This window comes from Rhizobium altiplani, from assembly GCF_001542405.1.
GTDB lineage: Bacteria > Pseudomonadota > Alphaproteobacteria > Rhizobiales > Rhizobiaceae > Rhizobium > Rhizobium altiplani.
In genome coordinates this window covers 1-115,343 of sequence record NZ_LNCD01000033.1, presented here as the reverse complement: position 1 = coordinate 115,343, position 115,343 = coordinate 1, and the positions used below count along the sequence as shown (strand labels likewise).

Below are 115,343 nucleotides of genomic sequence, written 5' to 3'. Positions count from 1 at the left end.
CGACGACCCTGTCGAAGCGGGGGCCGAAATCCGATCCCATATGCCTGAGGGTGCCATCGTTGTCGTCAAGCGCGGACCGGACGGAGCGCTCGCGATTGGTGCGGACGGGCAGTGCATCGCCGCTGCGGCTCCCTCCGTCACGGTCGTCGATACGATCGGCGCCGGCGATGTCTTCAACGCCGGTTTTCTGGCGGCGCTCGCGCAAGAAAAACCTCTCGCTGACTGCCTGCGGGCCGGAACCGCGGTCGCATCACGGGCAATTTCGACCCTTCCCCGCAACTACGGCGGACCATCCACATCTGAGGAGCCCGCTCGATGAGTGCTCTTGAAATTGCCAACATCCGCAAGACATACGGCGATAGCGAAACCCTGAAGGGCATCGACATCGCACTCGAGAGCGGCGAGTTTCTCGTTCTGCTCGGCTCTTCCGGCTGCGGAAAATCGACCCTGCTCAACATCATCGCGGGGCTTGCGGAAGCAACAAGCGGCGACGTGCGTATCGGCGGACGCTCGGTCCTCGGCGTGCATCCGAAGGATCGTGACATCGCCATGGTCTTCCAGTCCTACGCGCTCTATCCAAACCTGACTGTCCACCGCAATATCGGCTTCGGCTTGGAAATGCGCAAAGTTCCGAGCGCCGAGCGCGACACGGCGGTACGCGATGCAGCGAAATTGCTGCAGATCGAAAGCCTGCTCGACCGCAGGCCAAGTCAACTGTCGGGTGGCCAGCGCCAGCGCGTTGCGATCGGCCGCGCCCTTGTGCGCAAGCCGGAAGTCTTTTTGTTCGACGAGCCGCTATCCAACCTCGACGCAAAACTGCGCATGGAGATGCGCACCGAACTCAAGCGTCTGCATCAGATGCTCAAGACCACGGTCGTCTACGTGACGCACGACCAGATCGAGGCCATGACGCTCGCCACCCGCATTGCGGTTATGCGTGACGGGCGGATCGAGCAGCTCGGCAGCCCGTCGGAGATTTACGATCGGCCGGCAACTCTTTATGTCGCCACGTTTGTCGGGGCGCCGCCAATGAACCTTTTGAACGCTACGGTTCGCGGCAGCGAACTTCGGATCGAGGGCAGCGACATCGTGCTACCTCTTCCGGACGGACTTCAAGCCGAGCCCAGAGATGGCCAGAAGCTGATTGTCGGAATACGGCCGGAAGCACTTCGGCTTGGTTCGTCCGGCCTCACGCTACCGGCGAAATGCGAGGTTGCCGAACTGACCGGGCCGGAGCTTGTCGTCACCGCCTTTGCGGGCACGCAACGGATCATGGCCTGCCTGCCGCCGCGCACGACTTTGGAGAATGGTCAGATGCTGACGCTTACCTTCGATCCGCAAGCAATCCACCTATTCAATGCGGAAACCGGATTGCGCTGCAGCTAGCCTGGAGCGTTACGCCGATTTGCGGGCCGAGACGAAGCGGTTCATCGCATCGAACGAGAAGGCTGCAACCGGCAAGCTGGTTCCACCTTGAAGTGCCAGGTCGGCGAGAATCTCGCCGACGACGCTCGTGAACTTGAAGCCATGGCCGGAGCAGGGCGACGCGACGACGACGTTCGGGTTGCCAGGGGCAACGTCGAGCAGAAAATCCTCACTCGGCAGCATCGTGTAGCGGCATGTCACGGCGCTGACCCGCGGCCCGGCAGCAGCCGGCACCCGCCTGGCGATAAAGCTATCGAGGAGTGCCGTATCTCTGTCGTTAACGGGCGGATTGGGCTGGTTGGGATCGATCGGCTCGCGGAAATGCGCGTGCCTCCCGACTTTGACGCTGTCCATGCCGATCGCCGGAAAACCGAAGTAAGAGCCCTCTGCCCCCTCGTCCCGAAGGAAGCACGGCATGCGCTGCGGTTCCGTCGCAAATCCGTCCTGCGACTGATACCAGGCGACGACCTGTCGGATCGGTACTGCGTGTTCCTTCAAATCGGGAATGAGTTCGGCGATCCACGAGCCGGTGGCAACCACCACCTTTTTGGCACGATAGTGGCCCTCAACCGATCGGATCGTCACCCCGCCGTCGCCCGGCTCGATCGCTGTTACCCGTTCGCCGAAGTGAAGAACCGCACCATCCTGCGCTGCAAGTTTGAGGTAGCCCATGACAGCCGCCTCGGGCCTGAGATAGCCCCCCTTTGGATCGAGGACAGCGACGTCCTCGTCATCCAGTTGGAAAGCGGGAAACCGACGCGCCACGTCCACCTTGTCGAGGACCTCGTGCGGCAGGCCGTGCATCTTGCAGGACGCGCGTGTGCCCGTAACGATCTTGCTGTCTTCAGCCCCGATCTGGAGAACGCCGGTGATCGTCAGAATTTCCGTGCGAAGCCGCGCCTCCAAAGCGCGCCAGTTGCTATAGGCGCGCTGCAGCAGCGGCACATAGGACGGATCTTCGAAGTAGCCCATCCGGATCAGACGGCTATCCCCATGCGAAGAGCTGAGCGCATGGGCAGGAAAATAGGCGTCGATGCCAATCGTCCTGGCGCCGCGCGCCGCAAGGAAGGAGATGGCGGCGCTTCCCATGGCGCCGAGGCCGATCACGGCAACGTCGAAATCAGCTGTCATTTCTGCTCCTCAGATCAATTCGGGCGGTGCTTCTTGCCGGATAAAGCTGCGAAGCGCTTCGATGTCGGCAGCCAACGGGTGATCGTCGGCGTAATGCGGGACGACCTGACGTACCGCACGGTGGATTGCGTCCGTCGCGTTGGCGCGCTTTGCTGTCGACGCCAGGAAGTCATGCGCCTGGGCTGCCGCCATCAACTCGATGGCGACAATGTATTCAGCGTTGTCGATGACCGAAAGGAGCTTATTTGCCGCAGCCGTTGGATGCGCGAGAAAATCCTCCTGCAGGCCGGAGGTAACGCCGCCATCGGTGGAAGCGGGTGCGGCCAGCCTGCGGTTCTCGTTGCTGAGCGCGGCTGCGGTATATTGCGCGATCATGAAGCCGGAATTACTGCCGGCATCGCTCGCCAGAAAAGGCGGCAGGTTGCTGATCAGCGGATTGACGAGCCGATCCATACGGCGCTCGCTCATGGCCGATATCTGCGCAAGGGCGATCGCCAGGCTGTCGGACGCCTGCGCGAGGGCCGGCGCCACGGCATGGGCCTCCGACGAGACGACAGGATTTTCAGGGGTTCCCGAGACCGCCGGATTGTCGGTGACTGAGGCAAGTTCGCGATCGACAACGTCGGATGCATTGTCAAAGACGTCGCGCGCTGCTCCATGGGCGTGCGGGACCGAGCGTAGGCTGAGCGCATCCTGCGTGCGTTTTGCGTGCGCGGCCGCGATCAGCCCGCTGCCTTCCAGGCGCCGCCTCAAGGAAGCGCCGACATGCGCGATGCCGCGCGACGGACGAAGCGCTAGCACCGTCTCGTCGAAGGCCGCCATCTGACACCCGCAAGCTTCCAGCGTCAGGGCAGCCACAGCATCGGCCCAGTCGAGCAGATGGTTCGCGCGTGCTAGCGCGACGCTGGCTAAACCCGTTGCGCAGGCCGTTCCGTTGACGAGGCTTAACCCCTCTTTTGCACCGAGCACGAGTGGAGCAAGACCAATGGCATCGAGAGCATCCCGACCGTTCATGCGCTTGCCCGCAACCGATGCGCTTCCTTCCCCGATGAGCACGAGCGCTGTGTGGGCATTGTGCGTGAGGTAACCGGCTGAGCCCCTCGACGGGACATCAGGCACGCAATCGTGCTCCAAAAATGCCGTGAGGTGGCGGATGATATCCGACCGTACGCCGGAATGGCCATGCGCAAAATTGGCGACTTGCGCCGCGATGATTGCCCGGACCTCGCGGCCCGCCAGGAGGTCGCCGACGCCACAGGCGTGACTGAGGACGATGTTGCGCGACAGCCGGCTTTGGGAGTTGCGATCGACGACCGTATCGGAAAGCGCGCCGACGCCTGTGTTGATGCCGTAGGCACGTATCCCTGTCTCGACAATGCGTTCAATGATCCGGCTGGCATTGTCGATGCGGCCCCAGGCTGCGGGTGATAGCGCAAGCGTCTCGCCGGCCGCAACGCGTGCGATGTCACGCCAGCCGATCAGCATGCCGATGGTAACCGTCATTGCCCGCTTCCGAAATGACCGATGAACTGCCTGAAGGCCGGTGACGCGCCCCCCCCGAACATTTCGTCCGGTGCACCGCTGCTCTCGACCAGGCCTTCCTTCATGAAGACAACGCGATTGGAAACATTGCGCGCAAAGCTCATTTCGTGGGTGACGACCAGCATCGTCATCCCCTCCTCGGCAAGCGCGCGCATGACACGCAACACCTCGCCGACGAGCTCCGGGTCAAGCGCCGACGTCGGCTCGTCGAAGAGCATGACTTTCGGTTTCATCGCGAGTGCCCGGGCGATCGCTGCGCGCTGCTGCTGGCCGCCCGACAGGTGCGCTGGATAGGCGTGGCGCTTGTCGGCAATGCCGACCTTTTCGAGAAGCGCCTCTGCCTCGGCGACGCATTCGGAACGCGGACGCTTGAGCACGTGGACCGGTCCCTCGATTACATTCTGCAGGATCGTCATGTGTGACCACAGATTGAAGGACTGGAAGACCATGCCCAGTTCCGAGCGGATATGGTCGACCTGCTTCTGGCTCGCCGGCCGGCTAGTGCCGCCCTTGTGGATCATGCGGATCTGCTCGCCATCCACCCAGATCTCGCCGTCGGTTGCCGTTTCCAGCAGGTTGATGCAGCGCAGGAAGGTGGACTTGCCGGAACCCGAGGCACCGAGCAGGGAAATGACGTCGCCATCCTCGGCATCGAGCGAGATGCCACGCAAGACCTCGTGCGTGCCGAAGCTTTTGCGGATGTTGCGGACGGAAAGTCGGGTAACGCCTGGCATGGAAGCTCCAATCGTGTCCGGAGGGCTCTCAGGCTTTCAGCGCCGGCGGGATCGCACGGCGGTGTCGTGAGAGCGAATATTCAAGCAGGGACATCGCCTGCAGGATGATGAAGTTGAGAACGAGATAGATGATCGCCGCACAGAGGAACACTTCCATCGTACGGTATGTTTGCGAGATCAGCCGCTGTGCCACGCCGGTCACTTCCCATACGGTGACCAGGCTTGCGAGTGCCGTCGATTTCATCATCAGGACGATCTCGGTGGAGTAGGCCGGAAGCGCGTGCCGGAATGCGATCGGCGCCAGGATGCGGCGCACGAGAAGAGCACCGGACATGCCGATCGAGCGAGCGGCTTCGATCTCCTTTGGCGAAACAGCGCGAATGCCACCACGGAAGATCTCGGCAGAATAGCCGGCGGTGCAGAGTGCCAGTGACAGTACCGCACAAACGAACGGTTCACGCAGGAACGGCCAAAGGAAGGAATAGCGGATGAAGCCGAACTGGCCGAGGCCATAAAAGACGAGGAACATCTGGATCAGCAGCGGCGAGCCGCGAAAGATGAAGATGTATCCCTTGGCAATCGACGACAGCACCGGATTGCCGGCGACACGCATCCAGACGATCAGCAGGGCGAGAAGTCCACCGAAGAAGACCGAGAGGGAGAACAGAGCCAAGGTCATCGGGACGGCTTTGAGCAGGGTCGTCATCGTTTGGGCGAGAAAAGCGAAATCCATCGTGTTACCTCACGCCTTTCCCATGGCCGCTGTCGGCATGCTGCGATTGGCGCGCCGCTCTGCGCCATTGAAAACCCGGTCGGAGAGGCTTGTCAGGATCAGGTAGAGGATGCCGCCGACGATGAAGAACAGGAAATACTGTCGTGTGGAACCGGCAGCGACCTGGCTGGTGCGCATCAGTTCCGCCAAACCGGTCACCGAGATCAGTGCGGAATCCTTGAGGCTGAGCTGCCAGACGTTGCCGAGACCAGGGATTGCGAAGCGCAGCACCTGCGGAATGATGATCCGGCGAAAGCGCAGACCGCGATGCATGCCGATCGCTGATGCCGCCTCCAATTCACCCTTGGAAATGGCAAGGTAAGCCCCGCGGAATACTTCCGCCTGATAGGCGCCGGAGATGATCCCCACAGCCAGCGCACCGGCCAGAAACGACGGCAGCCCGAGGAAGCCCTCATAGCCCATCGCCTTGCCGATCGAGGTGACTGCGGAGGACCCGCCGAAATAGATCAGGTAGATGATCAGCAATTCCGGCACACCGCGAAAGACAGTCGTATAGACGTTGCCGAGCGCAACAAGCCAAGCCTTGCCGGAGAGCTTGGCAGCAGAGATTATCGCGCCGAGCACCGCGCCGATCGCAAGCGCGCTTGCGGTCACGGCAAGCGTCATCAACGCGGCGAGCAGAAGCAGCGCGCCCCATCCGGTCGAGCCGAACCCAATCAGTTCCAGTGTTGCCATATCATGTTCCCCGCGCCCGCCGCTGTCCCGGCGGTGTCAGAATAGCATGCGGTCCCCGGCCTTGAAGCCGGAGACCGGGACCTCCGGCCTTTGCCGGAAATCAGTTCTGCGGGCTGACGTCGACCTTGAACCACTTCATCGAGAGGTTCTTCACGGTACCGTCGGCGAGTGCGGACTTGATCGCTTCGTTGAACTTGTCACGAAGGTCGGTATCGGCCTGGCGAATGCCGAGACCCTCGCCCTCGCCCCAGATCGGGCCAACGATCTCGGGGCCGGTAAAGGCCAGCGTGTCGTTTGCGGACTGGAAGGCATTGGCGAAATACACGGCATCGTCGAAGCCAAGATCAATACGGCCGTTCTGCAGATCGAGATCGCGGTCGGCGCCGGTCTTGTACTCGCGGATCTCGGCGATATCGCCGAAATTGTCGTAAACGAACTTCGCGTAAACGGTCGCGGCCTGAATTCCGATCGTCTTGCCCTTGAAGGCCTCCTTCAGCGCATCGACTTCCTTAACGCCGGTCTGGCCGGGCGTCATCTTGATCGTCGCACCGGTACCGGCTGCATTGGCAAGCGGGCTGTCCTTGGCAGTCGCGAAGGCGGCCGGCGTCGCAGCATAGGGGATGGTGAAGCCGATGACCTTCTTGCGGTCATCGGTGATCGACAGCGCATCCATGATGACGTCGAATTTGCCGGCATTGAGTGCCGGGATCATGCCATCCCAGTCGGATGCGACGAGCTTGCAGTCGATCTTGGCACGTTCGCACAAAACCTTGGCAAGTTCGGGCTCGAAGCCACCGAGCGTGCCGTCGGCATTGGTCATGTTCCAGGGCGCATAGGCCCCCTCAAGCGTAATGGTGGCCGTCTTCCAGTCCTTGGCGGCGACGGGCGCGACGAAGGCCGAGAGCGCAAAGGCGCTGGAAAGAAGAAGCGCGCTGAATTTCATTGGTTCTATCTCCTCTGAAGTGACGATTGACCTTGCGGTCCGACACCGGTCTTCGCCGGCTTGCTCGACGCCGATCTTCTTGATCGATCTTTCGAGAGGTTGTATATGGTACCATATGAGATATTTTGTGTTATGCAAGAGGAAAGTCGACTTATCGAGCGGATTCCGCGATTGCAAAGGGAATAGGCAATGAAGCGTCCAAGCGAGATGATGAGGGATAACGATACCGCACCGCTCTACGCCGGCGTCAAGCAGATGATACTCGACCGCATCCATAGCGGCGAGTGGCCTCCGAAGCATCGCGTGCCTTCCGAAAACGAATTGGTGAACGAACTCGGCGTCAGCAAGATGACCGCCAACAGGGCATTGCGTGAACTCGCAAACGAAGGCGAGCTGGTTCGCATCCAGGGCGTCGGCTCCTTTGTCGCGGAGCGCAAGGGGTATTCGGCCCTGTTCGAGGTGCGCAATATTGCCGAAGAGATTGCTGAGCGCGGCCACGCGCATGAGGCCTCGGTTGTGATTCTGGCGCAGGAGACAGCATCTCCCGAGACGGCCGACGCGCTGGAGCTCGATATCGGTGCACCCGTCTTTCACTCCCTGATCGTGCACAGCGAAAACGGCGTGCCGGTGCAGATCGAAGACCGGTTCGTCAATCCGGCAGCAGCCCCCGACTATCTGGCGCAGGACTTTGCCTCCCTGACCCCAAACGCCTATCTGACGGCTGCCGCCCCGCTGAGCGGATCCGAGCACATCGTCGAGGCAGCCATGCCGCAGTCCTGGGAGTGCAAGCTCCTGACGATCCTGAAGAGCGAGCCTTGCCTGGCCATCCGCCGCCGCACCTGGTCCGGGCGGCACGTCGTCTCCACCGCCCGCCTCATCTATCCCGGCAACCGCTACCGGCTCGAGGCCCGCACCGGCAAGATATTCGAGGAATAGCGGTCAGTTGTATATGGAACATGATTCGAGAAGACGCCCCTAAGGACGCGGGAATATAGAAGACGCGGACTGGTTTGACCGCTCATATCGCTGCTGCGGGCAAGTGGACAAAGCTTCAGTCGAAAAAGCCCGCATCCTCTTCCCTCAGATATCTCCTGGCCGCTTCAGCGTCGATATCGAGGCCGAGCCCCGGCGCTTCCAGCAGGTCGACCATGCTGTCCTTGACGATCTGCGGCGGCAAGCCGATTACCAGATCCTCCCACCAGGGGTCGGAGGCGGTGGGATATTCGAAAGCGATGTAATTTGCCGGCAACGTAGCGCAGACATTGATCAACGCGCCGAGGCCGAGCAGACCGTTGGCAGTGCCGTGCGGCGCCATCAGGATCGAGTGCATGTAGGCGTGCTCGGCGACCCATTTGAGCTCGGCAATGCCTCCGACATCGGCTGGATCGGGGCCGATGACGCGTACCGCCTGCGTTTCGATCAGCTCCTTGAAATTGTGTCGCAGGTAGATCTGCTCACCAGTGTGGATTGGCGTCGAGGTGGAGGTTGTCAGCTCCCGATAGGCCTGCGGATTGACCCATGGCACGTAGTCGCCAGTCAGCATGTCCTCGAGCCACATCAAATTGTACTTCTCGACCGCGCGGGCGAACTTGATCGCATCGGGCAGCATCCAGCCGGGGCCGCAGTCGAGCGCCAGACTGACCTTGTCGCCCAGCACTTCCTTCATTGCGGTCACGCAGTCGATCATGTGATTGAAACCGCGCTCGCTGATCATGCCCTGATCCATGGCGCCGTGATAGCCGGCCTTCTTCTGCGTCACGCCGTAGTGGAAGCCCTCGATGGTGTCCTTCATGTTGGAGTGGAACGAGATCCCTTGCTTGATCATGAAGAAGTTCTGCGGCTGCTCCATCATCCATTTGACGTCAGCGGCGTAATCCTCCGGCCGGTCGCCCGTGCGTTTTTGGCGAACCGAGCCGTTGTAGACGCGCACCTTGTCCCGCACCTTGCCGCCGAGCAGTTTATAGGCGGGCACGCCCGCGGCCTTGCCAGCAATATCCCACAACGCATGTTCAATAGCGCTCACCGCGGCGCCGTACGGCTTGAAAGAGCCGCGTTGGCGGATCTTCAGCATCACTCTCTCGACGTCGGTCGGGTCCTCGCCGACCAGCGCCTCGCGGAAATGCAGCACAAAGGGCTTGAGGTAGGACTTGGTGAATTCGACTTCACCCAGGCCATAGAGGCCCTCGTCCGTAACGATGCGGACGATCGGGTGCTTGCCGATAACGGCGCAGCGCAGATCGGTGATCTTCATCTTCGTTCCTTTTTTCCTCAGCTCCAGGTGCGATCCCAGGAATATTCATTGTCCCAGTGATCCGTAGGCTGCCAAATGCCGGTGACACCCGGCTGCAGATGCCGCGAGATCACCTCGTCGACGACGTCGTCAATCCCGAGCCCCGGCTTGTCCGGAACAGTGATGAAGCCGTTCTGCACCAGCGGTCTGGGAAGGCCCGTGACGATATCGTCCCACCAGTCGACATCGGCGGAGTGGTATTCGAGCGCCATGAAATTTTCGGTCGCGGTCGCGACATGTGCCGCAGCCATTGCGGCGATTGGACTTTCTGCCATATGGATGGCCATGGCGACACCATCGTCCTGCGCCATATCGCCAATCTTCTTGGTCTCGAGGATGCCCCCGCTGGTGAGCAGGTCCGGGTGGATAACGGAGACGCCGCCGCTCTTGAGCAGAGGCTCGAAGCCCTCCTTGAGATAGATATCCTCGCCGGTGCAGATCGGCACCGTGGTGGCCTCCTGCAGTCGCTGGTACTGCTCGGTGTATTGCCAAGGGATTACATCCTCGAGCCAGGCTGGCACGTATTTTTCAATTCGCCTGGCGAGGCGAATGCCGTTCTGCAACGAGATATGGCCGATATGGTCGATCGCGAGCGGCACGTCCATGCCGATGACCTCCCGAACCTCGGCGATGTATTGCTCAAGCAGGTCGAGGCCCTTGTCGGAAAAGTGAAGGCCGGTAAACGGGTGCTGGACGTTATGCAGATCGTACGCAGCGTTGCGGACGCGCCGCTCGTCATTGGTCTTCAGCGGCCCGCGAGTAGGACTGTGGCGGTAGCCCTCGAGTGAGCCGGCCGGAAACACGACCGCACCGGGCACATCCGCGATCTGCATCAGCCCAAGATCCATCTTGAGGAAGGTGAAGCCTAGCTCCATGCGCTGCTTGAGGCGCTTTCCGGTCTCGGTGCCGCTCGGCACCGTTGCGTCGGTATCGCAGTAGACACGCACTTTTTCCCGAAACCGGCCGCCGAGCATCTGGTAGATGGGGACGCCATAGGCCTTGCCGGCCAGATCCCATAACGCGATTTCAACCGCCGATACGCCACCGCCCTGCCGGCCGTGCCCGCCGAACTGCTTGATCCGGCGAAACAGTCGATCGATGTTGCAAGGGTTCTCGCCAAGCAGCCGGCTCTTCAGCATCAGGGCATAGGTGGCGCTGGCACCGTCGCGCACCTCGCCAAGCCCGACGATGCCCTGGTTGGTGTAAATCTTGAGCAGCACCGAGGTGAACGGCGCGCCGACAATTTCGGCTACCCGCATGTCGGTGATGCGAAGGTCGGACGGCTTGGAATGCATGTTCACCCGATTGAGCGCCTCGTCGGCTCCATCTGCCTCTGGCATGACTTGTCCTCGTTTTGGTGGGTGGGGCTCGTCGCCGCTCGCTGGGGCGGCGTAGAGCGTTGCTAGGCCAGCTCTATCTCGTGGTCTTGAAGGTAGTCGCGGTTCATTTCAACGCCGAGACCAGGCCTGGGCGCAAGCTTGAGGCTGCCGTTCGAAACATCGAGTGGTCTGTCGATGAGGTGATCATATTTGCCGAGGTTCCACTCCGACGTTTCGAGTTTGTAGAAGTTGGGAACGGTCATCATCACCTGCGCTCCCGCAACCACGTTGATCGGCCCTGCGGCGTCATGCGGCGAGACCGGGATGTAGTAGGCTTCGCACAGGGCAGAAATCTTCTTGAGTTCAGTAATGCCGCCGGTCCAGGTGACATCAGGCATGATGTAGTCAGCGAGCCTGTTTTCGAGCACCGGCACGAAATCCCACTTGGTGTGGCCGCGCTCGCCCCACGAGATGGCGGCGCTGACCTTCTCACGGACCTGTCGGAGAGCATTGAGGCTCTCCGGTGGACAGGGCTCCTCGAACCAGTCGATCTGACCAGCTTCCTCGAGGCTTCGACAAAGGCGAATGGCGGTCGGAACGTCGAACCGGCCATGCGCATCGATGAGAATGTCGACATCAGAGCCTGCCGTTTCCCGGATCAGAGCCGTGAGCTCGGCGGCTTCGCGCTCGTCCTTGCGCGACATGCTGCCATCGAGGTACCCGTCCCGCTGTTCGCGAGGCTGGCCATCGGCGACGCGCCCTTGGTAGGGGAAGGGATCGAACTTGAGCGCAGTGTGGCCGGATTCGACGATGTCGTGAATTTCGCGGACGACAGCCTCCTTGCTGGTAAATTTGGCCTGGTTGGGGTGGGTGTAGAGCGCAATTTCATTGCGTACCGATCCGCCCAACAGCTCGTAAATCGGCTTGCCGAGTACCTTGCCTCGTATGTCCCAGAGAGCAATGTCAATGGCGCTCACGCATTCGACCGCGGCCCCGCGACTGCCCATGTAGGTGAAGCTGCGGAATATCTTGTGCCAGAGATACTCGATACGTGCCGGGTCCTCGCCCGTCACTGCGGCACCGATCTGCCGCAGGATCGTGCAGAGGGCGCGATTGGCAAGCCTTGTCGTGGTGGTGATCTCTCCCCAGCCGCTCACCCCCTCATCCGTCGTCACCTCGACGAACAGAAACTCTCCCCAATAAGAAGCCCCGGACTTGATCAGCCACGGCCGCACGCTGGTGATTTTCATCTCAACTGCCTTTATCCGAAGTGGTTGGGATAACGATATTCCAGGCGATCTTTTCTATCCTGCCCGAGCGGCGTTGCGTGCACGCATGTGTTCGAGGATGTGTCGGCCGGAGCCCTCGACATGGCGCGCAATGAGTTCGGCTGCCTCGTTCGCGTTGCCCGCCTTTACGTGCTCGATGAGCTCTCGATGCTCGCTAAGGATCGCCGCACGCCGGGCGAGTGTGAAGTTGAAACGCCGGCTCACGGCTCGAAGCACTTCGCGATGCTTCCACCAAAGCTCGGCGGCATGGCGGTTATAGTGCCTCTGGTACATTACGGTGTGAAAGGCGGTGTCGAGCTCACTGTGCCTGAGCGTGTCGGCGAAGTCGTTCTCTTCAATCAGCGCCTGGATGCGTTCGAGTTCAGCAATGTCTTCGACGGTCGCCATGCTGACGAACCATCGCGTCAGTGCCGGCTCGATCAAGACTCCTATCTCGTAGATGTCCCGAACAAAATCCTGATCAATCGGCCGGACGCGCGCTCCGCGGTTGGGAACAAGGGTCACAAAGCCCTCCCCGCGCAACAGTTGCAGAGCCTCGCGCACGGGGTTGGTCGAGGTGCCGTGACGTCGGGCGAGATCGGTGACAACCAGCCGTTCGTTGGCGGCGAGCCGCCCTTCGATGATGTCTTCCCTGATCAGTTGATAGAGCGAGGCACCCTCGCTGGAGGCCCCGATCGCGTCGATCCCTTCGGGTGGCTGTGCTTTGAAATCGCTCGTATCGGCCAAGACTGTCCCCAATTAATACACGCCTTTCTTAAATATCACGCGAGGCTCCTCCAAACAATGTACGATTTCGCCGGTTGACAGGCAATCGACGATCTGAAAACGTATAATTAGCTCTAAGGCATACACTGGATAAAGACGTCCTGCGGCCGAGGAGCAAAAGACCGCTCGCCTTGAGGCAGAGCGGCATGGGAGCGAACCCGGAGGATACCTATGACGAGGATTTCACTCGGAGGTGCCGTCCTGCGCGGCACTGTCTCAACCGCTTTGATGATATCGTTGATGTCTGCGTCGGCGCTCGGTGCGTCGATCGATTTGAGCAAGTGGTCGCCGCAATATGTGCGCTCCATTGCCGGCACCCAGGATTTTGACACGGCGGGCGATTGCGCCAAGGTCACCCCGCTCGACTATAAGGGGCGACTGACTTTCTGGTATCAGGGCGTGTTCGAGGGCGACCCCGACCTCCTGCGCGAGTATTACAAGGACTTCTTCCAGACCTTCCGCAAAACCTATCCAAACATCCAGCTTGAGGAACAGGCTCTCACCTATAACGACCTGCTGGACAAGTTCCGGACCGCACTCCTTGGCAATGCAGCACCGATGGCGGTCCGCCTGCAGATCCTCGGCGGCACGGAGTTTGCCTCGAAGGGCTATTTGCAGCCGCTCAAACCCGAGGATGTAGGGTATTCGACCGAGGATTTCTGGCCGGGCGCAATGAAGGCTGTAACCTGGGATGGGGTGACCTACGGGATTCCCACCAACAACGAAACGATGGCGTTCATCTGGAACGCCGACATCTTCAAGCGTGCAGGCCTTGATCCGGACAAGGCTCCGGCAACCTGGGACGACGTCGTCAAGTATTCCAAGCAGATCCACGATAAGCTCGGCATTGCCGGTTATGGCCTCGTGGCGCGCAAGAATGCCGGAAATACGCCGTACCGCTTCATGCCTCAGCTGTGGGCCTATGGCGGCGGCGTCTTCGACGAAGCGACGGCCAACCCGACGTATAAGGTGGTCGAGCTGAACTCCGCACAGAGCAAGGCGGCACTGCAAGCTTCCTACGATATGTATGTGCGCGACAAGTCGGTTCCGGTTTCGGCGCTTACCAACCAGCAGGCCGACAACCAGCCCCTCTTCCTCGCTGGCCAGCTCGGCATGATGATCTCGCACCCGTCCGACTACAACGTCATGCTCGACCTGCAGAAAAAGGCGACGGATACCGACAAGGTCAAGGCGCAGACGGTAATCGACAACATGCGCTATGGCCTCATTCCCACCGGCCCGGACGGCAAGCGTGCCGTCGTGTTTGGCGGCTCCAACATTCATATCCTGAAGCCCGAATATGTGGAGGGCGGCAAGGTAGACGAGCCGGCTGCAAAGGCTATCATCTGCATGTGGACGAGCCCCGAATGGTCGCTGAAGATGGCCTATGCCGGCTCGAATCCGGGAAACCTTAACGGCTTCAAGACCAAATGGATGAAGGAACGTCTGGACAGCATCAAGTTCCTCGATGTCACGACCTCGATGCTGCCATACGGCATCCCGTTCCCGGCGCTGCCGCAGTCCCCCGAGATCATGAACATCATCGTCCCGGACATGCTGCAGAATGCCCTGACGGGGGCCATGACCGTCGACCAAGCAGCGGACGACGCAGCCAAGAAGGTAAAAGACCTGACGGATGGCGGACTCTAGTCCGGGCCTGACGATCTGACCGGCTGCGCCTTGATCGCAGCCGGTTTGCTCCGAAGAACAAGGGTTCGGCACAGTGACGATCTTGACTGGCAAGACCGAGGTTAGTCGAAGACTGCACCCCGATAGGTCCGGCGTGCTGCGAAAGATGTGGGAGCATCGCGCTGACTACGCGTACGTGCTTCCCGCCATTGCTGTGATGCTGGTCGTCATAGCCTACCCCATCTACTACACGATCGAGCTGTCGTTCTTCAATACACCGCCTGGCCTGCAGCTTCGGGACAAGATCTACGTCGGCCTCGACAACTACATCGCCATCCTCACAAGTCCGGTGTTCTGGAAGGTCACCTCGAACACTCTCATCTGGACATTGGGATCGACCTTCATCTCATTTGTCCTCGGATTTGCCTGTGCCCTGGCGCTCCATCGCGACTTTGTCGGCCGGGGCATCCTGCGCGCCGTCCTGATCATTCCCTGGGTCATCAGCGCGGTTGCCGCGTCCTATATCTGGAAGTGGATCTACCATTCGGACTTCGGGATCATTGGCGCGGTGCTTGTCGGCCTCGGACTGGCCGACCGGCCGCCGAATTTCATCGACAGCGTCAGCACGGTGCTGCCCTCGCTGATTGTCGTCAATATCTGGCGAGAGTTTCCGTTTGCGATGATCATGATGATGGCGGGCCTGCAGACGGTTCCCGACCAGTTGCTGCGCGCCGCAAAAGTCGACGGGGCCAATGCATGGCAGCGGTTCTGGCACGTCACCTTTCCGCACCTGAGAAACGTTTCGACGGTGACGATCCTTCTGCTGGCCGTGGCCAACTTCAATTCCTTCATCATCCCCTGGATCATGACCGGCGGCGGGCCGTCGAACGCATCGCATATCTGGATCACCCACATCTATGAACTCGCCTTCGGCCGCCAGCGCTGGGGGGTGGCATCGGCCTATTCTGTGCTGCTGTTCCTGATCCTGATGTCGCTCGGCTACTTCTACGTCCGCGCACTGAGCGGCAACGAGCAGAAGGATGGAAATGAATGAGCACGATTGCCGAAACTGCTCATCTTAGCCAGGCGCGCCGCCGTAGGCGCATTGATGGATGGCGGTGGGGCGGACGCATCTTCCTTGTGTTCATGCTGCTTTACACCGCATTGCCGATGATCTGGATGCTGATCACCTCGATCAAGTCAGGTTTCGCGGCCATGCAATTCCCGCCGCAATGGTGGCCGGACCAACCCACGCTTGCCAGCTACCAGAAGCTGCTCGATCCGCAGAACAGCGTCGGCCAGGACTTCCTTCGCTTCTTCTGGAACAGCCTTTTCGTCTCCACCGCCACAACCATCCTTTCGGTGATCGTGGCAGTTCCCGCGGCCTACGCCTTTTCACGCTTCACCTTCCCGGGCCGGAACTTTCTGTTCTTCACCGTCTTGCTTCGGAACATGTTTCCGGCGGTGATCTTTCTCGTGCCGCTCTTCATCCTGATGCGCGCGATCGGGCTCGTGAACACGCATGGGTCGCTCATCCTCACCTACCTCACATTCGGCCTGCCGCTGGCAATCTGGCTCCTCAAGGGCTTCTACGACAACATCCCGGTGCAACTCGAGCAGGCGGCGCGCATCGACGGGGCCACGCGGTTCCAGGCATTTGTCCTCATCGTGATGCCGCTCTCGGCGCCAGGCATCATCGCCACGGCGATCTACTCCTTCATTGGCGCGTGGAACGAGTACATCTACGCCTACACCTTCCTCTCCAAGAACGAGCAGTTGACACTGCCCGTCGGCATCCAGCGCTTCTTTTCGGAAAATACAACGGACTTTCCGGGCCTGATGGCGGCCAGCTTCATGATGAGCGTGCCCGTCGTGGTCCTGTTTCTGGTCCTGCAACGATACTTCGTACGCGCCCTCACGGAAGGCGCAGTCAAGCACTAGGGGAGTTGCCGGTGGCCCACGTGGTCCTCAAGAATCTGGTCAAGACCTATGGCAGCTTCAAAGCTGTCAACAATGTTTCGCTGACGGTCAACGACGGCGAATTCGTTGCGCTCGTCGGCCCTTCAGGCTGCGGCAAGACAACCACACTCAATCTCGTGGCGGGGCTCATCCCCATCACCTCTGGCGACATCGTCATCGGCGACCGGGTGGTCAACGATCTCGACCCCAAGGACCGGGACATCGCAATGGTGTTCCAGAACTATGCGCTTTATCCGCAGAAATCGGTCTACAAAAATCTGGCGTTCCCGCTGCAGATGCGCAAGTTGCCAAGGAACGAGATCGACAAGAAGGTCAGGGAAGCAGCGCGCGTGCTCGACATGACGCAGCTGCTCGAGCGCAAGCCACGCGAACTTTCGGGCGGGCAACAGCAGCGCGTGGCGCTGGGCCGCGCCCTCGTTCGCGATCCGGCGGTATTCCTGATGGATGAGCCACTCTCCAACCTCGACGCAAAGCTGCGCGTGCAGATGCGCTCGGAGATCAAGCGCTTCCACCAGGACCTGAAGGCGACGGTCATTTACGTGACCCACGACCAACTCGAAGCGGTAACGATGGCCGACAGGATGGCGGTGATGAATGGCGGCTTCCTGCAGCAATACGATTCACCGGCAGAGGTCTTTGCCCATCCGGTGAACATGTTTGTCGCGAGCTTCGTCGGCAGCCCGGCAATGAGCCTTGTTCCGCTGGAGGCATCAACGGCAAGCGGCAACACTGTGCTGACCAGCCCGGAGGGCTGGTGCCTCGAGCTCTCGCCAATCAACGCCCAGAAGGTCGCAAGGGCAACAACCAGGAAAGTTGTGCTCGGCGCCCGTCACTCGACGATCAGGCTGCACAAGAGTGCGATGCCTGGAAGCGTCCCCGCCAAGGCCTACACGGTGGAGCCGACCGGGGACGTCACCTTCGTACAGGCGTTTCTGTCCGGAGCCATCGTCAATGTCAGCGTGCCGCCGACCATTGCCGTGGCGCCCGACGAACAGATCTGGCTCGAGTTCGATCAGGAGCGGATGCATCTGTTCGACGGCGAAACGGAAATGGCCCTCAAGGCCGACTGAGACCAAGCGGATGCGTGTGAACCGAGGGCGTGGATGACCACGAAGCTTAAAATCACGGCGATCAAGCCCTATCCGGTATGGGTCGGAACGCGCAACCAGATGCTGGTCAAGGTCGAGACCGACAACGGCATCTTCGGCTGGGGCGAGAGCGGCTTGAGCGGTCGCGAGAAGGCCGTGGCCGGCGCGATCGAGCACTATCGCGAGTTTCTCATCGGCCGCGACCCGATGCAGATTGGTCGGATATGGCAAGAAGTCTATCGCAGCCAATACTTCGAAGGCGGGCGCGTTCTGCAGGCAGCGATCTCCGCCGTCGACATTGCCCTTCACGACATCAAGGGCAAGGCGCTGGGGGTGCCGGCCTACCAACTGCTGGGCGGCAAGCAGCGCGACCGGATTCCCACCTTCGCCTCGACCGGCGACGAGGCCGAGGGCGATGTTGCCATCGAACGGGCCCGCGAACTTAGCGCACAAGGGTGGCAGGCGATCCGCTTCTTCCCCGTCGGGCAAAACAGCAAGGACATCTTTGAGCCGCGGGAGTCGATCGCCGCGACCGCAACTATGCTGAACAGGGCGCGCGAGGCGCTGGGCGACGAGGTCGTCCTCGGCATCGATTATCATCATCGGCTGTCGGTGGCAGAGGCTGCGAGCTTCTGTAACAAGCTCGGCCGGGGCGTGCTTGATTTTCTCGAGGAGCCGATACGAGACGAGACACCAGAAGCCTACGAGTCCCTGCGCAGGATGACCGACATCCCGTTCGCCATCGGCGAGGAATTTGCCAGCAAGTGGCAATTCCTGCCCTACATCGAGCGTGGCATCCATCAGTTCAACCGGCTCGATGTCTGCAATGTTGGCGGGCTCACCGAGGCGATGAAGGTCGCCGGCTGGAGCGAGGCGCACTATGTGGACCTGATGCCGCACAATCCTCTCGGCCCGGTCTGCACGGCCGCGACCATCCATCTCGCCGCCGCGGTGCCGAATTTCGCCTGGCTCGAGACCAGGGCGCCCGAAGCAAAGCTGGGCTTCGACAATTCCGACTTCTTCCCCGTGCAACCACGGCTCGACGGCCCCGACTATCCGGTCAGCGATCTGCCAGGGCTCGGGGTCGAGGTCAACGAAGAGGCGGTCAAGGCAGAGAGCTTTCGTTTCTGGGAAGCGCCTCACCTGAAGCGCCGCGACGGTTCTGTCACAAACTGGTAGTTTCATCCAACGGGAGCCTGGAATGACACATATGCCCGAGATTACGCGACCGCCCAGAGAGATGATCGACGCATTGAAGGAAATCGGCGCCGCGACGATCTCCGGCACGCTCGGCCACATGGGCTTCCGCAATCCGCACATGGTCGGTCCCGTGCCGCAAAATCACGGCAAGTCGATCGTCGGGCCGGCCCTGACGCTTCAATTCATGCCGCAGCGGCCCGACCTCTTCACCGAGGGAGAATATGCAGATCCGGAGACGCAGCTGCACCGCCATGTGCTTTATCACGTGCAGGAGGGCGATGTGGTCGTCGTCGACGCGCGCGGCGACATGAGCTCGGGCGTCTTCGGCGATATGATGTCGACGTATTTCAAAGGCAGAGGCGGCGCTGGCATCGTGATCGACGGGTGCATGCGCGACCGGCCCAATGTCGAGAAGCTGGATCTGCCTCTATGGCTGCGTGGCTGGACGCCCAACTATCATGTGCAGACCGGCATCTATCCCAACGCCGTCAACGTTCCGATTGCCTGCGGCGGTGTCACGGTAATCCCCGGAGACATCATCGTCGCCGACGATGACGGGGTGGTAGTGCTTCCAGTCGCAATGGCTGCGAGCGTCATCGAAGAATCGCAAAAGCATCACGACTGGGAGGAGTTTTCGCGAATGAAACTCATGGAGGGCGGGTCGTTGCAGCGCTACTATCCGCTGCATGACGATGCCCGCGCAGAGTACGAAGAGTGGCGCAAAACAAATCGCTTGGGAACGACCTAGCCAATGGATCACCCCAGGCGGGCGGCGAACTTTGTCCGGATATCGCCGGCGTCTACACAAAAAGCATGGAACCAAATTTCGCCTGACCGAGCCGCCCAGACGACGAAAGGACAACCGTTATGTCTGGCGCGCCGCACCTCCTGAAGAACGGCTATGCGCGAAGCCAGCCGTTCCGGGTACGCTTCGTGCGATTGAAAAGCCGTCACTCCATGCGCCTGCCGCATGAGCATGCGGTTAAGCGGCCCATTCCTATGACCACGTCAAGTGCGTCTGCTTGACCAGTTCGGCCCTGCGCTTGGCGGTTTCCAGCCCAAGTTCGATAAACTGACGGGCATGCCTGGCAAGCGCAACGTTGTCGTCCCAGAGATTGCGCCAGATGGCCGTCTTCAATGAAAGGTCCTTGTCGACGATGGTAGTGGAGAAGGATTCAAAGGTTACATAGTCATCCCAACCGATCGCCACGAGAGCGTCGAAGATGGTGGCGAAATCGATATTTCCGGTGCCGAGGTAACCGCGGTGGCTTTCCCCGATATGGACATAGCCGATCTTGTCCGCGGCGTGACGGATTGCAAGGCCGACGTCGGCCTCTTCGATGTTCATGTGGAAGGTATCGAGATGCAGAAAGACGTTCGCAGCGCCTGTATCTGAAATATAGGCCATCCCCTGCGCCGCCGTATTGAGCATATTGCTCTCGAAGCGATTGACGATTTCGAGGTTTAGCGTAACGCCGGCAGCCTTGGCTCGATCCGCCACTCTCGACAGGGTGGCGACGCTCGTATCCCATCCCTTCTTCGTCAGCGCGTGTTCTTGCTTGCCGTGGGCCGAGCTCAGTATGCCGGCAAGCTTGGTACCGCCCAGATCGCGCACGAGTGCCACAGCGCGGTCGAGAATATCCTCGCCCTTGGCAACAACTGCCGGATCTTCACTGGAGATGTCACCCTCTAAGGGCAGCCCCATGCTGATTGCGACATCAAGGCCAAGTTCCTCGATGCGTGACGCCAGCCACTTCACGTCCACCTGTTTCGGATCGAGGTACGAAAACTCGATAAGCTTGAACTGAAGTTCGTGGGATCTCGATAGAGCTTTATCGAGCTCATCCTTCGACGAGCCGGCACTCCAGACAAATGAGTGGACACCGATCTTGGACATGGGCAAACCGCTTCCTGAGATTTTCATTGAGGGAAGGCGACCCGCCGTGCACGCGGCAACGGCGGGCCACTCGGGAGGAGACCTTAGCGGGCTGCCGTCCAGCCCTTGTAGTCCTTGAGGTTTTCAGCCGTGATCAACTTCGGGTCGAGAAGCACCGTCGTTTCGGCCGGCTTCTTGCCATTCAGGACGTCGACGGCCATCTTCAGCGAGTCGCCGGCCATGACGTAGGGATCCTGCGAAGCGGAGGCCTTGATCATCGAGTTGCCGCTGGCGAGCGACTTTTCGATATCAGGAGCGCCATCGACTGCGGTGATGAAAAACTCGTTCCGGTTCAACTGCTTTGCGGCAAGCTCTGCGCCAATGCCGGTCGGATCGTTGATTGCAAAAACGGCGTCTATCTTGTCGAAGCGCGTCAGCAGTCCCTGCATGACAGCAAGACCACCATCGCGCGATCCCTGGCCGTTCTGGTCGTCAGAAAGGATCTTGATGTCAGGGCTCTTCGACAGGACGTTCTTGCAACCCTGGACGCGATCGAGGATCGAGGACGAGGCCGGGCCGTTAATGATGACAACATTGCCCTTGCCGCTGAGCTTGTCGACGATGTACTGGCAGGCTTCTTCGCCTGCCTTGACGTTGTTCGTCATGACGGTGACGTCTGCACCGGGTGCGGATACGTCAAAGGCGGCGACGATAACGCCGGCGGCCTGAGCCTTCTTGACGGCCGGTGCAATTGCCTTGGCGTCGACAGCGTTGAGCATGATGATGTCAACGCCGGCGGCAATGAAGCTGTCGATCTGCGAAACCTGCTTGTTGAGGTCGTAATCGGCAGAAACGGAGGTCACCTGAACATTCGGATTGATTTCCTTGGCTCGGTCTTCAATGCCCTTGATGGTCGCGACAAAGAATGGATTGCCCAGGAGGCCGACCGAAATGCCGATCTTTTGAAGATCCTTTGCCGCGGCCGGCATTGCAATTGCCGCGGCGAGCGCGGTGGCGGTGAGCAGTTTAGAGATCATGCGCATGCTTTCCTCCTTATGGCGCCTCCTGCGCCTTTGTTATCCGGTAACCCGGTTCCTTCAGCCGCAGCTCAGGTGCGGCTAAGCCCTCTCAGCCTGTAGCGGTCGAGCCCGACGGCAACGATGATGACAAGTCCCTTGATGATGTACTGCCAGATGTCGGAAACCCCGACGAGGATGAGACCGTTCGACAGGACAGCGATGATCAAAGCCCCTATCAGCGTGCCCCAGATCGACCCGACGCCGCCGACGAAACTGGTACCGCCGAGAATGACGGCTGCAATCGCGTCGAGCTCGTAAGCCTGGCCAAGCTGCAATCCGTTTGCCGCGTACAGGCGGGCCGCCGACATGACACCGCCGAGGCCCGATAGCAGGCCCGACATCGAATAGACGAACAAAAGCACCAGCGGCACTTTGATGCCCGTGAGGCGTGCAGCCTCGACATTGCCGCCAACAGCGTAGATCCAGGTTCCGAGCACCGACCGCTTGAGGATCACCCAGGACACCAGGATCGTCACCAATGCGATGATCGCCAGCCATGGCACACCGAACAGATTGCCATTGCCGATGAAATCGAAGGGCAGATCGGGATTGAAGACGGTCGTGTCGTTGCCGAGAAGACGGGCAATACCGCGCATTGCCGTTAGCGAACCCAGCGTGACGATGAAGGGCGGGAGTTTCAAAAACGCGATGATAACTCCATTGATGAGGCCGCATCCCAGTCCGACCGCGATTGCTGCGGGAATCCCAAGCATGCCGACATCCGGCCACAGCGAAACGATGACACCGACCATGGCTGAGGCGGCAAGGATCGATCCGACGGAAAGATCGATGCCGCCCGTCAGAATCACGAATGTCATGCCGGCCGCAAGCACGGTGTTGATTGACGCCTGCTGCATGACGATCGACAGATTGTTGACGCTCAGGAAGCGACCGCTGAGAAGATGAAAGCCGACGGCCAAAAGAATGAGGACGGGTAACATACCAAGGGCGGTCAAGGTCGACCTCAGCCTCATCCTGTCTGTTGCTGTCTGTCCGCTCTGCATTGCGCTCATTTCAGGTTCTCTCTTATGTCGCGCTCATTGTGTCTCGACCGACCGGACCGGTCGAAAGGGCCATGATGGTCTCCTGCTCGATCGGTCGGTCCGGCGATGCGACGACCTCGCCGGCGATGTGTCCCTCGCGCATCACCAACACGCGGTCGGCGATACCAATCACCTCGGGCAGATCGCTTGAGATCACGATGATGGCGATTCCGCTTTCGGCAAGCTCGTCGATGATCCGATAGATTTCCGACTTCGCACCGACGTCGACGCCGCGCGTCGGCTCATCAAGGATGACCACCCGCGGCTTGGTCTCCAGAAGGCGCGCCAGCAACACCTTCTGCTGGTTGCCGCCCGACAGGGCCCCGGCATTGATGGACGTGCTCTTCGTTCGGATCGACAGGGACGAAACGGCGTCATCGGCGCGCTTCTTCGCCTTGCCGAAATCGAGGAACCCGCCTGGTCGCGCATCCTTGGCGATCACACCGACATTGATGTTCTCGTTGATCGTCATGTCGAGGAACAGGCCAAGTGCCTTGCGATCCTCGGTGAGGTAGGCAATCCCGGCATTGAGCGCATCGTGGGGGCCGCGCAGCGAAAGCTCCTGACCGTTCAAGGTCACGACACCGGTGGCCTTGTGGTCCGCACCGAAGACCAGCCGCGCAAGCTCCGTGCGGCCTGAACCGACAAGGCCTGCGATGGCCAGCACCTCTCCGGCACAGGCATTGAAAGAGCAATCGTGCACGCGCCGCCCGTCTCCCACATTCTTGACGGCAAGCACGACCTGGCGATCGTGCGCGGCAGCGCGGTGCTCCTTTTTATAGAACGACGACAGGTCGCGGCCGACCATCATGGCGACGAGCCGCTCGGCCGACAGTTCGCTGCGCTTCAGCGTTCCAACATAGGCACTGTCGCGAAGCACGCTGACGCGGTCTGCAAGCGCGTAGATTTCTTCCATGCGATGGCTGATGTAGATGATCGCAATTCCATGCGCCTTGAGGCTGGCGATCACCTCGAAAAGCTTTTCGGTTTCCCGACTCGTCAGCGATGTCGTCGGTTCGTCCATGACGATGATGCGCGCGTCCGTGGTAAGAGCACGGGCAATTTCGACCATTTGACGCTCGCCCAAGGAAAGGGACGACACAAGCTGATTGGGAGAAAAGCCGATGCCGAGGCGCTTTAGAATGGGCTCGGCGCGCTTCCTGATATCCGCGCGGTCGACGAACCCCAGACGTGACGGCTCTTCCCCGAGAAACATGTTCTGGGCGACAGTCAGATTGGGAGCGAGCGACAGTTCTTGATAGATCACCGCAATGCCGTTGGCTCTGGCCTTGATCGGGTCGCCGGTGACCGCCGGCCGGCCGCTGACCAGAATCGTGCCGCCGGGATCCGCGAGGTAAGCACCGGAGAGAACCTTCATCAGCGTCGACTTGCCGGCGCCGTTCTCACCCATCAGCGCATGAATTTCACCGGGATACACGGTCAAGGAGACGTTCGTCAGTGCGCGCGTATTGCCGAAGGTCTTGCTGATGTTCTGCATTTCGAGAACGGGAGCAGTGGCCGTGGACGATGCTACAACTGGGTTCATCGGATCCCCTCGCTCAGCATGGCCGGCTGCGACACGTCACGCCTCAGCTCTATCGCACGTCGCCTCCATTCCCGCCTGTAGTCGCCAAGGCCGGCGATCTCGACGGCACGGATACGCTCACACTCATTTTTGAAGGGCCGGACATTGGACTGGCGAAATACGAGCGCAGCCGCCCCGAAGGCGCTGCCTTCGGGATTTGCACTGATAAAGACGGTCTGATCCCGCAAGGCCGCAAGCAATGGTGCATAGAGGTCGGCCTTGACCAAGCCGCCGTCGATCACAATGTCGTTTTGCGAACGGATAAGATCGAGTGACAAATCCGTCATCAGGATCACGTAGAGCAACGCCACGGCCGCCCGCTCCTCGCCCTCAACGGCTGGTCCGAGGAAATGACCTTCTGAACCCGGAAACGGCCCACCAGCGGCGAAAGACGGCAGGGCGAAGCTTCCCTTGGCGATGACCGCTTCCACCGCTTCGATACTGATCGGCTTTGTCCAGCCTTGGCTTGCCACGTCGTATTCGCGACCACCCATGAACCGGATCGTTGCGGCAGGTGCATGGTCTACCGTGACATTGGCGAGCATGTCGCGCTCACGATCGAGGGCATTCAAAGGGCACGCCTGATTGAAGATAATCACCCAGGTGCCGGTCGAGATCAGCGTGAAATCGTCAAAGCCGACGGACCTGTAGTAGAACAGTGCGGAATTGCTGTCATGGACACCATTGTGGACCATAACCTCCACCGTTTCGCCTGCTGCCATGACGGGGTATGTCCCAAGTGACGAACCTGCTGGCACAAGATCAGGCATTTTCGCGCGCCAACCCTCTTGGTCGACGAGGCTGCTGAAGTCATCGGCCAACGGTGCCCAAAGATGGGAATGGCAAGCGAGATAGGACACTTCGGAGGCGGCGCGGCCAGAGAATTTCCATGACCAGAACTGAGGGTAAGCAAGGATCGCATCGGTAGCGTCGAGCGTGCTCGGATCCCTTTCCTGAAGCCACAGAATGTGGCGGCCGTAGTTCAACCCCAGCGGCAGACGGGGTGAGTAGGTTTCAGAAAACGGTGGAATGAGTGGATCGATCCTGGCTGCGACCGATACCGGAGGCTCCTGTTCGTAATCAAGGATCGGATGGCAAAGTTCGCCTTTTCCGATCAGCGCGAACGTGCAGCCATGCGCGGAAAACGTCACATGGCGAACGCCATGCGCTTCGACGGCCTGGCTGAGCTCGTCCTGCATCCAGGAAAAAAGAGCTTCGTCATCGAGGACACGAATGTCGCCGTGGTCGCGCCACACCGGCTTGGCGCGTCGCTCCGCTACGACGTCGCCCTTGGCGTCGATGACGAACAGCTTCGAATTGGTCTTTCCGAGGTCAAAGACCGCAACTGGACAATGCTCTGTCAAATGACGCCTCCGACATCTGCGATGAGGATCGTCACACCGGCATTCTCAAGCATCTTGGCGTTTGCGTCGGACAAACCGTCGTCGGTCACGATCGTTCCGACGCGCGACAGCGTCAAAGCCAGATTACGTGGCTGAATGGAAAACTTTCGGCTGTCTGCCAACAGCACCACTTCATCAGCGCAGGTGCTGAGCTCGCCGATCGCCTTGACGAGCAGCGGGTGTGACTCCAAAAGCCCCTGTGAATCGATGCCTTGCGTGCCAACGAAGAATCGCGAAGCGAAGTAATCGGGCGCACCCGAAGCCGGATCGTGAATGATCCCCGGCTCGCGATAGAGTTCGCCGCCTGAAAGGCTGAGATGGCAGCTGCCGTGCTCGCCGAGATAGGCAGCAAGAGGCATCGAATTGGTATAGATGCGCAAGTTGCGGCGAGCCAGAAGCACGCCCAGCTGAAAGCAGGTAGAACCGGCATGAACGATAATAGAGTCACCGTCCCGCACCAGCGAGGCGGCCTTTTGCGCTATCGCGCGCTTGGCCTCGACCGCAATATCGCGATTCTCGTCGTATGGTCGGGCCGCAAGCCGGCCGCCGACCTCGAAAGCCGAGATCCCTCCGTAGACCTTCTTGGCTCGCCCTGTTTCGTGCAACTTGTCGATATCGCGTCTGATGGTCGCCGGGGAAACGCCGAGGCGGACTTGCAGGTCGCGAACCGAGGCGAACGGTGTTTCGCGAAGAAGGTCGGTGATGAGTTTATGCCGGCTGGCATCGTTCACTGTGTTTCCTCCCGGCCGCTCCCCGCCGATGATTAAAGATAATCACAACGAAACCCCATCCGCAAGTCAAAGGTGACGCAAAAACTTCATCATTGACGATATTCAATCGCTTACCTACGATCGGGGAAAAATTCGCTCATTATTGTGAGTTGATCATCTCAAACGCGGAGGTCTTGATGGCGGTAGGTAGCTCGGAGGGCGAGTTCAACCGGTTTCTGGCGCTGTCGAAGCAGATCGGAACCGACATCCTCAAAACTCAGGGAGCAGGCGGGAATACCTCGCTCAAGGATGGCGATACCATGTGGGTCAAAGCATCCGGCACCTGGCTCGCTCAGGCCGGGGATCGCGATATCATGGTGCCGGTCCGTGTCGCGCCGCTCGTCCAAGCCCTTCGCAAAGGCGACCAACGCGCCGAAAAGGCCACCGATTTCGTTATTGCGTCACTGAATACCAGCGGCCTGCGACCATCCATCGAGACGAGCTTTCACGCGGCCTTGCCCCAGGCAGTCGTCGCGCATTACCACTGCGTCAACTCGATCGCGCTCTCGGTTCTGAAAGATCGCGATCGGCTCCTGAAAGCAAGGCTGGACGTGACCGGGTTGAATTGGGTGACGGTTCCCTACAGGCGCCCCGGCACGCCGCTTGCCCGCGAGGTCGACTTGGCGGCCACAACGCGTCCCGACGTTTTAGTCCTGTACAATCACGGCATCATCATTGCCGGGGCCACCATTGACGAGATTGCGCGCCGCATCGAGCAGGTCTCCGCTGCACTGGAAATGCCTGAACGGCAAGTTCCCTCTCCGTCCATCGAGACACTCGAGCGGCTGAGCCGGGATAGCAGTTACTCTCCAGCAAACGACATCGAGAGCCATCAGCTAGCACTCTCACAGGAAAGCGTCCGGCTGGCGACAGCCGGTTCGATGTATCCGGATCACGTGATTTTCCTCGGCGTGAAGATCGGCCTCCTGGACGCCGACCAATCCTTGAGCGCTTACCTCGAAAGCTTGGCACTGACAGGAGAAGGCCCGCCGAAAATGATCATCGTGCCTGGCTCCGGCGTACTCTTGTCGAACGAGTTGACGGCTGGCGGCCAGGCGATGGCTCGATGTCTTGCAGAAGTCGTAGCACGCATCCCCGACGATTCCGATGTCAACTATCTATCCGAAGCGGACGAATACGAGCTGACAAACTGGGAGGCTGAGCAGTACAGGCAGGCGCTTGACCGCGGAGCCGTGACCTCGTGACAAGCTCGCCCAATCCATTGCCCGCAACTGTCATAGGAATCGACATCGGCACGTCCGGCGTACGCGCGGCCGCAATTTCCGACAACGGTGAGGTTGTTGCTCTCGCCAGCACTCCGTTTTTCACCGCTGAGGAAGGCCGCACCCCTTCCATATGGTGGGAGAGAACGTCAACCGCGCTCGCGCAACTTGCGGCAAAAGCAAGCCTTGCATCCGTCGGAGCAATCGGTATCGACGGAACATCCGGAACCGTTCTTGCGCTCGATCGCGTGGGCGAACCGGTGGGCGCGCCGTTGATGTACAATGATAACTGCCCCGATGGCGATATTGTCGAACAGATATCCCGGCATGCGCCGGCCGACAGCCCAGCGAAAGGCGCGAGCTCGGCTCTTGCGCGAGCAATCTTTCTTGCCCGTCAGCCAGGTGTATCCAAGGTCGTTCATCAGGCCGACTGGCTGTTGCTGAAGCTCGGTCTGCGCGAAGCAGCAACAGACGAAAACAATGCCTTGAAGACCGGTTACGACCTGCAACGGGAAAAATGGCCGGACTGGATTGAGATGGCCGGCCTTAATCGTCAGCTGCTTCCCAAGGTCTACCGTGCCGGTGCTGCGCTCTCGCGCGTCAAAGGTTTCGCTGCCAAGCTTGGCTTTGCAACGACTTGCCGCTTTCACGCCGGCACGACCGACGGCTGCGCCTCGTTTCTGGCAACCGGCGCCTCGCAGATCGGCGATGGCGTTACCGCGCTCGGCTCCACGCTCGTCCTCAAGCTCGCTTCCGAACGGCCGATCAACGCACCTCAATATGGTATCTACTCGCACAGGGTACTCGATTTCTGGCTCCCCGGCGGCGCCTCCAACACGGGTGGTGCCGTCATCAAATCACTGTTCGGAGATGACCGCCTCGCCGAGTTGACGGCTCGCCTTGATGTCTCGCGACCAACGGGTTTGCACTTCTATCCGTTACTTAAACGCGGTGAACGCTTCCCCTTCAGCGATCCGGATTATGCCCCTCGCCTGGAGCCTCGCCCGGAGGATGACGCAATTTTCTTCCAGGCGGTGCTTGAAGGAATCTCGGCAATTGAACGGCTGGGATATGACAGGCTGGTTGAGCTTGGTGCCGCGCAGCTGAAATCGGTCCGAACCGTTGGCGGCGGCTCGAAGAATCCGACGTGGACACGCATGCGGCAAGCCGCACTTGGTATCGCTTTTACGCCTTCGAAGTCGACGGAGGCTGCAATCGGCACCGCAGCGCTCATTCTTCAATGGCAAAGGAAGAACCAATGAGCTCTTTTCCAGAGACATCGCTCGCAAACCTGATCAATCAATACGACTATTTCCTGATCGATCAGTTTGGCGTGTTGCGTGATGACGAGGGCGCCTATGGAGGCGCCGCTGTAGCGTTGCGGAGGCTGAAAGAGAATGGCAAGCGGGTGATCGTGCTTTCCAACTCCGGGCGAAGTGGCGACTATAATGCCGAACGTTTCGTTCGCCTCGGCTTCGAGCGTGGCCTGTTTGAGCGGTTCGTGACGTCGGGCGACGTCGCCTTTGATATTCTGTCCCGTTCTGAGGACATTCGGCGCGGGATGCGCGCTTTCACAATCTCCAGCGGCGATGACCAAAACCTTGCGGACCGTCTTGATCTGACGACTGTGTCTCGATCGAATGATGCCGATCTCGTTATCATCTCGGGCAGCGAGGCGGAACGCATAGCGCTCGATGTATACCGGCGCATGCTGGAACCCGCAGCGGCCAATCACACGCCTTGCATCTGCACAAATCCTGACATTCACAAGCTGGCAGGCGGCAAGAACGCACCCGGCGCGGGAGCAATCGCGAGGATCTATGAGGAACTCGGGGGCAAGGTCCAGTGGATCGGCAAGCCGTATCATCAAATTTACAGCCACGCCATGTCAGTATGGGGCAGTCTTGATCGAGCAAAGGTCGTCTGCATCGGCGACAGTATCGAGCACGATATCAAAGGCGCAGCCAATGTCGGACTCGCATCGGTACTTGTGCGCACCGGAATACTGGCGAGCAAGTCCGACAAGGAATTATTCGCGCTCATGAAAAGCTGCGAGGCGGTTCCAACCTATCTCATGCACGAATTTGCCCCGGCAGGAAGGTGCCGTCAGCCAGGCGGCCGCTGACAGCCGCCGCGAATGACGTCTGGTGCTTGACGAAATCGGCCTTACACAGACTGCCGACACAATACTCCAAATCATCGTGAACTGTGTCAATTTCGAAGATCTCCGGTACCGGAAGGTGTACCGGCAAGGCACTTTCGGGAGTTCTTATTGATGCCCGAGGCGAGCCGTGATCGTCAGGCGGCGAGATAGTCGGATCAAAGAAAACATCATCCAGCTATTGCATCCTCAGCGCCATCTCCGCTGCCTTTTCCGCGATCATGATCACCGGGGAGTTCGTGTTGCCGGACACGATCGTCGGCATGATCGAGGCATCAACAACGCGCAGCTTCTCAAGCCCATGCACGCGCAACTTCGCATCCACCACCGCCATCGGATCGCTTCCCATCCTGCAGGTGCCGACAGGATGAAAGATCGTGGTGGCGATATCACCTGCACGCCGGATCAACTCGTCATCGCTCTGATATTCCCGGCCGGGTAGCATCTCCTGCGGTCGAAAACGGGAGATAGCCGTCGTTTCCATCAGGCTGCGCGCATGGCGAATTGAGTTTGCCGCGAGCAGCCTGTCGCCCGTGGTCGAAAGATAATTGGGACGAATTTCAGGGGCGACCGAGGCATCGCGTGTCGTCATATGCACGGTACCGCGACTTTCCGGCCGGAGGTTACAGACGGAGACAGTCACGGCAGGATAAGGATGCAGCGGCTCGCCGAGCCGGTCGGTGCTGAGAGGCTGGACGTGATATTCGAGATCGGCGGTAGCGACGGACGGATCGCTCTTGGCGAAGATCCCGAGCTGGCTTGGCGCCATCGACAGCGGACCTGAACGGCTGATCGCATATTGCAAGGCCATGCCGGCTCGGGTGAACAGGTTATGGTAAAGTTGGTTCAGCGTGCGCGCGCCCTCGATCCTGAAGACGGTTCGGATCTGCAGATGGTCTTGCAGGTTTTCGCCGACACCCTGGAGTTCATGATGCACGGGAATGCCGAGGCTCGACAACACATCCGGCCGCCCGACGCCCGAAAGCTCCAGAATTTTTGGAGAGTTGATCGAACCCGCAGAGAGAATGACCTCTCGCGACGCGCGGGCGACACAGGAGCGGCCATTGAGGCGAAAGCGCACGCCGGATACAGCTTTGCCGTCAAATTCCAGCCGCTCGGTTTCCGCGCCTGTCAGCACGCGCAAGTTTACCCGCTTCATCGCCGGGCGCAGGAAGGCTTTCGTCGTGTTCCAGCGCAGGCCGCCCTTCTGATTGACCTCGAAATAGCCGGACCCCTCATTGTCCCCGCCGTTGAAATCTCCGGTCTTGCGAATACCGAGTTCCTCGGCCGCATCGCGAAAGGCATCGAGGATCGGCCAGGACAGCCGCTGGCGTTCGACGCGCCACTCGCCCCCCGCTCCGTGTAAGGCCGATTTGCCGCGATAATTGTCCTCCGATTTCAGGAACCAGGGCAGCACGTCATCCCAGCCCCAACCGGCATTGCCTGCCTGCCGCCAGCCGTCGTAATCCGCCGCCTGCCCGCGCATATAGATCATGCCGTTGATCGAGGAGCAGCCGCCAAGCACCTTTCCGCGCGGATAGTTGAGCGCCCGGCCGTTGAGGCCGGCCTCGGCTGCCGTCTTCATCATCCAGTCGGTGCGCGGATTGCCCATGCAATAGAGGTAACCGATTGGCACATGCACCCAATGATACCGATCCGAGCCGCCGGCCTCGATCAGCAGCACCCGGTTTCTCGGATCAGCCGAGAGCCGGTTTGCCAGCACGCAGCCGGCCGACCCCGCACCGACGACGATGAAATCGTAAACGCCTTCATCCATCGGCGCTTCGTTCAGGGGCGCTTCATTCATGGGCATGATCACGCTGCAACTCCTGTTGCGAGACTTTGGGCCTCCGAAAGCCGCCGCCACAGCGGCGTCATCGCCTCGTTAATATCCGTGTAAAGCCTGTAACGGGTGGCGTAGTGGTCCGAAAGCACAGCATTGGGCTGATAGTGCCGATCGGTCCGCACCATGGCGGTGGCGCCTTCGATGAAATCGGCAAACAGCCCGACACCCGTGCCGGCCGCAATCGCAGCCCCGAGCGCCCCTGTCTCCCGCGACACGGCAACAGTGACGGGAACACCCAATACATCCGCAAATATCTGCGGCCAGAGCCTGCTGCGCGAGCCACCGCCAGAGAGCACCGCCTCCTCGAAGTTCGCACCCGCCTTGCGGATGGTCTCGATATGCTGGCGATGACCGAAGGCGACACCTTCCAGAAGTGCCCGGATCAGATGCCCCTTGGTGTGCCAGCCAGCCATGCCATAGAAACCGGCCCGCGCATGGCCGTTCTGCTGGGCGCCATAGAGATAGGGGTGATAGAGGGGATCATCCGCTGCCGGCGTGACCGCAGCCGCGAGCGCGCAAGCCGCATCGAAGGGCGAGACGCCTTCTGGATGCCCGTCCTCGAAGAATTCCCGAACCAGCCATTCAAGATTGGCGGCCGACGTGGCGCTGTTTTCCATCGCCATGTAGCGGCTGCGGTCGAAGGTGGAGGACATGAAAACCGGGCCATCAAGGTCGGGACCATCGATGATCACCTGATTGATGCTCCAGGTGCCGGCGATGATCGAGGCGCTGCCGGTGCGCGACACGCCCGAGCCGAGCGCGGAGGCGACGACATCGAACAGCCCGCCGACGACCGGCGTGCCGGCCGCAAGCCCGGTCTCAGTCGCGACCTCCTGCGTCACATGACCGGCGATATCGGCGCTTTCGATCAGCGGCGGCAGCATGTGCATGCTCTCGGCAAGGCCGTAAGCGGCCATCAGCGCCGTGTCGTAGCGACGCGCGGCGAGATCGAGCAGGCCGGCGCCGGACATATCGGAAACCTCGCTGACGCGGCTGCCGGTCAGCCGGTTGACGACGAAATCCTTGGAGAAGAAAACCGTACCAATGCGCTGGAAGAGGTCGGGACGATGGCGTTTCAGCCAGGCAAGCAGCGTCGGCGTCTGGGATGGCCAGGGGCGCTGGCGGGCGATCGGTGCGGTGCGGTCACCGACCCCTTCAGCCGCCCATTCCTCGACAAGTCCCGTTGCACGCGTATCGAGGGACTGGATTGCGATCAGCGGCTGGCCATCGCGATCAAGGGCATAGAGGCCGTTGCCATGGCCGGCGCAGCCGATGGCGGCAATATCGGAGGCAGCAATGTTTGCCTTGTCGAGGCACGTGCGGATCACCCGTTTGGCATTGGCCCAGAGTTCGCCGAGATCGCGCTCGACATGGCCGGGGCACGGCATGCGGCTATGGCCCTCCTCCCCGGCATGCGCCAGCTCCCGGCCTTCGAGATCGAAGATCACCGCCTTGATGACGGTGTTTCCGGCATCGAGCCCCAGCAGATATTTTGCCATTGCGAACCCCTCCCAAGGTTCTGTCAGTCTTGCGTGGTTTTTAGCCGAATGCCTAGCGCCGATCCCCAATTCTCCCCATCTGGGAGAAGGCGGCCCGAAGGGCCGGATGAAGGGCTCGCTGCATGCTCAGGATTTGCCGCAGCACGCCCTCATCGCCTCGCACACGCTCGGCACTTCTCGCCGCTGGGAACAAGGGGTAACCACCAACCTCACCCCTGCTGATAAACTGCAAACGCCTCTTCGCCGCTTGCATTCTCGCGGATGATCGCCATCAGACCGCGCACGACGGCGCCTGGATTGGCGTGCTGATAGATGTTTCGCCCGTAGACCATGCCCACCGCACCCTGCCGCATCAAGGCCGCGGACTTCGCGAAGACCGCGGACAGATCCTCCTTGCCGCCGCCGCGGACCAGAACCGGGCAACGCGCCGCCTCGATGACGCGATGAAAATCCTCCGGGTTGGTCGTGGGATCGGCCTTGACGATATCGGCGCCCATTTCGCGGGCAAGCCGCGTCAGCGTCACGATCTTGTCGGCATCGCCATCGACCATGTAACCGCCGCGCTCCGTCACAGGCTGCATCACCAGCGGCTCGATCATCAGCGGCATGCCGTATTTCTCGCAATCGGCACGCACGCGCGAAATATTCTGGACGCACTGGCGGAAGAGACCGGGCTCGTCCGGCAGCATGAACAGATTGACGACGACGCAGGCCGCATCCATCTGCAGCGCGCCGATCAGCGGCTCGGCCTCGTTTTGCAACACGGCCCACATATCGCGATGGCGGATGCGGTTGTAGGGGTTGCCCATGTCGAGACGCATGACGAGCGCTGGTTTGTCCTTGCCGGGCAGGTCCTGCAGCAGGTCGGCCTGGCCGTAATTCATCTGGATCGCGTCGGGCCTGGCTTCCACCAGCGCCTTCACGACGGCCGGCATGTTCGCCAGGCCGTCAAGGAAGGACGGCTCGTTGCAGACGCCATGATCGATCGCCACATCGAGGCAACGGCCGTTGCCGAACAGCCGGTTCATCCGGACCTTGCTGACGTCTCGCATTGTTCACTCCTTTGTTCGTTCCTTGCGGAAAGGGTTTGCTCCGAAATACCGTGACGGTCGTTCAGGAGGGTCAGAAAATGGGTTCGCTCCTCGGCAGCGCGCTGCGGCGGCCAGCCTTTTTCGGCTGTGAGAATGGCGAGGGCGGCATCGGCCATGTCGAGCGAGAGTTCGCCGGTGATGGCGAGCGTCGTGCGGCGCAAAAGAAGATCGTCCAGATGCTCCACCGCTTCCGAGCGGATGAGATGGATGAGCTCGCGGGCGCTGTAGGCGGCATGCGGCAGGTCGTGATCAGGAGGCAGGGCATGATCCGCCGCGACGAGGAAGCGGGCGATTTCGGCAGCGTCGGTACCATAGCGCGTGAAGAGGGTGGCGATGCGATCCTCCTTAAGGCCGGTCGCGCCGGAAAGCTGCCGAAGCCAGTCGCTCCGATCCTTGGGAAAGCTGCGCCCGCCGCCGAAGGTGCGATCGGCGGTATCGATGCGGCGCTTGCGGCCGAGCCGGTCGAGCGCCATGTCGGCGGCGAGTTCGCCGAAGGACCGGAAGGTGGTCCACTTGCCGCCGATCATGCAGAGCACCGGCGGGCCAAGATCACGGCCCTCGACGACCGTGCAGAAATGGTCGCGCGGGATGCGGCCGGTGAAGCTGTCGTTGCTGGCTGGCAGCGGCCGAACGCCCGCGAACTGGAAGACGATCTCTTCCGGGCGGATGACGATGCCCGGCAGCACGAAGGCCAGCGATTGCAGGATGTAATCGCGCTCGTCATCCTCGCAGCGCACTGTGCCCGGATCATCGACACGGATATCGGTGGAGCCGACCAGCACCTTGCCGAGATAGGGAAAGAGGATGCAGATGCGACCGTCCTCGTTCTCGTAATAGATCATGTGGCCATCGAGCAGGTCGCGCAGGCCCGGATGATCGATGATCAGGTGCGAGCCCTTGGTGCCGCCCATCAACGGCGCGGGACGGGCATCCTCGGGGAAGAGCGAGCCATTGGCGATGTCGATCCAGCCGCCGGTGGCGTTGACGATCAGCGCGGGCCTGATCGGCAGCGATTGGCCGGAAATGGCATCGTGCAGTAGAAAGTGGCCGGCGGGGGCCTGTTCGAGCGTCGCATAGTTGAGGGCCTGCGCGTTCGGACCAGCCGAAAGCCCGTCGCGCAGAAGCTCGATGCCGATGCGTTCCGGATGGCTTACCCAGGCATCGTAATAGGTCGCGGCGCTGCGGATTGCCGGGTTGAGCGCCGGCCATTTGGCAAGCGTGCCGCGGCGGCCGCGAAACTGGTGTTTTGGCATCAGCGCCCGTTTACGGGTCAGGAAATCATAGATGGCAAGGCCCGCCTTGATGACGATGGCACCGCGGCGGCTCGGGCGGCGGGTGAGGCCGAGAAACCGCACGATGCCGTTGCCGAGGCCGGAGAAAATGTCGAAGATAGGTACTGTGGTCGGCAGCGGTGCAACGTAATGCGGCGCGTTGCGCAGCAGCCGGTCGCGCTCGACCAGCGATTCCCGCACGAGGTCGAACTCGCCGTTTTCGAGATAACGCAGGCCGCCATGCACCATGCGCGACAGCGCGGCACTCGCGCCGGAGCAATAGTCGCCCTTCTCGACCAGCAGCACGTTCACGCCCTGCAGCGCCAGCTCGCGGAAGACGCTGAGCCCATTGATGCCGCCGCCTAGGACGCACACATCCACCTTCGGGCTTTTGCGAAACCCGTTCCATGTCTCTTCACGGTTCATGTTGAGAGCCTGTTATCCGTCCATGTGGGCCAGTTTCGCCGCCAGCGCCGCGTCGATGGCCTTGAGATCGTCAGCCGAAAGCCGGAGCGTGCCGGCCCTTGCATTGTCGAGTGCCTGTGCCGGGTTGCGCGCACCACAGAGGGCAAAGGTCACGCCCGGCTGCGCCAGCGTCCAGGCAACCACCACCTGGGCGACGCTCGCGCCATGCCGCTCGGCGACGGGTCGGATCGCCTCCGAGAAATCCTTCGCCTTCTGCCGGTTGGCGACGGAAAAGCGCGGATTGTCCTTGCGTTGGTCGTCACCCGAGAAAATGCGATCTGGTCCGATGGTGCCGGAGAGCAGGCCGAGTGCCAGCGAGGAATAGCTGAGCGTCGACACGCCGTTTTGAACAGTGAGCGGCAGCAGGTCCGCCTCGATCCTGCGATCGATCATGCTGAACCGCTCCTGGATCGCATCGAGTGATCCGGTTTGAATGTATTGCCGAAGCTCAGGCCGATCGACATTGCTGGCGCCGATGGCACGGATCTTGCCGGCCGCCTTCAACTCTTCAAGCGCCCGCACCGTCTCCTCGATCGGTGTCGTTACGTCCTGCCAGTGGGTGATGTAGAGGTCGATGTAATCCGTGCCGAGCCGGCGCAGGCTTTGCTCGACCTCATGGATGATCGAGTCGCGACCGAGATAGCGGTGAACCGGTTTGCCATCCTGATCGAAAAAATGCTTGCCGTTCTGCGTATGCCAGACAAGGCCGCATTTGGTGGCGATGACGGCCTTGTCGCGGCGGCCGGCGATGGCCTTGCCGACGATCTCCTCCGAGCGGCCGAGGCCGTAAGCCGGCGCCGTGTCGATGAGGGTCACGCCGGCATCAAGCGAGGCCTGGATGGCGGCGATGGATTGCGCCTCGTCGGTGCCGCCCCACATCCAGCCGCCGATCGCCCAGGTACCCAGCCCTACGGCCGAGGCCGCGACGCCGGAGCGCCCGATCTCGCGGATCAACTGTTCGCCGCTCATGCCGAAAACCCTTCCCCGGATGCTATTTCAAGGATACGCGCCCCGGTCGCCTCGTCGGTGACGAGCGTATCGAGATGGTTGCCGCGCAGCACGCTCAGGATGGAGCCGGCCTTGTTGAGGCCGCTTGCCACGCCGATCTTGGTCGGGATCGCCGCGAACTCCTCAAGCGTCAGCGAAACCAGTGCGCCGTTGAGACTGTAGTCGCAGACCCGGCCTTCGCCATCGAGCAGATGGGCGAGCAATTCCGCCCTTGCGCCGGAATGTTCGATGGCCTTTCGGTCCTCGCTGGAAGAGGGGTGCAGGTCGTAATAGGTCGAATCCGAGCTCAGGATCGAGCCGATGCCGACGACGGCGACCTTGGCTTCCCGCGCCCGCTGGAAGACATCGGCGACGGCGCGCATGTTGATCAGCATGCCCCGCTGCTCGGCATCATCGGCAAAGAGCGGCGCGTGGATCTGGTAGGAGCGTCCGCCGAGCCGATCCGCCATCAGGGTAGCGACGTGGTTGACGTCGGTATAGTGCTTGCCCTGCACGCAGCCGGTCGCGGGGATCACCTCGACATCGAAGCGACGAGCGGGCTGCAGGCCGGCGACGACGGCGCCGACACCCTTGCCCCCGGTGATGCAGATGGTGTCGCCATCGGCGATCTCCTCGATCAGCAGGCGGGCCGCCGCCTCGCCCACAGCCTGCAGCGCCGTCTGCGGATTGTCGGATACGGTCGGCACCACCACGGCACGGCTGATGCCACCGAGCGCCAGTAAGCGTTCTTCCATATCCACCAGCGGCTCGACCGGCGATTTGATCTTGATCTCGACGAGGCCGAGCTGGCGGCCGCGCTTGATCAGCCGGTTGACGGTGGCATGCGAGATGCCGAGCTGGTCGGCGATCTGTGCCTGCGTCAGGCCTTCGAGAAAATGCAGCACGAGCGCCTGGTGCATCTGGCGCGCGATGACGATTTCCTCGCGCGGCGCTGTCGTCTTTTGTTTCAGTTTGGCGATTGGCATGTCAGGCGGCCTTCCGCTTGTGCAGGAAATGGTCGATGGAAACGGCGGCGAGCAGAATGCAGCCTTTGATCATGTCTTGCCAATAGACGGAGACGTCGAGCAGGATCAACGACGACGTGACGACCGAGAGCAGCGCGATGCCGAGGATGGCGCCGAAGATCGTGCCGGAGCCACCGTTGAGCGAGGCACCGCCGATGACCGCCGCCGCGATGATGTTGAGTTCCATGCCCACGCCGAAGGTCGGGGTCGCCGCCCCGAAGCGGGACATGTAGATCACCCCTGCGACACCCGCGAGGGTCGAGCAGAGAACCGTCACCCAGAACTTCACCTGGTTGGTCCTGATGCCGGAATAGAGCGCCGCCTTCTCGTTGCTGCCGGTATAGAACACCTTGCGGAAGGCGGTGGCCCGGCGCAGCAGGAAATCGAACAGGACGACGACGGCGACGAAGATCAGGATGACGTAGGGAATGCCGTGGAAGGTGCCCTGTCCAACCGCCTTGAAGCCTGCCGGCAGGGTAAAGAGCGAGAGCGGCGTGCCCTTGGTGATGATGAGGCACAGCCCGCGCACGATCACCATGCCGGCGAGCGAGGTGATGAAATGGTTGAGCCCCACCACGGTCACGAAGAAACCCATGATCGCGCCGATGACGCCGCTGGCAAGAATGCCGATCAGTGAGGCCGTCCATGGATCGAGCCCGGCAAGAAACAGCGAGCCGGAGAGCACCATGGCGAAGCAGACGACCGAGCCGACGGCGAGATCGATGCCACCGACGATGAGCAGGATTGTCATGCCGACGACAACGATGCCTTCCACCGAAAAGCTCATCAGCATGGCGCGGAAATTGCCGAGCGTTAGGAAGTGTGGCGAGGCGAAGCTCATGGCGAGGCAAAGCGCCAGGATGATCGCGATCAGTCCCGCTTCGCGCATGCTGCCGATGCGTTTGAAGTGCCCCGTTTTCGGGATATCCGCCGCTATCGTGTCGATTGCCATTTCCGTCTCTTTCTCCTTATGCGGCATGATCAGCCGTCCTTGCCGCACTGACCCCCGATGCAAGGCGGATCACCGTTTCTTCCGTCATATCGTCCGCGCCCACTTCGCCGGCAATGCGCCCTTCGCGCACGACCAGAACGCGGTCGCAGAGCCCGAGCAGTTCCGGCATTTCCGATGAAATGACGACGATGCCGATGCCCGAGCGCGCGAGATCGCGCAGCAGCCGATGGATTTCGGTCTTCGCGCCGACATCGATGCCGCGTGTCGGCTCGTCCATCAGGATCACCTTGGGTTTGACGGCAAGCTGCTTGGCAATCGCCACTTTTTGCTGGTTGCCGCCGGACAGCGATTTGACCGGCGCCTCGACGCCGCCCATGCGCACCGCAAGCCGCCGCGCCAAATCCTCCGCCAGCGCCGCCTCGGCGCGACCGTTGAGCAGGCCGGCATGGTTGGTGAGTGCCTTCAAGTTCAGCACCGAGATATTCTGGGCGATCGACATCTCCAGGAACACCCCGGAGCCCTTGCGATCTTCCGACAGATAGACGATGCCCGCCTTGACCGCATCCGCATAGGCGCGGATTGCCTGCGGCCTGCCATGCAGGCGGACTTCGCCGTCGGCATGGCGTAGCCCGCAAATGCCTTCGGCGATCTCCGTGCGGCCGGAGCCGATCAGGCCACCGATGCCGAGGATTTCACCCCGGCGCAGATCGAAGCTGATGTCATGGAATCGAGCACCATCACCGAGGCCATCCACTTCGAGGATGGTTTCGCTAGAGGCGACTTCGGCCCCGAGCTTTTCCGGATAGAGCTGGGTGATCTCGCGGCCAACCATGCGGCGCACCACATCATCAGCCGTGACATCGTCGATCTTGTCGGTGCAGACATACCGACCGTCACGAAAAACGGTCACGCGGTCGCAGAGGCTGAAGATCTCGGCCATGCGGTGGCTGATATAGATGATCGAGATGCCGTTCGCCTTGAGGTCGCGGATGATGGCGAAGAGCTGCTGCGCCTCGGTTTCGGTAAGCGCTGCGGTCGGCTCGTCAAGGATGAGCACGCGGCAGTCGAGCGTCAGCGCCTTGGCGATCTCGACAAGCTGCTGACTGGAAATCGGCAGATCCGCGACCTTCTGGCGGACGTCGATGGCGGCGAGCCGGTTCATCACCTTTTGGGCATCGCGCTCCAAAGTGCGGTAATTCATGAAAGGGGCACGCCTGCGGTTGGTCGCGGCCATGAACATGTTCTCGGCCACCGTGGCATCAGGGCAGAGGGCGATTTCCTGATGCACCAGACCAATTCCGAGCGCCTGCGCGGCAGCCGGTGAAGCGATGCGGACGGGTTTTCCATCGACACGGATTTCGCCTTCGGTCGGCTGCAGCACGCCAGCGATGATGTTCATCAACGTTGATTTGCCGGCGCCATTTTCGCCGCAGAGCGCATGGACCTCGCCGCGCTCGAGCGTGAAGTTGACATCCGTCAACGCCCGGATCGCCCCGAAATGCTTGCTTATGCCATGAATGGTGAGCACCGGCTCCGCCATCGTCATTTCCTTGTTCATGACCGGTCCCCGATCGAGACGGCTGCGATAATCTGTCTTCTGCCCAGCACGGAAAAAGCCGAGGTTACAAGGCGTTGAGGGGGTAGTGCGGCAAGTTCTGGCCCAACCATCCCCCTCATTTGGCCCTCCAGGCGCACCTTCTTTCCGAAGGTGACAAGGGCCGATGCACTTACTCCTCGATACCCTTCGTGCCGCGGCGCTTCAGGTACTTGTCCCAATAAAAGTCGTCGGCATTCTCGGCAGTGACGATCGAAAGACCATTGTCGACCACTGGGATGCTCATCGGGTTGAAGCCCGATCGCTTGGCGTCGTTCATCGGGTCGATCAGCTCCGGATGCTTGGCAAGCCACAACAGCATGAAGCCCATGTAGCCCTGCATGCCCTGGTTCGGGTTGATCGAGCCGAAGACTTCACCGGCCTTGATCATGTCGAGAATGTTGGCGTTGACGTCGGCGCACATGACAAGAACCTTGCCGCCATTTTCCTTGGACGCCTGTGAGGCGCCGATAGCGGAGTTCGCTTCCGGCATGAAGACCGCGCCGAGATTCGGATTGGCCTGGATGATGCTGGAAAGCCCCTGATAGGCCTTGGTCGGGTCCTGGTTAGAAGCGGCGCGACCGACCAGCTTCATGTCGGGCCACTTTTCCTCCATACGGCCGATGAAGGCGGCGATGCGCTTGTCATGATTGTCCTGGCCCGGATTTTCCAGAACCGCATATTCGCCCTTGCCGCCCAGCTTCTCGGCGATTGCGTCGGCAGCATAGATACCTTCGCGGGTGTTGTCCGAAGTGATGAACGAGACGCGCTTGGAAAGCGGCGAGTCGGCGGCAAAGGTGACGACGGCCGTACCCTGCTCGGTGGCGCGGTTGATCGGCTCGATGAACGGATCGGAGTTCATCGGATGGACAAGGATGCCGGCCGGGTTCTGGGCCAGCGCCTGATCGAAGGTGGCGATCTGCTTGTTGACGTCATATTCCGGTGTACCGGTATATGCGGTTTCGCAGCCGAGCTGCTGACCGGCCTGCTTGAACATCTCGTAGACCGGGAACCAGTATTCCACACCCGAGACCATGACGTTCATGACGTATTTTTCACCCGGCTTGCAGCGGAACGGACTGTCCGTTTCCGCGGATGCCGTGCCCGCAAAAAGCGTTGCTGCAAGGACCACCATGGCGGTCGAGCTGATAAATTTGCGCAAGATTCCTCCTCGAGGCCGAAGCCCCTCCCAAAAGCCTGAGGGCGTCACGTTGACGCCGCTGATCGCGTTGAAATCGAACTTCCTCCTCGAAGTCCGATGAGAGCAATAAAGGCGAAGATCAAATGCGTGTCAATATAATTCACGCAATGAAATATATTTCACGCAATACGATGCGGGGAAAGTGTCAATAGAATGCGGGGGAAAGTGTCAATAGAAATCCGGTGAAACCGTTAATAGCGTCCCGGTGAAACTGACAGTACACTTCGGAGAAATGACGAAGCCCAGATCGGTCACCGCAGGTAGCGCTGCTTCTCGTCCGTCGTGTCCTCAGTCCACACCTGATCTTCGATACGGTCTGCCGCACCTTGCCAGTATCCGCAGAGGTGATCAGACGGCGTGCGGTGGGTGACCGTACGCCGCACGTCGGCGAGTTGCCAGCGCAGACCCATGTAGCGGGTGTCCTCCTTCCAGGCGACCATCGCCATGTACCAATCCAGGTACTTCACCGAGAAGCGGTGGTGGATGCCGTCGGACGAGCGCTCGGCGCGGGCGAAGAAGTCGGTACCGTCCTTGGTCTGGTAGGCGTGGGCTGCTTTTCACTTCGGACACCAACCTTGTGGCATTTGCTACCTAACCATTCGCGGGTCGGTGTCCCGCCTGCGGCAGATAGAAACGGTGTCCGTTGGCGCTAACAAGTCAACGTCATCAGGCGAACACGGACCCGCACATTTGACGATCAGGCCGACCGAAATCTCACAACGGAGAAGCGATATCAGTGATGTGCGTGTCGGGCGTCGGTACCGGCGGAAACCGCTCGGTTGCAGGCCTCTCTCAACCTCACCTTTGCCTCTTCGAGGGCCTCCTCACCGTATAAGGTCACGAAGCTCTCTTGATAGTAGCCATTCGCCGCCAGTCCCCCATGGATTTCCATGGGCAGCGCATGCGGGGAAAGCCGACTGATCTCCTGAAGATTATCCTTGCCGACCGTCTCCATCAGATGAAGGCTATGTTTTCCATCGACAATCACGCTCACCATCGAGATTTCCCGCCCCGGGCTTGAACGGTCGGCCGGCATGATGCGGCATTCGACGGACATCTCTTCCGGCAACCCGTGCTGCTTGCCTTTCTCGGCCTCGGGAAAGATCGAATAGCCAACGATCTTCGCATTGCTGGTGGCCGGCCTGAAGGCATGGGCGTTCGGCTGGCGGACAGGGTGTTCGCAGAGAAGAGCGTTAAGGCGGGCCAGTATGGCATCTGCGGACGCGACAAGGGGCTGACTTCCGAGCATCGTCAGGCGGAGCTGCCCGTCCTTTACGCGAGGTACGCTGAAGATGAAGTTGGGACTGTTGAAATTCCTCTGCACGATCTTGAACGCAATTTGGGAATCAACGAGGTCGTAAAAGAGACCGGATGGGATCACGGCACTTCTCCTTTGAGAGTCTTGAAACACCAAACGAGAAACAAGGGCTGGGGCAACGCTGATCGCCGCATACAAGGTGGCAGCGAACCGAATCGCTTTCACTAGGGTCCCTTTTATCCCGTGCTGTGTCAATTTGACGGAGCGGAAGCCGAGAAGCCGGCTTAAAAGCGCAGTGATCCCAGTCAGCGCCGAGCGCCTAGGAGAGACACCACCCGAGCCCCATGAGCGCCTGCCGCAGTTGGGTGACGACGTCGATTGGCGTATGTCTCGAGGTGATGAACGGCAAGCCTTTGCGACGTGCCGTCCACCCCACGACCGTGACGTCTCTCGCTGCCGGCTCGAAGTGCCGTGCCAGGGCAAAGGTCTTGCAGTCAATTGCGGCAAGGTCTGCTGCGCCTTCAGCGACCGCCTTGATCGACCGGCGGTGGCTGCCGCTCTGTTTCCGATGCGAGAAGATGTCGAGCGTCTCGCCCATGCCTTTAAGGTCTGACGCCAAGGCCAGAATGCCGGACATCGAGTCGACGTCATTGTAGGAAAATCGGCGACCGCGCAGCAGGTCGAGTGGAATAGCGGCACTGCCGTCAAGCGGGGACGGCATCGCGTTCGCTTCCCCGCCACGCATTATTATCGCACTCGAATAGCGAGGCCCCTCTCCTCCTTCGATACCGTCGTAGCCGGGTTGGCCGACTATTTGAATGTGATCGGCCAGGCCACGCTCCATGGGACCCCAGCATGCCTGTGCGAGGAGGAGTTCAGGATGTAACCAGAGCGAGTTTAGATCGAGCTCGCTGGCCTGCAAATTTGCCGGATCGGAGGCTATGACCTTTCCGCCAGCATCCCGGAGAGTTCCGGGGATGGAAGGAAGGTCTCTGCGCGTGCGGGCCAGTCGTTCCGGGGCGTCGATGCCGCGGCAACGCAATTCGTCCCGAAGCTGCTCCCACTGCGCATCGGTCTCCGTTCGCACCTCCGGCCAATCGTACATCGGCAATGCGGCAATCAGCCCAACGGAACCGGTGAATTCCTTCGTTGCAAGGAGCTTCTGATCTGATTGCTGTAGCGGCATTGGATGTTATCGCGGTGGGAGGATGATCACTATTAAATCGATGTCTCGGTCGATGCGAGTGTCGTATAAAGCTGCCGGCCTCGCGAAGCATGTTCGCTTCGAAGTCTGAAGCGCGGCCGTTGTCAGCTGTCGACAGACAAGCCCGAACGATCAACTATGTCCTCGATCAGGCCCTTTTTCATCATAGCGGCGCGGTCGCACATATGGGCGACGACGCCGGGGTCGTGGCTGACCAGAATGAAAGTGATACCCTGTGAGGTCTTGAGGTCGTTCAAGAGATTGAGGATCCCCGCCTGTACTGAAACGTCGAGTGCCGAGGTTGGCTCGTCGAGCAGCAGCAATTTGGGTTTGAGCAGCAGCGCTCGGGCTATGGCCACGCGCTGCCGCTGTCCACCGGAAATCTGGTGCGGGTAGCGCTGCGCAACCGCCGCCGGTAGCCCGACCTGGTCGAGCGCAACACGCACGCGTTCGGTAACGTCTGGTATGCCGCGGATTGACAGCGGTTCGCCCAAGATGCGCGCGATGTGATGGCGAGGATGCAGCGACGAGTACGGATCCTGGAACACCATCTGGATCTCCTCGCGCAACATCCCGGTGATCCTGCGTCCCGCCGCCAGGGGCTGACTGAAGACCGAAATGTCGCCCTGCCAATTCGTGTTCAACCCGGCGATTGCGCGCAGCACGCTCGTCTTGCCGCATCCTGAAGGTCCGATGAGACCGAAGGTTTCACCAGCGGCAACGTCGAAGGAGACGCCGCGTACGGCCGTGAAGCCCTGAAAGGTGACAGAAAGATCCTTTACCGCCAGCGCGCTCACTGCTCGTCCTCGTAAACCGGCAACCGCGTGCCATAGGTGGCCGCCGACGGTCGCGCCGCCCAGAGCGCGCGGGTGTAGGGCGATCCGGCATGGGAGAGGTCGGCGGATGTCATTTCTTCCTCGATACGTCCCTGCCGCATGACGAGCACACGGTCTGCGTAGCGAGACACCTGCTGCAGGTCGTGACTGATCAGCAGCAGGCCCATGCCGAACTCCTCCGTCAACGAACGCAAGAGCGTCAGCATCTGGTCCTGCAGGTCACGGTCGAGAGCCGAAGTCGGCTCGTCGGCAATGAGCAGCTTCGGCCGATTGATCAGCATTGCTGCGATCATCACCCGCTGTCCCATGCCGCCGGAGAGTGCCGCCGGATAGCTCGCGTAGATGCGCTTTGGATCCGGCAGTCCGACTTTCTCCAGCATGTCCAGTGCCCGCTCGCGTCGCTCGACCGCCGAAAGCTTCGTGTGCAGAAGTAGCGCCTCTTCAACCTGCCGACCAACCCGGTGCGCCGGATTGAGGGAATATCTCGGATCCTGCAAAATCAGACCCAGGCCTGTCCCGCGCAGTGCGTTCCAGTCAGCGCTCGAACGCGTGGTGAGGTCCTTGCTGTCAAAGACCAGGCGTCTGGCACGCATCACTGCGCCGCGCGGCAGGAGACCCATGATGGCTCGTCCCGTCATTGACTTGCCAGAGCCGGATTCTCCAACGAGCGCCAGGATCTCGTGTCCGACTGAAAAGGAGATCCGGTCGACAACGGAAACCAGGCCTGCATCGGAGGGAAAGGAGATCGAAAGTTCCTCGGCAGACAGAAGCGGTTCAAGCATGGCGCGGATCCAGAATGTCGCGCAGGCCATCGGCCAGCAAGTTGAAGCCGAGCGAGGCAACAAGGATGGCGAGCCCGGGCGCGGCGGCGACCCACCATTGATCGAAGATCACCTGCGTGCCCTCGGCGACCATTGAACCCCACTCCGCCGTCGGCGGTCGTACTCCAAGGCCAAGGAAGCCAAGGCCGGCGGCAGCAAGGATGATGCCTGAAAGATCGAGCGCCAGCCGAATGACGGCCGATGGCAACACCAGCGGAAGGACATGTCCCCAGAGCAGCCTGGCCCCCCTGATGCCGACCATTTCGGCTGCCGCGAGAAAGTCGCTCTGCCTGAGCGCTCCGGTCTCGACGCGCGCCTGACGGGCGTAGGCCGGCCAACTCGTCAAGGCGAGCGCCAGGGCACCGTTGATAAGCCCGGGCCCCAGGATCGCAACAAAGGCGAACGACAACAGCAATCGCGGGAAGGACATGACGATGTCGGTGATACGCATCAGGATACGCTCCGTCGCGCCGCCGAAAAAGCCCGCGAGCATACCAACGGCAATACCGAGCGGTGCCATCAGCAATGCCACAATGAGCACCAGGAGCAGGGTCGGCCGTGCCCCGTAGATCAAGCGTGAGAGGATGTCGCGTCCGAAGCCATCGGTGCCGAGCCAGTGGGCAGCACTCGGGGCCATGAGGCGATTGGCCGTTTCCTGCAGATTCGGATCGTAGGGCGCGACAAACGGCGCAAGCAGCGCAATCGCGAGGATGAAAATCACGATGCCACCGCCCGACGCCGCCGAAGGGGACCGAAGCATCCGCCAACCAAAGGACATCCCGCCGATCCGCGCTTGTTCGATGGCGCTCATCGCTTTCTTTCCACTTCCAGCCGAGCCACGGCGAGATCGGTTAGCGCGTTGAGAAGCACAAAGGAGGCACCGACGACAAGCGTGGCTCCCAGGATCGCAGGCATGTCGCCCGCAAACATCGCCGTCGTCAGGTAACGTCCGATCCCCGGCCACGCAAAGACAGTTTCGGTCAGGACGGCTCCCTCAAGTAGGCTTGCATAGGAAAGGGCAATCACAGTCAGCAGCGTCCCGGAGATGTTCGGCAGAATATGGACGAAGACAATCCGCCCCAGGCGGGCTCCTTTTGCTCGTGCGGTGGTTACATACTCCTGGCCGAGCTCGGTAATGATCGACGCCCTCGTCAACCGCGAGATTGCCGCAAGAGCATGAATGGCAAGCACGGTCGCCGGCAATGCCAGATGGGCCAGCGCATCGCGAAAGGCACCAGGCTTGCCGGAACGCCAGGTGTCGATCAGCGCGAAGCCGGTGACAGGCTTGACGGTGTACTGGAACACGACATCCGCCCTGCCCGGCCCGGGCGCCCAATGCAGCCGGGCATAGAAGAGCAACAGCAGCAAGAGGCCGAGCCAGAAGATCGGCACCGAATAGCCAAACAGAGATACAAGGCGGCAAACACCGTCGATCCATGTCCCCTGCCGCATTGCCGCGATGATGCCGAGCGCCAGGCCGATCGTCGCGCCAAGGACGATTGCCGTCGTGGCAAGCTCTATCGTCGCCGGAAACGTACGGGCGATATCATGCGCGACCGGCTGACCGGTCGAGATTGACTGGCCGAGATTGCCAGAAAGCGCCGTCTCGACATAGCGCAGGAACTGCAGCGGCAGCGGCTGGTCGAGCCCGAGTTCGAGCCGCGCCTGTTCATAGGTCGACTGGCTGGCATGGTCGCCAACGAGTTGCAGCGCCGGATCGATCGGGGAAAGCCGCGTCATGGCAAAGGTCACGATTGCCAGCCCAAAGAGCGTCAGTGCAAAGGACCACAGCCACTTGACAAGGGGCAAGACGAAAGACAACTCCCGCCAGCTTCTGTGCTGGCGGGAGTTGCTCATGTCGGCATTAGGGGATGTTGCCGCCTGCGGCACTTATTTTTCTACCTTGTCGTAATAAACCTGGTCTGCGTTCAGACCTTGGGCATAGTTCTTCACCTTGTCGCTTAGCACGACCTGGTCGTTGCCTTGAAGCGTAAAGATGTAGGGCGAGCTTGCCTGGATCTTCCTTTGCAGATCCTGATAGAGCGCCGCGCGCTTGGCGGGGTCCTGTTCCTTGACGGCAGCAAGCGTCGCGTCGGTCAGTTCGGGGATCACCCAGCCGGCCTGCTTGGCAACCGTGTTGGCTGAATTGTCCTTGTTGATGGCGAAGGCACTGGCGTTCGAGTGAGCGTCGAAATAGTCCGGGATCCAATAACGCAGGGTCATCTCGTATTTGCCGGCGCGTCCACGGGCATAGATGTCGCTTGCAACACCCGGCTGGATGTCCAGCGTGATGCCGGCCTGCGCGAAGGTCGACTGCAGCGACTGCGCGATCGAAAGGAACGGCTGGTCGTTGAAGACGATGAATTCGATCTTGAAGGGCGTCTTGATACCGGCATCCGCCAGAATCTTCTTCGCCTTGTCGACATCGAGCTTGAAGGGGGTATCCGTCAGTGCACCGGGGAAGCCTACCGGCAGGAACGACTGATGGACGGTGCTCTGGCCACGCAGCAGGTTTTTGGCAATGCCGTCATAGTCCACGAGGTAACGCGCACCCTCCCAGAACGCCGGATTGCCGAGCGTCTCGTTCGCCTTGCTGTTCAAGAGGATGTAGTCGGTGCGGGCAGAGGCAACAGAGAGGACCTTAATGCCGCTCTTATCCTTCAGCGCTTCAATCTGGTCGGCAGAGAGGCCCCGGGCGATATCGGCATCGCCCTGCTCAACGAGCAGGCGGCGGGCGCCGACGTCCGGCACGTTGCGGATGATGACACTCTCGAGCTTCGGCTTGTCGTTCGAATTGGCATTGGCCTGGAGCACCAGCGCCTCGTGGGGCGTGTAGGTGCCGATCGCGTAGGCACCGCTGCCAGCCGAATTGGTCTTCAGCCATGCATTGCCGAAATCGTTGTCCTTTGCGTTTGCGGCAACGGTCTGCTCGTCGACGATCGAGGCGATCGGCGCCGTCAGTAGCGACAGCGCGAAGCCTGAGCCGACATCGGCCGTCCAGGTGAGCTTCACATGCTTGTCATCAACCTTGGTGACGGCAGCATCGACATTATCGGCCTTCCAGCCGAGCTCGTTCAGGATGAAGGCCGGCGACTTGTTGAGCTTGACGGCGCGCGTCAGCGAGAAGATCACGTCCTCCGGCCGCACCGGGTTACCGGAGGCGAACTTCGCGTCGGCGAGCGCAAAGGTCAGGCTCTTGCCGTCGCTGCCGGCGTCCCAGGAGGCGGCAAGCGCCGGATCGATCTTGGTGCCGTCATCACGATTTGACTGAACGAGGCGCTGGTAGAGATTGTTGAAGGACTGGACGGTGGTGAGCTCGAAGCCCTCAGCCGGGTCGAAGCTAACGGCGTCATCAATCGACTGGGCAACGACCAGAACGTTCTGCGGCGTTTCGGCATGGACCGGCGCACCGATCAACAACCCAAGGGTAAAAACGGTGCCAAGCAATTTCGCACGGCGAGCAATAAAATTCATATGCATATCTCCACAAACTAGTGCCTAACGCGGCAACCGCGCTTGGTAGCCGCCTATTGGCCGCAAAATAGCTGGGCGCTCGCGGGCCACGAGTGCGGATCGTTCCATTTATCTGTTCCTCGATGGAAAATCTTTCCGTCAGGCACCACTGGCAGCGCGGCTAGCTCGGCGCGCGCCCATTTGCCGGATCCATATGCTTCACGGTTCCTCCCGTGGCAATGCAGAATCCAGTGGAGCCTTGGCGTGCAGGATGAAACAGACATGCCCGGGCGATTGCATTTCGAGCAAACGCGCATTGTAATTGACCATCGGGTGGAAAATCAGGCAGCGCTTAATGGACCCAACTCACATGTTCGAGCTGGTGATCGTGATGTTCTTGGCGATCATCGCGTTGCATTACGCTGCTCGCCGGTTTGGCTTGCCGCCCTCCGTAGCGCTGCTCGCCGGAGGTGCACTGCTTACCTTTCTGCCGGGTCTGCCAGCCATTGCCATTGATCCCGATCTGGTACTCGTCATCTTTCTGCCACCACTGTTGATGGACGGTGCCTGGTTCATCGCTCTCGGCCGGCTGCGCCGCCACATGATCGGCATTGCTTCGCTTGCCGTCGGTGCGGTATTTTTCACCTGCGCCGTCGTGGCAGTGGCGGTCCACTTCCTCTTTCCTTCGTTGCCATGGGCGGCCTGCGCGGTTCTCGGGGCGATCGTGTCACCACCCGATGCGATCTCCGCTCGCGCCGTGCTGCAACGGGTCAAGCTGCCCCGCCGCCTTCAAATCCTGCTCGAGGGCGAGAGCCTGCTCAATGATGCGAGCGGTTTGGTGCTGTTCCGGTTCGCCATCGCCGCCGGCGTCACGGGTGCCTTCAGCACGGCCGAGGCGATGGGAAGTTTCTTCCTGCTGGCGCTCGGCGGCGCCGCCGTCGGGATAGCCATCGGGACGGTGTGGGTGGTGTTTGTCCGCCGCCTGAACGACGAATACCTGATCATAGCGGCCACGGCCCTGCTCGCCTGGATGTCCTATATGCTCGGCGAAATGATCCATGTTTCCGGCGTCATCGCCACCGTGACGACGGGCCTGATCGCGGGCTGGTATCAACATACCGTCTTTTCGGCCTCGGCGCGCATGCGCGGCACGTCGTTCTGGACTGTGATGATCTTTCTGATGGAAGCCTCGGTTTTCATGCTGATCGGGTCATCCTTGCGGGGCGTGGTCGAACGTGGCGGTGGCTTCGGCGTCGTGATCGCCACCATGGGATTGCCGATGCTCGCGGTCCTGGTCGCACTTACGCTTGCGCGCTTCGCTTGGGTGTTTGGATCAAACCTTGTGGTCGAATTCTGCAAGGTCCTGGGCCTTAAGCGATACACGCCGCTTGGCCTGCGTGCTTCAGTCGTTCTGAGCTGGGCGGGCGTTCGCGGTGTGGTTACACTTGCCCTGGCGCTGAGCGTGCCCGAAGGCTTTCCCGGCCGCGATTTCATTTTGGTGACGTCGTTCGCCGTCATTGTCGGGACCGTACTGGTCCAGGGCACGACGCTGGGGCGCCTGATCGAATGGGCAAAGCTGATCGAGCCGGAGTCAGAAAAGGCGCGCCTCAACCTGAGCCAGGCCGAAGCCGCCATGGCTCAGGCGCAATTGGCGACCATAAAGGACAGGGCCTATGACACGGAAGGCAACCTCATCCATCCTCGTCTGCTGGAGCGCTATCAACTCAGGGCCAAGATGATCGTCGACTATATCCAGAAAACGGAACACCACGACGTTCTGCTCCATGCCCATTTCGATGTCGTTCTGGCGGCGATCGCCACCGGACGCCGTGAACTGATCCGTCTTCACCGCGCCGGTGATATCGACGACGAAACGCTGCACGAACTCGAACGAGACCTCGATCTCGAAGAATTGAGCGCGCTTTCCGCCAAATCCTAGCTGTCGCGGATCGTGACCTAAATCTCGCTGCGCCTTGAAGGACATTCTCCTGCAGCAAACGGTTGTCCCACATGACGTTCGGCGACGTTCTCAGGCTACTCGACCAGGTTTGACCAATGCCAGGGCTGGAAGAACGGCGACACGCCATGAATCTAGCGCCTAGATCCGGTGTCTGGCGCCAGTTCGTTCGACCAGGTCGGCAGAGGCTCCGGGCCAGTCCTCCAATACGGACCTTATTGAATTAACGTCCATGAGGTTAAATGCTGTCGACAACGCATCTGCCGTGGTCGCGTCATCAGCGATAACGGTTACTCTCCGATAGGCCATCGGCGCGCTACCCGTTTTCGGGTGGAGGATGTGCCCGAACTTGCCGTCTTCGTCGAAGACGAAGCCAGTCGGGCTGGACGTGGCGACCGCCCGATTTACGATGGACAGCACCGCATCGGGATCCAGGCTGTCTTCGGTTGTGGCCAACCCGACATGCCATGGCGTTCCATCCGATTGTGCGCCGACCGCCCGTTCCTCACCCATGTTCACAAGACAACTGTCGAAGCCTTCGTTCCGTAACATATAGGCTACTCGATCGGTAATGAACCCCTGGGCAACGCCATTCAGGGTCATCGCCATTCCCCGCTCGGCGAAGGCGATGCGGTCCGGGCCATACCTTACGGCTTCGAAGCCGACCTTGCCGAGAGCCCTGTCCAGCTTGGTCTGGCTGGGCCCGAATTCATCTCCATGCCCCGATGCAAAGTGATCGCGATACACCTCCCATACCGGCTGCACGGTAGGATCGAACAACCCGCCGGTCCTTTTCCAGACCCGCAGACACTGGTCGAGCAAGGAGACCATCTCTGGCGAAGACACGGCAACCCCACCTACCCGATTGAGTTCCGCGAGGATCGAATCGTCCCGATAGAGACTGAAGATTCCTTCTAGCCGAGCAACTTCAAGAACGATCTCATCTATTAACCGCCGAGCCTTCGCCATATTGCCGTGATGAAGGACCAGCTTGGCCCGTGCTCCGAGTGCTTGACCGGTCCAGACGACGACCGGCGCATTGGCTTTCGCGGGAAAGCTGGAGTAAAGCAGCGGAAGTCCGGCTGCGGCTGCGAGAATTCCTATGGCACGTCGTCTGGTTACGGCCCTAACCATTGGATTCAATCTCCGTGCTCGCGGGTGCGCTGGTAGACGTTCCGAGAACATCCTGATCCTTGATCTCCCCGAGGATCGAAACTCTGCCGCCGTTCTTTTTGGCAAACTCTTCGGCGTCTGCCCGAACCGAGAAAGGAACGGTTTCCGGTGCGCCCATCCCGCCGTGAACCTTGCTTCCCACAACGAAGAATGCGCGATCGGCTTCAACCCAGTTTTGACTTCCCGGCGCTTCCCAACTGGTAGCGTGGCTCATGTCCGATACGTAGATTGCAGCGATGTCCTTTGGTTCTTCCGGAAGCCGGGTAAATGCAACGGCATCACGCGACGAACTGAACCAGACCGGCTTTCCGCCATTCTTTAGGATAACCTGTCCCTTTGGCCCCGCATGCTCCAGCACGTTCATGCCGCAGAAATGATCCACGGCATCGGAGGTAAGCTCCAACGGAGGAGGCACGATGGTCTCGGCCTTCTCGCAAGCGCTTAACAGAGATGCCATAAGGACGACTGATATTGCGAACGAGCGGTTCAAAGTTCTCTCCTGGAAAAACGAAGCATGGCCAACGATAGAGGGACGGCAACCCATAAGGCCAAGGATGCCATCAGCACGGTCGGAGACAGCTTCGAACTCGCTGCGATACCGGAAAGTGCTGAGACAGAGCCGGCCGTTTCCGATCCCAGGTTGAGGAGACGGTAGGCATCGGTCGGATTGGCCATCAGAAGTATGCTTAGCAGCCCCGGCGAAAATCCAACGCCCTTCGTCGACACGATCGCACCCAGCAAACCCATGTCGTAGATGATGACGAAAAACAGCCATACTCCCAAGGCGATGCCCCCGGCCGTGCTCCTCTGGCTGACAGTCGCGCTAACGAGATATCCGATAGCGGTGAAGACCGATCCAAGCAGGATCGAGGATCCAATCATGGCGCCGAACGCCGTCCAACTGTCCGCAGTGGTCGGCGTACCGGCGACAACGAGCGCCAGACCCGCCGCGCCGTAGCCCAATAGAGTGGCGAACGAGAGTATGAGTATGTGCGCCAGGAATTTTCCGAACACAATCTGGCTACGCGCTACCGGATAGCTCAGAAGCAGGAGAAGTGTTCCACGCTCCAGTTCTCCAACGATCGCATCGTGCGAAAGCAGCAAGGCAATGAGGGGAACAAGAAAGATCGTGAGACTGGCAAGACTGACGATGACGATATCCAAGCGGCCCGCGCCGACATTGCCGGTCGGCGCACTGCCCAGAAACGAAAGCGTCAGCGCCAGCGACGCAAGTAGCAAGGTCACCGCAATGACCCAGCGGTTTCTCAACCCTTCCTGGATCTCCTTTCGGGCAATGATCAGGATATTGTTCACGGCTTTCTTCCCTGTCGTTGGAGGAAATGCGCATAGACGTCATCGAGTGTCGGCTCGATGACAGTCATGCTGGTCAGTGCAGCCGGATCGGATGTTACAGCCGACAGAACCGCGATCTTCTCGCTATGGTCGACACTGGCTTCCAGAAATTTATCCTTGCGCTCGGTCCATCGCACCGGCCCGTCAAACCACGAGTGAGCAGCGGACTCGCTGCTCGGCTTGAACCGGATCTGGGTCGGCAGGCAGGCAATCTGTCGGAGTTCGTCAAGCGTTCCGTCGGCGATCTTGTTGCCGCCGTTGATGATAACGACGCGTTCGGCCCGTTCCTCAAGCTCGCTGAGGGCGTGGGAGGAGAGAAGTACGGTCGTTCCCTTTTTCTGGAAGTCGAGGATGAGATCGTAGAAACTGCGTCGTAGTGCTGGATCCAATCCACTGGTGGGTTCGTCCAGGAGGAGAAGGCGTGGCTCTCCGAGAAGTGCCTGTGCCAGGCCCAATCGTTGGCGCATTCCCTTCGAATAGGTCCTTATCGTCCTGTCGGCAGCGTTCTGCGCCAGGCCGACCTGATCGAAGAGATTTCGCCATCGATCCGCCGGCACGCGCTTCAGCTTCGCATAGAACGACAGAACCTCACGTCCAGTGAGCGCCAGATGGAAAGTGACACTCTCGGGGAGATATCCGACCTCCCTGCGCACGATCAGGTTCCCGGAAACCGGGTCCTCGCCAAGGACGCGCACCTTTCCGTCGGTCGGTCGAAGAAGCCCCAGGATCGCTTTGATCAACGTCGTCTTGCCGGCTCCATTGTGACCGACAAGTGCAACCAGCTCTCCCTCGCCAAGGGAAAACGAAACATCGTTGATCGCGGCGGTATCGCCATAAAATTTCGAAACGTGTTCGAGAGAAATTGTCGCCGTCATCGTGCATTCTCCAAGGGTACGGGCGGCCTCATCAGGGGCTTGCTGTCAATCACGCCGCCCGGCAGGAGCGAAGGGAATTGCGACTGCGCCCATCGGATGATCTGAACCGCGGGACTTGTGGTCAAAACCTTGGCTTGCGGGGCTGTCCAAAGAACAGTGTCGATGATGTCATTGGGGCGATAGGGACTGTCTGCTATCCCGTCGCCATCGAGATCGAACGCGGGATTGTCACTCCAGTAGTTACCTCGACCATTCTTCGACCAATCAAGGTAACGCGACCCGACGTACTTTACCTGGTTCCGATTGCTTACGAACGCATTGCCGGCAATGGCGTTTCCTTCGGAGCCGGCTGTAAAATGTATGCCGATCGCACAGTTCTCAAACACGTTGTCTTCAAGGACATTCCGGTTTGCGTTGTAAAGAAACACGCACTTCTCCGGTCCGAGCTGCGTCCCCTGCCCTTCGGCAAGTCGCGTCTCGATGCCAGGCATGTCGCTGGCGTCAGCCCTTGTTCCACCCAACAGCCATCGATCTGATGGCTGGAGGCGGCCGGTGACCCTGTTTTGCCTTATGGTCGAGCCGTTGGCAAAGTTGAGGAGCAAGCCGTGATCCCGGTCGCCATCGGAAACATTTCCGGTGATCTTCAGGTGGTTCGAAAACATGATGGCATAGCCGACCAGGTTGCCCACTGAGACGTTGTCGCTGATTTCGCTGTCGTTGGTGTACATGTAGTGGATGGCGAACCGCAGGTCGCGGAAACGGTTTCCCTTGAAGACATTGCGTTTGCTCGCGTTCGTCGAGATGCCGTCCTTGCCGAAACTAATGTCATTGTCCACGATCATTGCTCCCGGGGCGTTCCACAGTGAGACGCCGCTGCCGGCCTCGCTCATCCGACCCGACGCCATTCCGATGATCCGGTTGCGTTGGGCGACGGAACCGGCGGCACCGTGCAAATAGACACCGTTCAGGTTTCCCTTGATCGTGTTGTCTTCGACCACAGCATGGTCAGCGCTTTGGCTTACAAACACCCCGGAATCGAGCGCAGACAGATCAGAACCGGATCCTTCAATCTCAAGACCTCGCACAATAGCTCCTGGCGCCGTGATCGTGATCACGCTTCCCTTGCCATTGCCCACGACGGCGGCGCCAGACTGGCCTTCAAGCACGATCTGCCTGCTGACAGTCAACGGTCCGGCATACCGGCCAGGGGACAGCCGTACGATGTCGCCATCTGCGGCGGCATCAAGGACGCGTTGAACGGTTGCGGCATCCGCCGCCGCAAGCTGGAATTCTGCGGCGCGAACATGGGCCGGAATGGCGGTCGTTGCGACCGCCATTCCGAGGAGTGCTATTTTGCCAAGGGGCGGCATCATGCTGCCTTTGGTTCAACGAGCATGCGACCCTGCATCTCCATATGCATCGCATGGCAGAACCACGAGCAATAGTACCAATAGACGCCTGGCTTATCGGCGGTGAAGGTCACCGACGCGGTCGCCTGCGGCGCGACCTCCATCTGGATACCGTAGTTTACGATCGAGAAGCCGTGAGTAAGATCCTCCACGTCATCGATGTTGGTAACGTAGACGGTCACCTCGTCGCCCTGCTTGACATTGAATGATTCAAGGCCAAACGCCGGGGCCGCCGACGTCATATAGACCCGCACCTTGTTTCCATCCCGGATAACCTGGGAGTCCGACAGGAGGTCGATGTTGTCCTTCTTGGCCTGAGCGACAGCATCGGCGAAGAAGACGTCGTCCCTTTTCCAGACACTTACGGGATTGATCTTCGACGAATGAACGATGGTCGCGTCGTGTGGTTCGGCGAAGGTGGGATTGTCGTGAACGAGAACCATCTTGTCGCCGGAAATGTCGATCAACTGATCATTCTCCGGCTTCAGGGGGCCGACGTTAAGATAGCGATCCTTCGAGAACTTGTTCAGCGAAATGAGCCACTTTCCGTCCGCGTCTTTGGTCTGGCCCATTGATGTGTGGTTGTGACCCGGCTGATATTGAACGTCGAGTTTCTGACGGATCGGGTCGACCTTCTCGCCCTTAAAGGCGCGGATAGCGTCTTCAATGTTCCACTTGCAGATCTGGCTGTCGATGAACAGGGTGGTGTAGGCATTGCCGCGCCCGTCAAAGGCCGTATGGAGCGGCCCGAGGCCAAGCTGAGGCTCGGCGACGACCGTGTCGCGTGGTTGAATCTTGTCTTCGAACAGGTCATCGAACTTGCGAACGTCGAATACGGTGACGGTAGGAGACAGCTTTCCGTTGGCGACGACATGTATTCCGTCCGGAGCCGTGTTCATGCCATGCGGGCTGTTCGAGACCGGGATGTATCGCGTGTAGGCGGAGCCGTGGCGGCCGTCGAGAACGGGAACGCCGCCGATCTCCTTGAAGTCGCCCCGCGCGACGGCATCTTCGATCCTCTTGAGATTGAAGACAACGACCCAGTCCTGGTCCTTTGCCATCGTCTCCGGAAGATTGACGCCTTCTTCGGAGTTGTAGCAGGTCGCAAAGCAGTACTTCCCCTGATAGTCGGCATCGACGTTGTCGAGATTGCCATCGACGATGAGCTGCCAGGCAACCTTCATCGTTTCGCCGTCGACGGCCGTGAAGACAGCGTGGTACTGCTTGCTATCGTCGAGAATCTTGCCGTCGTTCGGGATCGGAACGCGATCTTCGCCGTTGCAGAACACATATCCGGTCTTGGGGTACTTCTGCACACGAAGTCCGTGGACCGTGTGCTGGTTCGGAAGTTCGATGATCTTGTCGCACTTCATGACGTCCAGACGGATTCTGCAGACGCGCGTGTTTGCCTTGTCATTGGCAAACAGGTAGCGCCCATCGTAGGTCCCGTCGGTAAAGGAGGGATGCGGATGGTGCAGATCGCCGTTGTGGTAGACGCCGCCGCGAGTGGACAAGAATTCGCGCGTTTGAGGAAGCAGACCGTCCGTGAGTACCTTGCGGCTTTCGTTGGTAAGACCCCAGCCGGTCGCGCTGCAGCGGTTGTAAACCGGGATACGCATGAGTTCTCTCATGGATGGGAGACCAACCACTCTGATTTCGCCCGATTGCCCTCCGGACACGAACACGTAGTATTCGTCGAGTTCGCCAGGCTTGACCTCATGGTTCAAGCCTTCCGCGCGCGCCGCCGTAGCCGTGGCTCCGGAAAGAGTCAGAGCGCCACCGACGCCGGCCGCGCCGGCTGCCGCCGCGAATGCAGTCGTCCCCAAAAGTTGCCGTCTGTTGAACAATGGATGCTTTTCTTCAGTTGTCATTTGCGTCTCCTTGGTGGGTATGTTCACGCCGGCTGATCCGACGCGGAATCTGCTTTCTTGATTGGACTACCCTTGTAGGTAACCTCGACCTTCTTCTTGGTGGTGACCTCTCCTCTGGATTCAGGTGTCGACAGCGCCATGAACTTCTCGCGCTTGAGGCGGACCTGGATCATGTGCGGGCAGCGGTGGTCGTCCTGGTACAGCTCCTGGCAGTGCATGCAGTAGATGCACTCGTTCACATTGATCTGACCTTCGGGATGAATGGCCTGAACCGGGCATTCCTTCGCGCAACGCTGGCACGGCGAGCCGCATTCAGGCCAACGCTTCAGCCACTCGAACATCCTGATCCGCCCGGGAATGGCGAGCGCTGCGCCCAGCGGGCACAGGTAACGGCAGTAAAAGCGCTCGATGAAGAGTCCGGCGACCAGAAGTGTGACCGCGAACAGCACGAACGGCCACTGGCGTGCAAACTTCAGGATGATCGCAGTCTTGAACGGCTCTACCTCGGACAACGTCTCGGCAAGCGCCATCGAATAGAAGGAAAGGCCGAAGAGACCGAGGAAAATGATGTACTTCAATGGCCAGAGACGCTCGTGCAGACCCCACGGCAGCTTGACCTGCGGCACCTTGAGCTTCTTGGCGACGTTACTGGTAAGCTCCTGCAGTGCACCAAACGGGCAAAGCCACCCGCAGAAGGGTCCGCGGCCCCAGAACAAGAGCGCCGCTGCAACCGCTGCCCAGAGCAGGAAAATGAGCGGGCCTGCCAGGAAGAACTGCCAATTGAACCCCGTCACGAGAGCATTGGCAAAGGTGAACACATTGACGACCGAAAGCTGCGCGTTGGCGAACCACCCCAGCCAAACAAGGGTAAATAGCAGATAGCCGTTGCGGACGTAGGCGAACAGTTTCGGCCGGCGGACAAGCCAGTCCTGAAAGAAGAAGATTGCCGTCAACGTCAAAAGCGCACCGATCGTTATCGCGATCTTGACGCGGCTTCCCTGCCATATCGCTATCCAGAGCGGAGCTTCGCCCTCGTCGACGGTTGCTTCTGGCTGCGGCACGCGCGGCGCTGTGGAGACCGGGGCGGCAGCAGGCGTCTGGCTTGCTTTCTCGACCTTCACATAGGGTGTGGGGAGCGAGTAGCCGAGGTTATAGGGTAGCACGGCCTTCTGTGTGCCCTCGCCGGCGCGCTGTACCAGGAGCTGCAGCTCCCAGGGTTCGGTTACATCGAAGGTGAAATCCTTGGGAACGGCGAAGAGGGCGATTTCCCTCAGTCGGGGCGCGCCGGCTGCTGCGAGCGCCGGGATGCGGGTATGGTCGTGGTCGTGGAATCTGACACCTTGCCCGTCTTGAAGGAGTTCGATCCGATCGAAGATCCCGCCGCGCACATATCCTGACCCCTTGAAAGAGTAAGCACCGTCGCCGGCAACGAGGATTGCTGCCTGATCCGGCTGCAGTTGCTTGCGAAGCCGTTCGTACAGGGTGTCACCGAGCAGGCTGCGGCCAATGATTGGAACGCTGACCGGAGCAACATAGAGATCAATGAATCGTTCGGTTTCGGGCGTCGCTTCCGGTCTTGCGGCAGCCGCGTCCTGACTCGATGTGCGGAAAGCCTCCGAGACCTCACCCACAGTCAGCCGCAGGCTGCGGATCGACCCGTCTCCAAGGAGCGTTTCCCAATCCTGCGTGCCTACCTTTGCCTCGTCGACACGCTTAACTTCCGTTGCGACCGACGCTCCAGCGGTTTGCTGCTGACTGTCGAGCCGATGGGCACGAATAAGCTTCACGGCCGAGCGGACTACGCTATCCCCCATGACCAAGACGGTCACTGTCGCACCGCTGACGATGTCGACCTGCGGAGGACGATCGAGACCAGCGGCGACACGTCCGAGATCTTTGCCGATGATCGAATTCAATGCCGCGACGACACGGGCCTGCGGAATGCCAATGAGGACGATCGGTTCCTTGTGATCGACGAGCTTGATACCGCGAATGACGCCATTGGCCGCAATGCCAACCACGATGTGGATTGGCTTTCCGGAATAGCCGGCGGACGCCGTGAAGTCCGAATTCAGGTAGGCGTAACCGAGAACCTCGCTCCCGCGGAACACCGGGGCGATCGGAGGTTCTCCCTGCGGCGGGCCAAAGCTGTCTGCTCCCTGGAAAAGTTCTGAGGGCTCTACCTTTTGGATGTAGGTCGCAAGCTGATCAGCGGCGCTGCAAGCAACGGCAGAAAACCAGATTGCAGCAAGCACGAGTAGCGCTTGCAAGCAGGTTTGCAGCCAAGGTCTCGATTTCAAAAGCATTCTTCCCCGTACACCCACGTTGGCGGTTTACGGTGAAAGGTGTAGTCGCGACGCAGCACCCCATCTTTGACATGTATCAAACGGGAAGATCTTTCCTTCTGATAACCGTTTCCGCAAGACGGCGCGTCTCAGGAGCGAACCATGACAGAATTGCCAAGAGAACCGATGACCATCCGTTCGATGCCCGAGTTGCTGGCAACGGCGAAGGCCATGGAGACCGAAGCCATTGCTGGCTACGAGACGCTGGCGGACCATATGCGTCGATCGCGAAAGCCCGACCTGGTTGCCGTGTTCGAACGCCTGGCTGCAGAGGAACGCGGCCATCTCGCTTCCGTAGAGGATTGGTCAGGTCAAATGGGAATGGCCAGCGTCGCTGCGGGCGAAGAACCGGAGGACGTCTTTGACGATGAAGGGATGAACCTCACGGACCCCGCGCTGCTTTCGGCCTATCGGGCCTTTTCGGTCGCTGTGCGAAACGAGGAACGGGCCTTCCTCTTCTGGACGTATGTTTCGGCCCACGCGCCAACACAGGAGATTGCCGAGGCGGCGGAACGTATGGCGCGCGAGGAGCTCGGGCATGTCTCTGTTCTACGCCGCGAACGGCGTTTGGCCTTCCATCAGAAGCGCGCGCAGACTGAAACGATCCTCCTGCGCGAACTTGAAACCAGACTTGACGCTCACCTTCGGACACTAGTTCGAAATGATCATCCGCCCTCGCGAGAGCCGACGACACTGCGACAGAACGGCTGGGCGCAGCGCGTTGCAGCCTTCGGGGGACGCATATTGAAGTTTGAGAACTCGGTGGGGGTGGCAGATATCCCGCCCACTGCGCTAGCAGAACTGCTTCTTGATTTTTATCTCGGCGAGGCGGAGCGATCCAGGGATGAGCAGACCCGTAACCTCGCTCAGCTTTACGCGGGTCAGCTCGTCGCGACCTTGGCATTGTTGCGACAATGATGACGATATGGCGGCTTTTCAAGGATGAACAGGCAAGGGTCGAAGAACTCCCAAGGGCTTCCAGCCTGCCTGCTCGCCGAAAGGAACGCCGAACACCTCCGAAGGATGCTCGATCGCTTCAAACGGAAGCGCGCATCCTTCGACTATTCAGGTCGAGGAAAGAACCTCGTGTCGGCGCCCAAGGCTCATTTTCGAAATCGAATATCGCGCCTGGACACATGACGGGAAACTCTGAGCCGTCTCAAGCAGGTCCTTCGTTCTGCGCGCCGCAGAAATCGTGACACGCGACGAATTTGCCAACGCTATCGGTCAGCCTTGCACGTCGAGCCCGATATCCAGCGTCGGCGCGCTGTGCGTACACCAGCCAACAGAGATGAGGTCGACGCCTGAGGCGGCGACCGCGGCAACCGTTGCAAGCGTTACGCTTCCCGAGGCTTCGGTAATCGCGCGACCATCGACGATTGCGACGGCTTCGCGCAGCTGCGCCGGCGTCATATTGTCGAGCAAGACCGCATCAACACCCTCTCGCATCGCTTCACCGAGCTGCTCGAGCGTATCCACCTCGACCTCGATCTTGACCATGTGCCCAACGCCCGCGCGGGCACGACGGATCGCCTCGGCCACGCCACCGGCAATCGCCACGTGATTGTCCTTGATCAGGACGGCATCATTAAGCGCAAACCGATGGTTCATGCCCCCGCCGGCGCGCACCGCGTATTTTTCCAGGGCCCGCAGCCCAGGTGTCGTCTTGCGGGTGCAGGCAATCGACGCCTTCGTGCCCCTGACCGCCTCAACCAAGCTTGCCGTCACCGTCGCAATGCCGGACAGATGTCCAAGAAAGTTCAGCGCCGTGCGCTCCCCCGTCAGCAACCCACGCGATGGTCCAGTGATCTCCGCGATGATGTCACCGGGCCTGACCGGGGATCCATCCTCCATATGACGGGCCATGGTGATCGTTGGCTCGACCAGTTGGAAGGCGAGTTCAGCTGCATCCAGGCCGGCGACGACACCGGGCTGCCGCGCCACCATAACCAGAGACGAGCGATGATCGGCGGGGATGACCGCCGCCGAGGTAATGTCGCCGGCAAGGCCGAGATCCTCAACGAGGGCAGTGCGCACCATCGGCTCGATAATAAGGCGTGGCAACGGGGCAAGGGACATATCAGGCACTCCGGGCGAAAGAATGGGTGGCGGCATGTGCGACATCGAGCACATCGGCAAATGTCATGAAGCGGCGTTCGGAAACGGGCAGCTTCAGCGGAAAATCGGTGCGGGCATGGGCTCCGCGGCTTTCCTTGCGCAGCATTGCGAAGACGGCAATTGTCAATGCAACGATCGCCGGGTCAGCAGCGGGTCCGTCGGATTCCGCGAGGGGCAGCAGGGTGGCGATCGCACCCTGGAGAGCCCCGGCATTGCGCAGCACGCCGAGGTGACGCGAGACGATCGCGCGCACCGCCGACGCATCCGGTGCCGGCCCGGGTAAAACTGCCGGGGTCGACCGAACGGTGCCGGGCAATGTCGCTCCAATATCACCGGCGGCCCGAATACCAAGAGCTGCCGCCTCGAGCAGCGAATTGCTGGCCAGACGATTGGCGCCGTGCAGCCCGGTCGAGGCGGCTTCGCCGATGACCCAAAGACCGGGGACCGAACTGCGCCCCGTCAAATCGGTCGCAACACCGCCCATGTGGTAGTGGACGGCGGGGCGCACCGGAATGAGATCGATTGCCGGGTCGATTCCGGCGTCCTGACAGAGTGCGTGGATCGTTGGAAAGCGGGAGGCAAAGCGATCGCCGAGCGCAGCACGGGCGTCGAGAAAGACACGCCGCCCCAGCGAGAGTTCGGCGCTGATGGCGCGCGCAACGACGTCGCGCGGAGCAAGCTCGGCGCCGTCGAAACCGGTCATGAAGCGCTCACCCCTGTCGTTGACGAGAACAGCTCCTTCGCCGCGCACGGCCTCGCTGACAAGCGCCAGGGGCCGTCGCGCTGAGTCAAGGCCGGTCGGGTGAAACTGCACGAATTCCATATCGGCAAGCCTTGCCCCTGCCCTTGCCGCCAGCGCGATCCCCTGGCCGAAATTGCACATGGGATTGGTGGTGGCATCGTACAGTCCGCCAATCCCGCCTGTGGCCAACACCACCCGGTTCGTCATGATGGCAGCGGTTTGCCCTCCCCGGCTGATGACCATACCGGTGACAGATCCGTCATGGCTCAAAAGCGAGCGCACCTCGGTTGCATCGAGCGTGGTAATCGAGGGCGTGTTGGCGATTGCCTGCACCAGAGCGGCGATGATCGCAGCACCCGACCCATCTCCTGATACATGTACGATGCGTCGACGCGAATGTGCCGCCTCAAGGCCAAGGACCAGGCGACCCTGACTGTCCTGATCAAAAGCAACGCCGGCGCGCTCCAGGGCGGCGATGACGGCCGGCCCCTCTTCGATGATCTCGGATGCGGCTTGCGGGTCGCACAGGCCGTCGCCGGCAGCAAGTGTATCGGACAGATGCAACTCGATGCTGTCATTCTCGCCAAGGCTTGCGGCAATCCCCCCTTGCGCCCAGGCGCTGGAGGTCTGCGCACCAATGGCGCCGCGGGTTATGAGCACAACCGGCTGCGGCGCCAGCGTCAGCGCTGTCATCATACCGGCGAGCCCGCTTCCCACGACGACGACATGCCCGCTCAATGACCCGAGAGGCGCGGTCATATCGCAAGCATCCGCTCGACCGCACGCCTTGCAGAAACGGCAACTTCAGGGTCGACGGTGACCTCGTGGCGGTTTTCCTCGAGTGCAGCGCGGATATTGGCGAGCGTGATCCGTTTCATGTGCGGGCAAAGGTTACAGGGGCGGATGAACTCAACATCAGGATGGTGCACAGCGACGTTGTCGCTCATCGAGCATTCGGTGAGGAGCACGACACGGGCCGGACGCTGCTGCCCGACAAAATCCGACATCACAGCCGTCGACCCGGCAAAATCCGCCTCGGCAACGACCTCAGGAGGACATTCTGGATGCGCCAGCACCGTCACCCCGGGATAATTCTCACGAAGCTGTCTGACATCATCCGCCGTGAACAGTTCATGGACCTCACAATGACCATGCCAGGCAAGCACCTCGACCGACGTTTCGCGGGCGACGTTTCGGGCGAGATACTCGTCCGGAATCATCAGCACGCGCGGCACGCCGAGCGACTCGACAACCTGCTTGGCATTTCCCGATGTGCAGCAAATGTCCGATGCCGCCTTCACGGCCGCCGAGGTGTTCACATAGGTAATAATAGGCACGCCGGGGTGAGCTTGGCGTAGAAGCGCCACATCCTCGGGCGTGATCGAATCCGCCAGCGAGCAACCGGCCCCCATATCCGGGATGAGCACCGTCTTGTCGGGATTGAGGAGCTTGGCCGTTTCGGCCATGAAATGCACACCTGCAAGCACGATGATATCCGCCTCGACGTCAATCGCCTTGCGCGCCAGCGCCAAGCTGTCGCCGACGATATCGGCAACCCCGTGGAAGATTTCCGGCGTTTGATAGTTATGCGCAAGAATGACGGCGTTTCGCCGCCGCTTCAGCTCAAGGATCGCCTCGACATCGTCTTCGAACGACATCCACTCCGCCTTGGGGATGACGCGGCGAACGCGCTCGTAGAGCGAGGATGCGGAAACGCTGTGGTTCATGGCCGGCTCCTATTTATACTCAATTAGAGCATATCTAGAACCCATAGATATTCTCGTTATGAGCATATGTCAATTGCGGGAGATTGGCAGCTTTGATCCGGCGAGCGCGCGTTCTTCCAGGACAGCATGGCGATAACGGAAAAGCTTTGCGGGGCGTCCGCCCGTTTCGCTCGTCGTCTCGCCGGTTTCCTCGACAAGTTCCTGCTGCTCGATCAGCCGACGGAAATTCTGCTTGTGCAGCGTCAGCCCGGCAAGCGCTTCGACGCTGCGCTGCAACTGCAGCAGCGTAAAGCTCACCGGCATCAGCTCGAAAACGACCGGGCGATACTTGATCTTCGCACGCAATCTCGCAATGCCTGTCGCAAGGATACGGCGATGGTCCGCGAACATTGCCCGGCCCGGATTGGTCTCGGCCGCGCAGCCCGACTCGCTCACAACGCCCGCTTCATAGAGGAGCTCGTAGCGCTGCAATACAAGATCCTCGTTCCATGAGGCCTCGCCGAGCCCAAAGGCGAAATTTGCCCGGCGGATCCGATCCTCACGACGGGACGGATCACGCTCGGCCCACGCCATAAGGCAGTCGACCAGGTGGTCGAGGACCCCCGGTCGCCCGGTGCGCCAGTCTTCCCACGGAAAATAGCCATACCAGCCCTGCCAGCCGGGTCGGCCGCCGCCTGGCGTCGCCTGCTCATGCACGAGGCCGAGGTAGCTGATCGAAATCGTCCGGCCACCCAGGATTTCGTTGTTTCGATCGCGGTCGGCGAAGGTATAGAGCTGTTCCAGATAGCCGACCGGATGGCCCGTCTGCTCCTGAACCCATTCACGCAGACCGCTTTGCAGTGTGCGATGTCCCATTTCGAAGGGACCGGACGGCAGTGCATCACCGGATCGGATCGTCATGACACGCGGTTCGCCACCCGTTACCGCAACCAGTACGGCTATCAATTCGGCATGAGCAAACCCGATCGTCACGGCAGCTACGAATCCATCTGTATCGACTGATCTATCAGTGGCATACCACATCGCGACGCGAAAGCGCTCCGGAGTTTGGAGGCGGAAAGGCTCGCCAGCACACAGGATTGCCGCTACCTCGACGCGAAGGAATCCGTCAACTTAAAACGGCCGGCTGCGCACGACCTGTGGTTGCTGCTCCCCGTAACGGAAATTTGCGATTTAAACCCCTCGCAAATCGGGCCGAAAGCCGAATATCCAATATGTTGCCCATCGGCTCTCTATGCGGGATAAAAAACACATCAACGCAATTGATCCGTTCAATTATCTCCGTTAGGTTGATTGCTGGCATAATAGTCGCGTAACAACCGGCGTTGGAAGGAGAGAGCGATGAAGGAAGGTCCCCATGCAGTTGATGTTCACGTCGGGAAGACAATCCGCATAAAGCGTCTGATGCGTAAGGTATCGCAGACCGAACTCGGTGATCGGGTCGGCGTCACCTTCCAGCAGATCCAAAAATATGAAAAGGGATCAAACCGCGTTTCCGCGAGCATGCTGGTCGAAATTGCCGGCGCCCTCGATGTCGACGTCCGATCTTTCTTCGAGGACGTCAACCCCAACTCGGCCAACGATAATCCAACGCCCAGCGAGGAATTCGTTGTTTCCCGCGACGGCGTGCTGCTCAATGCCGCTTTCCTGTCGATCAAGAACGAGCATGTTCGCAAGAAGATCGTAAAGCTCGTACAGGCAATTGCCGGCATGGAACAGCTGGACGACGGCGAGTAAAGGCGCAGTCCCAACGTCACCCCGGTCCGTCAGTGGCAGTCGAGAAGCACTAGATTCTCGCTGGCATCCTTCATTGCGACCTGCGTCTTGGTGCCGATCAGCTTTTCGAGGTTGACGTCGAGCTCCCGTTCGGGGTCAATCCCGTCCCAGTCGATGACCACCTGAAGAAGAGCCATGTTGGTCAAGTGCATCAGATTGTTCAGCTTGAGCTTCTGGGCCTCATCCTTTGCCGCCGAGAGCAACCGGAAGATTCTAGCGTACTCGCTACCCGTACCCTCGTCCCGCGTCAGAATGTTCATTGTCACTGCCTTCTCCAATGATGAGCCTTCCGGGCTTCAGCGATATCCATCATTCAGGTCCGGCGTTACTTGGGCGTTACAGGCGTGACAGCACCTGTGACTTCCGCCCGCAAAAGCTCCCAATGCGAGGTGGCGGCGAAGCCCCAGTCACGCGGCTGGGGAGCAAACCTCACCTCCAGCAGATATTGCAGGACGAGTTCGGCGTCCTGACGCTTGCGCTCGACCTTTCCGGCGCGAATCAGCCGCAGGATCTCCTTGGCACGGCCGTCACCGGAAAGGGTGCAGCCTTCGACGACCTTGGGATAGGTACGCTCTGAGAAATGGATCGAACGGCCCGCGAGCAACAGCATCTTGTGCTCGGCGGGCGAAAGTGCGCCCTGACGATAGAGACCGTCGATCGTCGGCTGAAAATCCACCCACGGAACCGAAAGCGGCAACCAGCCGAGCTCTTCTGGCGCATGCACGAGCGCGACGGCCTCGTCATCGATCAGGCGACCCTCGGCATAGTCCTCGTAGATCGTGCCGACCCCAACCATCCCGAACGCGTCGCATTCGGCTGCGCGAAGCGCGCCCATGCTGGCACCCCCGACAACGATGACATTGTGCTGCAGCCCATAGAGGATTTCCTTGTGCCACACAGAGGGCACTTCCCCGAAGTAGCCGTCAACAATCCCGATCGCATGCGCTCCATCTCGCACCGCCTGAAATATGTCGCCGCGTGCAGCCGGCCCACGAAAGAGGATCGACGGATTCTCGACCCGAAGCCTATCGATGTCGGCGCCAAAACTCGGACCGCCAAAAATGACCTTCATTGCATCGCTCCCTGCATGGCGCTCACGGCACGCAATCCGAGTTGAATGAATTCGCCGCTGACATCCACCTCAAGGCCAGGAACGATCATACGAACGACCGAGACCGGCAGACCCGGATGGGAAAGCGGCACGGCCACCACCTGATCGATGCCCCTCGACCTGAGGCGATCGAGAATGCGGCCGATGTTTTCCTGCATGGTGCGCTGCGGAGCTTCGAGAGAGAATTTGGGAGTAACCGGGGCTTCGTCGCAGAGATTGATGAGCTCTTGCATCGGGCCACCATTATCGAGCCTCTGATAGAGACGCGGGGAAAAGTCGTCACGACTGCCGGCAATCGCCGTCAGTCGGCTCTGTGCGGCCTCGGTGATTGCTCGCAGTGCCGCGCGAACAGGATCAGGATGGCATCCGCATCCCCCGCAAACATGGGTCCAGCGGGCATCCACGCGCTCGCCGAGATTGCCGGGAATGATAACTGCCAGAAAGCTCGGAACGCCAATATCGGTCGTCATGTCGAGCAGCAATAGACGCATTCCAGCGCGCCGGATGCGATCGACAATGATATCGAGCACAGGGTCGCCGAACGCGATCGGATCAATCCGCGCGCCGCGCAGCTGTTCATAGGGACGCAACTGCGTCAGCGCCCACGCGTCGCGTTCAACCAGTTCACAAAGACCGTGAAGCACGGCTTCCGCCGGCCGGTTTCCGGATGCGAGACCGTCGCTCGACTGCTCAAAACCGGACGGCCGGGTGCCCCGATGGTCGAGGCCGACGAGTGGCCAGGGAACGAAGACGGGACGGTTGGACATGATATCGAGGCCCTCGCCCCAGGCGATCGGCTCGGAACCAATCTCCGAAGGGACACAACGGGCCACCGAATCAAGGTCGATCATCGACGCATGCTCAGCCCTCATGCCGGCGACGGTCGCAATGACAAGGTCGCTTGGCTGGCTTTCGGCAACACGCGTCTCCACCGCCTCCATCGCAGCCGAGGTCATTGCCGCCTCCTCGTCGATGCCCTTTCCCTGGAAGACGGAAAGCGTATAGCTGTTCGGTCGCGTGGCAAAGGCAACGGGGATCTCAAGGAGATCCAGCGCGGTGAGCAGACCCACCCTTGTAATACCGAGTTCCTTGAAATGCGGCTTGATCGCCGCGAATGTCTGTCCAGGCGTCAACGAGCGGTCGTGATAGCTGTTGATGCCGGCCGATGAGAGGCTGAGATCTTGCGCCAGGCGCTCGAGTGCGGTCTGAACAGACATTCGCATCAATCCTCAACGGAACTTCAGGGCGTGAACGATATTTGCCGTCGCGTTCGTGTCGAGCTGCACTGCTTCCTGCTTCAGGACGGCCTGAGCGGCTGCCGAAAGACGGACTGCAACGGGCTTGATCTGTGTCGTCGTCATTGTTTCATCTCCTGTTTGAAAACAGCATTGCGCTGCGGACACAGAGAAGATGCACCAACGGGCGTTATTTCGGCGTGACCGAGATTTTCATCAGAAAAGAGGGAAAACGCCGAAGTTGTAGCGCTTCAGGACAGTCCGGCGATGCGAAGACCGTCGATCAGCTGACGCGTGTCCTCCGGATTGCGATCCGGCACGAATTGCCAGACGTCATCCGTACGGAAATCCGGGAAATTTTCGAGGACAATGGCGGCATAACGCGACGCAGTCCGGAGGTCGCCGTTCTTCGCATGAGCTGCGGCCAAGAGGCGCGAGGTCGCCGGACGATCCTTGACGCGATCGAGAACCTCGATCGCCTTTGCGTAATTTTCCTGGACGAAGTGAATGCCACCGAGGTTCCAGTAGTAGTAATCCGGAGGCAGAGGATTGAGCTTGATCGCCGCCAGGCTCAACTCCAGTGCCCTGTCACTCTGTCCGTCATGCAAAAGCGCATCCGCGTGGTCGGCGAGGATATCGGCGTCATTCGGGTTGAGCATCTGCGCTTCCGCGAAGAAATCGAGGCTGTCGCTGAAGCGGCGACGGTAAAGAGCGACAAAGCCCAACTCACGCATCGCCCGGCCACTATTGGGGTCGGTGTCGCGCGCAAGCCAGGCGGACCGGTCGGCGTCCTCCAGTAATTGCGTGTCCTTCATCCCGCGCACCAGCCACTCCATGCCGAGCACGCGCGCCATTCCGGCGTGCGCGGATGAGAACCTGTCGTGACGGGCCAGCGCCGATTTGAACCATTTGCGCGCCTGCCGCAGATGCTGCAGATCCGTCTTCGAAACGAGACGCTTTCCTTCAAGGTACAACCGATACGCCGACGGGTTGACGTCATGCGTCATGTCCAGAAGCTCGCGGCGCTCGATCGTGTCGGCAAGCGTCATCACGATACGCCGCGCAAGCTGCCCGAAGGAGTGATTGACCTTCTGCATTGCGAGCGGCAGGTCGATTGCCCACAGAACCTCGGCCGTTGAGGTCTTCGTCAATCGGCAGGTCGCATAAATGTCGTCATCACGGCCATGGATGGTGACATAGACCGTATAGTCGAAGCGCAGTTCAGGCGGCGTTGGAGCAGCAATGCCCGCAAGATTGCGATTGACGATTTCCAGACTGGTATGAGCGGCAATAACCTTGAAGCCACGTTGCTGGCTCAGCCCGATCGTTACTTCTTCCAGCAAGGCTCGCCCCACACGCTGCAGCATCGGATCAGACAAAATCGAATCCGGCGGCAAAATGAGGACACGGGGCTGCCCGACCGGGTCGGTGGGCGCGATCGCTGGCACAGTCATCTGCGAACTGGCCAGCATGGCTGGAGCGATGATGCCGAGTTCCTGCGCGAGGGCCTGCGTCACGCCATCCGGTTCCGCACCATATTCGGTTTTCAGCTCGCTGCGGCAGCGAAAATATGCCTGGCGCGCAGCTGCAAGATCTTCCGCGTCAACGTGCCTTTTCATCAGCGCCCGGCAAGCGACCTCGTTCGCAGGGTCGGCCTCGACGAGCAGACCCGCGAGGAAGAGGACATCGTCGGAGGTTCGCTTTTCCGGCCTTTCAAGCAGTGAAATGATATGGGCTTCGCGACGGTCGGCGATGCGCTGTCGCTCCACACCGATGCGCTCTTCCGCTTCAATCGTCGGCGCCTTGAACCCCTCGAGGAGATCGCCGCCAAGCAAATCCCACGCAGGACGTGGCAACGGCGCGGCCGTATTGGTCAAGACCAGCACGTCGGCATTCCATCCCTCGTCGTTGAACGAGACATGGCTGTTGGTCGTCCTGACAAGGCGGGGCATATCATCAGGAATGCTGCGATCGATACGCGCAAGTAGCTGGCGCAAGCTGCCGGCACGCTGTTTGGATTGATCCGATTGCCAGAGTATGCCGCGCAGGATCTCGCGGTCCATGGAATATTGCGGCGCGCCCACCAGGAGAGCGAGCAACGCGTAGGCCTTCTCCGGCAATGCAATCTCGTGCCCCTCTGCAAAAAGCGCAGGCGTTCCGAGCAAGCGGAGGAAGTGGCTGTGTTTCCCTGTCACGGCAACTCGCGATTGGAGGATCCGCCAAGAGTATAGGACCAAACACCGACAACGCAAAAGGATTATGCTTGTCCGGCTGGAGTTTTCAACCACCGGGTGATTTTGGTGGATGGATCGCAGCGGCGCCTGCGAGGGCGCTTACGCTGCAAATTCGGTGCCAGCGAACCGCCAGTCAAGGAAATGGCGCCGATCAACCGACCGGCACCACCAAATCTAATCGCAAGATTGCTGGCTTAGGCCGCGGCCGAAGCAAAACCGGCAGTCGGAACTTCCGAGATCGTTTTCAGAACCTGCGAAGCGATCTGGTAGGGGCAACCCTGAGAGTTCGGGCGACGATCTTCCAGATAACCGCGATAGCCATTCTTGACGAAGGAATGCGGAACGCGGATCGAGGCACCACGGTCAGCAACACCGTAGGAGAACTTGTTCCACGGAGCCGTCTCATGCTTGCCGGTCAGGCGCTTGTCGTTATCAGGGCCATAGACGTTGATGTGGTCCATCAGGTTCGCTTCGAATTGCGCCATCAGCGCTTCGAAATAAGCCTTGCCGCCGACTTCGCGCATGAACTTGGTCGAGAAGTTGCAGTGCATGCCCGAGCCGTTCCAGTCTGTGTCGCCGAGCGGCTTGCAGTGATACTCGATGTCGATGCCGTACTTTTCCGTCAGGCGCTGCAGCAGATAGCGTGCCATCCAGATCTGGTCGGCAGCCTTCTTTGAGCCCTTCCCGAAGACCTGGAACTCCCACTGACCCTTCGCCACTTCGGCGTTGATGCCTTCGTGGTTGATGCCAGCTGCGAGGCACAGATCAAGGTGCTCCTCGACGATTTCGCGAGCGATCGAACCCACGTTCGAGTAGCCAACGCCGGTGTAGTACGGACCCTGTGGAGCCGGATAGCCGGTTTCCGGAAAGCCGAGCGGACGACCGTTCTCGTAGAAGAAATATTCCTGTTCGAAACCGAACCATGCGTCTTCGTCGTCGAGGATGGTGGCGCGGCTGTTGGACGGATGCGGGGTGACGCCATCAGGCATCATGACTTCGCACATGACGAGAACGCCGTTGGTGCGCGCCGGGTCCGGATAGATCGCGACCGGCTTCAGCACGCAGTCAGAGCTGCGGCCTTCGGCCTGCATCGTGGACGAGCCATCGAAGCCCCAGAGCGGGAGTTGCTCGAGCGTCGGGAAAGCGTCGAATTCCTTGATCTGCGTCTTGCCGCGGAGATTTGGTACCGGGGTGTACCCATCGAGCCAGATGTACTCGAGCTTATACTTGGTCATTTGCGAGTCTCTCAAACATAAATCGTGAGTAAAACCTCACGCGAACCGACCGTTGAAGCGACCAGGCCGCGAAGGGCTGCCAAATGATATGCACGTCGCGTGCCAGTTTGGTTTGAACGGCATCGCGAACTGTTCAAAGCTCGCCGGTCGATCGGCGGTTACAGGCTAGTTGGCCGTGATCGTGGGCGTGGAACTGATAGCGGACTCAATCATTTAGTCGCAGTGAAATGGTTGGCGCATTGGTCGAGAAGCTCCGAAGGCGGGGCGCCTTCAAGTGCAACATTTTTTTCGCACCCACCTTACAATGATTATTTTTTATGCGTTTGCCTATATTCTGAACTTTCAAAGATTCTGATATAAACCGCAGCAAATTTGGATGCTCATTATTCCGACAAATATTGCACTTTTTTCCATCATATCGCGCAAATCCTGTGCACATGTGCTATCGTCGCGTCGACGTCTTCGGAGGCAGGTGAACAAGGAGGCACAAAATGGCCGTTGGTGTGCATCACGAGACTGCAACGATCTACGCGTTTCCACAGAAGCGCTTTGGCGCGGGCGAAACACGTCAAACAGTTGATATTGAACAGGGGATGGCTCCATCCGTTTACGAAAGTTGCTGGTATCACGAAGAGGCAATGAAGAAAGCCGAGACACCCGCAATGCCGAAATTCACGCCCCGCATCGTGGATTGATCTTCGCCCAAACGATGCCAGCCATGTTACAATGGCGCTTAAGGCAGCGTGCCTAACTGTCCGCAGGCGCGCGTTCTGCAGCACATAGCCCCATCTGAATGCACAGGATGTGCTGGAGCGTCCCATACCCATCGCAGCGCTCTTGCACACGGCGCTCGCGCGGGCCATGAGAGAGTTTGCAGATCGAGCCTGGGCAACATTTCATGGTCAAGAAGCAAATCGCGATCCTCGGCGGCGGGCCGGCAGGCCTGATGGCCGCTGAAAGCCTGTCGTCGGCCGGGCACACCGTCACAGTCTATGAAGCAATGCCGACCGTTGCGAGGAAGTTTCTCCTTGCCGGCAAGTCCGGGCTAAACATCACCCACTCCGAGGACTACGATCGCTTTGTGTCACGCTTCGGCACGTCGAATGCCCGCCTGCGCCAAGCACTGGACGGCTTCAAGCCGTCGGATGTGAGAGCCTGGGCCGCAGGGCTCGGCACCGAAACATTCGTCGGATCTTCGGGTCGGGTATTTCCAACGGCCATGAAAGCCTCGCCGCTCCTGCGCGCCTGGCTGCGAAGGCTTGAGGCGCAAGGCGTTCAGATCCTCACCCGGCACCGCTGGATAGGTTTTTCGGATGGAGGCTATGTGATCGAGGCAAGCGGGGCTGCGCATGTGGTCAAACCAGATGCAGCCCTGCTCGCACTTGGCGGGAAGAGCTGGCCACGGCTTGGTTCGGATGGATGCTGGCTGCCCTGGCTGAGAGAGAAGACCATCGCCGTCGATGAGTTTCAGCCTGCCAACTGCGGCTTCGATGTCGATTGGAGCGAGCACCTGCGGCAGCGTTTTTCCGGTGAGCCGGTCAAATCGGTGACGGCAACCTCGAGGGTCGGCACCATTCCGGGAGAATTCGTGATAACCCGGCATGGCATCGAGGGCAGCCTCGTCTACGCCCACGCGGCCGTTTTGAGAGAGAGCTTGGCGGCTGGCGAAACCACAACGCTTGACGTCGATTTGGTGCCGGCACGCACACAGGAGCGCATCGCCAATGCGCTTGGAAAGCAAGATCCAAAAGCAAGCCTGTCAAACCGGCTCCGCAAGGCAGTTGGCCTTGATGGCGTGAAGGTGGCGCTTCTGCGAGAGCTCGCAAGCGCCACAGACCTCAATGATCCCGATCGACTGGCGTCTCTGATCAAGGCCCTGCCGATCCCCGTTCAAAGAACGCGCCCGATCGCCGAGGCGATTTCCTCGGCAGGTGGCGTCGAGTGGGGGGAGATTGACCGGAACTATATGCTGAAGGCACTCCCCGGCCTCTTCGTCGCCGGTGAGATGATCGATTGGGAAGCCCCGACAGGCGGCTATCTTCTAACAGCATGCTTTGCCACCGGCCGGGCCGCCGCGCGAGGGATCGACGCCTGGCTCGGCGAACGCTAGACGCCCCCAATCCGAGTTCCAGCGCCTATGGCGGAAGGCCTTGCCGGTCACCCGTGACGTACGGGATCACAACTAGACACTATGACTTGCGTTGGAACGTATGTTCCTTGGTGGGGAACTGCCCGGTGCGGACCTCCTCGGCGTAAGCTTCGACGGCTTGAGACACCAGAGGGCTCAAATCAGCGTAGCGTTTCACGAAGCGCGGTTTGAAGTCGTTGAAAAGCCCCAACATATCGTCCGACACGAGTACCTGCCCGTCACAGGCAGGGGATGCGCCGATGCCGATCGTCGGCACGGGAATGGAAGCCGTGATGTCACGAGCAACGGGCTCGACGGTTCCCTCGACCACGACCGCGAAGGCACCGGCTTCTGCGACTGCCAGTGCATCGCGCCTGATCTTTGCAGCCTCCTCATCGGAATGGCCGAGCGACCGGAAGCCACCGGCCGTGTTGACGAGCTGGGGCATCAGCCCCACGTGACCGAAGACCGGAACGCCTCTTGCTGTCAGGAACGCAATCGTCTGCGCCATTTCTTCTCCGCCTTCCAGCTTGATGCCGTCGCATCCGGTCTCTTGCATCAGCCGGACGGCGCTTCGAAAGGCCTGTTCCTTTGATTCCTGGTAACTACCGAAGGGCAGATCGACGATGACGCAGGCACGCGATACGCCGCGCATAACGGCGCGGCCATGGGCAGCCATCATGTCGAGCGTCACGCCAACTGTTGTTTCCATGCCGTAAAGGACCATACCAAGCGAATCGCCAACCAGGAGAAGGTCGCAGTGTGGATCGAGCAGGCGGGCGATCGGCGTCGTATAGGCCGTCAGGCAGACGACACGGTCCTTGCCCTTCATCGCCCGAATCGAGGCTGTCGTCAGCCGCTTCTGCTTGCTATGGGTGCTCACTACGCTGCCCTCGAATTCTTGACCGATTTGAGCCCGATGATCTTGTTGTCGAGAAGCCGGGTCGTGCCGACACGCACGAAAAGCGCGACAAGGGCAGGTGCCGATTGCAGCGAGGATAATCGTTCCAGGGTTTCCGGGTGCCGCACCGCGACCACTTCGGGCGTGGCGAGCGGCTCCGTCGCGATGAATTGCCTCAACGCAGCCTCCAGCTCCTCGGGACTATCGCAGCCCTTCGCATAGAGCCGCTCGGCTTGCGCCAGCGCATTCGGCACGACAATGGCCGCCGCCCGCTCACGCTCGCTGAGATAGACGTTGCGCGACGAGCAAGCCAGGCCGTCGGTCTCCCGTACGGTCGGCACGGCAACGACACGAACCGGCTGGGCGAGATCCCTGACCATCCGCTTGATGAGCGCCACCTGCTGGTAATCCTTCTCGCCGAAATAGGCACGATCCGGCTGCACGAGGTTGAAGAGCTTCGTCACAACGGTCGCGACACCCGCGAAATGTCCGGGGCGGACCTCGCCTTCCAGTTGGTTTCCGAGTGCCGGCACATCGACGACCGTCAGCATCGGCTCCGGATACATTTCGCTGACATCAGGTGCAAATAGGATATCGACGCCGGCGGCCTCGAGCATCGCGCTGTCGCGCGTCAGGTCACGCGGATATTTGGCAAGATCCTCATTGGCCCCGAACTGCAGCGGATTGACGAAGATGGATACAACGCTCGCCTCGTTTTCGGCGCGGGCACGCCTGACCAACTCCATGTGTCCGACGTGCAGGAAACCCATCGTCGGCACAAAGCCGATCGCCTTGCCGTCGCGCCGATAGGCACCAAGCTGATCGCGCAATTCTGCGATCTTGCGGATAGTGCGCATGAAACCTCCTCCGAATTCTCCGGGGACCTCCAGGAGGGGCCGGACAAATGGTGGCGGATAGAACTCGATTTGACGAAATGCGTCAACGCGGGCCGCGGGATTATATCGATTAAGCAGCAGACTGGGCATGGGTTATTTTCAGCGGGCGAGCGATGACGCGCCTGGCAGGCTCAAAGGGCCAGGGTGTTGAACGGGTGAATGGGCGGAGGATCTCCATCAACCGCAATCGCGCGTCCGATAACCGTGTCATGCCTGCATTGAATCAGGGGATTTTGTTTATTCTTTTTGTCCAAACTCCGCCCCAGTGATGGTAGAAGAAGGCCTCGATGGACGAATGCCCTTCATGGGTGTCACGGCAATGTCCGAACAGCGACGGAGGGATGGTGACCAATCCTTATGAGATTCTCGGGGTCCGGCGAGACGCGACCGACGAACAGGTGAAGGCTGCTTATCGGCGTCGCGCAAAGGCGACGCATCCGGACTCTGGTGGCGACCAGGAGGCGTTCAGCCGCGTCCAGAAGGCCTACGAGCTTCTATTGGATCCAGTTCGCAGAAAGGTCTTCGATGACACCGGCTACGATGTCGAACTCGCCGATCCTATCGATCTGCAGGCACTTATCGTCATCGAAAAGCTCGTCAATCAACTGACCCTGGACGAACGCGAGCCAGGCACGTTCGATCCCCTCGCCCGCATGCGGTCCGACCTTTCTGAGGAAATGCGCAAGGCGCGTTTCAGCAAAAGAGAACTCGAGCGCCACGCCTCACGCATCGAGCATCACCTGGAACGGCTGGAGAAGCGACCGGCGACCGACATCCTCGGTTCCATGTTGCGCGCACGGATCAAGGCGATTTCGACTGCAATCGGCGAAACCGAGGCGAAGATCAAGGCCAATGAGCGCGCCTGTGAAATGCTTTACGACTATACCTATGAAGTAGACGTTCAGGAAGGCGAAGAGGGCCTTGCCGTGGAGGACCAGTCGGCGCCGGCCCTGCGAGGCAAGCGTGACGATCGCCCGCTTTGGGTCGTCCCGACTGCCCAGGAAGGTTGATGCGCCGCGAGGTTACGCGGCGCGCTGCTCCGTGCCCTGGATGGCGGCAAGCTTCCACTCGTCCGCCCCCTTGCGGACGAAGGTCCAGACTTCCGTTGTTTCCGTAGGTCGACTGTTGTCCCCACTGACGAGCTTGCCATTTGCCCGCTCGACAAGCGCATCGACAGACGAATAGCGCATCGCGAGCGTCGCGTAGTCCGCGCCATCCTCCCGCCAGGCTTCGGCAATATCGCCCTGCAGCAGCTTGACGTTGGAGACTTCGTTGCGCACGCCGTTCGTCGCATTCTCCCCCAGCTCCTCGGCCAGGTAGGACATGGCCTCCGGTGTCGTCAGACGACGCAATGTGCCGTAGTCTTCGGCACCATAAGCGGTCTGCACCTCCGTCAGCAGTTGCTCGAAGCGGTCGAGATCGCGTGAACTCAACCCGAGCTCGTCATTTGGTTTCGCGCTTGCCTGTGGCTGTTGATAGCCCAGCCCCGATCCAATCGACGGGATCTGAAACGACCCGTTGCCGGCTGGAGTCATATTGCTAGCCGTTGCGCGACCAGGACCGCCATAGGCCGGTTGGCGGCGATTGGCGAAGAAGCGCATGGCAAAGGAAATCGCAATCGCAATCAGAGCGATTTGCAGCAACATGCCGAGGAAGCCGAAGCCGCCACCAAAACCGTGGCCGAGCAACATGCCAAGAAGACCGCCAGCGATGAGGCCGCCGATCATCGACCGTCCGAAGCCGTTGAAGAAGCCGGGCCGCTGCGCGCCGAGCGGTTGCTGGCCGGCATACGGCGCGTTGGTCTGCGGGCGAGGCGTCATCGACCGCTCAATCGGTGCGGCAGGCGAAGGCGCGGTGCGGGTAACGGGCGGCGCCTGGAAGGTCCGTGTACCACGGCTGCCGAATCCGAAGCCTCCGGCCCGGCGCGCATCAGCCTCGCCGATCGAGGCAAACACGGTAGCGCCTGTCAGAGCGGCAATCGCCGCAATCTTGGCAAAACGCGAAACGGCACTCGGCATCCAATCTCTCCTGTCATGACGAATGATGCATGTCGGGAGCTTATATAGGGATTGCCTCGCGGGTTTGAAGCCTTAGGGGCGATCTTCATTGGCAGACATCGACCCAGGTTGCCTTGGTGAGTTGCGCCAAGCGTTCGGTCGAAATGCGTACAGCTGAATTGGTGGAGCCGGCTGCCGGTACCACCTCGTCAAATTGCCTCAGCGAGACGTCGCAATAAATCGGCATAATCGTTTGTAAACCGAAGGGGCACACACCCCCCACGGGATGGCCGGTAACCTCCACGACCTCGTCTGGCCCAAGCATCCGGCCCTTGCCCCCGAAGGTATCCTTGAACTTCCTGTTGTCGAGCCGCGCAAGCCCGCCGGCAACGACGAGCATCGTTTCCTCACCGACACGCAGGCAGATCGTCTTGGCTATCTGGGCGGGATCGACCCCATGCGCCTCCGCAGCCAGCGCCACCGTCGAGGAACTTTCGGCGGTTTCGATGATCTCGATGTCGGGAGCATGTGCACGGAAGAACGCGCGAACGGTTTCTAGACTCATGGGCAAAAGCTAGCGTAGGACCTGGATGAAATGAACCCCAAATTGTCAGTGTCTATGCATCCGCTGATCCGGTCTCGATCAACTTCACGCTGTTTTCCTGACAGAGGCGGCGGATCGACGGCGCAATGCACCGATCGGTGATGAACGTATGCACCTGGGGAAGCTGCGCGATGCGGACGGGCGCAGTCCGCTCGAATTTTGTTGAATCAGCCACGAGGATGACATGCCGCGCATTTGCGATGATTGCCTGCGCGACTTTCACTTCGCGAAAGTCATAGTCAAGCAGTGCGCCATCCTCGTCGATCGCAGACGCGCCGATAACCGCATAGTCTACCTTGAACTGCCTGATGAAATCGACGGCTGCCTCCCCCACAATACCGCCATCGGAGCCACGCACCACGCCGCCAGCGATGACGACCTCGATCGTCGGGAACAGTCGCAGTCTGTTGGCAACGTTGATGTTGTTGGTGATGACCATCAGTTCGTGATGGTTCGTCAACGCATCCCCGACCGCCTCGGTTGTCGTGCCGATATTGATGAAAAGCGAGGCGTTATTGGGAATGAGACCGGCTGCTGCAACGCCGATCGCCTGTTTCTCCGTGGCCGCAATCTGGCGCCTCGCCTCGTATTTCACGTTCTCGGTACCACTCGGGAAGGTCGCTCCACCATGGACACGCGTCAAGATCTGTGCATCGCAGAGGTCGTTCAGATCCTTGCGGATCGTCTGCGGCGTGACGGAGAAATGGGCAGCCAGATCCTCGACGAAAACGCGGCCGTTCGATTTGGCCATTCCGACTATTTCCGTTTGGCGATCGCTCAGGAACATGAGCCCTGTCTCTTTCACTTGCGTTTCGTTTTGCAGCCTGAGAAGGCTTAGCAGAGGCACAAGCGCACGCAAGGGGCGATCCGGCAGCAACAGGAAGTCTGTCCAGAGAGTTTCGATTTCGATCGCGACTTTTCGCGGCTGCCGCCTCTTTCGACAGCCAGCCAACCAACGCCTTGGGGTTAAGGCAAAGCTCGGGAACGGGACAGCAATCGTCGAAAACTGATGCACTGGTTCCACATTTGGCTTGCAAAGACCGGCCATGTTGAAGATAGGAGGCCCCAGCGCTGGATTTTGCGTGGTTCACCACGGCAGGACGTGATTTGCCGCGTTGGCCTCGGTCACGCGGCTGATCACCGTCGCAATTGTGGATGCACACGTAGAAGGTGTTGTAGATAAGGATCGACGGAAATACTATCCATTAAAGCCGGCCAAGGCGGCAGATTGCTTGTGGCATCCGCAGCCTCTTCGAGGCAGGAGCGACGCAGAGCCAGGGAAGTGCCACAAATGACGCGGATCAGATGCTGAAACTGAACACATTGACGGGAATGGGGCGTTTGCAAGGTTTGACCGGCGCGTATGTGATCAATCTGGACAGTTCGTCAAAGCGATGGGCGGACGTTTCGTCGCAAGCAACTCTTGCTGGCATGGAGATCAACAGAGTTCCCGGCATCGATGGAAGGGTGATCCCATCGACGCAAAGATCCGGGTTCAACGAGAAGGCGTTCCTGCGCCGGAATGGCCGACAGATGCTGCCCGGCGAATATGGCTGCTATCGCGCTCATATCAGAGCCCTGGAAGCCTTTCTTTCCAGCGACTACGAAAACGCCATCATCATGGAAGATGACGTCGAATTGCGTAACGATTTTACGAATAGAGCAGAGGCAATCTTACGAGCAGTGCCTTCCGCCGAGGTGGTCAAATTGCTTAATCACAGATCAAGGTGGTGCCGGACAGTGGCTGTTTCTGAGTACGGAGACGCAGTCGGGCGCTGTCTGCACGGTCCGCAGGGGTCTGCGGCTTGCTACCTGGTTACGCGTGAAGGGGCCCGCAAGCTGCTTAAAAGCGCCGATAATATCGAATTCCCCTATGATATGACACTCGAGCGCGGGTGGAAGACTGGCGTCAGCATTTACACGGTTCGACAAAATATCGTCGAGTTGTCCGAGCGCTCGGCTATGAGCCAGATTGCCGATCGGGCTCAATACCGCGCCGTAAAACTGCGAGGCGCCCGCAAGCTCGCGACGCATTTTCTTCGCGTGATCGAGTATGCACGCCGAATCCGGTACGCACTATCATGACGGCACCTGTATTTCGCAAATTGGTGAAGTCGTCAGCCCTCGATATCGCCACCGGTATCTTATGGCTGGCCATGATGTCAGTGACGTTGATAGAAAGCGATGCCTATCGATATGCTGCCATCCTCATCATGGGTTTGACCTTCACGCTTCGCAAGGCCCATTTCCGCCCGGTATTGAGTGACTGGCTGGCGATCGTCTGCATTGCCTGGGGCGTCTTCACCTTGTCGAGATTCCTCTTCGGCCTGATTTCAGCCGGTGAGAAAGGCGCGTCGGAATGGCTCTACGCTTTCGCAATCTTCTTTCCCGCGATGGGCGTGGCACTGCAGACGAGCTGGCATCTCATAAAGCCAATCTTGCTGGCCTTCTTCTGCGGTGCGCTCGTCCTTCTTGCTGTCTCGACGCCGTTTTCAGCGATCATGGCGGGCGAGTACATATCTCCCGCTTTCCATCATAATTCCATTCACGGCGCCGTCGGGTGCGGCTTCATCTTCATCGGAGCCTTCTACTGGGCGGTGCATCAGTGGGAGATTGGCAGTTCCGCACGGGCAAAGGCAATTGTGCTGGCGATCGCCGTAGCTGTTATCGGCTTGGCGATTTTCAATGTTTATGGCGCCAAGTCCAAGGGTGTGTGGCTGGCGCTGCTGCCTGCCGTTGGTCTGATGGCTGTCACTACCCTCCTTTACCTCAGGAAAAAGACCGTGCTGGTCGCCGCGATCGGTGGGCTCCTGCTTCTGTCGTGGGGCATCTACGAGGTTCGTGACAACGTCGCGCACTACGGGGCCGCGACGCTCAATGCCACTGTGATGATCGCAGAACGAATGGATAGCGGCGCGCCGCTTGAGCGCGTGATGAAGGAGGCAATCGAATCACCACAGACCCCGATGTCGATGGATGAGCGGTTGCAGCTTTGGACCAACGCGCTGAGTGTCATATCCGTTTCGCCGATTTTCGGCAGCGGAAACGGCTGGCTTACGATCTGGCGGACAACACCCTATGCCAGCGTTCCATACACGTTGTTGCATGATGGCTATCTGGAGATACTGGTTCGATATGGGATCGCCGGCCTCGCTATATTGGCGCTGATCGTTGTCTCAGGCATCTATCGTGTCTATCGTGCTTCATCGGCAGGCGTGATCAGCAGGAGTGCCTTTGCCTGCTACCTGACGTTCGCGGTTTACTTTGGCTTCACGATCCTGACCAATTCGAACAACCGGCTTGCGATCGGCGAATCCTATTCCTTGCTGTTTGCCGCCACATGTTTTGCCTGTTCGATGAGGCTGCGTTCGCGCTTGGGTCAGCGAAGTGGCGTTGCTCCTGATATCAGCGGCCCGTCCGACGCAATCCCGGCGTGTGCGCAGGGATAGGATAAGATGCGGGCGCTTTCCGACAGGTACGTTCAAAACATTCTCGATCTGCCGAGGCCCGCCAAGCGGGTATTGGCGCTGCTGGTCGATTCCTGCCTCTGCATCCTCACCATCTGGCTCGCCTTCTGCTTTCGACTGAACGAATGGGTGGCGCTGACCGGAATTCAGCTCCTGACCATTCCCGTTTCACTGATAATTGCCCTGCCGATCTTCATCACGATGGGCCTATATCGGGCTATCTTCCGCTTCCTTGGCTGGTCGGCCTTCGTTACCGTTCTGAAGGCCGTGACCATTTATGGCCTTGCCTTCATGGCCGTGTTTACGGCGATCAGCTTCCCCGGAGTGCCTCGCACGGTGGGGATCATGCAACCCTTGCTGCTGCTGCTCGCGATCGGCCTTTCTCGCTTTACGGCGCGGTACTTCCTGCATGAAGCCTACAAGCGGATCCTCCGTCAGAGCACGCAGACAAACATGCTCGTCTATGGCGCCGGCTTCCGAGGCCGGCAGGTTGCCGGCGCCTTGAGCAGCAGTGCCGACTTGAAGGTTGTCGGCTATCTCGACGACGACAGGAACCTCCATGGCAGCCTCATTGGCGGCGTGGCGGTCTACGATCCTGAAAAGATCGTCGAATTGAGCGCGCGGCTTAACGTGCGCACGATCCTTCTGGCACTTCCCAAGATCGACCGGTCGCGTCGAAACGAAATCCTGGAGAAGCTCAGGGGCGCGCGCGTTGCCGTTCGCACGATCCCCGATCTGAACGCCCTGGCCGGCGGCCAGGCAGAATTCACCGATCTGCAGGAACTGGATATCGAGGACCTTTTGGGCCGCACGCCGGTAGCGCCCGACCAGACACTGCTGGAACGGAACATCCGCGGGCGAGTGGTGCTCGTTACTGGCGCGGCCGGCTCGATCGGCAGCGAGCTTTGCCGCGGACTGGCTCGATTGAAGCCCGCTCTCTTATTGATTCTCGACCAGAATGAATACGGGCTCTACGCCCTGGAGAACGAACTTCTCGCCAGCAACCCGGATAGCGGGCTTCAGATCGTTCCGTTGCTTGCCAGCGTTTGCGACGAACATCGCATCCAGAAGATCATGGAGACCTGGCGGCCGAACATGGTCTATCACGCTGCCGCCTACAAGCATGTCCCGCTGGTCGAGAAAAATCCGGTCGAAGGCGTCAAAACGAACGTTTTTGGCACGGTGACGGTTGCACGGGCAGCGATCGATGCCGGCGCCGAAAGGTTCATACTGATCAGCACGGACAAGGCTGTCAGGCCGACCAATATCATGGGCGCCACCAAACGGCTCGCGGAAATGGCACTTCAGGGGTTGGCGGCCGAAGGCGCCTCGACGGTTCTCACCATGGTGCGGTTCGGCAATGTCCTTGGATCCTCCGGTTCGGTCGTTCCGCTGTTTCGCCAGCAAATTCGCCAGGGCGGCCCGATCACCTTGACGCATCCCGAGATCACGCGCTTCTTCATGACGGTGCCTGAGGCGACCGAACTCGTGATCCAGGCCGGTTCCATGGCCAAGGGAGGCGATGTCTTCGTCCTCGACATGGGCGAGCCTGTCAAGATCATCGATCTCGCTCGGCGTATGGTCGAACTTTCCGGCCTGATCGTCCAAGACGAACGAAATCCGTCCGGCGACATCAGCATCGTTACGACCGGCCTGCGGCCTGGAGAGAAGCTTTACGAAGAGCTGTTGATTGGTGACAATCCCGAGCCGACGGAACATGCCAAGATCATGCGCGCACGGGAGCGGTTCATGGCATTGGAGATGCTGATGCCGAAACTCCAGCAATTGAGTTCCGCCGCAGACGAGGGAGATGTCGAGGCACTGCGACGCATTCTAAGCGAGCTTGTGCAGGACTATCACCCGTTCGACGGAGTGGTCGACCTCGTGTCTGTTCGGCAGGGTGCCTCCAGTTGATCGGGGTATCGCTTGCCGTTCTGCAATCGGTTCGGAGCTGAGAATGCTACTCGTTACCGGCGCGACAGGTTTTGTCGGTCAGGATCTTCAGCAGGCACTCCGTGTCCGCAATCTCGCCTACCGGACCGCCAGCCGCTCTTCGCGAGCAGGGTCTATTGCCGTCGGGAAGATCGATGCTGCGACGGACTGGAAAGCCGCCCTGAGCGGCGTCGATGTCGTCATCCATCTGGCGGCGGCAAACCAGAATGTCATCGATGGGTCGGACGCGGGGCCAGGTGCCTTCCGTAGAGTGAACGCCGAAGGAACCATCAACCTTGCAAAACAGGCTGTCGCCGCAGGGGTCAAACGGTTCGTGTTCATCAGCACGATCAAGGTGAACGGGGAACGATCGTTCGCCGGGCGTGCATTCACGTCGAATGATCCAGCTGCTCCGACGACAGAATATGCCGTCTCAAAGCTCGAAGCGGAACAAGCCCTGATCGCGCTTTCGAAGACAACCGGGATGGAGCTCGTCATTATCCGCCCGCCGCTGGTCTATGGACGTGGCGCTGAAGGAAGCTTCCGAGCGCTCAAACGGCTCGTTCGGAGCGGCATTCCTTTGCCCCTGGCTTCGATCGACAATCGAAGATCCATGGTATACGTCGAAAATCTCACCGATCTTATCGTGACCACCGCATCTCATCCCGCTGCCGCTGGCCAAATATTCCTGGCGGGCGACGGCGAAGCGGTCTCGACGCCAGAATTGTTAAGGCGGCTGGCGACCGCGATGGGCTGTTCGGCGCGATTGCTTCCGTGCCCTCCCGGCGTTCTCAACTTCCTCGGCCGGGCAACCGGCAAGGCAGAGCTGGTGAACCGCCTCACCGACTGGTTGGAAGTGGACATTTCGCATACGCGCGCGCTATTGGACTGGACGCCGCCTTTTGATATGCGAACCGCACTGAAGCGCTCGTGCTGAGACGTTTGACGTGAATTTTTGAGACAGGAACACGAATATCCCGATGGTCAATAGCTTTAACAGGTCTTTGAAGCGACTGTTTGATATCTGCGCTGCGTCCCTCGGACTTATCGTTCTCTCTCCGGTTCTGCTCATCCTTGTGGTCCTGGTACGCAGATCGTCGCCCGGCGGCGCGTTGTTTCTTCAGGAGCGCGTTGGCCGGAGTGAGGTACCGTTTGTTTGCATCAAGTTCCGGACGATGGCAGCGGGCTCTCCGAACGTCGGCTCTCATGATGCGGCTTCCTCCTGGATCACACCGCTCGGCAGAAAGCTGCGCGCTTACAAGCTCGACGAACTGCCTCAACTGATCAACGTCCTGCGCGGTGAAATGAGCTTCGTCGGTCCTCGCCCATGCCTCCCATCGCAGCACGACGTCATCGCCGCACGACGTAAATTCAAGGTGTTTTCCGTGAGGCCCGGCATAACCGGACTGGCCCAGCTTCAAGGAATTGACATGTCGACGCCTGAGGCTCTCGCGCAAGCCGATGCCCGTTACATTCAAAAAGCTGGTTTCTGGCAGGACATCGTGCTCGTGCTCAGTACGCTGGCAGGACGAGGAACAGGGGACGCGGCCGCAAAATAGGCCGGGACGATCCTGAATCCAGGCGTCCATTTGACGGCCTCGACGCGCCCGGCAGCGATCGCTGCCGCCCAACTGGCGACGTTGCACCTGTCGTACCCGCCCCATCTGCGTTAGAAGATATGAGGCAATCGTCGGGGGAGAGTTTTCATGACCACGGGGGAAGCGCAGCAGATCGCCGTCAAAATAACCCGCGGCTCCTGTCATTGCGGAGCGGTTCACTGGGAGTTCCGTGGCACGATTCCCGATGCGACGATCTGCAACTGCACGGTTTGCCGGCGCTACGGCGTCCTCTGGGCCTATGAGTATGATGGCCAGGGAATTCGTGTCGAAGACACGACCGACGCACTCACCGCTTATATCCGCGGCTCACAAAGCCTTTCCTTCAACTTCTGTCGCCGCTGCGGCAATCTCGTCAGTTGGCGTGGATTGAGGCCAGGCGACAACGGGCAGACAAGAATCGCCGTCAACCTTCGTCTCGCCGAGCCCGCTGACGTGGCCGACATACCCCTGCTACGGTTTGATGGCCTCCACAGTTTTGAGGATCTGCCGTCGGGCGGGCGCACAGTCGCCGATGTCTGGTTCTAGTGATCGCTCTCCGTGACCTCAGTCGCCGGGAAGCGTGAAGACGGCACAGGGCTCGGCAATGCCACGCAGCGAATGGTAACCCATGGAAACCAGGGTGGTGGTCGTCTCTGCCGCGACCGCGCCGGAAAGCAGTACGGTACGCCCCAAGGGCTTGCAGAGGCCTTCAAGCCGGCTGACCAAATTCACTGCCGGCCCGATCGCGGTGAAATCCAGCCGGTCGGCAGCACCTATATTACCCCAGAGGATTTCCCCAAAATGCAGTGCCACACCGAAGGGAAGTGTTGGCAAACCCTGGCCCTGGCGCACGGTATCGAGATGGGCCATGCCAGCGCGGGCCGAAGCAACGGCGCGAAGTGCCGCCTCGCAGGCACTGGCAGGCGTAGTGGTGACCGGGAAGATTGCCAATACCCCATCCCCCATGAACTTCAGAACCTCGCCCCCGAAGGCATGAACCGCGCCGGCAATACGATCAAACCAGGCATCGAGCGTGGCGATCATCACCGCTGGCTCGGTTGCTTCGGAGAGCGCAGTGAAATCTCGCAGATCCGCGCAGAGCAGAGCGGCCGGTATCGTCTCACCGGTGCCGCGAGACAGAGCGCCAGCCTGAACGCGGGCAGCGCTTCGTTTGCCAAGATAGGCTTCGAGAAGCGCGGTCAATCCAACCCTTGCAGCTAACGCGGCCAAAGATGGTGCTGCAAAACGTGCCACCTCATGCAGGTCGCCGGCCTCCGCGGGCGTGAACAGGCGCGTCCCGGCCCATCCCAGAACCGGGCTGTCGGGCACAAGGCCCACGACGTCCTCCGCCACCGGCCCAAGACCAGACAACCATTCATGCCCAGCTTGATTGCGTGAAATATCAGTGAAGCTCAAAGCCTCGATTACGGCTCCGGTCTCGGCTCGCCATAACCAGGTGCGGCGGGCGAGGATTGGGTGCGGTGCCGCAAGCGTCAGGGCACCGCCTGCCAGCGGCAGACCATCTGTCAGCAGCCGCCGGCCCAATTCGGCCAGGAACCAGTCGGGATCCGGCGATGTGCCGGCTTCATCGATCAACCATGCAAGCGAGTTGGGCAGATCCATGCTTAAATCATGCCATGCCGGCTGGGAGCTGTCACCCGCGGTCCGAGCCGCTCAGGCAGCTCTGACCGAGGCGGCGGACCGTCATCCAGTTCGACCGGCCCACGGATCCGGACCCGGATCGCGTCCGGCCGCGCACTGCGCCATTCGGCCGAGATAATGCTCCCAGCCTTCGGCATGTCCGGCGCACTGCTCGGCATTCGGCAATCCGGTATGTGTCAGCTTCAACAGGGTTCCGTCTGGTTTCTCGATCAGGTCTATCTCCACCAGGCTCGACCCTGGCGGGACTATCTCGCTGCCATCCCAGCCGAAGCTGTAGGCGAGCCGATGGACGGGCACGACCTCTCGGAACGAGCCACGCGCGAAGCGAGCGCCGGTAACGTTGACCAGATAGAGCCCGCCCGGCTGAGGTTCGACCTGTGCTTCAGTCCCCATCCAGCGAAGAATCTTTTCGGGATCGGTGAGCAAGGCAAAAACCGCCGAAGGTGGCGCCGCGACGTGGGTCTCGCGATGAACGACAAAAGGCTCCGGCATCAACTCCTCCTTTGATTGGCACAATTCAGGCCGCCGACCGTCTACAAGGCGCCTGTCATGATCCCTCGTGAGGGGAGATAGGCAGGAGAGTTTCCCCAGCAAGTAGTCCAGCGCGCCATGTTCGGGCCGCGCGAAAACTCGGTCTGGAGTTGCATAGCCTTATCTGCATGCCAATGGCCTGCCAAAACGAGGGGCGTTGAAGACGCGACATTCTGGGCTGAGACTGGCCAGCGGTGTCGGCAAGGATTTATTCTGGCGGCACAGTGGCCGCACAATCCGCCAGACGCCGCTTGTGCGATGGGAGTGGACGGACGGGCCGGGTTGTGGCGTATTCATCGAAACGACTTCGAGGGGCCCGCAGGAATGAACCCGGAAGTGGCCGTGCAGCAACGTCACTGGTCGGCGCCGATGCGCCGGGAATGGCTTCTCGCCGTCAGCATCGCGACGAGCGTCATATTCCTGTTCTTTGGTGAGTTTCTCTTCGGGTTGCTCGTCAATCCGATATGGCTGGCAGTCATCTTTGTGTGGTTGTTTTCAGTCGTGCTCGGTTCTGCACTTGCGGTCGTGCGTCATGCCGATCATCTCGCGGAGCGACTGGGCGAGCCGTATGGGACGCTTATTCTGACGCTAGCCATCACGTCGATCGAGGTAATGGCCATTACTGCTGTCATGCGTCACGGCGAAAACAATCCGACGCTGGTGCGCGACACGCTCTTCGCCGTGGTGATGATCATCCTCAACGGAATGGTCGGACTGTGCCTTCTGATCGGAGGCTGGCGACGGCATGAACAGCACCACAACCTCCAGGGAGCCAATGCCTATCTCGGTGTTATTGTGCCCCTGGCAACGCTTAGCATGATCATGCCGAACTTCACGCACCCAACAAACGGTCTGCCCTATTCGACTGTGCAGCAAGCGGTTCTCGTCTTCATCTCCGTCGGGCTCTACAGCGTATTTTTGATCCTGCAAACCGGACGGCACCGAGGCTTCTTCATCGAAGACACCGGTGAGGTTTCAGTAGAGCATGTCAGGACCAGGGAAGGACCTTTATGGCTTCCCGTCATCCTGCTGGTTGCCTACATGGCCCTTGTTGTTTTTCTCGTCGAACAATTGGCAGCGCCAATCGATTTCGTTATCGAGACAATTCGTGCTCCGGCAGCACTCGGCGGTGTTGTCATGGCCATCCTCGTCGCGACACCTGAGGCGATTGGCGCCGTGCGGGCCTCCGTCGCCAATCATTTGCAACGGTCGGTCAACATCTTCCTGGGATCCGTTCTGTCCACAATCGGCTTGACCGTTCCTGCGATGCTGATCGTCAGCCACCTCATTGGCCATCCTGTCGTGCTTGGCCTCGAGCGCACCGAGACCGTGATGCTCGTGCTCACTCTGGCTCTCAGCACCATTACGTTTGCGAGCGGCTACACGCACCTCATGCAGGGCGCCGTGCACCTCGTTCTCTTCGTTGCCTATTTCCTGCTGATATTCGAAGTTTGAGGGCCGGTTCCCGGCGACACGATCGCCATCGCCATATTTTCGCGCTCAATGCTGATCGCGAATTAAGACCACACCATCATTTGAGCGGTGGACACGGCTCACCTAGCCCACCGCAGCGACCGGACCGGGCCGCGGTCTATGCGTGGGCGTGCGGATGATGAACATCCCAGACAGCCCACAGCGATACGGCCGCAACGAGCAAGCCAAGCACGACAACCGTCCACATCGCGTTCGCATTGGCCGTGAAACCGAGCAGCCAGGGCGACGCAATCAGCCAGAGGCCGAGTACGAGATTTGCCCATTCCTCCCATTCGGAAAATACCGACAGCGCTGCCGTTGCCAGAGCGGCGAGCATGACGGCAACGATCCAGGCATTCCAGCTCGGCATCGCTTCGGCCGCGAATCCCATGACCCACGGCGAAACAAACAAGCAAACCGCCAGAACCAGGTTAGCCCAATCCTGCCTTTTCCTTCCATCCATCAGAGAGATTGCCATGATGACCTCCCAATATGAAGCTTATCAGGCGTCGCGTGAACTCCACGCTTAAGTATATGAATCTATAAGCAGCAGGACCTAAATCAAGAGACGGCCAGACAATAGTTGGAACCCCTTGCTTGCAACCACGAGGCACGGCGCTCTCACAGTATTCAGCTTGTCATCCTTGAGCCTAGAACAGTCGGTTAGACGGCACCAAACTCCGCCAATCCGGTGCCGGACAAGGGAGGCGAACTGACTGCACTACGCAACCGCGCTTGCAATGTGCCGTTCGCTGCGGTTGCCAAGTGAAAGAGCTTGTTGCTTCACAAGCGCAATCATCTTCTCACGTGCCGGCAGCGGCGTCAGATTGTGGTCGGCGTCCGGGAACAGATGCAGTTGAACGTTCGGATAGGCAGAGAGCTTTTCGCCCGCATCGCCAAAATTGATCCGAAACATCTCCTGCCCCTCGTCACCTTCCGTATAGATGATCGAAAGCGGGGTGCCGCGGCTGGCCAGTGCCTGAAAATCGCGATGCACCTGCTTTGTAAGCTGCGTGATCGGCTTGGCGGGTGCGAAGACGAAAGACAGCCTGTTCGCCATCCGGTCCACGAGACGCATGGAGATATTCTTCGTCACCGCCCCAAGGTCCACGTCACCGGTCCAGAGGCGGCGAACCGTTTCGAGATCGAGGGCATTCCTCATATAGGCCTTCAATGTCCTTGGCAGGCCCTTGAAGCGCCAGCGGAAAGCAACCGGATTGACAATCACGCAGGAGTCCCAGCGTCGATCGGCCAGCACACTTCGAAAAGCGACGTAGGCGCCACTGCAGCGTCCAATCAGTAACGTCCGGTCGCCCAGACCAAGACTGTCGACATAATCCCGGGCCGTTCCGACATCGGCAATCTGGGCCTCGTCATAGAGGACCTGTTTGCGACGGGCTTCGACCGGCGGACTGTCCCCGACACCGGCGCTGTCAAAGCGCAAGGACGACACGCCGACTTTTGCCAGCTCGCGCGCAATCGCGACCGAGGAGCGCGCCCACCCGGCGGCATGATCATAGGCCGTCGTCAGAATAACGGCGGTTACGCCGATCGAACCGTCAGCGGGTTCGCACAAGACCCCGTAGAGGCGTTCATCCTGACCGAAGCGGACGGACGTTTCGCGAATTTTCTCCGAACGGACCGATGCGACCGGCGAAGGTTTCTTCGCCGGAAGCGGGCGGTGATCCTGGTATTGCGGCAGCGATTTCAGCCACCCGATCAGCTCATCGACAAGCGCTTCGGGGAGTTCCTGGTCCAGCGGGTTGGAAACCAGCGCATCATATCCGGAAAATGGTATCGCCCGCAGCTGGCAGCCAGCCGACGCCAGCCGATCACGAAACGTCGTATCGGCCTCAAAGCCCGGGCGCTCGGCGAGGAACACATGTGGTGCGGCCGTGGTTTCGATACTGTTGAGGTCGACTTCCTTGATGTCATCTGCGACAGCACGGGGCATGCGCAATCCGGCGATCGATCCAGGCGCGCTGTCACGCAGTTCAGGCTTTATGCCAAGACCATCATCAATGAGCCGCGAAAACAACGAGAGCTCGCGTAGATAGGCCCTTCCTTTCAATACCGGCGCCAGAAGGGCAATCGCTGCAAGTGATGGCGCGGAACGCGCCTGCATGAGCGTGAGGCTCGCGCCGATACCTTGACCAATGAAGACCAGCTTGCGGGTACCGGACAGCGTCTTGAGTTCTTCAGCCGCCTTGCCGATCACCTCGGACCACCCCGACAGGCCGCGTTCGGCCGACGTGTCGTCCAGCGAATTCACCGTTCCGGGATAGTCGAAGCGGAGGCTCGCGACACCAATCTCAGCGAAGCGCTCCGCCAGGATGCGATAGAACCTGCGTGTACACATCTCCTCGAGCCCCCAGGGGCTGAGGAAAAGCACTGCGAGATCGCTCTTTGGCGCATCGTCATCAGCTGCGGTGAACAAACCGGTATGCCACCCGAAGACCGTCGGCTGAGAGGCGGAACGCCCCTTCTCTTCTTGCGAGTTCACATCCGTCTGCGTCACCATTGCCCTCCCGCGCAAGGCGTTCCGTTTGAGAGAGCGCCGTGCGTATTCCTCACCGATATACTTGAGACGTTAAGAATTAGCGGAAGTCGCAATGGCATTGTCTTGCCTTCTATTCGGCGCCGGATCAAAAGAAAGTGATCCCGATCAGGCTGGCCGCGGTCGCCTCGTCAATGCCATTCGGACGCCGGCCAGGTTGAGCGCAAACGCAGCCGCCGCATAGACGACGACACCGGTGACAATCGGCACAGTCAGGTCGAAGACAGCGTTGCCGGTCTGAAGCCTGCCCACGATGAAGGTCGGCACCGCCATCGTTGCGGTTGCGAGACTGACCTTGACGATCGGACGGAGTTCGAGCGGTAAGCGATGGGCGCGATAGGACAGGAAGTAACCGGCAATCACGCCACCGATCTCGGCGATCAGCAGCGCCCAAGCAGCACCGACAAGCTGGAAGCGCGGTACGAGGACAACCATGCCAATGATGTTGATCGCCAGAATGATCATGCCTTGCGCGCCCATCAGGCTCGGCTTCTTCGCCAGCTGGAAACTGACATGCACGAACTGATAGGAGATGGACCGAAACAGCCAGGCAAAGACGAGGATCGGGATGAGGATGGCAGCCGCATCGCGAAACTCGGGGCCGAGGATCAGGCTTGCGAAACCGGGCGCGACAAGCGCCAGTCCGACGACCATCGGCATCAGCACTGTCAGGAGCACCTCGGCGGTTTCCATCAGATGCCGGTTGGCAGCCGTATGGCCATCCTGCGCCAGCAAACGGATCGCCACCGGAACTGTTGCGGATCCGATTGCAACGCCCGGAAACAGGATGATCTGTCGGACGAGATCGGCAGCGGCACCATAGACGCCCGCGGCCGTCTCACCGATATAGGTTATGATGATCATCCGGTCGAGAACCGTGTGCAACACGAAGATGAAGGACGAGGCGGTCATCGGCAGGCCGAAGCGCATCATTTCCCTCAACAGCCCGGTATCGAACGGATGGCGCGGTCGGCGCCAGACGCCCGGCGCGTAGACCAACAAGGTCACGAGATAGGAGCAGGCGACGCTCACAAGGAGACCCTGCCCGCCCATGCCGAATACCATTACGAGGACGGCGGAGAAGACGACCGTCAGCACCGCCCGCAGGATGACCGACCACATGTAGGCCCCCGTCTGCTGGCGAGACCGGAACACTTCCTGCACGAACTCGAACAACCCGACCATGAAGGCAACGAACACGGCCGGCACGACATAGGTCGACGAATCCTCCGCAATGAGCCACGTCGCGAGGATGACGAGCGGACTGAGAAGCATCAGTCCCGCGTAACCGCAGAGCGCGGTCGTGCGAACATCCTTCGATCCACCTTCGGAATCGAAGCGCAGCACGGAGAATTTGATCCAGCCGAAAAGCAGGGTCGATATGACACCCGCAACACCCGTACCCACGACATAGATGCCGTATTCGTGCGGGCTAAGCATGCGCGTGAAAAGCACGACCGAAACGAACCCGAAAAGGGCCGAAACGGCGTTCGCAATCATGTATGCCGAGATCTGACGAAACATCATTCGGCCGCACGCGTGAATTCGTCGATGACCTTCATCAGCGCCTTCGGCCGGCACCCGGCATCGAGGGGCAACGGACGGTTGGGCTTGCCGTCGTCGCGCTTGAACCACATCGGCACCCATGTATAGCGATCAGTGATGCCCCAGGTCAGAACGGCGCTCGGGCGCGCCGCCTCGGAAATCGCACCGAGGAAGTCGCGTGCGCGTGCTGCGACGACCTGGTCCCGGTCGTATTCACGGGCGGGCAGCTTGTTGTCGATCACATCGAGTTCGGTCACGAGAACGTCAAGCTGCATTCCCTTCACCGCTTCGACAAATCGCGAGAGGCCCTCCTTGTCGATGTCCATGTCGCCAGGGAGGTGTCCCTGGATACCGACGGCGTGGAGCGGCACATCGCGGTCCTTCAGATCACGCAGCAGGTCGAGCAAGGCCTGGCGCCGGTCGCGGCACTGCTGTGTCGGATTTTCAATGTTGTAATCGTTGATGACGAGCTGAGCCGAAGGATCGGCGGCGGCGGCCGTGCGCAGCGCAAGCTCGATGTAGCGCTTGCCGAGCCGCTCCTGCCATATCGAGCCACGGATCGTCGCACCACTCTCCGGCTGTTCGGCGATTGCCTCGTTGACGACATCCCAGCTCGGAACCCGCCCCCGATAGCGTCCGACGACGGTGGTGATGTGATGGACGAGTTCGCGTTCGGCTTCCGACGCGCTCCCGATGCTGTTTGTCCAATCGGGCATCGCGCCATACCAGGCAAGTGTGTGGCCGCGCATCTGCATGCCGTTTTGATCGGCAAAATCGATCAGGCGGTCAGGCTGGTCGAAGACGAACTGATCCTGGCTCGGACGCAGGTCGAACCATTTCAATCCGCCCTCACCGACGACAAGCTGGCAGTGATCGACAATGGCCTGCTTGTAGTCGAATTCGGTGTCGAGAAGATCGGTGCGCACGGCCGCACCGTAGGGAATGGGGCCTCTGGCAGGCACCGCCCTGGCAGTCAGATCACTCCAGACAAAAGGGTCGAGCGCGCCTGTGGATGCCAGTCCGGCACCCATTGCGCCGAGAACGAAGTCCCGCCTGCGCATAAATGGATATCCTTGGATTGCGTATAAATGAACCAGAATTCGACCGCGCAAGCGTGCAAGGCCTTGAACTTCTCTTTTTTATTGGAGAGTTGCTTCGCGCGCACGCGAAAATTGAAATCGCTATTAATGGATACTTAAGGAAAATCAGGTCTCTTAACCATAGGTTTGCTCCCGCGCCCATGTAAATCAGAACCCGCTGCCATGTATGAAGCCGCCTCCCGACATCAGACTCCGGTCATCAGTACGCGTGGCTGGACGACGAGCCGGGAAAAGGATGACGGTGCCGCATCGCCGCGGCCGGTGCTGAAAGTCGCGCCCGCCCCTGCTTCCACCCCTTCCTCAGACAACTGGCCCTCGGTCTTTCAAGAACTCCTTCAGTTCGACCTGACCCGTATCCTCAACTGGCTGCGCGCGGGTCTCGTCTGGATCTTTGCCTTTGCCATCCTCGGCGCTGTCGCCGGCTATGCGGTTGTTCTTGTGGTGAAGCCGCGTTTTACGGCCGGAATCGACCTTCTCGTCGACCCGTCGAATCTGAGGGTCGTTGCTGACGACATCTTCTCCGAGAGCATGCAGCGGGATACGCAGCTGCTTGATGTCGAAAGCAAGCTGCGGGTCCTGACATCGGGTAACGTGCTGAGCCGCGTGATTGGCGACCTGAAGCTCACCGATGACCCGGAGTTTGTTGCGCCTGAAGCCAAGGACCCGGCAGGTGACGCGCTGCGCACGCTGGCAAAGCGGGTTACGGCCCGTCGTGACGAACGCTCTTTCATCGTCAATATCGCGGTGTGGACGCAGGACGCGGCCAAGTCAGTCACCATCACCAATGCCATCGCGACCGCCTTCCAGGAAGAGCTGGCCAAGGCGGAATCGGAAGGGGCCGGCCGGGCTGCGAGCTCGCTGTTTGCTCGCCTCGGGGACCTGAAGGTGGAGGTTGCCAAGGCAGAGGCTGCGGTTGAGACGTTCAAGCGCGAACAGGGATTGCAATCGAGTTCGGGAGAACTCGTCAGCACCCTCATGTCAAACCAGACGAACACGCAGCTGATCGACGCCAAGGCGCGCGTCATTCAGGCGCAGTCGCGTTACAACGAACTCGTGTCCACCAATCCGAAGAACCGCCTGAACGCGTCTGCGCTGCAATCGGAAACGATGACGATGCTACGCACGCAATATTCGACACTGCGACAACGCGTGACCTCTCAATCGGCCGTCCTCGGGCCCCGTCATCCGATGATCCTGGCGCTCGAACCACAGCTCAGGGCGCTGGAGGGCCAGATCGACGCGGAGACGGCACGCATCGTGCAAGCCGCGAAAGCCGAACTCGACCAGGCAAGATCTGCACTCGACGCGCTGAACTCCGAGGCAAACCAGATGAAATCTTCGGTCTTCCAGGACACCGCCGCGCAGATTCATCTGCGCGAACTGGAGCGTGAGGCGCGCGCCAAGGCGACTGTCTACGAAGCCTTCATGGCACGTGCCGGAGAAGCCGCCGAACGCCAGCAGATCGACACGACCAACGTGCGGATCGTTTCACCGGCGGTCGTACCGACAGCGCGGAGCTTTCCGCCGCGGGGCTATGTGCTGGCTGGCGCCGGCGGCGTTGTCGGCCTCGGGCTTGGCCTTGCCATCGCGGTCTTGTCCGGGCTTTGGCGAGACTATCGCCGCTTGAGCGCGATCCAGGCCAAGGCCTATGGCTGACAGAGGCAAGAGTGTTGCTGCGGGCAAAGGCAGTACCTTTGCAGGCTTTCTCTTCCTGGCTGTCTTCGGCTACTTCTGGATCGGATTGAGCCCGTTTCCCGATCCCAACGCCACAAGCCTTTCCACGCCTTATGGCAGCACGTCCAACGTTTTCAATCAGTTGATCGTCATTGCCATGTCGGCCGTGGTCCTTGGCACGGTCCTGCAGAATCCCGCGCGCCACTTGCTGCTGCGCCCATATGGCCTGCTGATGGGCCTGCTCGTCTGGCTGCTCTTCACTGGTCTTTTTGCCGGCGACCCAAGCGCAGCCTTCAGGCGCCTCGTTTTCGCAATCCTTGTTTGCCTGTGCGCGAACGCAATGCTCTTCATTCCAAGAAACGGCGAGCAATTTGCAAGGCTCATGTGCCTTGGCCTGACCTTTACGATCGGCCTCTCCTATTTTGGCGTACTTCTCCTGCCGCACCTCGCCATCCATCAAGCGAGCGACGCGCTAGAGCAGTCGCTTGCCGGCGACTGGCGCGGTCATTTTGGCCATAAGAACGTGGCTGCAGCTGCAATGGTCTATGCCGTATTCTTCGGCCTCTATGCAAGAAGGTCAGGACACGCCCGGCTTGGCTTCTTGATTACATTGTCAGCAGGGTTCTTCGTGCTTCATGCCGGAGGGAAAACCTCCGCCGCGATGCTTCCGGCAATCCTGCTGCTTGCCTGGATTCTTGAACGCTGGACGAAACTCGGCGTGGTGATGCTTCTTGGCGGCCTTGTCGGATTGAACCTGATCTTGCTGACTGCGGCGGTCTCGCCTTCCTTCAGCAGCCTGCTTGCTTCCGCGGGCATCGATCCGACCTTCACCGACCGTGGCTCGATCTGGCGGCTTGCACTCTCCGCGATCGCCGAGCGGCCTATAATTGGCTACGGCTTTCAGTCCTTCTGGCAGACCGACGCCTTGTTCAACAGCGGGCAAGCCATGACCACCTGGGCCGTCACTGCCGCCAATTCACACAACGGCTACGTGGAACAATTGATCAATGGCGGCATCCCGGCGCTCGTGATGACCTTCATCTGGCTGGTGGTCCTTCCTGTCGGCTATGCCCGCCGCGCGCTTGCCGGCAGCAACGACATTGCATTGACGCGCCTGTTCTTGCGGATCTGGCTCTTTTCCCTGTTTCTCGCCTGCCTCGAAAGCCCGTTCTTCGGCAATAGCGGACCGATCTGGTTCACGATGCTGATTGCGGTCTTCGGTTTGAGATTGCAGGCCAATGCCGGGCTTGTCGTCAAGGAGGCTGACGCACCAGGATCGCGCGTTACTCCCGTCCCCGCGCCTCGGATCGACGCAACGGTTCTGAGAAGGCCCGTTAACCTCATACTCAGCCGTCGATTGTAGAGTGGGCGCCAGCCAATTACAGCTTCACCGCCAATAGCCGGGCCAAGTCGGCTAACGCCGCAAGGCGAACAATCTCTGCGCGATCGAGGTTTGGATGATGCAGGAAAGCAAGGGGTCCGTTGAGGCAGTCGTTTGCATCCCGACGTTTCGTCGACCGGAATGGCTGGCGCGCACCCTGACATCGCTCGCCGAGCAGGTGACCGATTTCCCCTTCGCCATCGTCGTTGTCGACAACGACGCAGCCAACCCGGCCGGCGCCCACTTTGCCCGCGAATTTCTCACCGCGGCCGGCCTGCCATTCCTGGTCACCACCGAAGAGCGGCAGGGCAATTGCCATGCCATCAACCGTGCGTTCGGCGAGGCAATGGCTGGCTTTCCGGAGGCCGAGTTTCTGCTGATGATCGATGACGATGAAATGGCCATGCCCGGTTGGCTTGCCGCAATCGTTGGCACGGCTCGGCGGGAGGGTGCCGACATCGTCGGCGGGCCTGTTGTCCGGCAGTTCGAAGTACCAGTGTCCGACGCAGTCACCCAGCATCTGCTCTTCGGCTCGATTGAAGGCTCGACCCGGGCAATTGATCAGATCCACGGTTCCGGCAACTGCCTGATCCACCGCCGCGTATTTGCCGGTCTTGCTTCGCCGCTTTTCGATGTCCGCTTCAACTTTCTGGGCGGTGGCGACATGGAGTTCTTTACGAGATGCCGCATGGCCGGCTTCAAGACCTGGTGGTGCGCCGAGGCGGTTATCCGCGAATTCGTACCCGAGGAACGCGTCTCGGCCCGTTTCCTGATGAAGCGCTCGCTGCGCACCGGAAGCATCAATTATGTTATCGATCGGATCCACAGCACGTCGGCCATCAGGGTGATTGCAAAAAACGCGCTCAGTCTCGGCGCCGGCTGCCTTCGATCGATGGCGCTGTTCCTCAGGACCCGGCGGCTGCTGCCGGCAAGCCATCCGCTGCTCGTGTCGCTCGGTCGTACACTGGCAAGCCTCGGCTTCCTGCCAACCCCATATCGGGCCAGCAACTAGGCTCTCTCAGCCAAGAGCTGCCTCGCGGATCACTTCGATCGGTGTGTGCGTATGCGACTGGATCGCGATCGTCGTTTGCCCCGGAGCCAAGCCTTCGATAAATGCCGCCACCCCCCCCCTGTCGAGAGCCGGCCCCTCCCAATAGGTCAGGCACGGGCTTTGCGAAACGCGTTCATGTCGTTGCGCAAGCTCGGGGTCATTGGCGACCGCGACACCGTAAATGAGATATTCGGAAAAATGCCGGATGCGGGCCAGCGCCTGCCACCACGGAAGACGACTAGCGCCCTCGATACGCTTCACCATCGTCGCCACCGCTCGCTGCTCCCACAGAACCATCTGGCTGATGAAATCGTCGCCCGGCAGCGCCGGTACGCTCAGGCCAAGCAGCCGATGCGCATTTTGCCACCAGCGGACGTGGCTAGGTCGCGTGGGATTGATATCTCCGGCCGCGACGTGGTGGGCGAGCTTCGGGGTCGATGCCATTGCGCTCAGATCCAGTGGGCGGCAGAAGCAATTGTCGGAGTCGATGCACATGACCCGCTCGCTCGGTTGCGCTAGCGTCATTGCGATCTTGCGCATTTGCTGCAGGTGCCAGCCGTAGATTGGGAGGCGCAAATGGGGTGCCCACCAGTAGCGTCGCCCCCGCCATTTCGGCAGCGCCCAAAGGGATGGAAGCAGGCTGGACGAGACGATCACGCGGCGGCTTTCCCCTTCGAGGCCCACGAAGGCGTCCGCATCCTCATCGCCGATCACGATGTAATGCACGTCGTAGCCCGTCACATACCGGTCGATCGAGTCACAGAGAAGACGGCAACGGTCGAGGTCGCCACGATAACTCGGTGTGATGAGCGAAATCGAGGAACTCAAGATCGTTGGTCCGATCACCGGCCTGCAGAAAGGGCTCGCAGCGAATGCCGGAGCATCGCGTAGATGGCAACCGGATTGGTTGTCAGATAGCGTGTTGCCAGCCGGCGCGGCTCGAGGAGCATGCGGTAGAACCACTCAAGGCCAACCTTCTGCATCCAGCGGGGGGCGCGGCTCTTGCTTCCGGCGAGGAAATCAAACAGGCCGCCGGAAGTTTTGATCAAGCCGACATTGTGCAATCTGTTGATGTTGCGAACGACGAACTGCTGCTCCAGCGGCACGCCGAAGCCGATCCAGAGGATATCTGGCGCCGCCGCATTGATCGCCTCGACGACCGCTTCTTCCTCGGCGCGATCAAAGTAGCCGTTGCGTCGGCCGGCAAAGCGAAGTCCCGGATAGGCCTTCGACATGTTCTCGACCGCCCGGGCATTCACCTCTTCGCTGGCACCAAGAAAGTAGAAACTGACCCCGGCTGCCGACGCGCGTTCCGCCACGGCATGAACGAGATCGGTCGTGGCGACGCGCTCTGGCAAGGGCTCGGCCGATGACAGCTTGGAAAAGAGCACGACCGACATTCCATCGGCATGGATCTGGTCGGCCTGACGCGTCAACGAGCGGAAATTGGCATCATGCTCGCAAAGCGCAATGACCTGACCGTTTGCGGAGGTGGAGTAGAAGGGACGCCCGCCGGCCCCCCTGCGCTCAAGCGCCAACTGAATGAAGGCGTCTGCGGATTCTTCCATGCCGGCCCGCACGATCGGCAGGCTTCCGAGCCGGTTCGTCGGCCATTCGTTCATCGAATAAGTAAGACGCGCTGATGCACTGCCATGCCTAGTCATACACGCACCTTCGAAACGAGCATCGGTCAAGAACGGATTCGACAATTAGCTGTTTCGAAGACCCATCGCTGTAAAACCTCGAGCTATAGTTAACCCCCGCTATACACGTGATGGTGGCAGGCCTGTTTGCCGACGGCAAGTCAAAAATTGAACCTGAAATTGTAAGCCGGCTTTTACCAAAAGACGGTATCAACGCAGCGCGGTCACCCGCCGTCCGCCTGTTCAAAAGGTCTGATATGCCGAAACGTCGTTACCTCGCATTCGTCTCCGACGCCGCCCAAACCTGTGGTGTCGAAGAGTTTGCCCGACAGGCGGCTTTGCGACTCGACGGGCGCGCCACTCGGCACGTGCTTGACGGCGATATCGGCCGGCTTAAATCCGCGCTCGACGATGCGGACGCCGCCATCCTCAATTTTCCTGTGGTGGCCTGGAAGAAAAAGCTAGCCGAGCCGGTCGTCGCGGCACTTGTCTCTCGGCTGCAGCGCAAACAGCTTGTCGTGGTCCTGCACGAATGGGATGCTCTCGACTGGAAGCGCCGCCTGGTGCTGGTTCCGGTGGTGATGCTCGCAACACGGATCTTGTTTTCAGCGCCTGAGGTAGCTGCCGAATTTGCCAAGAGCCCCCTGTCCTCCCTGTCGACCAGTCGGCGAGCAGTCATCCCGATCCCGCCAAATCTTGCGTTGCCGACCACGCTCCACGACGGCCCGATCGCCCGGAGACTTGACGCACAGCGCAAGGCCCGGCGGCTGATCCTTGGGCAGTTCGGTTCGATCTATCCCAAGAAGCAGTCAACCGCAGTTCTCGAGATTGCTGCCCGGCTCGTGGCGCTTGGCCACGACGTCGGCGTGGTCTTCGCCGGATCGTTCATCCGCGGCACCGACAATGTGGAGCAGGAATTTTATGCGCTCGCAGACAAGCTCGGCATTTCAGACCGGGTTGTCGTAACAGGTTATGTTGCCGACGCCGAGGAGCTCTTCGGGATCTTCAGACATGTCGACGTGTTCTGCTATCTCTTCGCTGAAGGGCTGACGGCGCGCCGGGCAAGCGTGCTTGCGGCAAGCTTCTCGGGAAAGCCCGTCGTCGTCAACGCGCCGCGACAGCTTGACGCCCTTGCCCACCATGGCCTGTTCCGAAAGCTGATAGAGGGCGGTGCGATCCGCATGGTCGACACACAGGCCGACATAAACGCCATGGCCGACGCGGTGCTGGAAGCAAGCCAAAGCCATCTGGCATCGATTGACGCGAAGGCAGAAGTCGATGCCTTGTGGGGCGCCGTCATCGACGCGGTTGAGGGCGGGAAGACCACGCATTGTTGACGTTGCGCCGTCATAATTGATGCCGAGACTGTGGAACAATGGCCCACGACAATCGTTCTTTGAGTTAGCGACGGATGTGTCGCAAGGCTAATCGAAAGGACGTGATCCGAGATGGAAATGACGGAGGGCCGTCAGCTTGCGGAGGAATATCTCCGGCTAGGCGGAAAGAGGCGCGTCAAGATCGACGACAATCAGCAAACTGTCCGCGCATGGGAGGCAGACCCGCCCGCCGCGGAGCAGTTTTGGCATGATCGTGTCGAAGCTCTGGAAATGCGTCGCCGAAGGGAAGTCGAATTCTTCCTGCCATCTATCAACTCCCCGTAATTGCAGGGGATGAGGAAGGGTTCTTCATTTTTCTGGCCCGGACAGTCGTTCGCGGCCAGATCACTAAGCTGTTGCCGCAGCCGCCGTAGAGTCGCCGCGAAAGGCGTAACCAACCGGAATGCCCCCCCGATCTGACGCTCAGCACACCAGCCATCCGCAACAACGGACAGAATGATGCACACGTCTTCGGGAGCCGGGGGCGTCAACTATTGAAAGGGTGGATGCCCCTCAATGGCGCCCCCGGCCTGAGAGGGCAGCCTCGTCCTAAATCACGAACGTCTGCGCCTCTGCCTGCTCGCTTTCAAAGTCCGGGTACTGGAAATCAGCGGACGGTGGCAGCTGGGGCTTCATTGCCTCGGCAAACTGATCCTTGGTGATCGACCCGGCACCGTCAGTATCCAAGCTTTCGAACAACGCGGTTGCCTGCTCCTCGCTTACATCGTCGGGCCGCCCGGCAGCAAACTCTTCCTGGCTGATGACGCCGTCGCCGTCGGTATCCAACGAGCTGAACAGGTCAGACAGTCTATCGTCCGATGATGATGACGACGGCGGAGGCGGAGGTCCTGCGCCCATCGGCGGCCCATTTCTTGACATTGCCTCCTGCAGCTGGTCAGCCGTCAGCGAACCCGAAGCTTCCGTGTCAAAGCTGTTGAAGAGATTTGCCGCCTGCTCCTCGCTTATATCAGACGGACGCCCTGCAACGAACTCTTCCTGGCTTACGACACCGTCGCCGTCCGTATCCAGGGAGGTAAATAGATCAGAAGATGAATCGTCCGACGATGATGATGACGACGGCGGAGGCGGAGGCCCTGCGCCCATCGGTGGCGCATTTCTTGACATTGCCTCCTGCAACTGATCGACCGTCAGCGATCCCGAAGCTTCCGTGTCAAAGCTGTTGAAGAGATTTGTTGCCTGGTCCTCGCTTACATCAGATGGACGCGCTGCAACGAATTCGGCGATGCTGACCTGACCGTCGCCATCCGTGTCCATTGATGCGACGAGATCATCTTGCCCCGTGTCGGCGCTGGACTGGTCGCCACCGGATGTGGTTTGGCCTTGTTGCATACTCATCAGCATTGACATCAACTGAGAGAGCAGCTTTTGCGCGCTGCCGATCAGCGCACTGTCATCTGACGCTGCCGAGGAAACCCCGGCTGAGCTCCCGGCAGCGGTGACACTAGAGGAAATTGATTGACTTTCAGTGGTAGCCGAAGCGAGTTTCGTGTACCGGTAGGACGTGGTGGCCGATGTCGACGCGATTGTTGTCACAGAGCGCTCCTATGCGACGAAGATGGGTGGGGCGACGCATTACAGAACTACTAAGTTCTCTAATTGGAGTCAGCCGAACTCGCAACAACAAGGCTGCGGGCAAGAAGTCGTAGTTGACAATTGTCCGCCTACCGGACTGCCGATTCGGCGGCCGAAATGCTGTAGGCCGGTGTTTATATGGATGAACCAGGCAATTCCCCGACAATTGGACACCTGGCTCGATCCCGTGGGCGACCGAAGGTCTCCAGCGATGAAGACAAGAGGACCCACATCGTCGAGGAGGCACGCAAGGTTTTTGTGGAGCACGGTTATGCCGGCACAACGACGGCACTTGTTGCGCGTCGTTGCAATGTCTCCAAACAGACCCTGTACAAGCTCTTTGCCAGCAAAGAAGAGCTCTTTGCTGCGATCGTTGTGGCCCATCGCAGAATGATGTTGGCCCTTCCCCGCCCGGAAGAGGAAGACTTGCCGATCGCCGACGCGCTTCATCAGATATTCATGATCGACATCGAGGAAGCGGAAGACGAGGAGCGCACCGCATTCATTCATCTCGTGATGCGGGAGTCTGGACAATTTCCCGAGTTGCGCGATGTCCTTCACGAGGAAGGAATGATCCGGTCCAGGCAAATGCTGGCGCAGTGGCTCGCCGAACAGGAAGCGCGCGGCAAACTGAAGATACCCGATCACGAAAGCGGCGCGCGCATGCTGATGGACATGATCTTCGGAGGCATGGGGCCGCCGGAGGGACAGGCACAGGCATGGCCCGACCGGAACGCACGCAAGAACCATTTGGAACGATGCATAAGCATCTTTGCGCGCGGTGTCGCCGCGCGATGATTCGCTATCACCTGACGTGCCGCTGCAATTGAGGCCGCGGCTTCCAAAATACGGAACCAATCCGTACTAAACTTATCATTTGTCGCCACGGCGGGTATCACAGGCAATATTCTACTCGGTTCGTAAGGACCCCATGCCGCTCACGCTCGAGCGTACGCGTGATCTCCTGCTTCGCCAATCTGGCGATTGCACTGACGAAAGACATGCCGACGCAGCCCTCGAGGATAACGCAACGCGGATAAAATGCTGGCGATCCGTCAGGGAATCATTTATAGAACTACTGGGTTCTGTAATGAATTGCAGACTGTGCGCCTTGATGACGATGTGTCTTTCTGGCGCCTCTCGGCTGAATGCAGCGGCCATCCAAGCAGTGAGCATACGGCAGGTGAACATGAAGCCCCGGCAACGCCTTGCGGCGGTAACCGAGCCGGCTTTTGCGTTGGCCTGCCCTGTCAGGGGGCGGGTCCATGGTTTCTACCTATCTCAGCTATCTTAGCGTAACGAACAATCTGAGTAAGACGCTTTCGGCGGTAGCCTCGAAAGGTGCGGTTGCGAACGAGACCGCCTACTACAAGGAAAACATCGGCAAAGTGACCACCGTCGATGAATTCATGGATAACTACCGCCTCTATTCCTACGCAATGAAGGCTTATGGCCTGGAAGACATGACCTATGCCAAGGCCTTCATGAAAAAGGTCCTTGAAAGCGACCTTAGCGACTCATCGAGCTTTGCAAACACCTTGAGCGATAGCCGCTATACGCAGTTTGCCGCGGCATTCAAATTCGTCGGTGAGGACACGGCTGCACAGACCGACGTGCAACAAGGTTCACTTCTCGACGACTACGAGAGTTCGTTCGACGAGGAGACGGAAGCGACCGCGACGGAAACCGCCTATTATGACAGTACGATCGACAAGGTGACCTCCGTCGATGACTTTCTCGGCAGCAGCCGGCTTCGCAACTACGTGCTGAAGGCGTTCGGCCTCAGCACGGACTACACCTCCACCAGCTTTCTGCGCAACGTCTTGACCAGCGACGTCGACGACCCCGATAGCTTCGTCAACCAACTGGACGACGATGTCTATGTCAATCTCGCCAAGGCGTTCAACTTCGATACCGACGGTACGGCCGGCGATCCGGTGCAGGGCGATGACCAGAAGTCTCAGGTCGAAAGCATGTATGCGATTTCCGTATCGACCTTCGCATCGAGTTCGGTCGGCGACGCCTATACCACGTACTTTGAGGACACGATCGGCAACATCACGTCCGTCGCCGATTTGATGGCCGATGACAAGCTCGTCGCTTACCTGCGCACCGCTTATGGTTTGAGCGATTCGGATCCCGACAACTACATCTCGGCGGCATTGAAGAGTTCGTCGCTTGCGACGGCCATTGGGCTCAGCGATCTGCATGACGCATTCAATTTCGATTCCGACGGCGAACTGGCGGACGGAACGACAGCCCAAACCAGCGACCAGACCTCAGAGACAACGGCTGCCTTCTCGGAAAATTACGTCACCAGTATCGACAGCTGGATTGATGACTCGGTTGACAACTACAAGAGCCGCTTCGCGGACGTAACCAGCATCGACGACTTCCTGACGTCGAACGCGGATGATGACGACGACGACAACGACGATGACGCCGAATTGTGGCAGATGGCGCTACGCGCCTTTGGAATCGGCTCGTCCGAAGTCACAAAGACCCAGTTCCGAAAAATACTGGAAAGCGATCCGGACGATCCGAGCAGTTACGTGAACCAGCTCAATGATGACAGGTTCACGGCGCTGCGCGCTTCATTCAATTTCGGCTCCGACGGCAACACATTGGTTCCGCTTCTCGCCATGTCGCAATCGGTCATCGATGACTTCGTTGCCGACTACAAGGAGAACAAGATCCGATACCTCACCGGCACGGAAGCGACGGACGCCTCGGACGCTGCTGACACAGAGATGACCTATTTCAACACGCAGATGGCAACATTGAAGACGGCCTCTGATGTGTTGGCGGACGACCGTCTTGTGAACCTGATGCTCGTAGCAAAGGGCATCGATCCTGATGATGTGACGGACAACGAGTTGGAAAAGATGTTCGCATCCGATCCGGACGACCCCGAGAGCTACGTCAGTAGCCTGTCTGACAATCGGTTCGCGGAGATCGTTGCCTCGTTCAACTTTGACACCGACGGGAACCTGTCCGCCGACCAGGAAGGAACTGTCCAGCAGCGTGGCGATGTGCTTGAGACCGTGAACAACTATATCCGGCAAACCCTGGAGAGCGATCAGGGGGACAGTAATACCGGCGTGCGCCTGGCCCTTTATTTCGAACGTAAGGCGCCGACGATTTCCAGCGCCTATGACATCCTCGGCGACGACGCATTGTATGAGTTCTTCACGACGACCTTCGGCCTTTCGAGCTACGTCTCGAACATGGATGTCGACAAGCAGGCGGACATGATCACAAGTTTCATCGACATCGATGACCTGGGCGATCCCGACAAGGTCCAGGATCTGATCAAGCGCTTTACCGCGATGTACGATGTGAGCAACGGAACCACGACCTCGAGCGCGGTAACCATCATGAGCGGCGGCGCCACATCGATCAGTGCCGACACGCTGCTTGCGGTTGCTCAACTCAAGAGTTCTTAGGGGCGCATGATGTCCAATCAGAAACTGGACTTCGTGATGACGGAAGAAGAGGATCTGGAAGGTGCGGTTCGGCTTGCCTCCGATCTCATCGATCTCCTGCCGTTCTCCGGTCAAAAATCTCACCCGCTGCAAAAGCGCGCATGGCCTCGCACCGGTGTGTTTGACACGCAAGGTGACGAGATCGTCGGAATTCCGCCGGAGGTTGAACTTCTATGTGAAGCGATCGTCACATGTTTGATCGCAGATATCTGCTTCGATATGCAGACGCTATCGGCCGCTGTAGCCCCACTGCTCAATGACGATTGCGCCCGCGCCCGGCTTCATTGATGGAAGTAGCAGGCGAAGTGGGTTTGCCTGCTACCGTCAGCCTGCCTGCGACAGTACCTTTGCCAACTGGGCCTGTATCGTCATCAGACCGGTCAGAAAGTCGACATCATCCTGGCTGAGGCGGCCGCTTTTGGTCGCTTCCCAAAGATCGGCAATCTGGAGCGCGATGCTATTGGCCCGCCGGAACAGCTCAAAAATTTCATTGTGGTTTTCCCAGGTCACGACGACTTGAGAGAGCTCGGCGTGGATTGACGGAAATTCACAGGAAAAGGCCGGCCGCGCCGCATCGCATCGCTGCGACGAGATGGCAGTGAAATGCAACACGTCGTCCAAGGACAGGTCTCCTTTTCTCCGGACCATGCAGCTTACTGTCTGCTTTGCTATCCGTAGCTAAATGGGAAAAATTCCCATTTGTCAATGAGTCAACAATTTGCCGGCGCCGGCGTCGATGCCAACGAGGGCCGTGTCGTCACAGGTGGTGGCTAGTCAGGCGGTGGACCTGGCGGTGGCCCAGGAGGATCACCCATTTGCGACGGCGCTCCCTGGGGTGGAGGCCCGCCCGCTCGGCCAGGCGTCGAACGCCACGTCCCCGGCTGTCCCGGCGGCGGGCGCCCCGGTCTGTCCGGATCGAATCGAGGGGGGCCGTCGGGCCGGCCAGGCCCGCGTGAGTGAGGCTCGAAAACGCCACCCGAGATGGGTACATTGATGAATGCGCGCCCATTGTCTGGCGAAGCGTCCGCACCCCCTTCGCCCACATTGATCCCGAGCCCTGCCCGCAGGCCAGAACCGTTGCGCTCAATAAAGGTCTCGACGTTGACGCTACCGGCTGTCAGGCCCGGTACAACCTCTTCGGCGTTCACGCGTTCCGGTCGCCATTGTCCGCCGATCACGGAGAACCCCACGACGACACGCCGACCAATCAAGTGACGTGAAGGTCGCCCAATCGGTAATCCGGCAATGCGAACCTGTCCGTTCTTACGCTCCGCAACACCCCTCAGTATCGGAGAGGCAAACCGGTTACGCTTTTCGACCCGGCTTGCCACAATGGTGCCATCCGGCTTTCGAATTCCGAAGACTGCTACGACCTGTCCGGGCTTCAAACGTGGCAGGGGCTGCGCCTCGCTCAAATCGATCCGCTGCGCAAGAACAGTCATCTGCCGCTTGTTGATCGCTGAAACAGGCCCGACAACCTCACTGGTGATGTGGATCGCCTGGGCATTCTGTCCGCCGAGCAGCACGCGAACGACGTGGCCGACGCGCATCTCGTTGGGATCGACGCGACGTCCGTCGATAAAGACCGGAACGTTGCGCGCGTATGGAATACGCCGGCCATTGACGATGATACTGCCGAAGCCTTGGATCGTGCCAACGATACCGGTTCCGCCGATACCATGATCATCACCACCGACGATGGATTGGCCGGTCCCGCCGATACCATGATCGTGAGGCCGAGGCTTTTCGGCGGCATTGGCAGCCAGCGTCATGGGCAGGCAAGCGACCCCCAACAAGAATTGACGTCGCAGCAGGATCGACGACTTCATTCGTCGACCTCCCCTGCAACAGGGCCGATCTGGCTATCTTGCGCTTGCATGACATAAACACCGGCGATCCAGCGCCTATCTCCGCCAGGATCGCCCTCGATCGCCTGGTTGGCGAGCCGATTGAGCCGGAGAAGCATCGCCATGGCTTCTTCTCGGCTTGCGTTGTCCAGACGCTTGGCGAGCGCTTCGGAAATGTTGTTGTAGTGGACGGCCCGCTCGAAAAACGGGGGCGCGTCGGCAAGGATGTTCTCCACCGCTGCCGCGGCATGGTCGTGAAGATTGCGCGTAAAATAGTGCCGCTGCGCTTCCGCATCAGTGTTGGAAATGAGCAAGCTAGCGCTAAGGTGGACGCGATCCTGGTCGTCGACGATTGCAAGTCCGCGATCGACCCATTCATCCAGGACAGCTCTTGGATGGACATCGCGCGTAACCGCCGCAACGAGCCCCTCAAAGGAAAACTCTCCGTCGGATGAAACGCGCGGCAGTGCCTTGGCAATACCCGCCTCGTCGCAAGCGCGCGGATCAGCAAGCCAGCGAGCGATGATCCGGCTCGTTCGGGAGGCCGGCGCGGGCAGGGATTCGACCGTCAATTCGCTTGTTCGAAGGCGGCTGACGTCCTTGCGGTGGATGCCGGTCAGCAAAGATATGCGACTGTCGGTTTGTTTCTTGTCCTTGAGAGCAAAGTCCTTTTCTGCAACGTCAATGAAGAGGCGCCGCATCAGGGCAGAAAATGCCACAAAGTTCAGTCCGCTCGCCAGGCACAACCGCACGATCGGCCTGAGGACCCGCAGAAGGGTTCGCTGAAGCGCAGCTTCTGAAAAGGGAGCCTTGGGTCGCTGCTTCACTCTCTGACCGCTCTTTGCATGCGTTGCAGCCCTCGGCGATGGGCAGAAAGAAAGCCCCCTGAACGCTCACCAAGGGGTTTAGTACCTATACGTACCGAAAATCAAGGGACTGCGCCCCTCAGGAAGACCTTAATGCACAGCTCAAGGTGTTCCCGCTTCTTTTCGGGACTAGACCATCCGTCAGGTGGGTACATCCCCCCAAACATCATGTCCATCAACAGGCGCGCCGCACTTAGCGGATCATCAAGGTACAGCAGGCCTTTTTCGACCTGCGTACCGAGCCAGCCTGCAAGATCATGCCTGGCGCGTAAGATACCGTCTCTGCTTGCTTGCGCCAATTCCGGAGCAAGAGACTGGTCCCGGATGATCGTCCGGACAAATGTGGCTCGATCATCCGCGGGATCATCACCCCGCGCAATCTCGAATATCCTGGCGATCGTCTCCTCGATCGACGCCTTCTCATCCATCGGTCTTGGTAGTGCCAGGAGCGTCTGTTCAGAGACTTTAGCTGCAGCGACAAACAGCTCCTGCTTGCTGGGAAACAAGCGATACAGGGTCTGCTTCGATATCTGACAGCGCATGGCGACCACATCTGTGGTTGTCCCTGCATAGCCAAGTTCAGCAAATGTCTGCCGCGCGATTTCTATGACCTGCATGCGGCGCGTTGCGTCATCGGAGCTCGGAGGACGACCCCGAGGGCGTTTTTCTTCCTGTCGTTCAATTTCCTGTTCGGGAACGTTCAAAAGCTTAGTCAATCCGCGGCAGATATATCGGCACAAAATGGTTGGCACAGGATGCGGCAGCCATCGGCCCGGGCATCGCGCAAAGATCACAGATCACAGTCTTCCGAGCAGCGTCAACCGCTTACAACTAAATAGGCAAACGCCGGCAGAGCTTTCCACGGCTTTGCGCTGTCGCTCGATCAATCGGGGCTCGCGAGCCTGGCTAGAGCAAATCACTGATGATTTCTAGGGTTGAAGAAGTTAGCGTTATGTTTACGGTACCTCAAAGTTCTGTAATGATTCACCGCTGAACATTCCGACACGGGCGGATCAAAGCGGTAAGTGCGGATGATCCGCAGCGAACTCGCCTAGTCCTCATCGCGCCTCGGGCCATCACACACGGCACACGTTTGCCGTGCGGCCCGGCGCGCCCAGCGGACGGCATGTCACCTTACGTCTCACGAAAGGAAAAAAGCCATGAGCATCTTCGGCAGCATGAAGACCGCGGTATCGGGAATGACGGCCCAGGCGAACCGCTTGAGCACGGTCGCAGATAACATAGCCAACGCCAACACGACGGGCTATAAATCAGTGTCGACGTCCTTCTCGTCGCTCGTTCTCCCCTCTACATCCGGCAACTACAATTCTGGCGGCGTACAGACGTCGGTGCGTCAGGCCGTCGCCGAACAGGGCGACATTTCCTACACGACCTCCGCTTACGATCTTGCGATTTCTGGTGACGGCTTCTTCATCGTCACCGGTGCGGACGGAACACCTGTCCTGACACGTGCCGGAGATTTCTCCGTCGATTCGAGTGGCAATCTCGTCAACAGTGCAGGTTACACGCTCATGGGTTACTCCTATGACTCGGGAGCGCCGGCGGTCGTCGTCAACGGCTTCGATGGCCTTGTGCCGGTCAACGTATCCCAGTCCGGTCTCAGCGCAATCGCTTCGACCTCGGCCACTTTCAGCGGCAACCTGGATTCAAGCGCCGAGGTCGTGTCGGACACGACCACGCTACCAAGCGCCAATGACGCGACGACCGTCACCGACGATACCAAGAAGATGTCGCTCGTTGCCTACGACAGCCTCGGCAATACGGTGCAGTACGACTACTACTTCACGAAGACCGCTGAAACAACGGACGCAAATGGCGCCATCACCGGCACCACCTGGGAAGTTGCCGTTTACCGCAACGCGGACGCCACTACCGGCGGCACGACGTCTTTCCCCTACTCCTCGAGCGCCGTCAGCGTCGCCAGCCTCAGCTTCGACGCTGACGGCCAGCTGACATCGGCAACCAATACCGACATTGTCGATCCGGTGACCGCCAAGACGATTACAATGGATTATTCCGGCTTTACCCAGCTCTCGTCGGACTTCGCCGCAACGGGCACCGCCGACGGTCAGGCCGCAAGTGCGGTCAGTTCCGTCAGCATCGGCACGGATGGCGTCGTCACGGTCGCCTATTCGAACGGAACGACAAAACCGCTTTATCAGATCCCGCTTGCAACCGTTGCCAGCCCTGACAATCTCACATTGCTGAGTGGCAACGTCTATAGCGCCAATGGCGCCTCCGGGGTGACGGTCACCGGCTTCCCGCAATCAAATGGCCTTGGCTCCATCCAATCCGGTGCTCTGGAAAGCTCGAATGTCGATCTCGCCGGCGAATTGACCGAAATGATCGAATCCCAGCGCTCGTACACAGCCAATTCAAAGGTGTTCCAGACCGGTTCCGATATCATGGATGTCCTCGTCAACCTGAAGCGATAGGGGCGAGCCGCCATGTCACTGTCCGCTGCGCTCAACACGACGAAAAGCATATTCAGCACGACGAGCTATCAAAGCAGCATCGTTTCAACGAATATCGCCAACTCAAGCAATACCGACTACGTCCGACGCGAGGCCTCGGTTACCACCTCGCTCAATGGAGCGCAGGTGGTAACCGTCTCGCGCGCGCAGGAAGATGCACTGCTGAAACAGTATCTGCAGGCAAACGCAAGCGACAGTGGCCAACAGACCTTGCTCGACGGACTGGACGAGCTGAAATCGATACTTGGGGGCAACGACTACGAAACGTCCCCAAGCGCCTATCTCTCGGCATTTCAGACCGCGCTTCAAACATTTGCGACCTCGCCAAGCAGCACCACTGCCGCCCAGGCGGCCGTGACGGCTGCGCAGGATCTGGCAAACTCCCTCAACGATGCGAGCGATGCCGTCCAGGCCGTCAGACAAGACGCGGATGCTGAAATCGCCTCGCAGGTCGACAGCCTGAACAGCCTCCTGGCGCAGTTCCAGGCTGCAAACGACGCGGTCAAAGTCGCGACCGCGACGGGCACAGATACGTCGAGCGCGCTTGACGTTCGAGACGCGCTGCTCAAGCAGATATCGTCGATTGTCGGGGTGAGCGTGGTCACGCGCGACAACAACGACATGGCGCTCTACACGAGCGACGGGACGACGCTCTTCGATACGACGGCGCGAAGTGTCACCTTTCAGGCGACCACCACCTATGTCGCCGGGACGCGGGGAAATGCCGTCTATATCGATGGGGTTGCGCTTGAGGCCGGCGACGGCTCCACGACGTCGGCAGAAGGGAGCCTTCAGGCGCTGCTTCAGATTCGCGACGAGGTCGCGCCGACGTTCCAGTCGCAACTCGACGAGATTGCAAAATCGCTCGTCTCGGCTTTTTCCGAGACCGACGGCACGACGACTGTTCCCGGTCTCTTTGTCTGGACGACATCATCCGGGGCAGCAGGCGAAACGCCCACCTCGGACGAGGTCATCGACGGGATCGCTGCGACCATCACGGTGAACTCGAACGTCGTCACCAGTAAGGGTGGCGATCCGATGAACCTGCGTGACGGATCCGTCAGCGGCATCACCGACCTCAATACCGAAAACAATAGCGGTTTCTCGGACAATCTGAATGCCCTCTATTCCGCGCTCGATACCGCGCGCAGCTTCTCCTCCGATGCCGGCATTTCATCCAATGTCAGCATCATGTCCTACGCGTCGGCCTCGATAGGCTGGCTCGAGGAATATCGCAGCGGCGCCACAACAGCTGCCGAGAACACGTCCGCAGCGCTGTCACGTTCCAGCGAGGCCTACTCGAATGAAACCGGCGTCAATCTCGACGAGGAACTGACACTGCTGCTCGACATCGAGCAGTCCTACAAGGCCGCGACCAAACTCCTCAACGCGATCGACGAAATGCTGCAGTCGCTGCTCGATCTCGGGAGCTGAACGATGAATCGTCGGCACCGCGCGTGCCGCAAGCCTTTGCCAGACGATCAGCCAATCTCGCACGCGCCTCATCACGGGCATCGACCGTGGCCATAAAATGTCGGTCGGCCCCAGGTCACGCGATCGGCGAAATGGTGGAGACAGCGTCATCCCCATTGGAACCGCAAGCGTCAGAGGCAGAACTCGGAGGACAGAGAGGTCTGAGGACGACACCGTCGAATGGAACGAACGGCCAATTGTTACCGTGCCAGCCATCCGCCGTCGACAGGCAGGACGATGCCGTGGACATAGTCGGAGGCCTGTGATGCCAGGAACACCGCTGCGCCACCGAGTTGCGCCGGATCGCCCCAATGGCCGGCCGGGATGCGGGCAAGGATGCCGGCGCTCCGGTCCGGATCCTCGCGAAGCGCGGTCGTGTTGTTGGTCACGAAATAGCCCGGAGCAATGGCATTGACGTTGATGCCCTTGCCCGCCCATTCGCAGGCCAAGAGACGCGTCAGTCCGGCAAGCCCGCTCTTTGCGGCCGTGTAGGAGGGAATGCGGATGCCGCCCTGGAAGGACAATAGCGAGGCGATATTGATGATCTTGCCGCCGCCTCGTTCGAGCATATGCCGGGCGGCAGCCTGCGACAGAAAGAAGACGCTCTTCAGGTTGATGTCCATGACCGCATCCCAATCGGCCTCCGTGAAGTCGATGGCGTCGGCGCGGCGGATGATGCCGGCATTGTTGACGAGGATGTCGAGCTTGCCAAAGGTCGCTACCGTTTCGTCGACGATTGCCTTTGTCGGTTCGATCGATCCAAGATCGGCCTTGATGGCGTGAAAACCGGCACCGATCTTGCGAACCGCAGCCTCGGTTTCGTCCATCGATGAGCGGCCGACGGCAACGATCGTGGCGCCAGCCGCAGCCAGCGCGACGGCGATTGCCTGACCAAGGCCGGTATTGGCACCGGTGACGACCGCCACCTGCCCGGAAAGATCGAACATGGTCATGGCGGGCCTCACTTGAGGAATTCGGCGCGATGTGGCGTAAACGTATCGATCAGGCGGCCCTTCTCGAGAGCCTTGACCCCATGCACCAGATCGGGGGGAACGATGAAGCTGCCTCCCTGGTGCAGGGTTTCCGTCCTGCCGTCGATCGTCACCTCGAAACTGCCCTCAGCCACATAGCTTGCCTGGATGTGGGGATGGGAATGAAGCGCACCGACGGCGTCCTTCTCGAAAACGACCTCGACCATCATCATCTCAGGCAGGTAGGCCATGATGCGACGGGTCACGCCCGGTTCCGGACTGGCCCACTCGGCATCCTTGGCCGGCACGAAAAGATCACTCACTGCCATAGTCCCCCTCCTCACCGAAGATCTTCGATGGCGACAAGGTCGACGTCGGTATAGTCGACATTGTCGCCGGCCATGGCCCAGATGAATGTGTAGCTTGATGTACCGACACCGGAATGGATCGACCAACCCGGCGACAGGATCGCCTCCTCGTTCTTGACGAT

General features: G+C 60.0%; 105 protein-coding genes and 1 pseudogene (1 of these 106 running past the window's edge). 35 read left to right on the top strand and 71 right to left on the bottom strand.

Annotation, left to right across the window (positions count from 1 at the left end; genetic code table 11):
• Positions 1-319, top strand: the 3' end of a protein-coding gene (locus AS026_RS06305; protein ID WP_062369013.1) for a carbohydrate kinase family protein. It extends 611 nt beyond the left edge of the window; only the last 319 of its 930 coding nucleotides appear in the window; the start codon falls outside the window, past its left edge; the stop codon is at positions 317-319.
• The gene (locus tag AS026_RS06300) at positions 316-1,386 is read left to right on the top strand and encodes an ABC transporter ATP-binding protein (RefSeq protein ID WP_062369012.1); all 1,071 of its coding nucleotides are present in this window, start codon (positions 316-318) and stop codon (positions 1,384-1,386) included. Before AS026_RS06305 ends, AS026_RS06300 begins: the two co-directional genes overlap by 4 nt.
• A gap of 9 nt (positions 1,387-1,395) precedes the next feature.
• On the opposite strand, the gene solA is transcribed toward AS026_RS06300, so the two are convergent.
• The 6 genes from solA to AS026_RS06270 all read right to left on the bottom strand — a co-directional run bounded on the left by solA (position 1,396) and on the right by AS026_RS06270 (position 7,243).
• Positions 1,396-2,556, bottom strand: coding sequence for an N-methyl-L-tryptophan oxidase (gene solA, locus AS026_RS06295; RefSeq protein ID WP_062369011.1), 1,161 nt, complete (start codon positions 2,554-2,556; stop codon positions 1,396-1,398).
• Positions 2,557-2,565: 9 nt separating this feature from the next.
• Positions 2,566-4,059 (bottom strand): HAL/PAL/TAL family ammonia-lyase, encoded by a 1,494-nt coding sequence (locus tag AS026_RS06290; protein ID WP_062369010.1) that lies wholly within the window; start codon positions 4,057-4,059, stop codon positions 2,566-2,568.
• Positions 4,056-4,832: an ABC transporter ATP-binding protein gene (locus tag AS026_RS06285; RefSeq protein ID WP_018856023.1), complete on the bottom strand. Its 777-nt coding sequence runs from the start codon at positions 4,830-4,832 to the stop codon at positions 4,056-4,058. The genes AS026_RS06290 and AS026_RS06285 overlap by 4 nt, the downstream gene beginning before the upstream one ends.
• 28 nt (positions 4,833-4,860) lie before the next feature.
• Positions 4,861-5,565 (bottom strand): ABC transporter permease, encoded by a 705-nt coding sequence (locus AS026_RS06280; protein WP_062369009.1) that lies wholly within the window; start codon positions 5,563-5,565, stop codon positions 4,861-4,863.
• Between the two features lie 9 nt (positions 5,566-5,574).
• On the bottom strand, positions 5,575-6,300 hold the full coding sequence (locus AS026_RS06275) for an ABC transporter permease (RefSeq protein ID WP_018856021.1): 726 nt from the start codon (positions 6,298-6,300) through the stop codon (positions 5,575-5,577).
• Between the two features lie 100 nt (positions 6,301-6,400).
• The gene (locus AS026_RS06270) at positions 6,401-7,243 is read right to left on the bottom strand and encodes a transporter substrate-binding domain-containing protein (RefSeq protein ID WP_018856020.1); all 843 of its coding nucleotides are present in this window, start codon (positions 7,241-7,243) and stop codon (positions 6,401-6,403) included.
• Between the two features lie 189 nt (positions 7,244-7,432).
• Here AS026_RS06270 and hutC point away from each other — a divergent pair, with 189 nt between their 5' ends.
• Positions 7,433-8,179 carry a histidine utilization transcriptional repressor HutC gene (gene hutC / locus AS026_RS06265; RefSeq protein ID WP_062369008.1) on the top strand — a complete coding sequence of 249 codons (747 nt, stop codon included), beginning with the start codon at positions 7,433-7,435 and terminating at the stop codon, positions 8,177-8,179.
• Between the two features lie 115 nt (positions 8,180-8,294).
• Here hutC and AS026_RS06260 read toward each other — a convergent pair whose 3' ends face one another.
• The 4 genes from AS026_RS06260 to AS026_RS06245 form a co-directional block, all read right to left on the bottom strand.
• Positions 8,295-9,494, bottom strand: coding sequence for a mandelate racemase/muconate lactonizing enzyme family protein (locus tag AS026_RS06260; RefSeq protein ID WP_062369007.1), 1,200 nt, complete (start codon positions 9,492-9,494; stop codon positions 8,295-8,297).
• Between the two features lie 17 nt (positions 9,495-9,511).
• The gene (locus tag AS026_RS06255) at positions 9,512-10,873 is read right to left on the bottom strand and encodes a mandelate racemase/muconate lactonizing enzyme family protein (RefSeq protein ID WP_062369006.1); all 1,362 of its coding nucleotides are present in this window, start codon (positions 10,871-10,873) and stop codon (positions 9,512-9,514) included.
• A 62-nt stretch (positions 10,874-10,935) separates the two neighbouring features.
• Positions 10,936-12,102 carry a mandelate racemase/muconate lactonizing enzyme family protein gene (locus AS026_RS06250; RefSeq protein WP_062369005.1) on the bottom strand — a complete coding sequence of 389 codons (1,167 nt, stop codon included), beginning with the start codon at positions 12,100-12,102 and terminating at the stop codon, positions 10,936-10,938.
• A gap of 54 nt (positions 12,103-12,156) precedes the next feature.
• The gene (locus AS026_RS06245; RefSeq protein ID WP_062369108.1) at positions 12,157-12,867 is read right to left on the bottom strand and encodes a GntR family transcriptional regulator; all 711 of its coding nucleotides are present in this window, start codon (positions 12,865-12,867) and stop codon (positions 12,157-12,159) included.
• Positions 12,868-13,077: 210 nt separating this feature from the next.
• Between AS026_RS06245 and AS026_RS06240 the strand changes: the two genes are divergently transcribed.
• The 6 genes from AS026_RS06240 (at position 13,078) to AS026_RS06215 (ending at position 19,551) form a co-directional block, all read left to right on the top strand.
• The gene (locus tag AS026_RS06240; protein ID WP_062369004.1) at positions 13,078-14,556 is read left to right on the top strand and encodes an ABC transporter substrate-binding protein; all 1,479 of its coding nucleotides are present in this window, start codon (positions 13,078-13,080) and stop codon (positions 14,554-14,556) included.
• A gap of 73 nt (positions 14,557-14,629) precedes the next feature.
• Positions 14,630-15,589: a carbohydrate ABC transporter permease gene (locus tag AS026_RS06235; protein ID WP_082728457.1), complete on the top strand. Its 960-nt coding sequence runs from the start codon at positions 14,630-14,632 to the stop codon at positions 15,587-15,589.
• Positions 15,586-16,476 (top strand): carbohydrate ABC transporter permease, encoded by an 891-nt coding sequence (locus AS026_RS06230; RefSeq protein ID WP_062369002.1) that lies wholly within the window; start codon positions 15,586-15,588, stop codon positions 16,474-16,476. The genes AS026_RS06235 and AS026_RS06230 overlap by 4 nt, the downstream gene beginning before the upstream one ends.
• 11 nt (positions 16,477-16,487) lie before the next feature.
• The gene (locus AS026_RS06225) at positions 16,488-17,585 is read left to right on the top strand and encodes an ABC transporter ATP-binding protein (RefSeq protein ID WP_062369001.1); all 1,098 of its coding nucleotides are present in this window, start codon (positions 16,488-16,490) and stop codon (positions 17,583-17,585) included.
• Positions 17,586-17,618: 33 nt separating this feature from the next.
• Positions 17,619-18,782, top strand: a complete 1,164-nt coding sequence (locus AS026_RS06220; protein WP_062369000.1) for a mandelate racemase/muconate lactonizing enzyme family protein — start codon at positions 17,619-17,621, stop codon at positions 18,780-18,782.
• A gap of 22 nt (positions 18,783-18,804) precedes the next feature.
• The gene (locus tag AS026_RS06215) at positions 18,805-19,551 is read left to right on the top strand and encodes a ribonuclease activity regulator RraA (RefSeq protein ID WP_062368999.1); all 747 of its coding nucleotides are present in this window, start codon (positions 18,805-18,807) and stop codon (positions 19,549-19,551) included.
• Positions 19,552-19,800: 249 nt separating this feature from the next.
• Here AS026_RS06215 and AS026_RS06210 read toward each other — a convergent pair whose 3' ends face one another.
• The 6 genes from AS026_RS06210 to AS026_RS06185 form a co-directional block, all read right to left on the bottom strand.
• Positions 19,801-20,700, bottom strand: coding sequence for a sugar phosphate isomerase/epimerase family protein (locus AS026_RS06210; RefSeq protein WP_062368998.1), 900 nt, complete (start codon positions 20,698-20,700; stop codon positions 19,801-19,803).
• Positions 20,701-20,783: 83 nt separating this feature from the next.
• Entirely contained in the window at positions 20,784-21,722 is a 939-nt protein-coding gene (locus tag AS026_RS06205; RefSeq protein WP_029792295.1) for an ABC transporter substrate-binding protein, read from the bottom strand.
• A 65-nt stretch (positions 21,723-21,787) separates the two neighbouring features.
• Entirely contained in the window at positions 21,788-22,762 is a 975-nt protein-coding gene (locus AS026_RS06200) for an ABC transporter permease subunit (RefSeq protein WP_245307374.1), read from the bottom strand.
• Positions 22,763-22,784: 22 nt separating this feature from the next.
• Complete coding sequence (locus AS026_RS06195; RefSeq protein WP_062368997.1) at positions 22,785-24,347, bottom strand: sugar ABC transporter ATP-binding protein; 1,563 nt, start codon at positions 24,345-24,347, stop codon at positions 22,785-22,787.
• Entirely contained in the window at positions 24,344-25,750 is a 1,407-nt protein-coding gene (locus AS026_RS06190) for an FGGY-family carbohydrate kinase (protein WP_062368996.1), read from the bottom strand. The genes AS026_RS06195 and AS026_RS06190 overlap by 4 nt, the downstream gene beginning before the upstream one ends.
• The gene (locus tag AS026_RS06185; RefSeq protein WP_018856003.1) at positions 25,747-26,520 is read right to left on the bottom strand and encodes a DeoR/GlpR family DNA-binding transcription regulator; all 774 of its coding nucleotides are present in this window, start codon (positions 26,518-26,520) and stop codon (positions 25,747-25,749) included. Before AS026_RS06185 ends, AS026_RS06190 begins: the two co-directional genes overlap by 4 nt.
• Before the next feature lie 176 nt (positions 26,521-26,696).
• Here AS026_RS06185 and AS026_RS06180 point away from each other — a divergent pair, with 176 nt between their 5' ends.
• Genes AS026_RS06180 through AS026_RS06170 form a run of 3 tightly spaced genes read left to right on the top strand, consistent with a single transcriptional unit; the run spans position 26,697 to position 29,907 of the window.
• Positions 26,697-27,764, top strand: coding sequence for a class II aldolase/adducin family protein (locus AS026_RS06180; RefSeq protein ID WP_062369107.1), 1,068 nt, complete (start codon positions 26,697-26,699; stop codon positions 27,762-27,764).
• On the top strand, positions 27,761-29,044 hold the full coding sequence (locus tag AS026_RS06175; protein ID WP_062368995.1) for an FGGY-family carbohydrate kinase: 1,284 nt from the start codon (positions 27,761-27,763) through the stop codon (positions 29,042-29,044). Before AS026_RS06180 ends, AS026_RS06175 begins: the two co-directional genes overlap by 4 nt.
• Positions 29,041-29,907, top strand: a complete 867-nt coding sequence (locus tag AS026_RS06170; protein WP_062368994.1) for a TIGR01459 family HAD-type hydrolase — start codon at positions 29,041-29,043, stop codon at positions 29,905-29,907. The genes AS026_RS06175 and AS026_RS06170 overlap by 4 nt, the downstream gene beginning before the upstream one ends.
• 214 nt (positions 29,908-30,121) lie before the next feature.
• On the opposite strand, the gene AS026_RS06165 is transcribed toward AS026_RS06170, so the two are convergent.
• The 17 genes from AS026_RS06165 to AS026_RS06085 form a co-directional block, all read right to left on the bottom strand.
• The gene (locus AS026_RS06165) at positions 30,122-31,756 is read right to left on the bottom strand and encodes a GMC family oxidoreductase (RefSeq protein WP_425349764.1); all 1,635 of its coding nucleotides are present in this window, start codon (positions 31,754-31,756) and stop codon (positions 30,122-30,124) included.
• Positions 31,757-31,758: 2 nt separating this feature from the next.
• Positions 31,759-33,288 (bottom strand): FGGY-family carbohydrate kinase, encoded by a 1,530-nt coding sequence (locus tag AS026_RS06160; protein WP_062368993.1) that lies wholly within the window; start codon positions 33,286-33,288, stop codon positions 31,759-31,761.
• Positions 33,289-33,497: 209 nt separating this feature from the next.
• Entirely contained in the window at positions 33,498-34,340 is an 843-nt protein-coding gene (locus AS026_RS06155; RefSeq protein WP_062368992.1) for a class I fructose-bisphosphate aldolase, read from the bottom strand.
• On the bottom strand, positions 34,313-36,076 hold the full coding sequence (locus AS026_RS06150; protein WP_062368991.1) for a glycerol-3-phosphate dehydrogenase/oxidase: 1,764 nt from the start codon (positions 36,074-36,076) through the stop codon (positions 34,313-34,315). Before AS026_RS06150 ends, AS026_RS06155 begins: the two co-directional genes overlap by 28 nt.
• A 12-nt stretch (positions 36,077-36,088) precedes the next feature.
• Complete coding sequence (locus tag AS026_RS06145; RefSeq protein ID WP_062368990.1) at positions 36,089-37,084, bottom strand: aldo/keto reductase; 996 nt, start codon at positions 37,082-37,084, stop codon at positions 36,089-36,091.
• Positions 37,081-38,088, bottom strand: coding sequence for a sugar-binding transcriptional regulator (locus AS026_RS06140; protein ID WP_062368989.1), 1,008 nt, complete (start codon positions 38,086-38,088; stop codon positions 37,081-37,083). Before AS026_RS06140 ends, AS026_RS06145 begins: the two co-directional genes overlap by 4 nt.
• Before the next feature lies 1 nt (position 38,089).
• Positions 38,090-39,079, bottom strand: coding sequence for an ABC transporter permease (locus AS026_RS06135; protein ID WP_018855992.1), 990 nt, complete (start codon positions 39,077-39,079; stop codon positions 38,090-38,092).
• 16 nt (positions 39,080-39,095) lie between these two features.
• Positions 39,096-40,619, bottom strand: a complete 1,524-nt coding sequence (locus AS026_RS06130) for a sugar ABC transporter ATP-binding protein (RefSeq protein WP_062369105.1) — start codon at positions 40,617-40,619, stop codon at positions 39,096-39,098.
• Positions 40,620-40,806: 187 nt separating this feature from the next.
• The gene (locus tag AS026_RS06125; protein ID WP_062368988.1) at positions 40,807-41,835 is read right to left on the bottom strand and encodes a substrate-binding domain-containing protein; all 1,029 of its coding nucleotides are present in this window, start codon (positions 41,833-41,835) and stop codon (positions 40,807-40,809) included.
• Between the two features lie 290 nt (positions 41,836-42,125).
• The gene (locus tag AS026_RS06120; RefSeq protein ID WP_245307369.1) at positions 42,126-42,341 is read right to left on the bottom strand and encodes a hypothetical protein; all 216 of its coding nucleotides are present in this window, start codon (positions 42,339-42,341) and stop codon (positions 42,126-42,128) included.
• A 266-nt stretch (positions 42,342-42,607) separates the two neighbouring features.
• A complete protein-coding gene (locus tag AS026_RS06115; RefSeq protein WP_062368986.1) occupies positions 42,608-43,255 on the bottom strand; it encodes a hypothetical protein in 648 nt (215 codons plus the stop codon).
• A gap of 196 nt (positions 43,256-43,451) precedes the next feature.
• Positions 43,452-44,237, bottom strand: coding sequence for a phosphate/phosphite/phosphonate ABC transporter substrate-binding protein (locus AS026_RS06110; protein ID WP_062369104.1), 786 nt, complete (start codon positions 44,235-44,237; stop codon positions 43,452-43,454).
• 203 nt (positions 44,238-44,440) lie between these two features.
• A complete protein-coding gene (locus AS026_RS06105; RefSeq protein ID WP_062368985.1) occupies positions 44,441-45,133 on the bottom strand; it encodes an ABC transporter ATP-binding protein in 693 nt (230 codons plus the stop codon).
• Complete coding sequence (locus AS026_RS06100; protein WP_062368984.1) at positions 45,130-45,954, bottom strand: ATP-binding cassette domain-containing protein; 825 nt, start codon at positions 45,952-45,954, stop codon at positions 45,130-45,132. Before AS026_RS06100 ends, AS026_RS06105 begins: the two co-directional genes overlap by 4 nt.
• Positions 45,947-46,804, bottom strand: coding sequence for an ABC transporter permease (locus AS026_RS06095; RefSeq protein ID WP_062368983.1), 858 nt, complete (start codon positions 46,802-46,804; stop codon positions 45,947-45,949). Before AS026_RS06095 ends, AS026_RS06100 begins: the two co-directional genes overlap by 8 nt.
• Positions 46,801-47,883, bottom strand: a complete 1,083-nt coding sequence (locus AS026_RS06090; protein ID WP_100248125.1) for an ABC transporter permease subunit — start codon at positions 47,881-47,883, stop codon at positions 46,801-46,803. The genes AS026_RS06095 and AS026_RS06090 overlap by 4 nt, the downstream gene beginning before the upstream one ends.
• Positions 47,884-49,467, bottom strand: coding sequence for an ABC transporter substrate-binding protein (locus tag AS026_RS06085; protein ID WP_062368981.1), 1,584 nt, complete (start codon positions 49,465-49,467; stop codon positions 47,884-47,886). It abuts the gene before it with no gap.
• Between the two features lie 334 nt (positions 49,468-49,801).
• On the opposite strand from AS026_RS06085, the gene AS026_RS06080 reads away from it, so the two are divergent.
• Entirely contained in the window at positions 49,802-51,385 is a 1,584-nt protein-coding gene (locus AS026_RS06080) for a Na+/H+ antiporter (RefSeq protein ID WP_062368980.1), read from the top strand.
• A 159-nt stretch (positions 51,386-51,544) separates the two neighbouring features.
• Here AS026_RS06080 and AS026_RS06075 read toward each other — a convergent pair whose 3' ends face one another.
• Genes AS026_RS06075 through AS026_RS06045 form a run of 7 tightly spaced genes read right to left on the bottom strand, consistent with a single transcriptional unit; the run spans position 51,545 to position 60,390 of the window.
• Entirely contained in the window at positions 51,545-52,537 is a 993-nt protein-coding gene (locus tag AS026_RS06075) for an FAD:protein FMN transferase (protein WP_062368979.1), read from the bottom strand.
• Positions 52,530-53,066, bottom strand: coding sequence for a nitrous oxide reductase accessory protein NosL (locus AS026_RS06070; protein ID WP_082728456.1), 537 nt, complete (start codon positions 53,064-53,066; stop codon positions 52,530-52,532). Before AS026_RS06070 ends, AS026_RS06075 begins: the two co-directional genes overlap by 8 nt.
• On the bottom strand, positions 53,063-53,890 hold the full coding sequence (locus AS026_RS06065) for an ABC transporter permease subunit (RefSeq protein WP_062368978.1): 828 nt from the start codon (positions 53,888-53,890) through the stop codon (positions 53,063-53,065). Before AS026_RS06065 ends, AS026_RS06070 begins: the two co-directional genes overlap by 4 nt.
• Entirely contained in the window at positions 53,887-54,804 is a 918-nt protein-coding gene (locus AS026_RS06060) for an ABC transporter ATP-binding protein (RefSeq protein ID WP_062368977.1), read from the bottom strand. The genes AS026_RS06065 and AS026_RS06060 overlap by 4 nt, the downstream gene beginning before the upstream one ends.
• The gene (locus tag AS026_RS06055) at positions 54,801-56,177 is read right to left on the bottom strand and encodes a nitrous oxide reductase family maturation protein NosD (RefSeq protein WP_062368976.1); all 1,377 of its coding nucleotides are present in this window, start codon (positions 56,175-56,177) and stop codon (positions 54,801-54,803) included. The genes AS026_RS06060 and AS026_RS06055 overlap by 4 nt, the downstream gene beginning before the upstream one ends.
• The gene (nosZ, locus tag AS026_RS06050; protein ID WP_062368975.1) at positions 56,174-58,084 is read right to left on the bottom strand and encodes a TAT-dependent nitrous-oxide reductase; all 1,911 of its coding nucleotides are present in this window, start codon (positions 58,082-58,084) and stop codon (positions 56,174-56,176) included. The genes AS026_RS06055 and nosZ overlap by 4 nt, the downstream gene beginning before the upstream one ends.
• Before the next feature lie 23 nt (positions 58,085-58,107).
• Positions 58,108-60,390: a NosR/NirI family protein gene (locus AS026_RS06045; RefSeq protein ID WP_062368974.1), complete on the bottom strand. Its 2,283-nt coding sequence runs from the start codon at positions 60,388-60,390 to the stop codon at positions 58,108-58,110.
• A gap of 141 nt (positions 60,391-60,531) precedes the next feature.
• Here AS026_RS06045 and AS026_RS06040 point away from each other — a divergent pair, with 141 nt between their 5' ends.
• Positions 60,532-61,347, top strand: a complete 816-nt coding sequence (locus tag AS026_RS06040; protein ID WP_062368973.1) for a ferritin-like domain-containing protein — start codon at positions 60,532-60,534, stop codon at positions 61,345-61,347.
• Between the two features lie 309 nt (positions 61,348-61,656).
• Here the strand turns inward: AS026_RS06040 and nadC are convergent, their stop codons facing one another.
• From nadC to AS026_RS06020, 4 genes are all read right to left on the bottom strand, one after another.
• The gene (nadC, locus tag AS026_RS06035) at positions 61,657-62,508 is read right to left on the bottom strand and encodes a carboxylating nicotinate-nucleotide diphosphorylase (protein WP_062368972.1); all 852 of its coding nucleotides are present in this window, start codon (positions 62,506-62,508) and stop codon (positions 61,657-61,659) included.
• 1 nt (position 62,509) lies between these two features.
• A complete protein-coding gene (locus AS026_RS06030; protein ID WP_062368971.1) occupies positions 62,510-64,048 on the bottom strand; it encodes an L-aspartate oxidase in 1,539 nt (512 codons plus the stop codon).
• A complete protein-coding gene (gene nadA, locus AS026_RS06025) occupies positions 64,045-65,016 on the bottom strand; it encodes a quinolinate synthase NadA (RefSeq protein ID WP_062368970.1) in 972 nt (323 codons plus the stop codon). The genes AS026_RS06030 and nadA overlap by 4 nt, the downstream gene beginning before the upstream one ends.
• Before the next feature lie 69 nt (positions 65,017-65,085).
• Positions 65,086-65,988 carry an NUDIX hydrolase gene (locus AS026_RS06020; protein ID WP_062369102.1) on the bottom strand — a complete coding sequence of 301 codons (903 nt, stop codon included), beginning with the start codon at positions 65,986-65,988 and terminating at the stop codon, positions 65,086-65,088.
• 369 nt (positions 65,989-66,357) lie between these two features.
• On the opposite strand from AS026_RS06020, the gene AS026_RS06015 reads away from it, so the two are divergent.
• Entirely contained in the window at positions 66,358-66,753 is a 396-nt protein-coding gene (locus tag AS026_RS06015; protein WP_018858114.1) for a helix-turn-helix domain-containing protein, read from the top strand.
• Positions 66,754-66,782: 29 nt separating this feature from the next.
• On the opposite strand, the gene AS026_RS06010 is transcribed toward AS026_RS06015, so the two are convergent.
• The 6 genes from AS026_RS06010 to AS026_RS05990 all read right to left on the bottom strand — a co-directional run bounded on the left by AS026_RS06010 (position 66,783) and on the right by AS026_RS05990 (position 72,607).
• Positions 66,783-67,052, bottom strand: coding sequence for a hypothetical protein (locus AS026_RS06010; RefSeq protein WP_018858115.1), 270 nt, complete (start codon positions 67,050-67,052; stop codon positions 66,783-66,785).
• Positions 67,053-67,117: 65 nt separating this feature from the next.
• Entirely contained in the window at positions 67,118-67,864 is a 747-nt protein-coding gene (locus AS026_RS06005) for a TfuA-like protein (protein ID WP_062368969.1), read from the bottom strand.
• On the bottom strand, positions 67,861-69,120 hold the full coding sequence (locus AS026_RS06000; RefSeq protein ID WP_062368968.1) for a YcaO-like family protein: 1,260 nt from the start codon (positions 69,118-69,120) through the stop codon (positions 67,861-67,863). The genes AS026_RS06005 and AS026_RS06000 overlap by 4 nt, the downstream gene beginning before the upstream one ends.
• 12 nt (positions 69,121-69,132) lie before the next feature.
• Complete coding sequence (locus tag AS026_RS43955) at positions 69,133-69,264, bottom strand: hypothetical protein (protein WP_007795609.1); 132 nt, start codon at positions 69,262-69,264, stop codon at positions 69,133-69,135.
• Between the two features lie 125 nt (positions 69,265-69,389).
• Positions 69,390-71,333 (bottom strand): AfsR/SARP family transcriptional regulator, encoded by a 1,944-nt coding sequence (locus tag AS026_RS05995; RefSeq protein WP_062368967.1) that lies wholly within the window; start codon positions 71,331-71,333, stop codon positions 69,390-69,392.
• A gap of 233 nt (positions 71,334-71,566) precedes the next feature.
• Positions 71,567-72,607 carry a glutamine synthetase beta-grasp domain-containing protein gene (locus AS026_RS05990; RefSeq protein ID WP_018858119.1) on the bottom strand — a complete coding sequence of 347 codons (1,041 nt, stop codon included), beginning with the start codon at positions 72,605-72,607 and terminating at the stop codon, positions 71,567-71,569.
• Positions 72,608-73,098: 491 nt separating this feature from the next.
• On the opposite strand from AS026_RS05990, the gene AS026_RS05985 reads away from it, so the two are divergent.
• Together AS026_RS05985 and AS026_RS05980 are read left to right on the top strand one after the other, a co-directional pair.
• Positions 73,099-73,302, top strand: a complete 204-nt coding sequence (locus AS026_RS05985) for a DUF2735 domain-containing protein (RefSeq protein WP_062368966.1) — start codon at positions 73,099-73,101, stop codon at positions 73,300-73,302.
• A 203-nt stretch (positions 73,303-73,505) separates the two neighbouring features.
• Complete coding sequence (locus AS026_RS05980) at positions 73,506-74,717, top strand: TIGR03862 family flavoprotein (protein WP_062368965.1); 1,212 nt, start codon at positions 73,506-73,508, stop codon at positions 74,715-74,717.
• 79 nt (positions 74,718-74,796) lie between these two features.
• Here the strand turns inward: AS026_RS05980 and panB are convergent, their stop codons facing one another.
• Positions 74,797-75,618 carry a 3-methyl-2-oxobutanoate hydroxymethyltransferase gene (gene panB, locus AS026_RS05975; RefSeq protein ID WP_025660600.1) on the bottom strand — a complete coding sequence of 274 codons (822 nt, stop codon included), beginning with the start codon at positions 75,616-75,618 and terminating at the stop codon, positions 74,797-74,799.
• Positions 75,618-76,493 (bottom strand): pantoate--beta-alanine ligase, encoded by an 876-nt coding sequence (gene panC, locus AS026_RS05970; RefSeq protein ID WP_062368964.1) that lies wholly within the window; start codon positions 76,491-76,493, stop codon positions 75,618-75,620. Before panC ends, panB begins: the two co-directional genes overlap by 1 nt.
• 383 nt (positions 76,494-76,876) lie before the next feature.
• Here panC and AS026_RS05965 point away from each other — a divergent pair, with 383 nt between their 5' ends.
• Positions 76,877-77,542 (top strand): J domain-containing protein, encoded by a 666-nt coding sequence (locus AS026_RS05965; RefSeq protein ID WP_062369101.1) that lies wholly within the window; start codon positions 76,877-76,879, stop codon positions 77,540-77,542.
• A 12-nt stretch (positions 77,543-77,554) separates the two neighbouring features.
• On the opposite strand, the gene AS026_RS05960 is transcribed toward AS026_RS05965, so the two are convergent.
• The 3 genes from AS026_RS05960 to AS026_RS05950 all read right to left on the bottom strand — a co-directional run bounded on the left by AS026_RS05960 (position 77,555) and on the right by AS026_RS05950 (position 79,920).
• On the bottom strand, positions 77,555-78,550 hold the full coding sequence (locus AS026_RS05960) for a Tim44 domain-containing protein (RefSeq protein ID WP_062368963.1): 996 nt from the start codon (positions 78,548-78,550) through the stop codon (positions 77,555-77,557).
• A gap of 85 nt (positions 78,551-78,635) precedes the next feature.
• Complete coding sequence (locus tag AS026_RS05955; protein WP_062368962.1) at positions 78,636-79,094, bottom strand: YbaK/EbsC family protein; 459 nt, start codon at positions 79,092-79,094, stop codon at positions 78,636-78,638.
• 52 nt (positions 79,095-79,146) lie between these two features.
• The gene (locus AS026_RS05950; RefSeq protein WP_025660595.1) at positions 79,147-79,920 is read right to left on the bottom strand and encodes a DeoR/GlpR family DNA-binding transcription regulator; all 774 of its coding nucleotides are present in this window, start codon (positions 79,918-79,920) and stop codon (positions 79,147-79,149) included.
• A gap of 518 nt (positions 79,921-80,438) precedes the next feature.
• Here AS026_RS05950 and AS026_RS05945 point away from each other — a divergent pair.
• The 6 genes from AS026_RS05945 (at position 80,439) to AS026_RS05920 (ending at position 86,676) form a co-directional block, all read left to right on the top strand.
• On the top strand, positions 80,439-81,218 hold the full coding sequence (locus tag AS026_RS05945) for a glycosyltransferase family 25 protein (protein WP_062368961.1): 780 nt from the start codon (positions 80,439-80,441) through the stop codon (positions 81,216-81,218).
• Positions 81,215-82,582 (top strand): O-antigen ligase family protein, encoded by a 1,368-nt coding sequence (locus AS026_RS05940; RefSeq protein WP_062368960.1) that lies wholly within the window; start codon positions 81,215-81,217, stop codon positions 82,580-82,582. Before AS026_RS05945 ends, AS026_RS05940 begins: the two co-directional genes overlap by 4 nt.
• A gap of 6 nt (positions 82,583-82,588) precedes the next feature.
• Positions 82,589-84,514, top strand: coding sequence for a polysaccharide biosynthesis protein (locus tag AS026_RS05935; RefSeq protein WP_062368959.1), 1,926 nt, complete (start codon positions 82,589-82,591; stop codon positions 84,512-84,514).
• A 43-nt stretch (positions 84,515-84,557) separates the two neighbouring features.
• Complete coding sequence (locus AS026_RS05930; RefSeq protein WP_062368958.1) at positions 84,558-85,469, top strand: NAD-dependent epimerase/dehydratase family protein; 912 nt, start codon at positions 84,558-84,560, stop codon at positions 85,467-85,469.
• A gap of 43 nt (positions 85,470-85,512) precedes the next feature.
• Entirely contained in the window at positions 85,513-86,091 is a 579-nt protein-coding gene (locus AS026_RS05925) for a sugar transferase (protein WP_062368957.1), read from the top strand.
• 147 nt (positions 86,092-86,238) lie between these two features.
• Entirely contained in the window at positions 86,239-86,676 is a 438-nt protein-coding gene (locus AS026_RS05920) for a GFA family protein (RefSeq protein ID WP_062368956.1), read from the top strand.
• Between the two features lie 18 nt (positions 86,677-86,694).
• On the opposite strand, the gene AS026_RS05915 is transcribed toward AS026_RS05920, so the two are convergent.
• Positions 86,695-87,753 (bottom strand): adenylate/guanylate cyclase domain-containing protein, encoded by a 1,059-nt coding sequence (locus AS026_RS05915; RefSeq protein ID WP_062368955.1) that lies wholly within the window; start codon positions 87,751-87,753, stop codon positions 86,695-86,697.
• A gap of 81 nt (positions 87,754-87,834) precedes the next feature.
• Entirely contained in the window at positions 87,835-88,284 is a 450-nt protein-coding gene (locus AS026_RS05910; protein ID WP_062368954.1) for an SRPBCC family protein, read from the bottom strand.
• Between the two features lie 363 nt (positions 88,285-88,647).
• Here AS026_RS05910 and AS026_RS05905 point away from each other — a divergent pair, with 363 nt between their 5' ends.
• Positions 88,648-89,778, top strand: coding sequence for a calcium:cation antiporter (locus tag AS026_RS05905; RefSeq protein WP_062368953.1), 1,131 nt, complete (start codon positions 88,648-88,650; stop codon positions 89,776-89,778).
• A gap of 136 nt (positions 89,779-89,914) precedes the next feature.
• On the opposite strand, the gene AS026_RS05900 is transcribed toward AS026_RS05905, so the two are convergent.
• The 4 genes from AS026_RS05900 to AS026_RS05885 form a co-directional block, all read right to left on the bottom strand.
• A complete protein-coding gene (locus AS026_RS05900; RefSeq protein WP_062368952.1) occupies positions 89,915-90,274 on the bottom strand; it encodes an SPW repeat protein in 360 nt (119 codons plus the stop codon).
• A 243-nt stretch (positions 90,275-90,517) separates the two neighbouring features.
• Entirely contained in the window at positions 90,518-92,317 is a 1,800-nt protein-coding gene (locus AS026_RS05895; RefSeq protein WP_245307365.1) for an alpha/beta hydrolase family protein, read from the bottom strand.
• A 144-nt stretch (positions 92,318-92,461) separates the two neighbouring features.
• Positions 92,462-93,880, bottom strand: coding sequence for a lipopolysaccharide biosynthesis protein (locus AS026_RS05890; RefSeq protein ID WP_062368951.1), 1,419 nt, complete (start codon positions 93,878-93,880; stop codon positions 92,462-92,464).
• Positions 93,877-94,959 carry an endo-1,4-beta-xylanase gene (locus tag AS026_RS05885; RefSeq protein ID WP_062368950.1) on the bottom strand — a complete coding sequence of 361 codons (1,083 nt, stop codon included), beginning with the start codon at positions 94,957-94,959 and terminating at the stop codon, positions 93,877-93,879. The genes AS026_RS05890 and AS026_RS05885 overlap by 4 nt, the downstream gene beginning before the upstream one ends.
• A 201-nt stretch (positions 94,960-95,160) precedes the next feature.
• Here AS026_RS05885 and AS026_RS05875 point away from each other — a divergent pair, with 201 nt between their 5' ends.
• From AS026_RS05875 to AS026_RS05865, 3 genes are all read left to right on the top strand, one after another.
• The gene (locus AS026_RS05875) at positions 95,161-96,654 is read left to right on the top strand and encodes a GumC family protein (RefSeq protein WP_062368948.1); all 1,494 of its coding nucleotides are present in this window, start codon (positions 95,161-95,163) and stop codon (positions 96,652-96,654) included.
• A complete protein-coding gene (locus AS026_RS05870) occupies positions 96,647-98,035 on the top strand; it encodes an O-antigen ligase family protein (RefSeq protein ID WP_062368947.1) in 1,389 nt (462 codons plus the stop codon). Before AS026_RS05875 ends, AS026_RS05870 begins: the two co-directional genes overlap by 8 nt.
• 97 nt (positions 98,036-98,132) lie before the next feature.
• The gene (locus AS026_RS05865) at positions 98,133-99,065 is read left to right on the top strand and encodes a glycosyltransferase family 2 protein (RefSeq protein WP_062369099.1); all 933 of its coding nucleotides are present in this window, start codon (positions 98,133-98,135) and stop codon (positions 99,063-99,065) included.
• A 6-nt stretch (positions 99,066-99,071) separates the two neighbouring features.
• Here the strand turns inward: AS026_RS05865 and AS026_RS05860 are convergent, their stop codons facing one another.
• Both AS026_RS05860 and AS026_RS05855 read right to left on the bottom strand, forming a co-directional pair.
• A complete protein-coding gene (locus AS026_RS05860; RefSeq protein ID WP_062369098.1) occupies positions 99,072-99,932 on the bottom strand; it encodes a DUF6492 family protein in 861 nt (286 codons plus the stop codon).
• Positions 99,933-99,946: 14 nt separating this feature from the next.
• Positions 99,947-100,726: a WecB/TagA/CpsF family glycosyltransferase gene (locus AS026_RS05855; RefSeq protein ID WP_062368946.1), complete on the bottom strand. Its 780-nt coding sequence runs from the start codon at positions 100,724-100,726 to the stop codon at positions 99,947-99,949.
• A gap of 278 nt (positions 100,727-101,004) precedes the next feature.
• On the opposite strand from AS026_RS05855, the gene AS026_RS05850 reads away from it, so the two are divergent.
• Positions 101,005-102,084, top strand: a complete 1,080-nt coding sequence (locus AS026_RS05850) for a glycosyltransferase (protein WP_062369097.1) — start codon at positions 101,005-101,007, stop codon at positions 102,082-102,084.
• Positions 102,085-102,195: 111 nt separating this feature from the next.
• Complete coding sequence (locus AS026_RS05845; RefSeq protein ID WP_018858147.1) at positions 102,196-102,408, top strand: hypothetical protein; 213 nt, start codon at positions 102,196-102,198, stop codon at positions 102,406-102,408.
• Between the two features lie 264 nt (positions 102,409-102,672).
• On the opposite strand, the gene AS026_RS05840 is transcribed toward AS026_RS05845, so the two are convergent.
• Positions 102,673-103,479: an EF-hand domain-containing protein gene (locus AS026_RS05840; RefSeq protein ID WP_245307363.1), complete on the bottom strand. Its 807-nt coding sequence runs from the start codon at positions 103,477-103,479 to the stop codon at positions 102,673-102,675.
• Positions 103,480-103,854: 375 nt separating this feature from the next.
• Between AS026_RS05840 and AS026_RS05835 the strand changes: the two genes are divergently transcribed.
• The 3 genes from AS026_RS05835 (at position 103,855) to AS026_RS05825 (ending at position 107,489) form a co-directional block, all read left to right on the top strand.
• A complete protein-coding gene (locus AS026_RS05835; protein WP_062368945.1) occupies positions 103,855-104,514 on the top strand; it encodes a TetR/AcrR family transcriptional regulator in 660 nt (219 codons plus the stop codon).
• A 467-nt stretch (positions 104,515-104,981) separates the two neighbouring features.
• Complete coding sequence (locus AS026_RS05830) at positions 104,982-107,162, top strand: DUF1217 domain-containing protein (protein ID WP_062368944.1); 2,181 nt, start codon at positions 104,982-104,984, stop codon at positions 107,160-107,162.
• A gap of 9 nt (positions 107,163-107,171) precedes the next feature.
• On the top strand, positions 107,172-107,489 hold the full coding sequence (locus AS026_RS05825; RefSeq protein WP_062368943.1) for a DnaT-like ssDNA-binding protein: 318 nt from the start codon (positions 107,172-107,174) through the stop codon (positions 107,487-107,489).
• 36 nt (positions 107,490-107,525) lie between these two features.
• Here the strand turns inward: AS026_RS05825 and AS026_RS05820 are convergent, their stop codons facing one another.
• The 4 genes from AS026_RS05820 to AS026_RS05805 all read right to left on the bottom strand — a co-directional run bounded on the left by AS026_RS05820 (position 107,526) and on the right by AS026_RS05805 (position 110,531).
• The gene (locus tag AS026_RS05820) at positions 107,526-107,822 is read right to left on the bottom strand and encodes a hypothetical protein (RefSeq protein WP_062368942.1); all 297 of its coding nucleotides are present in this window, start codon (positions 107,820-107,822) and stop codon (positions 107,526-107,528) included.
• 149 nt (positions 107,823-107,971) lie between these two features.
• Entirely contained in the window at positions 107,972-109,030 is a 1,059-nt protein-coding gene (locus AS026_RS05815) for a DUF5666 domain-containing protein (RefSeq protein WP_062368941.1), read from the bottom strand.
• Positions 109,027-109,875 (bottom strand): DUF6502 family protein, encoded by an 849-nt coding sequence (locus AS026_RS05810; protein WP_062368940.1) that lies wholly within the window; start codon positions 109,873-109,875, stop codon positions 109,027-109,029. The genes AS026_RS05815 and AS026_RS05810 overlap by 4 nt, the downstream gene beginning before the upstream one ends.
• 101 nt (positions 109,876-109,976) lie before the next feature.
• Complete coding sequence (locus AS026_RS05805) at positions 109,977-110,531, bottom strand: TetR/AcrR family transcriptional regulator (protein ID WP_062368939.1); 555 nt, start codon at positions 110,529-110,531, stop codon at positions 109,977-109,979.
• A 543-nt stretch (positions 110,532-111,074) separates the two neighbouring features.
• On the opposite strand from AS026_RS05805, the gene AS026_RS05800 reads away from it, so the two are divergent.
• On the top strand, positions 111,075-112,370 hold the full coding sequence (locus AS026_RS05800; protein WP_062368938.1) for a flagellar hook protein FlgE: 1,296 nt from the start codon (positions 111,075-111,077) through the stop codon (positions 112,368-112,370).
• Between the two features lie 12 nt (positions 112,371-112,382).
• A complete protein-coding gene (gene flgK, locus AS026_RS05795; protein ID WP_062368937.1) occupies positions 112,383-113,843 on the top strand; it encodes a flagellar hook-associated protein FlgK in 1,461 nt (486 codons plus the stop codon).
• Between the two features lie 239 nt (positions 113,844-114,082).
• Here the strand turns inward: flgK and kduD are convergent, their stop codons facing one another.
• The 3 genes and pseudogenes from kduD to AS026_RS41035 all read right to left on the bottom strand — a co-directional run.
• Entirely contained in the window at positions 114,083-114,835 is a 753-nt protein-coding gene (gene kduD / locus AS026_RS05790) for a 2-dehydro-3-deoxy-D-gluconate 5-dehydrogenase KduD (RefSeq protein ID WP_062368936.1), read from the bottom strand.
• Between the two features lie 8 nt (positions 114,836-114,843).
• Positions 114,844-115,182, bottom strand: a complete 339-nt coding sequence (locus AS026_RS05785) for a cupin domain-containing protein (protein ID WP_062368932.1) — start codon at positions 115,180-115,182, stop codon at positions 114,844-114,846.
• Positions 115,183-115,193: 11 nt separating this feature from the next.
• A pseudogene (locus tag AS026_RS41035) lies at positions 115,194-115,343 on the bottom strand (5-deoxy-glucuronate isomerase); the annotation flags it as partial.

What these genes read in the sequence shown, in the direction of transcription:
- AS026_RS06300 (WP_062369012.1), top strand. Translation starts at nt 316, where the DNA reads ATGAGTGCTCTTGAAATTGCCAACATCCGCAAGACATACGGCGATAGC.
- solA (WP_062369011.1), bottom strand. Translation starts at nt 2,556, where the DNA reads ATGACAGCTGATTTCGACGTTGCCGTGATCGGCCTCGGCGCCATGGGA.
- AS026_RS06290 (WP_062369010.1), bottom strand. Translation starts at nt 4,059, where the DNA reads ATGACGGTTACCATCGGCATGCTGATCGGCTGGCGTGACATCGCACGC.
- AS026_RS06285 (WP_018856023.1), bottom strand. Translation starts at nt 4,832, where the DNA reads ATGCCAGGCGTTACCCGACTTTCCGTCCGCAACATCCGCAAAAGCTTC.
- AS026_RS06280 (WP_062369009.1), bottom strand. Translation starts at nt 5,565, where the DNA reads ATGGATTTCGCTTTTCTCGCCCAAACGATGACGACCCTGCTCAAAGCC.
- AS026_RS06275 (WP_018856021.1), bottom strand. Translation starts at nt 6,300, where the DNA reads ATGGCAACACTGGAACTGATTGGGTTCGGCTCGACCGGATGGGGCGCG.
- AS026_RS06270 (WP_018856020.1), bottom strand. Translation starts at nt 7,243, where the DNA reads ATGAAATTCAGCGCGCTTCTTCTTTCCAGCGCCTTTGCGCTCTCGGCC.
- hutC (WP_062369008.1), top strand. Translation starts at nt 7,433, where the DNA reads ATGAAGCGTCCAAGCGAGATGATGAGGGATAACGATACCGCACCGCTC.
- AS026_RS06260 (WP_062369007.1), bottom strand. Translation starts at nt 9,494, where the DNA reads ATGAAGATCACCGATCTGCGCTGCGCCGTTATCGGCAAGCACCCGATC.
- AS026_RS06255 (WP_062369006.1), bottom strand. Translation starts at nt 10,873, where the DNA reads ATGCCAGAGGCAGATGGAGCCGACGAGGCGCTCAATCGGGTGAACATG.
- AS026_RS06250 (WP_062369005.1), bottom strand. Translation starts at nt 12,102, where the DNA reads ATGAAAATCACCAGCGTGCGGCCGTGGCTGATCAAGTCCGGGGCTTCT.
- AS026_RS06240 (WP_062369004.1), top strand. Translation starts at nt 13,078, where the DNA reads ATGACGAGGATTTCACTCGGAGGTGCCGTCCTGCGCGGCACTGTCTCA.
- AS026_RS06230 (WP_062369002.1), top strand. Translation starts at nt 15,586, where the DNA reads ATGAGCACGATTGCCGAAACTGCTCATCTTAGCCAGGCGCGCCGCCGT.
- AS026_RS06220 (WP_062369000.1), top strand. Translation starts at nt 17,619, where the DNA reads ATGACCACGAAGCTTAAAATCACGGCGATCAAGCCCTATCCGGTATGG.
- AS026_RS06215 (WP_062368999.1), top strand. Translation starts at nt 18,805, where the DNA reads ATGACACATATGCCCGAGATTACGCGACCGCCCAGAGAGATGATCGAC.
- AS026_RS06210 (WP_062368998.1), bottom strand. Translation starts at nt 20,700, where the DNA reads ATGTCCAAGATCGGTGTCCACTCATTTGTCTGGAGTGCCGGCTCGTCG.
- AS026_RS06205 (WP_029792295.1), bottom strand. Translation starts at nt 21,722, where the DNA reads ATGCGCATGATCTCTAAACTGCTCACCGCCACCGCGCTCGCCGCGGCA.
- AS026_RS06200 (WP_245307374.1), bottom strand. Translation starts at nt 22,762, where the DNA reads ATGCAGAGCGGACAGACAGCAACAGACAGGATGAGGCTGAGGTCGACC.
- AS026_RS06195 (WP_062368997.1), bottom strand. Translation starts at nt 24,347, where the DNA reads ATGAACCCAGTTGTAGCATCGTCCACGGCCACTGCTCCCGTTCTCGAA.
- AS026_RS06180 (WP_062369107.1), top strand. Translation starts at nt 26,697, where the DNA reads ATGGCGGTAGGTAGCTCGGAGGGCGAGTTCAACCGGTTTCTGGCGCTG.
- AS026_RS06170 (WP_062368994.1), top strand. Translation starts at nt 29,041, where the DNA reads ATGAGCTCTTTTCCAGAGACATCGCTCGCAAACCTGATCAATCAATAC.
- AS026_RS06165 (WP_425349764.1), bottom strand. Translation starts at nt 31,756, where the DNA reads ATGCCCATGAATGAAGCGCCCCTGAACGAAGCGCCGATGGATGAAGGC.
- AS026_RS06160 (WP_062368993.1), bottom strand. Translation starts at nt 33,288, where the DNA reads ATGGCAAAATATCTGCTGGGGCTCGATGCCGGAAACACCGTCATCAAG.
- AS026_RS06155 (WP_062368992.1), bottom strand. Translation starts at nt 34,340, where the DNA reads ATGCGAGACGTCAGCAAGGTCCGGATGAACCGGCTGTTCGGCAACGGC.
- AS026_RS06150 (WP_062368991.1), bottom strand. Translation starts at nt 36,076, where the DNA reads ATGAACCGTGAAGAGACATGGAACGGGTTTCGCAAAAGCCCGAAGGTG.
- AS026_RS06145 (WP_062368990.1), bottom strand. Translation starts at nt 37,084, where the DNA reads ATGAGCGGCGAACAGTTGATCCGCGAGATCGGGCGCTCCGGCGTCGCG.
- AS026_RS06140 (WP_062368989.1), bottom strand. Translation starts at nt 38,088, where the DNA reads ATGCCAATCGCCAAACTGAAACAAAAGACGACAGCGCCGCGCGAGGAA.
- AS026_RS06135 (WP_018855992.1), bottom strand. Translation starts at nt 39,079, where the DNA reads ATGGCAATCGACACGATAGCGGCGGATATCCCGAAAACGGGGCACTTC.
- AS026_RS06130 (WP_062369105.1), bottom strand. Translation starts at nt 40,619, where the DNA reads ATGGCGGAGCCGGTGCTCACCATTCATGGCATAAGCAAGCATTTCGGG.
- AS026_RS06110 (WP_062369104.1), bottom strand. Translation starts at nt 44,237, where the DNA reads ATGTACGATTGGCCGGAGGTGCGAACGGAGACCGATGCGCAGTGGGAG.
- AS026_RS06100 (WP_062368984.1), bottom strand. Translation starts at nt 45,954, where the DNA reads ATGCTTGAACCGCTTCTGTCTGCCGAGGAACTTTCGATCTCCTTTCCC.
- AS026_RS06095 (WP_062368983.1), bottom strand. Translation starts at nt 46,804, where the DNA reads ATGAGCGCCATCGAACAAGCGCGGATCGGCGGGATGTCCTTTGGTTGG.
- AS026_RS06085 (WP_062368981.1), bottom strand. Translation starts at nt 49,467, where the DNA reads ATGAATTTTATTGCTCGCCGTGCGAAATTGCTTGGCACCGTTTTTACC.
- AS026_RS06080 (WP_062368980.1), top strand. Translation starts at nt 49,802, where the DNA reads ATGGACCCAACTCACATGTTCGAGCTGGTGATCGTGATGTTCTTGGCG.
- AS026_RS06075 (WP_062368979.1), bottom strand. Translation starts at nt 52,537, where the DNA reads ATGGTTAGGGCCGTAACCAGACGACGTGCCATAGGAATTCTCGCAGCC.
- AS026_RS06060 (WP_062368977.1), bottom strand. Translation starts at nt 54,804, where the DNA reads ATGACGGCGACAATTTCTCTCGAACACGTTTCGAAATTTTATGGCGAT.
- AS026_RS06055 (WP_062368976.1), bottom strand. Translation starts at nt 56,177, where the DNA reads ATGATGCCGCCCCTTGGCAAAATAGCACTCCTCGGAATGGCGGTCGCA.
- nosZ (WP_062368975.1), bottom strand. Translation starts at nt 58,084, where the DNA reads ATGACAACTGAAGAAAAGCATCCATTGTTCAACAGACGGCAACTTTTG.
- AS026_RS06045 (WP_062368974.1), bottom strand. Translation starts at nt 60,390, where the DNA reads ATGCTTTTGAAATCGAGACCTTGGCTGCAAACCTGCTTGCAAGCGCTA.
- AS026_RS06040 (WP_062368973.1), top strand. Translation starts at nt 60,532, where the DNA reads ATGACAGAATTGCCAAGAGAACCGATGACCATCCGTTCGATGCCCGAG.
- nadC (WP_062368972.1), bottom strand. Translation starts at nt 62,508, where the DNA reads ATGTCCCTTGCCCCGTTGCCACGCCTTATTATCGAGCCGATGGTGCGC.
- AS026_RS06030 (WP_062368971.1), bottom strand. Translation starts at nt 64,048, where the DNA reads ATGACCGCGCCTCTCGGGTCATTGAGCGGGCATGTCGTCGTCGTGGGA.
- nadA (WP_062368970.1), bottom strand. Translation starts at nt 65,016, where the DNA reads ATGAACCACAGCGTTTCCGCATCCTCGCTCTACGAGCGCGTTCGCCGC.
- AS026_RS06015 (WP_018858114.1), top strand. Translation starts at nt 66,358, where the DNA reads ATGAAGGAAGGTCCCCATGCAGTTGATGTTCACGTCGGGAAGACAATC.
- AS026_RS06010 (WP_018858115.1), bottom strand. Translation starts at nt 67,052, where the DNA reads ATGAACATTCTGACGCGGGACGAGGGTACGGGTAGCGAGTACGCTAGA.
- AS026_RS06005 (WP_062368969.1), bottom strand. Translation starts at nt 67,864, where the DNA reads ATGAAGGTCATTTTTGGCGGTCCGAGTTTTGGCGCCGACATCGATAGG.
- AS026_RS06000 (WP_062368968.1), bottom strand. Translation starts at nt 69,120, where the DNA reads ATGTCTGTTCAGACCGCACTCGAGCGCCTGGCGCAAGATCTCAGCCTC.
- AS026_RS43955 (WP_007795609.1), bottom strand. Translation starts at nt 69,264, where the DNA reads ATGACGACGACACAGATCAAGCCCGTTGCAGTCCGTCTTTCGGCAGCC.
- AS026_RS05990 (WP_018858119.1), bottom strand. Translation starts at nt 72,607, where the DNA reads ATGACCAAGTATAAGCTCGAGTACATCTGGCTCGATGGGTACACCCCG.
- AS026_RS05985 (WP_062368966.1), top strand. Translation starts at nt 73,099, where the DNA reads ATGGCCGTTGGTGTGCATCACGAGACTGCAACGATCTACGCGTTTCCA.
- AS026_RS05980 (WP_062368965.1), top strand. Translation starts at nt 73,506, where the DNA reads ATGGTCAAGAAGCAAATCGCGATCCTCGGCGGCGGGCCGGCAGGCCTG.
- panC (WP_062368964.1), bottom strand. Translation starts at nt 76,493, where the DNA reads ATGCGCACTATCCGCAAGATCGCAGAATTGCGCGATCAGCTTGGTGCC.
- AS026_RS05960 (WP_062368963.1), bottom strand. Translation starts at nt 78,550, where the DNA reads ATGCCGAGTGCCGTTTCGCGTTTTGCCAAGATTGCGGCGATTGCCGCT.
- AS026_RS05955 (WP_062368962.1), bottom strand. Translation starts at nt 79,094, where the DNA reads ATGAGTCTAGAAACCGTTCGCGCGTTCTTCCGTGCACATGCTCCCGAC.
- AS026_RS05950 (WP_025660595.1), bottom strand. Translation starts at nt 79,920, where the DNA reads ATGTTCCTGAGCGATCGCCAAACGGAAATAGTCGGAATGGCCAAATCG.
- AS026_RS05945 (WP_062368961.1), top strand. Translation starts at nt 80,439, where the DNA reads ATGCTGAAACTGAACACATTGACGGGAATGGGGCGTTTGCAAGGTTTG.
- AS026_RS05940 (WP_062368960.1), top strand. Translation starts at nt 81,215, where the DNA reads ATGACGGCACCTGTATTTCGCAAATTGGTGAAGTCGTCAGCCCTCGAT.
- AS026_RS05935 (WP_062368959.1), top strand. Translation starts at nt 82,589, where the DNA reads ATGCGGGCGCTTTCCGACAGGTACGTTCAAAACATTCTCGATCTGCCG.
- AS026_RS05930 (WP_062368958.1), top strand. Translation starts at nt 84,558, where the DNA reads ATGCTACTCGTTACCGGCGCGACAGGTTTTGTCGGTCAGGATCTTCAG.
- AS026_RS05925 (WP_062368957.1), top strand. Translation starts at nt 85,513, where the DNA reads ATGGTCAATAGCTTTAACAGGTCTTTGAAGCGACTGTTTGATATCTGC.
- AS026_RS05920 (WP_062368956.1), top strand. Translation starts at nt 86,239, where the DNA reads ATGACCACGGGGGAAGCGCAGCAGATCGCCGTCAAAATAACCCGCGGC.
- AS026_RS05915 (WP_062368955.1), bottom strand. Translation starts at nt 87,753, where the DNA reads ATGGATCTGCCCAACTCGCTTGCATGGTTGATCGATGAAGCCGGCACA.
- AS026_RS05910 (WP_062368954.1), bottom strand. Translation starts at nt 88,284, where the DNA reads ATGCCGGAGCCTTTTGTCGTTCATCGCGAGACCCACGTCGCGGCGCCA.
- AS026_RS05905 (WP_062368953.1), top strand. Translation starts at nt 88,648, where the DNA reads ATGAACCCGGAAGTGGCCGTGCAGCAACGTCACTGGTCGGCGCCGATG.
- AS026_RS05900 (WP_062368952.1), bottom strand. Translation starts at nt 90,274, where the DNA reads ATGGCAATCTCTCTGATGGATGGAAGGAAAAGGCAGGATTGGGCTAAC.
- AS026_RS05895 (WP_245307365.1), bottom strand. Translation starts at nt 92,317, where the DNA reads ATGGTGACGCAGACGGATGTGAACTCGCAAGAAGAGAAGGGGCGTTCC.
- AS026_RS05890 (WP_062368951.1), bottom strand. Translation starts at nt 93,880, where the DNA reads ATGATGTTTCGTCAGATCTCGGCATACATGATTGCGAACGCCGTTTCG.
- AS026_RS05885 (WP_062368950.1), bottom strand. Translation starts at nt 94,959, where the DNA reads ATGCGCAGGCGGGACTTCGTTCTCGGCGCAATGGGTGCCGGACTGGCA.
- AS026_RS05875 (WP_062368948.1), top strand. Translation starts at nt 95,161, where the DNA reads ATGTATGAAGCCGCCTCCCGACATCAGACTCCGGTCATCAGTACGCGT.
- AS026_RS05870 (WP_062368947.1), top strand. Translation starts at nt 96,647, where the DNA reads ATGGCTGACAGAGGCAAGAGTGTTGCTGCGGGCAAAGGCAGTACCTTT.
- AS026_RS05865 (WP_062369099.1), top strand. Translation starts at nt 98,133, where the DNA reads ATGCAGGAAAGCAAGGGGTCCGTTGAGGCAGTCGTTTGCATCCCGACG.
- AS026_RS05855 (WP_062368946.1), bottom strand. Translation starts at nt 100,726, where the DNA reads ATGAACGAATGGCCGACGAACCGGCTCGGAAGCCTGCCGATCGTGCGG.
- AS026_RS05850 (WP_062369097.1), top strand. Translation starts at nt 101,005, where the DNA reads ATGCCGAAACGTCGTTACCTCGCATTCGTCTCCGACGCCGCCCAAACC.
- AS026_RS05845 (WP_018858147.1), top strand. Translation starts at nt 102,196, where the DNA reads ATGGAAATGACGGAGGGCCGTCAGCTTGCGGAGGAATATCTCCGGCTA.
- AS026_RS05840 (WP_245307363.1), bottom strand. Translation starts at nt 103,479, where the DNA reads ATGAGTATGCAACAAGGCCAAACCACATCCGGTGGCGACCAGTCCAGC.
- AS026_RS05835 (WP_062368945.1), top strand. Translation starts at nt 103,855, where the DNA reads ATGGATGAACCAGGCAATTCCCCGACAATTGGACACCTGGCTCGATCC.
- AS026_RS05830 (WP_062368944.1), top strand. Translation starts at nt 104,982, where the DNA reads ATGGTTTCTACCTATCTCAGCTATCTTAGCGTAACGAACAATCTGAGT.
- AS026_RS05825 (WP_062368943.1), top strand. Translation starts at nt 107,172, where the DNA reads ATGTCCAATCAGAAACTGGACTTCGTGATGACGGAAGAAGAGGATCTG.
- AS026_RS05815 (WP_062368941.1), bottom strand. Translation starts at nt 109,030, where the DNA reads ATGAAGTCGTCGATCCTGCTGCGACGTCAATTCTTGTTGGGGGTCGCT.
- AS026_RS05805 (WP_062368939.1), bottom strand. Translation starts at nt 110,531, where the DNA reads ATGCAGGTCATAGAAATCGCGCGGCAGACATTTGCTGAACTTGGCTAT.
- AS026_RS05800 (WP_062368938.1), top strand. Translation starts at nt 111,075, where the DNA reads ATGAGCATCTTCGGCAGCATGAAGACCGCGGTATCGGGAATGACGGCC.
- flgK (WP_062368937.1), top strand. Translation starts at nt 112,383, where the DNA reads ATGTCACTGTCCGCTGCGCTCAACACGACGAAAAGCATATTCAGCACG.
- kduD (WP_062368936.1), bottom strand. Translation starts at nt 114,835, where the DNA reads ATGACCATGTTCGATCTTTCCGGGCAGGTGGCGGTCGTCACCGGTGCC.
- AS026_RS05785 (WP_062368932.1), bottom strand. Translation starts at nt 115,182, where the DNA reads ATGGCAGTGAGTGATCTTTTCGTGCCGGCCAAGGATGCCGAGTGGGCC.